The sequence below is a fragment of the Pseudomonas sp. 06C 126 genome (assembly GCF_001855215.1).
Taxonomy (GTDB): domain Bacteria; phylum Pseudomonadota; class Gammaproteobacteria; order Pseudomonadales; family Pseudomonadaceae; genus Aquipseudomonas; species Aquipseudomonas proteolytica.
In genome coordinates this window covers 1-115,343 of sequence record NZ_MIFU01000024.1, presented here as the reverse complement: position 1 = coordinate 115,343, position 115,343 = coordinate 1, and the positions used below count along the sequence as shown (strand labels likewise).

Sequence of the window (115,343 nt, the reverse complement as noted above, 5' to 3'; positions counted from 1 at the left end):
GGCCGGACGACAACCAGGAACGCCTGCGCCGGATCAAGCTGGCCCTGGACGACTATCGCGGCGGCCCTGACAGCCTGCCGCTTGGAGATTGAGATGAAGTACCACACGTTGATCCGCCAGGCGCTGATCATTGATGGCAGCAACACGCCGGGGTATATCGCTGACGTGGGGCTGCGCGACGGGCGTATCGAGACGATCGGCGACTTGGCGGGCGCCCAGGGTGAGCATGAGATCGAGGCGAGTGGCCGCGTATTGGCGCCGGGATTTATCGACGTGCACACCCACGACGACACCGTGGTGATCCGCCAGCCGCAGATGTTGCCCAAGCTCAGCCAGGGCGTGACTACGGTGATTGTCGGCAACTGTGGCATCAGCGCCTCGCCGGTCAGCCTGCGCGGTGATCCGCCGGATCCGATGAACCTGCTGGGCAAGGCCGAGGCGTTTGTCTATCCGCGGTTTACCGATTACCGCGCCGCCGTGGAAAACGCCGAGCCGGCGCTCAACGTCGCCGCATTGGTCGGCCATACGGCATTGCGCAGCAACCATATGGACGACCTGCAGCGCAGCGCCACACCCACCGAAATCGCGTTGATGCGCGTGCAATTGCACGAGAGTCTTGAAGCCGGCGCCCTGGGCTTATCCACAGGCCTGGCCTACGCCAGCGCGTTCAACGCCGACACCGACGAAGTGCTGCAACTGAGTGAAGAACTGACCGCGTTTGGCGCGGTATACACCACCCATTTGCGCAGTGAATTCGAACCGGTGCTGGAGGCCATGGACGAGGCGTTCCTGATCGGCCGCCACGCCAAGGCGCCGGTGATCATCTCCCACCTCAAGTGCGCCGGCGCGGGCAACTGGGGGCGCAGTCCGCAATTGCTGGCGTCCCTGGAACAGGCCGCCAAGACCCATCCGGTGGGCTGCGATTGTTACCCCTATGCCGCCAGCTCCTCGACCCTGGACCTCAAGCAAGTGACCGATGCCTTCCGTATCACTATCACCTGGTCGACACCGCACCCGGAAATGGGCGGACAGGATCTGCAGGCTATCGCAGGCACGTGGGGGGTATCGCTGATGGATGCCGCGCGGCGCCTGCAACCGGCCGGCGCGGTGTATTACGGAATGGACGAGAGCGATGTGCAACGGATCCTCGCCCATCCCCTGTCGATGGTGGGTTCAGATGGCCTGCCGGAAGACCCGTTCCCTCATCCGCGTTTGTGGGGCGCCTTCCCACGGGTGCTCGGGCATTTCAGCCGCGACCTGGGCCTGTTTCCGCTGCATACCGCAGTACACAAAATGACCGGCCTGTCGGCCGCGCGGTTTGGCCTGGCCGGGCGCGGTGCAATCCGCGAAGGGTACTGGGCCGACCTGGTGCTGTTCGACCCGGTGCGGGTGCGCGATGTGGCCGACTTCAAGGACCCGCAACGGGCTGCCGAAGGGATAGATGGGGTGTGGATCAATGGCGTGCTGAGCTACCGCGACGGGCAGGCGAATGGTCAGCGGGCGGGGCGGTTTCTGGCGCGCAGCGGTGATTTGCGTGGGGGGTTCTGATTTCAAGGCTTGGTTTGAAGCCCGCTCGCCAGGGGTGGGGTGTTTGCTTATAGTGGCTGCTTCAAAACAGGGAGCCGTCGCCATGCAGTTAGGAACAGTCACCCCCATCTTGCGGACCTTCGACGAGGCCAAGACTGAGGAGTTTTATATCGGTTTCCTTGGCTTCAAGGTCGATTGGCAGCACCGCTTTGAAGATAATTTCCCGTTGTATCTGCAAGTGTCGTTCGGTGCCTGTGTACTGCACCTGTCCGAGCACCATGGTGATGCCTCACCGGGCGCCGCAGTGCGGATCCAGGCCGCGGGCCTGGACGCTTACCAGCAGCAATTGCAGGCCAAGGACTATCGCTTTGCCAAGCCACAAATCGAAGAAACACCCTGGGGCACGCGGGAGATGAGCATCAAGGATCCATTCGGCAATCGGCTGGTATTTGTCGAGGAAGGCCAGGCCTGATCGACAAATGGCAGGCAATAAAAAACCGCCTTTGCAGGGCGGTTTTTTATTGCAATCCCAGTTAGTGGCTGGGGTTGCTATCTCAAAAGGCGCAATCGACTCGCCGGGATATTAGCGCTGTTCATATCGGCCTGCAAGATTGAGCGATGATCGGTGCTGACGATTTCTGGAGCTTTTTTCGCGTCAATTCCAGCTGCAAAAGGCTGCAATAAATCTCCCGTCCAACACTGGATATTTGACCACTGTTGGTCACACCTTCGACCCAAATGTTGGTTAGGATCTCCTCCGTTCTGCGTTTGTCGCTTTTGAGTGAGTCGGGTGCGCGCGCGAATTCTGGACCGGCCGCCACGGGCTAGTAATCCGTGCCGGATTCATGCGGAAGGACCATTAGCCCGGCCACCTCAAGAGGCGCGATCGACTAGCGTCCAAAGGCTCACGTGTTCCGGTAAGTGCGCTGGAGGTAAGGCCCAACTTCAGGAGGGCCGAGTATGTCCAAGTTTGCACGACGTACGTGGGACCTCGTAGTGAATTGCCTGCGTGTTTATCACGTCTGGAAATTCCTGCGAGACAGCTTCGATGACCGTTAAGGCCTGAGAAGCGCAGCCGCCCCGGTTTTGGCCGGGGCGGTTTTTTGTTTACACCCGGAAATGGCTGACCATCTGCTGCAGCTGGCTGCCCAAGCGTGCCAACTCGACACTGGACTTGGCGGTCTCGTCGCTGGCGGTAGCGGTTTGCTCCGACACATCGCGCACATTGACGATGCTGCGGCTGATTTCTTCGGCCACGGCGCTTTGCTGTTCGGCGGCGGCGGCGATCTGCTGGTTCATCGACTGGATGTTCGACACCGTGCGGGTGATGTTCTCCAGGGAGACGCCAGCCTTGCGGGTCAATTCGACGCTGCTGTCGGTCAGGCTGCGGCTGTTGTTCATCACGTTGGCCACTTGCTGGGTACCGTTCTGCAAGCCGGCGACCAGGCCTTCGATCTCCTCGGTGGATTTCTGCGTGCGCTGGGCCAGGCCACGGACCTCGTCGGCCACCACGGCAAACCCACGCCCGGCTTCACCGGCACGGGCGGCTTCGATGGCGGCGTTGAGCGCCAGCAGGTTGGTCTGTTCGGCCACGGCCTTGATCACGTCCATCACGCTGCCGATCTTGTTGCTCTCTTGTTGCAGGTGCGCCATGGCGTCGGTGGAGCGCGCCACTTCATCGGCCAGGCGTTCGATCTGGGCGATGGCTTCGGCCACCACCTTGTCGCCTTCACGGGCCTGGCCATCGGCGGCGGAGGCGGCCTGGGACGCTTGTTCGGCGTTGCGCGCGACTTCCTGCACGGTGGCCGTCATCTCATGCATGGCCGTAGCCACTTGATCGGTCTCGATCTTCTGGCTGTTGACCCCGGCGCTGGTCTGTTCGGTCACGGCCGACAACTCTTCGGCGGCGCTGGCGATCTGGGTGACGCCGTCGCGAATACCGGAAATCAGCTCGCGCAAGGTAGTGCCCATGCGCTGGATGCCTTGTTGCAGCACGCCCAGTTCGTCACGGCGGGTTACCTGGATGTTGTGGCTCAGGTCGCCGGACGCGATGCGCTCGACCACGGCCAGGGTTTCCTGCAGTGGGCGGGTGATCTGTCGGGTGATGAGCAGCGCGGCGATAATCCCCACCAACAGGGCCAGCACGGTGCTGATCAGTTGCAGGCTGCGGGCCTGGGCGCTTTCTGCATCGCGGCGTTGCAGTTGGATGTCATACAGGGCTTCGCTGCGCGACACGATATCGGCGCCTTGCACGGTCATTTCCTGGCGGGCGAGGACGATATTGGCATTGGCTGCCTTGTAGGCCTGCACCGCGCTGCGATAGGCGCCAAAGGCGTTTTCCAGGGCGGTCAGTTCGGTTTGCTGGGATTGACCGAATACGTCCTTCAAGCCCTTGAGGCCATTGATCGCCGACTCGATTTGCGCGGCTGCGCGGGCTTCGGTTTGCGGGTTGACGTTGCCGGTATAGCCGCGCACTTCATAGCGGGCGATCTGGAACTCTTCCTTGGCGTGGTTGATCGCTTCGTACTGGGCGAAGCGCTCGCTGCTTTCGGGCATCTGGCGCACGCTGCGGTCCAGGGCGGCAATCACCAGGCCTGCGGCGTCGGCACGCTCACCCATGGTTTGGCGCGCTGCATTACCGTTGCGGTAGGCCTCGCGCATTTTGTTCAGCGACTGCCGGTAGGCGGTGATGGTGTCTTTCTGCTCGTTGAGCAGCTTGAGGTTTTCCGGGCTTTTGAAGCTGTTGATCAGCTGTTGTTGCTGCGCGGCAAAACTGTCGAGGCTGGCCTGGACATTCTGTGCCACTTCCTCGTCGCCGTTGGCCAGCATGTATTGCAGGCGCACGATGCGCAGCTTGGTCAGCGAAGCGTTGAGCTGGGTGATGTCGCTCATCCAGTTGCTGCGGTCGATCAGGTTGCCCAGGCTGGTCCAGCCCGTGAGCGCGAGGATCGAGGTGAGCACCAGCACCAGGCCGAAGCCCAGGCCCAGTTTCAAGTTGACGCTGATGTTGCCAAACCATGTATTCATCGAATTCCTCCAGGAACAGATTGCGTGTACATCAGTTGCTGGAAGGTCGCCCAGCCGATGGATAGACAGGGGATATCGGCAGCCAGGGCGAGAGCTGAAACGGTTTTTTAATGAATGTGGGGTTGGCGGATGAGTGGTCACTGATACCGCGTGGGAATCGGCGTGTCGGCGAAAGTCATCAACGATAACGCGGGGTGCCTGGTGCCCCGTGTTGCCCTCAGGTTCTTCGCCGGCAAGCCGGCTCCTACAGGGAAGGGTGGCGGTCGTTAGGGATTGGCCTGCCCGGTGGCCTGGAAGTGGTCGGTTTGCCGCCGCCTCGGGAACCTACCATTGCCAGGTCCCGATCCACACCGGAACGGGTTCCCCTACAGGAGAAAGCGATGAGTAACGATCCACAGGCCATCGTGGTCAGAGCCGTGCAAGCCGAGGACTATGAGCAATGGCTGCAACTGTGGCTGGCCTACCAGGACTTTTATCAAGTGACCCTGGATGAAACCACGACCCGCACCGCCTTCAGCCGCTTGCTCGATGCCGATGAAGCCATGGCCTGTGCGGTCGCGGTGCAGGGCGATGAGGTGGTGGGGCTGGTGCATGCGCTGTTGCATCGTTCGACCTGGGCGGTGGCTGACTTTTGCTACCTCGAAGACCTGTACGTGGCCCCCACGGTACGCGGTGGCGGTACCGGCAAGTTGCTGATCGAATGGGTCCAGCGCTATGCGCAGTATCACGGCTGTGCACGTTTGTACTGGCATACCCAGCAGACCAATAAACGCGCGCAAAAACTCTACAACTGGATCGCCGAAGACTCAGGTTGCATCGAGTACCGGATGGCCCTGTAAAGCCCCGCCCATATGGCTCGCCGATATTGGTCGTGGACATATCGGCGGCTTCGCACAAAGATGCATGGTTTTTTAGCCCTTGGCCAAGTCAATGACCCACAACCTGGAACTGGACACGCTGAAGATCCGCCTGACGGACCCCAAGCTGGCCTCGCTGGATTTGCGGGTGCGGGTGCAACGCGTGCTGCGCCAATTGATCCTCGAGGGCGTCCTCGCGCCAGGCAGCCGCTTGCCTGCGACCCGCACACTGTGCAAGTCACTGGGCATTTCCCGGGATACCGTAGAAATGGCCTATGTCCAACTGCAACTGGACGGTTACCTGAGCCGGCGCGAAGGCTCGGGCAGTTTCGTCTCCGAGAAGATCGGGCCGAGCCTGCGGGGTGCGCGCAAACGCCAGCCGCTGGTGCCGAACCAGGCCCCGGCGCTGAGTGCCAGGGGCGCGCAGATCCTCGCCAGCGGCGGCGTCAGCGACCAGCAAGTGGTCAAGGCGTTTGCCACGGGGCTGCCGGAAACGCGCACCTTCCCCGTGGGCATCTGGGAGCGCCTGCACCGCCAGGCATTGAAGGACTACCGCCCGAACCTGCTGTTGCACGGCGACCCGCAAGGTGCTGAACCCCTGCGCCAGGCCATCGCCGACTACCTGAACCTGGAGCGCGGTGCGCGGGTCACGCCGGATCAGGTGCTGGTGCTGTCCAGTACGCGTCAGGCCCTGTACTTGTGCGCGCAGGTGCTGGTCGACAGCGGCCAGCCGGTCCTGATGGAAGACCCCGGTTACTTCGGCGCCCGCAAGGCGTTTGAAATGGCCCAGCTCAAGGTGGTACCGGTGGCGGTGGACGCCAAAGGCCTGTGCATCGACGCCTTGCGCGCCGACCGCAGCGGCGCCAACGCGGTCTATGTCACGCCGTCCCATCAATACCCCACAGGCGCGACCCTGGCGTTGGAACGGCGCCTGGACCTGATCGCCTGGGCCGAGCAACGCCAAGGCTGGATCATCGAGGACGACTACGACAGCCAGTTTCATTACGAAGGCTTGCCGACCGCCTGTGTGCAGGGCCTGGACAACTACCAGCGCACGCTCTACCTCGGCACTTTCAGTAAGTCGCTGTACCCCGGCTTGCGCATGGGCTTTATGGTGCTGCCCCGGGAGTTGGTCAAACCCATGACTTACGCCCGCAGCATCCTCGACGGCCACACCCCGCAAATCGCCCAGTTGACCCTGGCGCGCTTCATGAACGATGGGCATTTCGGCAGCCATATACGCGCGATGCGCAAAATCTACGGCGAGCGCCGGGATGCGATGGCCGAAGCGGTTGAGCGTCACTTGAGCCATGTGGTCACCGCCAGCTTGCCGCCCGGGGGCTTGCAGTTACCGTGTGTGTTGCATGAGGGGTGGTCGGAGCTGGAGACCATTCGCCAGGCGGCGCGGGTGGGCATCCAATTGCCAGGCCTGACTCGGCTCTACGCCCAGCCGCCGGCGAGGGGCGGTTGGCTGCTGGGGTTCTCGGCGCTGACGCCCGGTGAAATCGACAGCGCCAGCCGGCAGTTGGCCAAGGCGCTCAAGGGTGGTCTGGTGCAAGGTGGCGAAGTGGACTGAAAGGACGGTCCGGTGCTTGTTAGCCTTTGCGGCCTTAACAAAAGGAATGCGCCATGAACCGACCCGCCCCACGCCTGCGCCTCGCCGATTACCTGTCACCGAGCATCAGTGCGCTGATTTCCGTCATCGTCAATTACGCCGGCACTTTTGTCCTGGTGTTCCAGGCCGCGCACCTGGCGCAGTTGAGTGCGGCGCAAACGGCTTCATGGGTGTGGTCGGTGAGTATCGGCGTGGGCGTGACCGGTGCGTGGTTGAGCTACCGCTACCGCGAGCCAATCATCACGGCGTGGTCGACGCCGGGTGTGGCTTTTCTGGCGACGGTCATGCCGTTTACTCCCTATGCCGAGGTGATTGGCGCCTATGTGATGTGCGCCATCGGTTTTATCGTCCTGGGCCTGAGCGGTGCGTTTGAGCGCTTGGTGCGGCTGATCCCCGGCGGCATTGCCGCGGGTTTGCTGGCGGGGATTCTCCTGCAGTTTGGTGTGGCGGCGTTTGGTGGGGCCAGTGCAGACCCGCTGTTGGTGATCGTGCTGGTGGTGGCCTACGCGGTGCTGCGCCGCTTTACCTCACGTTATGCGATGGTCGGGATTCTGTTGATTGGCCTGGGGCTGCTGCTCGCCCAGCAGCGGCTCGACTTGCACAGCCTTGAGCTGCAACTGGCGGCACCGGTGTTTGAAATGCCGCATTTTTCCATCGCGGCGTTTTTTGGCGTGGCCTTGCCGTTGTTCGTGATCACCCTGACCGGGCAATACATCCCCGGCATGCTGGTGCTGCGCAACGACGGGTTCAAGACCAGCGCCAATCCGATCATCACCGTCACGGGCCTCGGCTCTTTGCTGATGGCGCCGTTCGGGGCTCATGCGTTCAACGTCGCGGCAATCACGGCGGCGATCTGCACCGGGCGCGATACCCATCAGGACCCGTCCAAACGCTACATCGCCGGGTTGGTGTGTGGGGCGCTGTATATCCTCGTCGGGGTGTTTGGCGTGACGTTGGCGACCTTGTTCATGGTCCTGCCGCGCGCATTCATCACCACCTTGGCGGGCCTGGCGCTGCTCGGCGCCATTGGTTCAAGCCTGGCCAATGCAATGGCCGATACCCGCACCCGGGAAACGGCGTTGATCACATTTTTGGCGACGGCGGCCAATGTCACGTTACTGGGGATTGGCGGCGCGTTCTGGGGGCTGGTGGCGGGGTTGCTGGTGCATGGGGTAATTCATGGTGGGCGCCGGGCGCTGGCCTAGCCCCATAAATCCCAACTGATAGGGCTTTTGTGGCGAGCGGGCTTGCCCCGCGTTGGGCTGCGAAGCAGCCCCAATAAACCGAATGCGCCGTAACAGACACACCGCGGAGGCTGGTTTTGGGGCCGCTTCGCAGCCCAGCGCGGGGCAAGCCCGCTCGCCACAGGGGACTTTGTCAGAGGAGATGCCCTTGTTGCACGACGATCCCCATTGGGCCGCTGAGTTTTTCGACCCGTATTTCACCGCCCTCCCTGAGCGCGCCGGGATGGCAAACCCTGACGTTCTTCGCCACGTCTTGATCGTAGACCGTTGCACCTGTGCAACTGCGTTTGCCGTGGGCGGCATATTCGTAGGTGGCGACATAGCTGGTCGGGAGGGTGCTCGACCAGTAAGTCAGATAGGACAACACCACCACGCCCAGCAGCAACGACAGGACCCACGTGCCGCCCGCGACCTTCAGCCAGTGGAGCGGGGTGTATTTGAGGCGAGGGTTCCTGCGCCACACCATCAACGCAAACCCCGCCACGGCCAACGCGGTCGAGCTCACTTGGTAGATCTTTACGGTCAGCGCATTGAAGTACACCACCAGGTCGATATGGAACAGCCAGTTCACAATCGTGACCGCAAAAAGTAGCAGAGCAGTGCCGACGAGCAGCTGCGAGAGGATAGGTTTTTTACTCAATTCAAATGGCTTCCCTGCATAAAAACGGTGTGCAAGCGTGGTCCATCGTCCCCTGGCTTGCCTTTTGGTTAGATAAAACAGCGGGGAGTATAAACTTCTACTTGTCTCTAATGAGAAGTATTACCATGTGCGACTCCCGTCAGTTGTCAATCTGGATATCTCGCCGATGGCCGCATCCTCTTCCACCCACCGTGCTGTGGGTGAACTCTACGCCCAGCACCACGGCTGGGTGGTGCAGTTGCTGCGGCGCAAGCTAGGCGGGCAGGAGCAGGCGCTGGACCTGGCACAGGATACCTTCGTGCGCATTCTCAGCAGTGGGCCATTGCCGCTGTTGCGTGAGCCGCGGGCCTATCTGAACACGGTGGCCAGCCGTTTGTGCGGCCAGTATTTTCGCCGGCAGGCCCTGGAGCGGGCGTACGAACAATCCCTGGCGATCCTTGAGCCGGAACACGCGCCATCCCCGGAAACCCGCTTGCTGGTGCTTGAAGCGCTGGATGCGGTAGGGCAGGTGTTGGACGGGCTGGGGAGCCGGGTGCGGGAGATTTTCCTGCTGTCGCAGTTGGACGGCCTGACTTATCCACAGATCGCCGAGCAACTGGGCCTGACCGTGAATGTTGTGCAAAAGGCCATGCTCAAGGCCTATCGGCATTGCTACCTGGCGGTGTACCAGGCATGACGATGTTCCAGCCCGCCGACGATCAGTTGTTGGATGAATACGTGCTGGATCAGGCACTGATGTGGATGGTCACCCTGCAATCGGGTGTCAGTGGCGCGGCAGAGCAGCGGGCATGTGCCGCCTGGCGCAATGCCAACCCCCAGCATGAACTGGCCTGGCAGCGCTTGGCCGGCTTGAGCCGAGACCTGCGCAGCAGCACCAGCGCGTTGCCCGCCCCCAGTGCCCGGCAGTTGTTGCGGGCCCGCAGCCTGACGTCGCGGCGCACGTTGCTCAAGGGCTTCGCCGGCCTGGGGATTGCCGCGGCCATGGGGTTGAGCGTGCGTGAACGGGTACTGCTGCCCCAGTTGTTCAGTGACTATCGCACCACCACGGGCGAGCGGCGGCCAGTGCGGTTGGCCGGTGCCGGTGAAGTGCAACTCGATACCCAGACCGCCGTGGATGTACGCGGCCCGCAATTGACCCTGAACCAGGGGCGCCTGCTGTTGGCGACGGCGGCGGATACCTTCGTCGGCATCAAGACCGCCCATGGCTGGGTACGGCCGGCGGCGCTGTCGCGGCTGATCATCAGCCAGGACCTGGCGGGCCAGCACGGGACCCAGGTGCAAATGCTGGCCGGCAGTGTAGTGGTCGAACCGTTGCAGGGCGCCCGACTCGCGATCGGTACCGGCCAGCAGTTGACGTTTGACCGTCACCAAAGCAGCCCGGCGCAACCGCTCTTGCCCGCCGCCGATGCCTGGACCCGTGGCCTGCTGATTGCCGAGCGCATGCCCCTGGCCCAGGTGATCGAGCAACTCAACCGCTACCGGCGCGGTGTGCTGCGCTGTGACCCGGCCGTCGCCGGCCTGCAAGTCTCGGGTTCGTTCTCCCTCGACCGGCCGGACGCCAGTCTGGATTTACTGGCCAAGGTATTGCCGGTCCGCGTGCAGCGGGTCTTCGGCTACCTGGCGACAGTGGTCCCCGCCTAGGTTAAAAAAATCCCATGGGGCCGGCAGTATTTGCCATCTCGTGCATCAAGACAGGGAAGACGCTGAATAAAAGCGCCCTCCAACCTTTCACCACAGGACAGTCTTTATGCACAGCCGCGTCACTCCGCTTGCCAGCGCCCTGCGCGCCATAATCGTCGGTTTAACCGTGGCAACGGCCAGCCACGCCGCCATGGCCGCCACCTCGCAGCCTGCCACCGAACAAGCCCCGCGCCAGTCCTACGACATTGCTGCCGGTAGCCTGGACCGTGTGCTGGGGGCTTTCGGCAATCAGGCTGGGGTGATGATCGCCATCGACTCGGCGCTGGCCAAGGGTGTGCAAAGCCAGGGCTTGCACGGCAGTTTTGCCGTAGCCGAGGGGCTTGAGCGCCTGCTGGCACCGCTGGGCATGCAGGCCGAGTACGAGCAGGGCAGTTATCGCGTGGTGGCGCGGGCCGCCGACGGGCAAGTGCAATTGCAGGCCACGCAGATCAGCGCCAACCAGTTGGGCTCGATCACCGAAGGCACTGGCTCCTACACCCCGGGCACGATTGCCACGGCCACGCGCATGGTGCTCACCCCACGGGAAACGCCGCAATCGATCTCGGTGGTCACGCGCCAGGTGATGGACGACTTCGGCCTCAATGCCATCGACGACGTGATGCGCCACACCCCCGGCATCACCGTGTCGACCTACGACACCGAACGTACCAACTACTACTCCCGTGGTTTTTCCATCGTCAACTTCCAGTACGACGGCATTCCCACCCTGCGCGACGCCCAGTACTCGGCGGGGCAGACCCTGACCGATATGGCCCTGTATGACCGCGTTGAAGTGCTCAAGGGCGCCACCGGCCTGCTGACCGGCGCGGGTGGGCCGGGCGGCACCATCAACCTGATTCGCAAGAAGCCCACTTCCGAGTTCAAGAGCAGCATCGAACTGGGCGCTGGCTCCTGGGACAACTACCGCTCGCAGATCGACGTCAGCGGCCCGTTGACCGAAACCGGCAACGTGCGCGGCCGGGCCGTGGCGGCCTACCAGGACAAAAAATCATTCCTCGACCACTATTCGCGCAAGACTGGCGTCTACTACGGCATCCTCGAAGTCGATCTCGACCCCGACACCTTGCTGACCCTGGGCGCCGACTATCAGGACAGCGATCCCAAAGGCTCCAGCTGGACCGGTACGCGCACCATCTTCGATCCGGCCGGTAATAAACTGGACCTGCCGCGCTCGTTCAACAACGGGCCGAAGTGGAGCAGTTGGGAGCAGTACAGCCGCACCCTGTTTGCCACCCTGGAGCACAACTTCGACAATGGTTGGGTCACCAAGGGCCAGTACAACCATCAGATCAATGGCTACGACGCGCCGTTGGGCTATATCTCCCAGGACACCCTGAGCGCCAGCTCGATCTTCGCGCGTAAATACACCGGCGAGACCACCAGTGACAGCCTCGATGTGTACGCATCCGGGCCCTTTGAACTGTTCGGTCGTGAGCACCAACTGGTGGTGGGCCAGTCGTTGTCCATCTCCAAATGGAAAGGCAAGGACTACGGCAGCGCGACTTATTTCGACAATTCCTACGACTTCTACAAGTGGCACGGCGAAGCCATCAAGCCGCTGTGGAACCAGCCGACCAAGATCAATGACGAAACCACGCGCCAGACCGGCAGCTACATCACCGGCCGTTTCAGCCTGATGGATGACCTGCATTTGCTGTTGGGGACGCGCATCGCCAACTACCAGGTCACCGGCACCAGCGACACCCAGGAAAGCGGCAAAGTCGTGCCCTACGCCGGCCTGACCTACGACCTCAACGACAACTTCACGGCCTACGCCAGCTACACCGAAATCTTCCAGCCGCAAACCCAATATCGCGACCGTACGCGCACCATGCTTGATCCCAACGAAGGCAAGAACTACGAACTGGGCCTCAAGGGCGAATTCTTCGACGGGCGCCTGAACGCCAGCCTGGCCTACTTCGAGGTCCATGAGGAGAATCGCCCGATTGCCGATACTGCCTACAACTCCCAGCCGGGCGTGGACTACTCCTACATCGGCACGAAAACCCAAACCAAGGGCTACGAAGCGGAAATCTCCGGTGAACTCAGCCCCGGCTGGCAGCTGCAGGCCGGCTACACCCACAAGATTGCCCGTGATGACGACAAGAAAAAGGTCGCCACCTGGGAGCCGGAAGATCAACTGAGCTTCTACACCAGCTACAAACTCCAAGGCCGCCTGGACAAACTCACCCTGGGTGGTGGCGCGCGTTGGCAGGCTGCTGGCTGGCAAAACGTCAACAACCCTGGCACGCGTCAGAGCGAGAAATTCACCCAGGACCCTTACTGGTTGGTGGACGTGATGGCTCGCTACCAATTGACGGAAAACCTGTCGGCCACGTTGAACGTCAACAACCTGTTCGACAAGGCGTACTACACCAACATCGGCTTCTACGACTCGGCGTATTACGGCGACCCACGCAATGTGATGGTGACCACGCGCTGGGATTTCTGACGGCCTGATCGTGGTGATAGGGCAGTGGAGGGGGCTTTAGTGGTGAGGGGTTTTGTGGGGAAGGGACAAGCCCCCTCTCCACAAAAGCCCGCGCACACCCCTTGAGCCATTTAGAGGCTGCGATCAGCTCTGGGCTTGCTCCACCAACCAGTCGATCAGCGCCTTGAGGCGTTTTGGCAGGTTTTCGTGGGCGGGATGCACCAGGTAGTAACCGTAGTTGACCGCCTGCCTGAAACCACCGAAGGGCAGCACCAACTCGCCATCCTGCACGCGCTTGCGCACCAGTTGTTCACGACCGATGGCCACGCCCGCATGGTTGATCGCCGCAAGGGTGCTCAAGTCGGAGCGGTCAAAGGTCATGAAGCGGTCTGGCAATGGGCTGCTGTCGCCCACCGCATCCAGCCATAAACGCCATTCTGCATCGAATGAGATGTTGTCCCACGCCGCCACATCGTGCAGCACCGTGCACTGTGCCAAGCGTTCCGGGCGGCCCATCAGGCCATGGGCCTGGGCATATTGCGCGCTGCACACCGGGGCAATCCGCTCGGGCATCAGGCGGATACTTTCCAGGCCCGGATGCTCGCCGTTGGAGTAGCACAGCACTAGGTCGATGCGGCGGGTGCGATAGTCGATGGGTTCGTTGCCGACCCGCACATCCAGTTGAATCCCGGGATAGCGTGCGGTGAAGTCGGCCAGCCTGGGCACCAGCCAGCATTGCGCGACGGAAGGCCTTGCGTAGAAGCACAGCTGGCCTTCGATCTGGCTGTCGGAGCGTTCTTGCACGGCCTCGGACAGGGTGTCCATGGTGTGCTGCATGACCTTGAAAATCCGCTCGCCGTCATCGGTCAGGTCGACCTTGCGGGGCAGGCGATGGAACAGCTTGAGCGACAGATCCTCCTCAAGGCGGGCGATCCGGTGGCTGACCGCGCTGGCGGTCAGGCACAGCTCGTCAGCGGCGCGGGCAAAGCTTAAGTGGCGGGCGGCGACCAGGAACGTATGCAGGTTGGACAGGTGGGCGCCGTTAAGTTTGGGCGCTTTGCTCAGGCCAGGTACTGCCATGTGTTTATCCCTCTTCGCGTCGACCGCCGGCGATCAACGATGGGTTGTGGTTTGCAGCGCACGCCCCTTGTCTAGGTAAGTGGCGTACTCCTCGGTAGGGACCATGCTGCCGCCGGTTCCCCAGATCAAGTGGGTGGCATTGGCCAACCGCGCTGGCGTGACACCAATGCGCTGCAAATACTGCGCGTCCTTGAGTACCCGCACAATGCCAGGTGCGCCGGCCAGGGCCGAAGGTTCGAGTTTTACCCCTTCAAGCTCGTGGGCGAGGAACATCAGGCGGTAGAGTTCCTCATCGGTGACGGTGTAGTAACCATCGATCAGGCGCTGCATCGCCCGCCCGACGAAACCCGAGGGTCGGCCCACGGCCAGGCCGTCAGCGGCGGTGACATTGTCGATGCCGAAGTCCTGCACACTCACCTGGTCGTGCAGCCCGGTATACACACCGAGCAGCATGCACGGCGAGTGGGTGGGTTCGGCAAACACACAATGTACGGCATCGCCAAACGCCAGCTTCAAACCAAACGCAACGCCGCCAGGGCCGCCGCCAACACCGCAGGGCAGGTACACGAACAGCGGATGCTCGGTGTCCACCGGCACGCCTGCCACTTCAAATTGCCGGGCCAGGCGCTCGGCGGCCACGGCATAGCCGAGGAACAGGTGGGGCGAGTTTTCATCGTCGATGAAATAGCAGGCGGGATCGTTTTGCGCCTGCAGGCGACCGTTTTCGACGGCAACGCTGTAGTCGGATGGGTACTCGACCACGGTCACGCCGCTGGCGCGCAGTTTGTCCTTCTTCCATTGGCGGGCATCCGATGACATATGCACCGTGGCCTGGAAGCCCAGCATGGCGCTCATGATGCCGATGGACAGGCCAAGGTTGCCGGTGGAACCCACGGCGATTTTGTACTGGCTGAAAAACCCCAGTGCGCGTTCGCTGGCCAAGGTCTCGTAGTTGTCGTCGAGCGTGATCAAACCAGCCTGCAGGGCCAGGTCTTCGGCATGTTTGAGCACCTCATGGATACCGCCACGGGCCTTGATCGAACCCGAGATCGGCAAGTCGTTGTCTTTTTTCAGCCACAGCGCGCCGCTGTCGGGCAGGGCGGCCTCGCTCAAAAGCGCTTGCTGCAAGGTCTTCAGCGGCTGGATCGCCGACTCGATAATGCCGCCCGCCGCTGCAGTTTGCGGGAACACCTTGGCCAGATAGGGCGCGAAGCGCAGCAGGCGGGCGCTGGCGTCTTTTAAATCGGCCAGGGTCAGGCCCACATCCCCAAGCGCCACAGCGGCTGGGGCGATCGCGGGGTTGAACCAGCTGACCTGCTCCAGTGCGACCAATGGCTGGATAACGGGATGGCTTGCGTACCAGGCGTCTAGGGTTTTGCCTTGAATCATGGGAACTGCCTTTGAGGTGGGGTTCATCATACAAACCGCGAAAGAATCAGGGTAAAGACCAGGGCCGCCACCGAGGCGAGCACAGTGGCGCCAGTGAACTTCTTGAGGGCTTCGGAGAGGGAGATCCCCAGGTACTCTTTTACGACCCAGAACGCCGAGTCCGTCACGTGGGTCCAGCCGATGGCGCCGGCGCCGATGGCGATCACCAGAATCTCGGGGCTGTATTGCGGGTTCTGTCCGAGGATCGGCAGCACCATGCCGGCGGTGCTGATCATGGCGACGGTGGCCGAGCCGACGGCGAAGTGCATCAAGCCGGCGATCAACCACGCGAGGATGATCGGGTTGATGTTGGACTGGCCCAGCACGTCCGCCAGCACCTTGCCGATGCCGCTGCCGACCAGCATGTCGTTGAACGCGCCACCGGCACCGATCACCAGCAAAATGCCGGCCAACGGCGGGAAGCAGCGGTGGGTCAGGTTAAGCAGGTCGCCCATGCCCAGCCCACGGCGCAGGCCCAGGGACCAGTAGGCAAAGCAAATCGACAGTACGAGCGCAATCAGCGGGTTGCCTATAAAGGACACCCACTCAAACGCCATCGAGCCTTTGCTCAGCAACGGGGTGGTCAGGGTTTTGCCCACCATCAGGGCCAAGGGCAACAGCACGGTGATCATCGCAACCGCGAAGCTGGGCGTTTGGCTGTCGTCGATATTCCCTTCGCCACGCTCGGCCAGAAACTGAGCCTGACTGGCAGGCGCCTGCCGCGCGCAGGTCAGCTTGACCCAAATCGGCCCGGCAATCACCGCCGTGGGCAGGCCGACGATCAAACCGTAGAGAATCACCTTGCCGATATCGGCATTGAGCATGCCGGTAATGGCCGTGGCGGCGGGGTGCGGCGGCAGGATGCAGTGCACCACCATCAGTGAGGTCGCCAGCGGCACGCCCAGATACAACAGGTTGATCCGGGTCTGACGGGCGACGACATAAATCAGCGGGATCAGCAGGACAAATCCCACCTCGAAGAACACCGGAATCCCGGCAATAAAGCCCACCAGCATCATCGCCCACGCGGCGTTCTTTTCGCCCAGGGCTCTCAAGAGCGTGGTTGCGATGCGCTTGGCACCGCCGGACTCCTCCAGCAGCTTGCCGAGGATGCTGCCCAACCCAATGATGCCGGCGAGGAACCCGAGCGTGCTGCCCATGCCCTTCTCAAAGGCCGAGACAATGGCGGTTGGCGTCATTCCCGTACCGACGCCCACCAGCAGGCTGGCGGCGATCAGGGCCAGGAACGGATGGACACGGCATTTACCGATCAGCACGACAATCAACAGGATTGACGCGCCAAGAACCAATAGAGAAAAGGTAGGGGACATGGGTGGGTCTGCTCCATCGCAGTTATTGTTAGTTGTTTGCGATGGATTAGATTTCAGGCCTATGGCGCGGACAAACGATGATTCGTCAGGGGGTGGCTGAAGCCTGTTCACTTATGGTCATGGGCTGCCGATTGCTCGACAATGCACGGCGCCTGCGCAATCGCCAGGTCCTTACAGGAGTTCGAACCCTTGAAAGCCGCACTGTTAACCGCATGCATTGCCCTGGTCTTGACGGGATGCACCTTCACCGGCGTCAACGAAATCGCCCCCGGCCAGTACATGATCACCAGCCACGGCAGCATCTTTAACTCCCGCGAAGGGTTGTTGGAGAACATCAACCAGAAGGCTGCCAAGGCCTGTGATGGCAAGCCTTACCATCTGGAGGGTGACGCTGGGGCCAATATGGTGGTTGCCACGCAGTCGCATCTTGGTAGTACGCCGACCACTGTTTTGGGGTTGAAGGCTGTGTGTGACTAGGCTGGCTGAACCACTGGAACCTGACGTTCATCCAGTGGAGCTCTGCGCTGTGCAACTCATAATGGCGTGGTGATTGAAAACGGAATACGCAGCGCTTCGACAGGCCCTGTATCCCGGCCGCACATTTCGTCGTGCACGCATTGCTGCACCAGCACGCAAGGAAATGCCGGCACGGTCTGCAGCAAGTCACGCAGGTGGGTGATCGAACGCAGGTGCATCGGCTTGGCCGCATCATCAAGCAAGGTGAACTGGCCGTGATCAAGGCGGATCCGTGCCAGGTAAAAACCACCTTCGAGTGACAGCAGTTCCAGCTCGCGTATTGCGCTGTTGGCCGCATGTTCGGTGAGGGTATGCAGGTTCATGCGTCACTCCTTGCCTACCAGGGCAGGCGTTCTCCATCGTAGGAATAGAAATAGCCGCTGTCGGCCGGCGTCAACTGGTCAATCACGGTCAGCAATTGGGCCGCGGCGATGTCTGCGGGCCGGGCATTGGCGGCTCCACTGAACGGCTGCGACAACCCCGACACAACCGTGCCCGGGTGCAGGCTGAGCAAGCGGACCTGCGGGCGAGTGCGCGCCAGTTCGATGGCGGCGGTCTTGACCAGCATGTTCAGCGCAGCCTTGGAGGCGCGATAGGCGTACCAGCCGCCTAAACGGTTGTCGCCAATGCTCCCGACCTTTGCCGAAAGAATCGCCATCGCTCCCCGAGGTTCGAGCAGCGGCAGAAAGTGGCGCAACACCATTGCCGGCCCCAGTGCGTTCACCTGAAATACGGCCTGCAGCGCCTGCGGCTCGATCGTGTTGAGGCTTTTTTCTGGCTTGATCCGGTCGCGATGGAGCAGGCCGGCTGCGTGTACGATCAGTTGATACGGCGCTTCGGCTGCCAATTCGGCGGCGGCGCTGGCAATCGTTTCGGGCCGTTCAAGGTCCAGCGCGGGAACGGTATGGCGCCCCAGTGCGCGAACCCCGGCGCAGCGCGGGTCCTGTTTGAGCTGTTCGCAAAAAGCCGTGCCCAGGGCTCCACTGGCGCCGATCACCAGCGCGCGATAACCGTCGCCGAAGGAGGTCATGGTCCATGCGCGGCTCATTGGCCCGCTCCGGCGCCTTGGCGACGGAAGAACAACGTCACCTGGCCGACCTCGACCCCGAACTTGGACATACGGGTGCGGTTGATCAGCGTGTCCTCGTCCATCAAGTACATCCAGTCGTCCATGCTCATTTCGTAGGTCGAGTCGCCGACCGGCAGGTTCAGACGATAACGCCAGTGCAAGGTGTTGCCAGCGACTTGGCCGCTAGCCACGCCTACCACATCATCCGCACGCCCGATCCAGCCCCCTTGGCCCGTGGGCGTGAGGACCCAGACGCGGCGTTGGCGGGTGCCGTCGCTGTACAGGAAGCGCTCGTCGAGAATCAGGTTGTTGCCCTCGCGCCGGCTGACGATGTTGACCTCGAAACGCTTGGCAACCTCACCGCTACGCTTCTGAAACATCCCCCAGGCTTTGACGGGCTGGCTGAAAAAGCGCTCCAGGTCCAATGTCGGTTGCTGATCGGCATAACGGGCGACATCCACACTGCCGCAGCTCGCGATGCTGAGCGCCAGTACCAGTAACAACAGAAATCGGGTCATTGACTTACTCCCTGAAGGACACAGGTGATGAGGGGGAGGTTTCGAGCTATCGTCGTCCGATGAGCTGCAGGAACTCTTGCCGCGTCGTCGAACTATCACGGAACACGCCCAGCATCACGGACGAAGTCATGACCGAATTCTGCTTCTCCACGCCGCGCATCATCATGCACATGTGCTTGGCTTCAATGACCACCGCCACACCCGCGGCATCGGTGATCTGCTCGATGGCTTCAGCAATCTGCCGGGTGAGGTTTTCCTGGATCTGCAGGCGACGCGCAAACATATCAACCACTCGCGCGACCTTCGACAGCCCCAGCACCCTGCCGGTGGGTATGTACGCCACATGCACTTTGCCGATAAAGGGCAGCATGTGGTGCTCACACAAGGAATAAAGCTCGATGTCGCTGACGATCACCATTTCATCGCTCGGGGACTCGAACAAGGCACCGTTGGTGACGTCTTCCAGGCTCAACGTGTAGCCATTGCACAGATACTGCATCGCTTTGGCGGCACGCTCAGGCGTATCCAACAGCCCCTCGCGCTCGGGGTTCTCACCGACGCCAACGAGAATTTCACGGTAATGGCTGGCTAATAGTGGGTTCATTCAAATTGCTCGCGGCGATGCTGTGCGTGAGGGCCGATCCATAGCCAAGACTTGTACCTTGGTGCGTGTCTTGTATAGGTTTTAATCAAGATAGGCTGAAAAAAATCACCTGACAATGAGCCGGCAAACTTTTTGTGCCGATGCGAAAACCTCACACACGCCTCGCTTGAGGTTGCGCGGATCGCTTTCGACACGCGGCTATTTTTCGAGGGTTTCGGCCCCCATGGGGCCTCAACTGCAGCTACCTGAGGTTGACCGGCGCGGTGATGCCCGTTTGGAGGTGTTGGCTGTACAAAATAACTATTTGGTATAACTTTTAAGGACGCTTATTGAGTCACATAGAGGGCTTTGCATGTCCAGGCAGACGAGCCGTTTAATCCGCCAGGCTATCTGTTTTGTTCTGATGCTCCAGAGCGCAGAACTACTTGCTGATTGGCGCGAGGCTGTTCCCAACGCTCGTCGGCTGGGCTACGGGGAGATGCGCGTATTCGGGTTTGCCGTTTACAACGCACAATTCTGGAGCTCACGCCTCACTGCCGATGGAACGCTGGATGCCGATGCGCCTTTTGCACTGGAGCTGACCTACAGTCGCGCTATCAGTCGCGATGACCTGGTTAAAGCCAGCATCAAGGAAATCCGTCGCCTGTCGCCCAACACCCAGAATTCAGAACTGATGGCTCGCTGGGAGGCGGAGATGTTGCAAGCGTTTGTCGATGTGCGTGCGGGTGACCAGATCACCGGAGTTTATATGCCGGGAGAGGGCGCACGGTTTTATGTTGGGAAGAGACTTCAGCATGTGGTGAGGGATGTTGCGTTTGCTAAAGCGTTTTTTGCTATTTGGCTGGACCCTCGGACACGCAATCCGGAGTTGCGGGCGCGGTTGTTGGGGGTGGGGGAGCGGTGAGAAATGTAAACGATGTCCCCGGTTTGAACTGGGGGCTGTTTTGCGGTGGTCTTGCGAGTGTGGGGGGCACGCGCACTAGGGGATAGAGGTTTGTACTGGGGCTTGGCTTGCGGCAGTTGGGGGGGAGGGGGATTGGAGGGACGTCGCTTTGCTAGTGAGCGGGTGAGCGCTTTGTGTTCCTACCAACCGCGGGATGTCCTGGGATTAGGTGGGGAGACGCGGGTAAGAACAATGCCGTAGAGCGTTGATTTTTCTAGGCGTTACGGCTTTTTTGGGGCTTTCTGGGAAGGCTAAATGGGCCGGGGTAATTTGAATTCGAGCTGTAACGTGTTGTCTTTCCGCAAAAAACTAAGACTCAGTTTCTTTGTTGGAATACCTAATGGAATACTGTTTACTCCAGCCAATACATTAGTACGAAATACTAGGCTTGAAGCGCAAACTGAAACCTGGGTTACCATGCTGCTTCGAAAAACCAGAATACCGGTAGCGGAGCGTTATTTAACGGCTGTCAGTCGATTGGCGGACAGCCGTCTGGAAACCTACTACCGCAAGCTTGCAAAAAACTATGTCGAGATTCTCACATCGGGCCCCTCACGGCGTATATACAACAATCGTACATTGCCTAGAGTCCGTCTCGGAAGCCCCAGCAGCCCACTTCGCATGCGACCCGCTTGGACAAAAATGAGCTTTAGGGCGCTGAGGAAATCAATGTAAAACTAGCGGCTATTACAATAGTTACCGCCGTTTACGAAGTCAAAAAAGCCGATGACTACTTGATCCGCTCGACGCGGGGCGTCTATGCATTGAAGCATCTGTTGGGCTACTTGGGGAGGCAATAATCCCGCGGTGCGGAGAGTTTGCTCTTCAACGTAGCGAGGCCATACTGTGCCGTCGACAAGTTGGATCAAAAGTAGGAAGGTGCGATTTGTTGGAGTCGACGCGGGAATTAGATTAACCGCCAGGCATGGTTGCTCATGGACTCTAGTAATTCGTCCCTCTGACGGTCGGGCATCTGTAGGTGGTTCAAAGTAAGAGGTAGCGCTGAATGTCCTGCCAAGTTGGTCCACCCAGTGAAAAGTCCCTGAGTAGATCGTGGTGGGTACAACGACACTGTTTCGGCGTCTGTTCTCCTGGGTTTGGTTCGGAAACATCTGCTGTACGATGGCGGAAATGTTTGGATATGCGCCGAAGCGAAAATCGCGGGCCCCGCCTCCTGTATCAGCATCGTTGGATTCCGCGTTGATTTTGCGAAGATCGCCAGGAACTATCTCTTTGTACAGAATACGAGCAACCTGTCCTGCTGCGTTAGCCATAAAACTGAACTCCTTTTTCGTCTTTTTCGACCGACCCGGTCCCTAACTTCAAAAACACGTAGCGTTAGCTTCTAACGCGTGAGGGTATTTTTTTCGATCTGGCTACTCTATTTATATCCGTTTGCAAGGCGTTTTGCCATCACTGCGGGCACTGTTTCTTTCGTGATTTTTGACCTGCTCTGGTCGAGTCGCGGGATTTAGAGCAGCCCGTCATGGCTGTGCGCAGCGACAGCGATTCTTACGTCGGCGAGACGATGCGCCAGGTTTACGCACTTTGTGTTAATCAACGGCGGTAGGATCAATGCCCTCCGGCAGTCGATCAGGGAGGGTATTACCTTGGTCATTAATCTCATTGGCCGGCCCGCGACAACCGCATCATTTGATTGAAGAGATCAGGTCCTCTACTTTCTCAGTCACTTCGGTAAATATGAGAGTGGGCTTGGCCGAAATCGTCTTTCTGGTGAGTGCTAGATCTCCGCAAAAGCACCACGATGGCCATCCTCCTTTCATGGTAGGACGCCTTCGGCTTGATCCGTTGCGCCACTCCCCGGGACGCGATCCGGTATAACTATTTGATTTCTTTCAGGGGAGTGACAGACTGCTGGATGCATGTACAATAACGCAATTGCACAGACAGTTGCGAGGCGGCCGTATGCGATTTACTGACACCAAAAGCGAGACCTTGAACCTTCGAGTTTCCCCGGCCTTCAAAAAAGCATTAAAGGAGGCCGCAGCTCGCGAACAGCGCAGCATGGTTAACATGCTAGAAGTGCTACTTGGTGACTACTGCGGCCGCCAAGGCATCATCCTTACTGGCCAGAAAGTTAATTCTCCAGTTCCAAAACGAGGGCGCTCAGAAAGTAGAGCGCATGCGGGAGCCGTTGTATGACTTTCCGATACATCGGTTCCAAGTCCAGGCTCATCGATCAGATCAAGGCGCACATAGGCTACCCTAAACCGGGCGCGTTCTTTGTGGACGGCTTCTGTGGCACTGGTGTGGTGGCTGAGGCTGCTGCTGGCTTAGGATGGAACGTGCGTATCAATGACAATTTGCGTTCTGCGGTGATTTCCGCGGGAGCACGATTGATCAGTGGTGATCAAGCAACTTTTAAGAAGCTGGGTGGCTACACCAAGGCCATTGCCAGGCTCAATGCGATCAACGCTAAGCATGGTTTTATGTGGCGCGAGTACAGCCCCGCATCGGTCGAAACGTGCGGGTTTGAGCGGCGCTACTTTACCCAAGAAAACGCAGCACGAATCGACGCCATGCGCGCGCTGATCGCTGATTGGTTGGAGGCTGGGACCATCAATGAGGTAGAAGAGCGCCTGCTCATAGCAGATCTCTTTGGCGCTTTAAATCGAGTGGCTAACATCGCTGGTACCTTTGGCTGCTTCCTTTCCAAGTGGACCAGCCAATCGGAAGACAAAATTGCTATGCGCTGCCGTGACCTTAAAGATAGTAGCGTGCTTGTTGAGGCTACGGTGGGCGATGTGTTCGACGTGCCGAATGCTGCGCATGACCTAGTATATTTAGACCCCCCTTACACAAAGCGTCAGTACGCGAGCTATTACCACATCCTTGAAACAGTGGCCCTGGGTGATGAGCCTGAGGTCGAGGGTGTTGCGGGGCTTCGACCTTGGAAGAGCCTAGCTTCGGATTTTTGCTACAAGACCCGTGCACTTCAAACGCTCTCGCGCCTCGTGCATGGCTTGCGCGCTCAAAAGGTGCTGCTCTCATACAGCAGTGAAGGTCACATTGGCATGCTTGACATTAAGGCTGAGCTTTCGAAGATCGGCGTGTTCACTATGCATCCTCTTGGTGCCATTGGTCGATACCGTCCTAATAAGGTGGCTAGCAGCACTGCGTCCGACGTCAACGAATTTTTGGTTGCCGTTGAACGTACTACGGCCAAGCTTTCCGAAGCTCAACCTAAGGTTGTTACGGTCACCAAACCCATACTCTTGGAGAGCTTTGCATGAGTGCACCTCGTCCCGTTGAAGCAGAGTATCTAGCCCCAGTAGAAGCAGCTCTCACAGCGACTGTTGGCAGAGGTTGTGGTCCTGACAGCTTTGAGCTTCGGCTGCAAATTTTGGAGGCTGCTTCCGCGCGTTTTGGGGGGTTTGACCTAGCGGAGTTTCACGAGGCTTTTGGGGTTAAGAGTAAGCACTCAGCAGCAGAGCTCTTAGAGCTTGCGACACCTGTGGCAAATGCGATTGAGCGCTCGCCGATTCATCCTGCTATGGCACTGAGTGCCTTGGCACGTGAAGTCTTGCACGAACAAGATCGAAAGAACACGGGCGCATATCACACAGACTTTCGCCTGGCTACTCGCTTGGCTAAGCTTGCTGCTCCCAAGCTCACACACAAGAGCAAAGTGATTGACCCTGCGAGTGGTGCTGGAATTTTGCTGGCAGCACTGACCCATGCAGTGTGTGGGTTGGACCGAGCCAAGACGGCATATTGGCTGGCTCATGGTGTTTGTGCTGCGGATCTTTCGGAGAACTCTTTGCGTGCGGCATTGCTCGCGCTTGCGTCGTTCACTGATGACGTGTCGGCTCTTAAAGCTATGCGTGCACGTTGGTTCTGCGGCGACAGCTTGATGGCTGAGCGCAAGGTCTGGACCGATATGGCTCCTGAGGGGTTTGATGCGGTAATTGGCAACCCACCTTGGGAAAAGGTCAAACTATCACGGCATGAGTTCTTGAAGTCCTCTGGCACCAAGCGCCACTATGGGGCCCAAATTGATGGGTTCGATGAAAAGAAGTTTGCCCAGCAGCGTGATGAGATAGCGATCTACGCTAGACGCCTGTTGGTCCGCTACCCTAGCTTAGGTAATGGGGAGCCCGATCTTTACATTGCTTTCACTGACCTCTTCTTTCAACTCTGCAAAGGTCAGGGTGTGGTGGTTGCATTGATCCCTGGCGGGCTTATTCGCTCGCAAGGTACTCAAGCCATGCGCCAGAAGATTTTTGATGCGAGCCAAAGTGTGTCGTTGTCTATCATCGATAATCGTGCACGGTTCTTTGCCATCGATACGCGCTTTAAATTTTTGGCCGTGGCTCTCACGAAGGCGGGCTCTGAAAAAAGTAAGCGGGAACCCATCACCCTCTTGCACGAACGAGGCACCCCTACGGGCTTGGAAATCACGGGAACCGCTGCCATTGGTCGAACAGCACTGGCGAGGGTTCGAGACGATTTGAGCCTGCCTGAGGTTCGTAGCGTGTCCGAATGGAGGCTCTTCTCGAAGATTGGAGAAGCAGGTATCTCGTGGGAGGAGCCTGGCTATGGCTGGACCCCAAAGTTTTGCCGTGAAGTTGATATGACCAAGGAACGCCAAAAGTTCCTCGCTCGTCCAACACTTGGTGCTCTTCCACTCGTGGAGGGCCGCATGGTGCAAGCGCATCGTTTTGGCGTTAAGGGGCACGTGTCTGGCAGCGGTCGCAGTGCGTTGTGGGAGGCCTATTCCATTGGAGGCTCACTCCTCTCTCCCCAGTTTTGGATTCGCCCCTCCGATATGCCTCGTGCGAATCAGCACCGTGTGGACGTTGTGCGGGTTGGCTTTTGCGACATCGCGGGTCAGACCAATGAGCGCTCGCTAATGGCCTCATTAATTCCTGCCGGGGTGATCTGTGGCAACAAAGTGCCTACGATCCTGTTCCCTGAGGACCCTTCGGAAGAACGGTTGCTTGTATGGGTATCCATCGCCAACAGTTTTGCCTTTGATTGGATGCTTCGGCGCGTGCTTACTACTACCGTGAACTATTTTCTGCTGCAAAGCGTGCCCATGCCAAAACTTGCCAAAGACGGCTTACCTTGGAAGAGGCTGGTGAGTGCTGCACGCGAACTACGTAAACTGGATACTGCCGGTGCTAGCCGTGAAACCTACGAGCGTGTGGCGCATCTTCGTGGGGAGATTGATGCGGAGGTGGCTGTGGCTTATGCGCTATGTCTAGAGGACATGGAACTAGTGCTCCAAGACTTCCCGCTTCTGGATCGTGGACAGGTAAGATTGCCTGGCGAGGCTAAGTCCACAATTACCATAGATAGCGTTTTGGCTGCAATGGCAAAGCGCACAGGAAGCCAGTCTGCAGTTTGGTCGCAGCGCGTGATAGAGGCACGTGCATTGGGGGCTATGGCTTATGTGCCCTCAGAGCTCGCCCTAGGAGGCGAGGAAATCGAACAAGGAACGAAAAGTCATGGCTAGTGAGGCGGGGCACGTTGCTCGAATTCTCTACAAAGAGATTGTTGAGGGTGATCGAAGGAAAGCCGATGCAGAGTCGAATGACTCAGCTTCTGGAGGAGGAGCCCGAGATTTTCGGTTTCCCTATGAGTCGGTATTGCCAGCGGTAGAATTGATTTTTCCAGAGAAAATACTTCGGCGAGATAAAGTAGTGCATCAGGGGACCTTCTTTTGGCGAGATCCAGGCTCAACACAGGTTGTATCAAGAACAGCCGAATTTATGTCGCCTACGAGGTCTCGGCCGACTGAAGGCTGGATTTCTCAGGTGCCGAAATTCTCATGCTTTGATACAGATCGAATACCACGAGGTGGCGTGGGGAACCGCGTTTTGCTGCTGTTGATTCAGCTTCACGATCAATCTGTGTGGCCACACTTCGCAGAAGAATCGACTCTTCGAGTAAAGGGAGCTTGGGATCCTTCAGTGGCTCAAGAGCTACTGAGTTGTTTGGATGCACGGCGAGCTGCGAACCGGGCTGTGATTGGTTACATCGACTTCACAAAATCGCGTAGGTTTTGCAATGGCAAGTGAAGGCTGCAAGAAGGCATTAAAGCTACTGGCACGCTCGCGCAACGTACTGCTGTCGGGCGCTCCTGGCACAGGCAAATCGAAGCTTCTGGCAGAGGTCGCATTGGCCTTTGAAACGGCCTTCGGCCTTGCTCCCGCAGGTGGCGCTCCGAGGCTCAATCCTTTGGGTGGCATCCCAATCCCACCCGCTGCCGGAGCTGTTAAAGATATCCCCTCACCCACTAAGATGGATCGTAAGGTTTTTCGAACGGTCTTTCATCAGAACTCCAAGTATCGCGATTTTTTATCGGGTATAACGCCAGCAGTTAACAAGGTGGCAGGTGCCCCTGATTTCACCATCGTAAAAGGCACCCTCTACCGTGCCAGTGAGCATGCGAAGGGCGCCGCCGGGGCCGCGCTCTTGATTATCGATGAGATTAACCGGGGCCCTGCTGTGCAGGTGTTTGGTGGTGCCATCGTGGCCATTGAGTCCGACAAACGTTTGGCCTCTGATGGCGCCAAACGTGCCGAAACGCAATTTTTTGAAATGCTCGATCCCGTCTCTGGGGATGTGATTGAGTATGCTTTGCCTCATGACCTCTACATTCTGGCAGCTATGAATCAGGCCGATGCGTCTGTAGAACCCTTGGATGTGGCGTTCTTGCGTCGTTGGGAGCCTTTGCGTCTGGAGCCCGATGAAGCGGTGTTACGGACATTTTATGGTCTAGGTGAAGAGGGGGCCGACGCATTGCCTGATGCGCCTACCAACGTGAGTGTTGCCCTGGAGGGCTCGGTTCGCGCCTGGGTTTCTGTCAACGCGCAGATTACCTTGGGGCGTGGCCCTGAGTTTCAGATTGGACATGGCGTACTAATGTCGGATGTGAGCCCGCAAACACTGAGCCTAAGCGAAACTTTGAGCACGCTGTGTATAGGTTGGGCAAAGGTGCGTGCACACGTGGAAGAGGTGTTTTTCGGGGATACTCGAGGCATTGCCGCAGTTCTTAATGCGCTTGATGGACCCGTCTATAATCCATTCAAACTCATCGAGACTACCTTTGCGGATGACTTGCGCTTCCGTCTTGAAGGGCCCACGAATTTCGCCGAAGACAATATCTACGCAACTCTCAGAGCATTTGCTCATCCCAGGGAGTAGCGCGTGGCTCTCATCCGAACAAGGCTGTCCCTCATTGAGTACGGTACGCCGGTTGACCTGAGCCGTGCGATTGCTGATGCACTTGGACTAGATCGCGCAAAAGCCAACAGCCTTTTATTGGAGGCAGGGAATCGTGCTGCGTCAAGTCTGAGGCTGAACTATAACCCCATTATTGTGAGCACCAAGGGGACACGTGCAATCGATTTTGCAGGCCTCATCCGCTTGGCTCCTTCACTGGAGCTAGAGGTTGCGCCTAAGTTTTTGGGGCTCGATGACAGAGATGCTGCGTGGCGCGAGGATTTCTTTTTCCTCTCTACCCTTTCGCGACATGGGCGGCTCTTGGCTTCCGAGCGATTATCAGCTTCGGGTGGTACTCCAAGGGACTTGTCAACTTTAGTCGCTCGTTCCATCACTAGCATGTACGAGGCCCATAAACGTCGGCCACTACGCAGCTATCGGAGAGTGCGTGAAGCAGACTTTTTCATCGATGGGGATCCTGATCCGGTAGAGCTCATCTTTCCTTCACCTGATGGCTTTGAACAAGAACTCATCCGGTTTGATCGTAAAAACTATTGGAACGGGGACATCGTCGCAGCGGCCAAGGTGTTACTTCCTGAAGTAAGTGACCCCGCGGTTGCAAGTTCTCTGGTACGTTTAATTGAGGACCTTTCGCCTCAGAACTTAGCTTCTAATCGTCGAAACCCTATTCCTGCTCGTCACCGAGCATGGAAGCCGCTGCATGAGCTGTCTGTAGATGTTCTTGGAGGCCTGGGGCTTAACTATAAGCAGGGGCAGGCCCATGCACCTGGTTATTTAGTGAAAACATGGCGCGTATGGGAGGACGTGTTAACGTTGGCCGCGCGATTGGGATTCGGTCGCAACGCTGTAGTTTCCCAACATGGTTATCCCTTGGGTTCCAAGACAAAGATGGATACTGGGGCAGTCAGCCAGCTTTCAGTTTATCCAGACTGCGTGATTGAGTCTCATGGAACAAGGCCTAGGATCCTGCTGGATGCCAAGTACAAGGGGCATGTGGAGAAGGGACAGCTTCGGATCAGTGAGGCTGACATCTACGAAGCTCTAGCCTTTTCCACTGCAACTAGATGCAACTTGGTGGCACTAGCCTATCCCGCACAGCCAGATAATGCCCCTCAGCCCGTAGGTACTTGCACAATCTTTGAAAAGGTTGTGGTGGGTGCGGTGCAAATCGTGGGCATTCAGATCGAAAGCCGTTTAATTTCTAGGCCGGGAGCTCTCAAGATGTTTGCCGCAAACATGGCTTCTGGAGTGGCTACATCCTTTATTTGATTAGTTTGAAATAGCGGCTGGGCACTGTCAAGAAATTAGAAAAAGCTCTTGCTAAACCTACTAATAGCAATGCTTCCGTTCCTCGCGTTCTAAAACGTTTAGAAGTTGCGCCATAGAACCTAATTCGAGACAAGATCTTATGGCTACGGTGGTATTTACGGCGCGCAGCTATACGACAACAACACTTCGTACTCTTCAACCTAAATTGCTTGGTGCGGTCACTCAAGGTTGCGGTACAACCACGAACAGGGCTCCTGGCCTTTGAGCCTTCGGGCGTGTTGCTGAACAAGTTCTTGCGTCCAATAATAAAAAGTCTGATCGCACGCTCGGCAATGCTTTTTCCCATTGGCAAAATCGACTTCGGTGTAGCGCACCTACTTGTTCCAGTTGTTGACGCCGAAGAGAATCGAGAGCTCAGCATCTAGGGTCAGGTAGCCGGGTTGAATGTGGAGGTTGGGGGAGTGGTTACTTAGTATTGAGTCAACGGAACGTAAATTTGGCGCTGCAGATCGGAAAGAATGCCCCCTTACGTCATGGTCGTGACACTACACAATCTCAGAAATGTGCTTAGCGATTGGGTCACCGATATCAGCACTACTCCTGGCTCGCGATCAGGAAAACTCAATGTAAAAACTTCTTCCACGTTGCCAATGTGATCCCTCTAGAGCTGGTGACGTGAAAGAAATATAGAGATGCGCGAAATGCCGGCACTTTGTATCCTACTGACCGGTTTCACCCCCCCCCTTGCCCGAGCAAACAGCTCGACGCGGATGTAATTTTTCAAGGAAGTCGAAATGAAAGCTTCAGAAGCCAAATTCCTGGATTTTCTTAAGAAATCTCCGCAATTCGTCATCCCTATTTACCAACGCACTTATTCCTGGACAACGGATGAATGCCAGCAGCTTTGGGACGACGTACTACGCGCCGGCCAGGACGATTGGGTGACCTCGCACTTCGTCGGCTCCATCGTGTACGTGGAAAAAGGCTTGTCGAACCTGATGAGCGTCGAACCGTTGCTGGTGATCGACGGTCAGCAGCGTCTCACCACCCTGACGCTGCTGCTCACTGCCCTACATCACTCGCTTGAGGGTTTCCCCCAGGGGGAGCGGGAACCGCTGGACGGCTTTGCACCGCGCAAATTGCGCAACTGGTACTTGATCAACGATGAGGAAGAAGGCGATCGCCATTTCAAATTGTTGCTCTCACAAACGGACAAGCAGTCGCTGATTGCCTTGGTGGATCAACGTGATCCGCCCAAGGAGCAGTCCCTGCGCATCGCGGAAAACTTCGGCCTATTCCAATCACTCATTCGCGCCTGTGGCGACAACCTGCTGCCCCTGTGCAAGGGCCTGGCGAAACTGGTGGTGGTAGACATTGCCCTAGACCGCACGCGGGATAATCCGCAGCTGATTTTCGAAAGCATGAACTCCACCGGCCGCAAACTGAGCCAGGCCGACCTCATTCGTAACTTCATTCTCATGGGGCTGGAGCCCAGCCAACAAACCCTGCTTTACAACGAATACTGGCGCTCCATGGAGCTGGCGTTTGGCCAGGAAGCATACGGCCAGTACTTCGACGGCTTTATGCGTCATTACTTGACGGTCAAGACCGGGGAAATTCCGCGACTAGATGAGATTTACGAAGTGTTTCGGCTGTACAGCCGCAAACCGGCAATTGCCAATTTGGGAGTGGAGGCACTGGTGCGCGATATTCGCGACTTCGCCCGCTACTTCTGTGCCATGGCCCTAGGGTCGGAAACCGACCCGCAGCTGAAAGTTGCCTTCCACGACTTGCGTGAATTAAAAGTGGATGTGGCCTATCCGTTTCTGCTGGAGCTCTATCACGACTACGCCAATGATCTGCTGCCTCGGGAAGACTTCCTCAAAGTCGTGCGTCTGATCGAAGGTTACGTATTCCGCCGGGCGATTTGCGCGGTACCCACCAATTCGATGAACAAAACCTTCTCGACCTTCGCCAAAGCGCTGAAAAAGGATCGCTATCTAGAAAGTGTGCAGGCGCATTTCCTCACGCTACCTTCTTACCGGCGTTTTCCCACTGATGATGAGTTTCGCCGAGACTTTCAGACCCGCGACCTGTACTACTTCCGCAGCCGCAGTTACTGGCTACGTCGCTTTGAGAACTTCGGGCGTAAAGAGCGGGTAGTAGTAGATGAATACACCATCGAACATATCCTGCCGCAAAATGAAAATCTCTCTAGCGCCTGGCGTGAGGAGCTGGGTGAAGACTGGGCCAGGGTTCAGGAAACCTGGCTGCACACTTTGGGTAACCTTACGCTAACCGGGTACAACAGCGAGTACAGTGACAAGACCTTTAGCGAGAAGCGCGACATGGTCGGCGGCTTTCGCGACAGCCCGCTAAAGCTCAATGCTGACCTCAGAACCTTGCCTCAATGGAATGAAAGCCAGATTAAGGCTCGGGCAGAACGCCTAGCCAACAATGCCCTGGAGGTGTGGCCTGCGCCGCTGCTAGAGGACGAGATTCTCTCTCTCTACCAGCAAAAGTCCCAAGGTACGGGGTACAGCATTGAAGATCACCCACAGCTTCATGGCGGCAAGACTCTGGAGTTGTTTGAAGCCTTCCGCACTGCGGTGTTGGCGTTGGACCCATGTGTGAATGAAGAGTTTTTGAAGCTGTACGTGGCCTATAAGGCAGAAACCAATTTTGTCGACGTGGTGCCCCAGGTCGGTCGCCTGCGCGTAGCGCTAAATATGGAGTTTGCACAGATTCACGATCCCAAGGGTTTATGTCAGGACGTTACTGGGCTCGGTCGCTGGGGTAATGGCGATGTATCGGTACTATTGGACTCAGTCGATGGCCTGCCATATGTGATCGGGTTAGTGCGCCAGGCTCTTGAACTTCAGATGGGTAATGGAGCAGATGCATGAGTAACTTCGCAACCGTTGAGACCGCCTCGTTATTGAGAAATCCTTCTCAATAACGATTAATAAGCCACGGATCAATACTTTAGGACGTCTTTCTCAATACCAAAACTATCCCGCTTAAGTCCGTCCGAAACAGAGGATCCCCTAAGGAGAGTCTCCGTTTCGAATGGACTCAATCGATAAAAAACATGTGGCCAGTCGACTTGCGGAGCCCCGCGATTGATCAATGCTTCACGTGCTTTCTTAATACCGGACGATGTCGACAGACTGCGGATCGCAGTCTCCTGTCTTCATATTTGACTAGCGCCCCATGACCCGTACGTCCCTGTCGCGCCAGCCGCTCGGAAACTATAAGCTCTCGTTCGAATGCGGTGCTTATTGACACTCATGCTTGTATTGTCGCCGCTTCACATTTACGCTTTGCTCCGTCGCGGTAAATCCCGCGACCGGGTGTCGCAACCTGAATTGAAACCAAGGCGCGGTATGTGCCATATCGCACAGTCAGCACTTCAAGTGCTAGCTGCTGCTTTTCTATGGCGCACCGTGCAGGGCAGGCTTCGGCCTGGCCGGGTTCCTTGGTTTCCGGTTTGCGACCCCTGTACGGTGTGCCACCCATTCGTGTCGCAACGGTGGATGGCATTCCTTAATCAACCAAGGAGATAAGGAAATGGCATGTCCCCCTTTTAAGCTCGTGCGCCACCCCGGCCAAATGGTTCAAGCTGCAAACTATCTCGGAGGACTCCGCGATGTTTGATCTTTCGCTTTTCATCGGCCTTCCCAAACCCAACAGCATCGATACCGCGTTGCTTACCCCTGAAGATGCCGCAATTAAACTACGGCAGGCTGCCACTCTTCGGCTTAATGGAGCACAGAGTATTCTGCTTCATTTTCCGCAAGATGTTGAGCTGGCGGTAGAGCTGTTGGATGACGCAGCAGTGCTGTTCGACAAGGCATTCCGATATCTGTCGGGTATCCCTGCTCAGCGCGTTCATCAACAGATTGGTGAGTACGTCTCTATCTCTTCCGCTGAAGGCTGTCCCGGTATCCGAACACCATGGGGCAATGAATTCCGCCCGATGATTGAGGACGGCGTTCGATGCGCTGAGACCTGGCTCGATGGCTCATCATTGCCGCTGTGGTGGGCACTGGCGCAAAACCGAAAGCATCATCGTCCGGGTGATCCCCAAGAAGCATTTGAAGCAGGTTTTCTGCTGCGATTGCAGCAGACACTGATCATGCGACGTGAGGCAGTCAATTCCCAATCAACCAGCATCGATGCCTGAGTTTGTAATTGACGTTTGAGACTTTGCTTTTCCCGCCAAACCCTCCGATCAAGCGATCTTTGATCGCGCTGATTGGAGGGTTCACTTGCTTTTTCTTGCAGTCACCGCGCGCGCGCCATTCATTTCAAATTTGATTAGCGCCAGCCTTATTTTACCCATCAGTAAGTGCTCGTGATCTGTATCGGGCGCAGAGCCGTTTCAGTGTTAAGGCGGATCTTTTCGTTGGGCATTGATATAGGTGTGGCGACAGCGGCGACAGCGGCGACAACCCAGGCAGAGTGGGGCCTGGAGCATGGCGACAAATGTGGCGACAGTCGCCACTTATTGACCATTGTCCCCGGAGTGCTTGACCGCTTTTTCGAGCAGGTATAAAAATTGGCGGACGGATTGCTGTCGTTGACAGCACCTGCCCAGGTAGCCAGAACCCTCAAGGCTACGCCACTTGTGTGGTGGTTCTCCCGAAGTGCGATTAGCGTCCGGCGGCTCGCACGGTCACTCCCTGAGAGTGATGGATGCCTACTCTACCAATCTGTCCATTGCGGCAGACGATGGACCATCCTCGCTGCATTGCAGCAACCTCACCTTTCGGCACACTTCGTTGCGCCAGACCGCGCCCGTCTCTTTCTCCAGGAAAGAGACGGGCGCTCGTACCACTGCTGCAAGCCACGTCGTACAGGGCATTGCCGCAACTCTCCTCGTGACAATCGGCCTGACAAATCCGATTCGTCGCTATCCGCAACGATACAGACATCGGTGCCGCAGCCCATGGAAGTGCTGCACCTGACTGACAGTCAGGCATGCCCCAGGCGTCCAGGTCTTTGCCTTCTCCCACCCAGGATCTCCAGGTGCCGAACTTGTCAGTCGGTACAGTCTCCGCCCGCCCGCATCTTCGGATGCGCCAAGGAGGCCAGATTCATGGGTTCATGCCCACGTTCCCGGTCGTAAGGAGCCGTTCGTTCCACGTCAGTGAACACCTCACAGGCCGCAGGGGCCTTGATCCCTGATAACACTCAACATCCGTGGCGGGACTACGTGAGGACAACCAGCAATGAACGAGGAGAGGGCCCATGCAGCAGTTAGATCCGAAGCTTGAACTACCACGACCACCTCGACCGCTGATTGAGTTGAATCCCGTGGCCCAGCCTTATCCGGTGCAGGCATTGGGTGGGATTCTTGGCCCAGCGGTAGAGCGAATGGCTGAGGTCATCGGCGTGCCCCAGGCATTGGCCGCGCAATCAGTGTTGGCTGCCTCTGCGCTGGCCACTCAAGGTCATGCGGGCTTACAGCTCGACGGGAGAAATTATCCCGTGTCGCTGTACCTGATCACGGTGGCCGCGTCAGGTGATCGCAAGACCGCCGCAGACAGATGTGCATTGCTGCCGGCACGGCAATGGGAGCGTGAACAGTGGAAACGCTACCGCGAACAACTCGCCCTGTACCGTGCCGCACAGCGGCAGGCGCAGCGTATCAAGCCTGCCTATCCCTCCCGTACAAACAGCGTACCGCTCGAGGCGGAGCCTTCGGCCCCTAGGCTGATCACCACGGACCCGACGATCGAGGCTCTGATCAAGGGGCTCTGTCATGACCTGCCTAGCATGGGGCTGTTCTGTGATGAGGGCGGACAATTCCTTGGCAGCAGTACCATGAGTCGGGATAACCGTTTGAAAGCGGTTACGGCCTTGTCGTCACTCTGGGATGGTAGTCCGATAGATCGCGCGCGCTCCATGGTTGGTGAAAGCTTGCGAGCCTACGACCGACGTTTGAGCCTACACCTAATGCTCCAGCCATATTTGGCCATGCAGTTACTCAGTGATCCACTGCTGCAGGGACAAGGCATTCTTGGTCGCTGCCTGATGACTTGGCCAACCAGCTTGGCTGGACAACGTAGCTATCAAGCTGTCGACTTGTCGAAAGACGCCGCTCTAAAGCGCTATCACCACCGCCTTTCGGCGCTGTTTCATCAGCCTTGGTCACTGTCTCCTGATGGTGCATTGCAGTTATCGCCGTTAACCCTCAGTCCGTTAGCCCGCCGTCGCTGGATTGATCTGCATGATGCCATCGAGGCCCAGTTGGGTGAGTTTGGCGAGCTGGCCGGCGTACGGCCCAGCGGATCAAAGGCCGCCGATAACCTGCTGCGCGTCGCCGGCATTCTTGCAGTTGTGGAGGAGAGCAGCGTCGTGGAGGTCGACCATATCCAACGGGCCTCCGCATTAGTCGGCTACTACCTCACCGAGATCCAGCGCCTGACTGAGCAGGAGCCAGTGTGTCGGGTAAGGGAAGAGGCGGACCGGCTGCTGCGCTGGCTGCAGTCCAAGGATTGGAAGCGCTTCAGTATTCGAGAGCTGAATCGCAACGGTCCCCGTTTTGCCCGTAAGAGCAGTCGCCATGCCGCCAAGCTGCTGGTCGAGTTGATTGATCATCAATGGCTGACCACCGACGGCCACACCTTCGAGGTGCGCCATGTTCAATCTTGATGAAGCACTGCGCAACCACTTAGCTCAACGCCGAAAGGAGCCGAAAGCACGGGTTGTCGCCGCGAGTGTCACCACTTTGTCGCCACGCTCAAAGCCAGGCAGGACAAGGGTTGTCGCCGGTGTCGCCGACGTCGCAACCCCCCTTAAAGCTATCACCTCGACGACAGCTATCATCCAATGGTTGAAAAAGGAGGGCGCTCATCTATACGTCGCCGGCAACACGCTGTGTTTTCGCCCGACTGATTGGGCCCAGTTCGCTATTGTGAATGCACACTGGCGAGCCCTTTTTTATGAGCTCGCGGCAGTCGATCAGGATCAGGAAAATGGCTCGGGTCGATAAGCGAGTGGGTCGTAATTTTGGCTTTGGTCGCCAGCTCAGCTATGCCGGACCGCAAGCACTGAAAGATCTATTTGGCGATGGCCATTTTGCTACCGTCAAAGCCCATAGCGATCGGTGGCAGGCCTTCGTGAAGTGGTGTCGATCCAAGGAAGGGCCGGGACTCAACGACGCGCGACAGATCGACCGTGAGATCCTCATGCGGTACGCCTTCCATATGCGCGAGCAGGTTAATCAGGGCAACGTCAGCATCGCCACCGCGCAGAACCGCCTGTCCAGTGTCAACCGAACGATGGCCGCGCTGCGCGGTGATCAGTACGTCAAAATCCCCAGTCCGAGCAAGGCGCTTGGCTTGCAGCGCTCAAGCGTGCGTAGTGATGCCCCGCAAGGCCAAGACCGTGTGCAGGTCAGGCTGATTGCGCAAGCGCTGTCAGATCGTCAGCAGGAGAGGGTGAGTGCCATTTTGCTTCTCGCCCGGGAGACCGGCATGCGCCTGCGTGAAGCGATCTTGGCGGACCTGCCACGGCTGCAACGAGAGGCTCAAGGACTGGGCAAGATCAATATCCAAGACGGCACCAAAGGTGGTCGGTCAGGCGCATCAGCGCCGCGTTGGATCAAGGTCACGGATCAAGTCCGCGGTGCCCTCGACAGAGTCCGCGAGGCCTTACCCAAGGGCAGTCGGAATCTGTTAGCTCCTAATGAAAGCTACAAAAATTTCTTACAGGCGGTTGTTCGACCGGCTCGGGACATTCTGCATCAGCATGGATTGAAAGGCTTTCATGAGCTGCGAGCGGCTTACGCCTGTGAGCGCTATGAGCAGCTGACCGGCATTCCTGCACCCGTTAATGGCGGTCGTGGTCACCGAGAAGATCGAGAGCTTGATCAGCACGCCCGTCAGCAGATCAGCCATGAGTTGGGACATAATCGCATCGATGTGGTGAGTGCCTACATCGGGGGGCGTCGATGAAAGCTGAGTTCGACATGGCGTTGTTTCTGCGCCCCGTGCTCAAGGGCGCGCATGCCACGCGGCAGCGGCACATCAGGCAAGCAGAAAGGATGCACGAGGTGATTCGTGAGCGCTGGGGTTGCGCGACTCCCTGGTCCTGGAGAGAAAAGCACGTGAGATGGTTTCTGGAGCACTACCTGCGATGCTCAGCTCCAGCTACCGTCTACTACTACGAGTTAACAGCAGGGTTGATCCGCCTTAGAAAGGCAAAAGCCGTGGTTGTCTGATAGGCCTTTAAGCGTGAGCCCCTGAGTATGGGAATGCGGAGCCTTCCCATACTCAGGGGCTTGGCCGAAGAAGCGCTGGCAAGCTCCACCACACGGATGGCATGAACTATCGCCGTGATGTCAGCGTATCGGCACCACCTTGTGGTCCCTGGTTTTATTGATGGCCGACGCTGACAGGCTGCCGGTAGCCGCTTTCTGGATATGTTCACTCCACCAGGCCATCATCGGGCGCCGACGTTCAATGTAATCCGCCCGGTTGTAGGCGCTCCGAACTTCGTCCTTGTCGACATGCGCCAGCGCTACTTCGATTAGCTCCGGATCCCATCCATGCTCGTTGAGGATTGTGCTGGCCATGGAGCGCATGCCGTGGCTGACCAAACGGTCCTGAAAGCCCATTCGTTTCAACGCCATGTTTGCTGTTTGGCTATTCGCGTGGGTGCGCGGGTTTCTATCTGACGGGAACACATATTCCCTGTGGCCGCTATGGGACTTAAGCGTCTCTAATAACGAGAGTGCATGTTCGGTAAGCGGGATTATGTGCGGACGACGCTTTTTCATTCGCTCCGCAGGGATGGTCCAGATGCGTTTTTCGAAGTCGATATCTGCCCATCGGGTGGTCGCCGCTTCGGAGGGGCGGGTCATGGTATGAAGCTGCCATTCGATCAGGCAGCGAGTTGTCCGCTTGATGCTAGCGTTCGCGATTTCTATCATGAGTTCCGGAAGCTCATCTGGTGGTAGCGCTGCCATGTTCTCTTTCTTAGGTTTCTTGAACACCGCTCGAATGCCGCTGAGGGGGTTGGCAAAGATCATTCCGGAATTGACCCCGTAGGTCATGATCTCGTTAAGGCGCTGGCTCACTCGCTTAACTGTCTCGAGGCTGCCTTTGGCCTCAATCGGACGAAGGAGCTTGATGACCATTGGGGCGCTGACTTCCGAGAGAGGCGTTGATTTCATGCTCGGAAAAACATGCAGTGTGAGGGAGCGCCAAATGTCTTCGGCATACGCCGGCGTGACGGAATCCTTCTTCAGCTCGAACCAGGCGGTGGCCACGTTCTCGAAGGTGTGTTCCGTTTCCGCTCGTTTGGCTTCTAGCAGCTCATTGCGTTGAGCTTTGGGGTCGATGCCTTGTGCAAGCAGCTCTCTGGCTTCAACGGTTTTCTTCCTGGCTTGCGCAAGAGAAACCTCGGGATAGGATCCGAGTGCCATGTTAATTCGGTTCTTGGTTACGGGATGTCGGTAGTTGAAATTCCACTGCATCGAGCGATTGGCCCTGACTCGCAGTTGGAGCCCGTCGCCATCGGTGAGGACGTAATCCTTGTCTTTCGGTTTGACCGCCTTGAGCTGGCGGTCGGAGAGGCGGGTAGTTTGAGCGCACATGAGAAGTACTCCATGACACTTTTTGGTATTCCCAAGATTAGCGTCGGGTAGCCGGGAATACCATTGGGAATACCAAATCGGCTGGAACTCAAAAAACCTAGAAAGCCTTCCGTGGCCCTGAAACCCCCGCATTTACTGGGTTTCGGGCACAAAAAAAGACGTCCGTGGACGTCTTTAGATGATGAAGTGGTGGAGCCGGGGGGATTTGAACCCCCGTCCGCCAGTACTCTGCTGTCGGTACTACATGCGTAGCCGTGTCTATTAAGTTAACCCTCAGCGACCCGACGGGCAGGGTGCTTTGGGCGAGTTGTGTAAGTTTTAGCCGCTTCGTCCACAACGTACTGCACGGCGATTCTGTTCTATATGACAATCACTTTGGGTTTACAGACATCCCCTGATGATTGCTGGACCCGAAGGTACCAGGAGGGAAGGGCTAAGGCTGCTTACGCAGCGAGAGCGTATTCCCCGTAGGTTTCGTCATTGGCAACTATAGAAAGTTGCAACAGTGGATTTACGAGTTCTGTTACCAACTCGGCATGCACCTAAAGGTTCGCAACCGGCGTCGAATCCTAAACGGCCCCGTGCTTGTTGATCGATGTGATCGTGAGCAACAAGCCTGCGCAGTGTACGTCAAACGGTCACAGAAGGCCAACCCGAAAGGTTGGCCTTAAGCGGTTGGTGGGTTATGGGTTGCCGCCCTTTTCCAGGTTCTGCAGGTCTTGCAGGGCCTTGGATGTGATCTCGATACATTTCTTTTCATCGCCGGCCGCATGGGCGGCTTTGGCTTGGGAGACGGCAGTGTCGATCTCGCCGCTTTTGCCGCTGGTGTCAGTGGCTAGCAGCGCTTTGCTGTTGTTGATTTTATCCAGGTTGATCTGGCACAGATCTGCTTCATTGCCTGCGGCAAACACGGGGGAGGCCAGCATCGCAGCGGTGACGAATACACCAGCCAGTACGGAACGCTTCATGGGTATCTCCTTGTGCAAAGAGGTCTCGATGCTGCGCGGTACGTGCGGCAGCTGGCGAGGTTATTGGTCAGCCCCGGTTGCCCGGGGCTTAAGCAAGTGACTACGCCAGTGTGCAGGGGTTCGTTTTTATTGCGCGGGCCTGGGTCACCCGGTCGACCAGGTAGACCAGGCCGTGGTAATCGATCCCACCATGCTGGGTCAGACCGATCTCACAGGTGCGGCTGGTGGAGATGCCTTCGCTGCAGTACTGCACGGCGTCCTTGAGGGAGCGCAGGGAGTGGGCGTTGAGCTCCGGGGTGGTGAAGCCTTTGTCGCCGGCGAAGCCGCAGCAGTGGATGCCTTCGGGGATTACTACGTTGTTGCTGCAGCGCCGGGCGAGGTCGATCAGGGCCTGGCTTTCGCCCAGGTGCTGGGTGCTGCAGGTGACATGCACGGCAATGGGGGCATCCTGGGGTGTGAAGTCCAGGCGGTCCATCAGGTGGGTGCGGATAAATCGAACGGGGTCATAGAGGTCCAGACGCGTTTGCCCCAGGTCCTGGACCAGGCGCAAGGTGCAGGGGCTGGTATCGCAATAGATCGGGTCGAGGCCGCCACGGCTGGCGTGGAGCAGGGCGCCGATCAGTTCCTGGCGTTTGTGCTCGGCCTGTTCGGCGTAGCCTTTGGAAGCGAAGGGCTGGCCGCAGCACAGGCTGTCTGGGTTGTCCGGAATGACCACTTGGTAACCGGCTTTTTCCAGCAGGCCGCGGGTTTTGTCGTACAGCGACATTTGCTCTTTGTCCCCGGCCGCCGGGCCCATTGCTCGCGATACACAGGCCGCGAGGTAGACCACCCGTGGTCGTTCGTCGTTGACGGCGGGGCTGAAGCGGATGGCTTTTTCTGGCTGTGGCATGGCGCTGGTCCACTGCGGGATCTGGCCCTTGGACAGTTTGGTTACGGAGGCCGAGAGCTTCGCCAGGCGTGGCGCGCCGAGCAGCATGCGCGCGCCGTTGGCCACATGCAGGGTGAAGCGTGCGCCTTGCAATGCGGTGGAGAAATGGTTGGCCAGCCACTCGGCGGTTTTCGTACTGTCAGCTTCGCGGCTACGCAGTTTTTTCACCAGGTCACCGGTATTGATGCCTACCGGGCAACGCTGGGCGCACAATCCGGTGGCGGCGCAGGTGTCGATGCCTTGGTAGTGATACGCCGCTTCCAGCTCGGTGGTATCGATGCCGGCGCGTTTACGTGCCTGGATATCGCGCCAGATCACGATGCGCTGGCGTGGGCTGAGGGTCAGGCCTTTGGATGGGCATACTGGCTCGCAGAAACCGCACTCGATGCACTTATCCACAATCTCGTCGGCGGCCGGCAGCGGCTTGAGGTTTTTCAGGTGGATTTGCGGATCTTCGCTCAGCACCACGTCCGGGTTGAGAATGCCGTTGGGGTCGAGCAGGCGCTTGAGTTGCCACATCAGTTGATAGGCATCGCTGCCCCACTCCAACTCGACGAAGGGCGCCATGTTCCGACCGGTGCCGTGCTCGGCTTTCAGCGAGCCGCCGAACTCCACGGCCACCAGTTGCGCTACGTCATCCATGAACGCTTGGTAGCGTGTGACTTCTTCCGCGCTGTTGAAGCCTTGGGTGAAGACAAAGTGCAGATTGCCTTCCAGCGCGTGTCCGAAAAGGATGGCCTCGTCGTAGTGATGTTTGTCGAACAGCTCGATCAAGCGGTTCACGCCAATAGCCAGTTGCTCCACCGGGAAGGTCACGTCTTCGATGATCACCGTGGTGCCGGTTTTGCGTACGGCGCCGACGGCAGGGAAGGTGTCTTTGCGGATGGCCCACAGGCGAGCGTTTTCCACCGGGTCTTCGGTGAAGTCGACTTGTTTCTCGACCGGGAAGTCGGCCAGCGACGCCATGATCAGCGCCAGTTGCTCCTGTAGCAGCGACGATGAAGCGGCGCGGGACTCGATCAATAGCGCGCAGGCACCTTCCGATAGCTGCTGTACGAAAGCGGGCATGCCGGGTTTGTCTTGCACCGAGCGCATGCTGCGCCGGTCCAGCAACTCGACCGCTGACACCGGCTGGGTTTTCAGCACCGTTACGGCGTTGCAGCAGGTTTCTACATCGGGAAATACGATCAGGGCCGAAGCCTTGTTCGGGTGGTCGATCACCGTGTCGTAGGTCACGGCGCTGATAAAGCCCAGGGTACCTTCGGAACCCACCAGCAGATGGCTGAGGATATCCAGTGGCTCGTCGAAATCCACCAAGGCGTTGAGTGACAGGCCGGTGGTGTTTTTCAGACGGTATTTATGGCGAATTCTTGCGGCCAGTTCAGCATTGGCCCGCGTCTCGCGGCCCAGGGTAGCCAGGCGTTCCAGTAACGGGCCGTGTTGCTCGCGGAAAGCGGCGACGCTGGCGGCATCCTCGGTGTCGAGGCGGCTGCCGTCGGCCAGTACCAGGCGAATCCCGGCCAGGGTGTGGTAGGTGTTCTGGGCGGTGCCGCAGCACATGCCGCTGGCATTGTTGGCGACAATCCCGCCGATCTTGCAGGCATTGATCGATGCCGGATCCGGGCCGATCTTGCGCCCGAATGGCGCAAGCCACGCGTTGGCCTGGGCTCCGATCACCCCGGGTTGCAGGCGGATTTGCGTACCTTGGCCACGAATCTCGCGCCCGTTCCAGTTATCGCCGAGCACGATCAGCACCGAATCGCTTATCGCCTGGCCGGAAAGGCTGGTGCCAGCTGCACGAAAGGTCACTGGCACGCGATCGCGTTGTGCCAGTTGCAGCAACTCAACGACTTCATCTTCCGATTCGACTCGGATCACCAGTTGTGGGATCAGTCGGTAAAAACTGGCGTCGGTGCCGAAAGCCAGGGTGGAAAGAGGATCGTCGAAGCGCCGATCTTTCGGGATCAGTCGTGCGACAGCATCAAGGAACGCGATGGGCAGACTCATGGGTCCTCCAGGATCAGCAGCACCCAGTCTGGGGAGCCTAGGCGCCACGGTCCAGCAGACTGGGTTGTGAATAGCTGACGCCGCAAGGCTGCGGCGTCGGTTCTAACGGTATTGCCTGTGGTCTTAATGCACCAGCATGCCGGTGAACCAGTACGCCTGGGCGTAGGTGATCAGGCCGACAATTGTGGCAAAAAACAGGCTGTGCTTGAGGGTAAAGCGGAACAGGTCGGATTCTTTACCCACCAGGCCGGTCGCGGCGCAGGCCACGGCGATCGATTGCGGGGAGATCATCTTGCCAGTCACGCCGCCACTAGTGTTCGCCGCGACCAGCAGGGTGTCGCTGACACCGATTTGGTGTGCGGTAGTGGCTTGCAGGGAGCTGAACAGGGCATTGGACGAGGTATCGGAGCCGGTGAGGAACACGCCCAGCCAACCGAGGAACGGCGAGAAGAACGGGAACGCTGCGCCGGTGCCGGCCAGTACCAGCGCCATGGTCGAAGACATGCCGGAATAGTTGGTGACGAACGCGAACGCCAGCACCATGCCGATGGACAGGATTGGCCAGCGCAGCTCGTAGAAGGTCTCTTTCAAAGTGGTCAGACCAGTTTTGAAGTTGATCTTCAGCACCAGCATGGAGATCAGTGCAGAGAAGAAAATCGCTGTACCGGTCGCGGAAATCGGGTCCAGTTTGAACACCGCTGGAATGGCAGTGGGGTTGGTGACAATCGGCGCAACCTTGATCACCATCTGGTCCAGGTGCGGAATCGCAAAGTTGAACACCCAGCTGTACATCGAACCGCCGGCGGCGAACATCGCCTTGAACGGCTTGAGGGTCCAGATGGTGACCAGTACGGTCAGGATCAGGAACGGCGACCAGGCCTTGAAAATTTCCATCAGACTGTAAGGCGAAGCCACGGAAGTACGTGGCTGGCCGAAACCGCCGACGCTGCCGGTGACCGAAACGCTGGACGTGGCGCCGGCAATCTGGGCACCCGCAGTGCGCTTGGGCTGCCAGACTTTCAGGAACAGGGTCAGGGAAATCAGGCTGGCCAGGGCCGAGGTGATGTCAGGCAGTTCCGGGCCGATAAAGTTGGAGGTGAAGTACTGGGTGATGGCAAAGCTCAAGCCGGCCACCAGTGCGGCAGGCCAGGTTTCCTTGACGCCGCGCAAGCCGTCCATCATGAACACCAGCCAGAACGGCACGAACAGCGACAGCAGCGGCAGTTGGCGGCCGGTCATGGCGCCGATCTTGAAGGCGTCGATACCGGTGACTTGCCCGGCGACGATGATCGGGATCCCCAGGGCGCCGAACGCTACTGGTGCGGTGTTGGCAATCAGGCACAGGCCGGCGGCGTACAGTGGGTTGAAGCCCAGTCCTACGAGCAGCGCGGCAGTAATCGCTACCGGGGCACCGAAACCGGCGGCGCCTTCGAGGAATGCGCCGAAGCAGAAGCCGATCAGCAGCACTTGCAGGCGTTGGTCATCGGTAATCGACAGTACTGAGCTGCGGATCACTTCGAACTGGCCGCTCTTGACCGTCAGTTTGTAGAGGAATACCGCGGCGACGATGATCCAGGCGATTGGCCACAGGCCGTAGGCAAAGCCGTAGCCGGCGGCAGCGATTGCCATATCGACTGGCATCTGGAAGGCGAAGATCGCTACCAGAATCGACAGCGCCAGGGTGATGCTCCCGGCAACATGGCCTTTAAGGCGAAACACAGCCAGGGCCAGGAAGAAAAACACGATAGGAATAACGGCGGCCAGTGCGGACAGGCCAAGGCTGCCGAGTGGGCTGTAGAGCTGTTGCCAGGTTTGCATATGGGGTGGCCCCTAATTGTTGTTGGTCATGCATGTTTAGCTGATTTGGATAATTGGTAAGACCAATTTACAATCGCTGATGGCTAGGTTAAGAGCCTTCGGGGTGATGTGTCAATTTGCCGCCTGAGAAACTTTGGTCGCATGTCGGCGGCGTGGGGGCTGATCGGTGTAATCAAAGGGGTTCTGATAGGTGCCGACAGCGCGGCAATAGGCCAGAATAGAGGGCCCGGCGAGTGGCCGGGATCGTGGAGAGTCAGTTATGGCGTTTGATCAGGTGCGTCAGCGCCGTTTGTCCGACGATATCGTCGAGCAGCTTGAGGGGATGATCCTTGAGGGCACGTTGAAGTCGGGCGAGCGATTGCCGGCCGAGCGCGCACTGGCTGAACAGTTCGGTGTGTCGCGCCCGTCGTTGCGCGAGGCGATCCAGAAGCTGGCGGCCAAGGGGTTGCTGGTCAGTCGCCAGGGCGGCGGTAATTATGTGGTGGAGACGCTGGGTTCTACCTTCAGCGACCCCTTGTTGCATCTGCTGGAAAACAACCCCGAAGCCCAGCGTGATCTGTTGGAGTTTCGCCAGACGCTAGAAGCATCGTGTGCTTATTACGCGGCGCTGCGCGCCACGGAAGTGGACCGCGAGCGTCTGACTGCGGCTTTTGATGCCTTGCAGGATTGTTATACGCGTGATGATGAGGTGAGCCGTATTGAAGAGGGCGCGGCCGATGCCAGGTTTCACTTGGCTATCGCCGAAGCCAGCCACAATGCGGTCTTGCTGCACACCATCCGCGGCTTGTTTGATCTGCTCAAGCGTAACGTGGTGACCAATATCGGTGGCATGTACCAGCAGCGCAGCGAAACCCGCGACATGCTGATCAATCAGCATCGGGACTTGTACCTGGCAATTATCGAAGGGCGGGCCGAGCAGGCGCGGGAAGTTTCGACACGGCACCTGCTATATGTGCAGGAGGTGTTGGAGGAGGTGCGTCAGGAAGTGCAGCGCATGGCGCGGGCGGAGCGGCGTAAGGGGATGTAGCCAATAGTGCGGCGCAGGGAGCGGGCTCCCTGGCCACATGGGCGCGCATCAAGGGGCGGGGAAGATCAGTCTTCCTTGCCCTTGTTGCGTACGGCGCGCTGCAATTCCCGATTGGAGTCGCGCTCGCGCTCGGTATCACGCTTGTCGTATTCCTTCTTGCCCTTGCCCAGCGCGATTTCGCACTTGACCAGATGCTTGCTCCAGTACCACGACAGGCAGACGCAAGCGTAGCCTTTCTGTTGTACCGCGGCGGCGAGCTTTTCCAGTTCGCGTGCATTGAGCAGCAGTTTGCGCGTGCGTACCGGATCGGCAATCACGTGGGTGCTGGCGGTCATCAACGGCGTGATATGACTGCCGAGCAGCCAGGCTTCGCCATCTTTGAGCAGTACGTAACTGTCGACCAGTTGCAGCTTGCTGGCGCGCAGACTTTTTACTTCCCAGCCGGCCAGGACCAGACCAGCCTCGAACCGATGTTCGATGAAGTAATCGTGTCGCGCCTTTTTGTTTTGCGCGATGGTCCCTGTTGGGTGTTTCTTTTGTTTAGCCATAGGGGCGGCATTATAGGCAGTTGCGAGCGTGTCGGCTACGGTCAACCTGCGTGCTTGAGCGTGTTGGACGAATCCCGGACAATACCGCCAGTTTTCTGGTTTTTTTCTCTCGCGAATCGTGCAGTCTTTTCGCGATGTTTGCCGCTCAGCTTCGGAAATAACGCTCCCATGACGACGCATATTCAACGCTCGGCCCTGCTGCCTTACCCGGCGCAAGCGCTTTATGACCTGGTCAACGACGTGGCGAGCTACCCGGATTTCCTGCCCTGGTGCTCCTCATCCACGGTATTGGAGAGCAGCGACGAGCATATGCGCGCGAGCCTCGAGGTGTCCAAGGGCGGGCTTGGCCAGAAGTTTGTCACCCGTAATGTGCTGGTTCCTGGGCGGTCCATCGAGATGAATCTGGAAGAAGGGCCATTCACCCAGTTGCACGGGGTCTGGGTATTCAAGCCGTTGGGGGAGAAGGCGTGCAAGATCAGCCTGGACCTGACGTTTGATTACGCAGGCTCCATTGTGCGGGCGACCCTGGGGCCGCTGTTCAACCAGGCGGCGAATACCTTGGTGGATGCGTTTTGCCAGCGGGCCAAGCAACTGCATGGCTGAGCGATTAATTGAGATTGAGGTGGTCTACGCCGCAGTGGATCGCCAATTGTTGTTGAGCCTGGCGGTTGCGCCGGGGACGAGCCTGCGGGCGGCGGTGCTGGCGTCAGGCATTGCGGCACAGTTTCCCGAGCTGGATATCGACAGTTGCCCATTGGGGGTTTTTGGCAAAGTTGTGGCGGACGCTGAAACCCGTAGCGTGCAGGCTGGTGATCGCATCGAGATCTATCGGCTATTGCTGGCCGATCCGAAGGAAGTGAGGCGCTTGCGAGCGGCAAAAGCAGCCGAAGCTCGGCGGTTGAATCCATAGTCTGTGAAACAGCAGGCAACAAAAAGCCCGGCATGCCGGGCTTTTTGTTGAGCGATGCAAATTATTGCGGGCTGGCGTCCAGAGGTTCTGGAGTTGGCACCGGAACGGTTTGCACACCGTCGATATCTTTCTGAATCTGGTCAAGCAAGGAGCCTGGCTTGGCCGGTACTTCGGACTTGGGCTGTTCAGCATTCTGCGCTGGCGCAGTGACGCTGGTCCCGCTGTCCTTGCCCAACAGGGCTTCATCACGGCTTACGCCGGGCATGAAGTCACCGGAAAGGCTGACGAGCTGATCGTTGTCATTAAAGATGACACTGACGCGCTCCTGTTGGCGCTCCCCGCCTCCAGGTTGCAGGCTATAGAGATAATCCCAGCGATCGGCATGGAATGTGTCGGTCAGCAGGGGATTGCCCATGATAAACCGTACTTGCCGTCGGGTCATTCCCGGGCGTAACTGGTCTATCATGTCCTGCGTGACGACATTGCCCTGCTGGATGTCGATTTTGTAAACCCCGGGGAATGAACAACCGGCGAGTGCGAGCAGTCCCACAAGGGTGAAACTGGTTAGCAAGAGCTTGGTGTTTTGCATCGGTGGGCGACTTCCACTATCTTGGCTGGGACAACGTAAACGCCGATCATACCCGTATTAAGAGAAGCTGCGAAGCAGCATCCGCGAGAAAGCTAACCATGGTTGAAAATAGCGAACTACGCAAAGCCGGTCTTAAAGTGACTCTGCCACGAGTCAAGATTCTACAAATGCTCGATTCCGCCGAGCAACGCCACATGAGTGCCGAGGATGTCTACAAGGCGCTGATGGAGTCTAACGAGGACGTTGGCCTGGCCACGGTTTACCGTGTACTGACCCAGTTCGAAGCCGCAGGGCTGGTGGTTCGTCATAATTTCGACGGCGGTCATGCAGTATTTGAACTGGCTGACGGTGGTCATCACGACCACATGGTTGACCTGGATACCAATGAGGTTATCGAGTTCACCAGCCCCGAGATCGAGGCGCTGCAGCACAAGATTGCTGAGGAGCACGGATTCGATTTGGTTGACCACAATCTGGTTCTGTACATACGTAAGAAAAAGTAAGAAAGCTACGCAGATTCACTCTGCGAAACGATCGAAGGCGACCCTAGGGTCGCCTTCGTGTTTTCTATCGGTGGGAAACCCAGGGTGAAATAGGGCTCAGGCCTTCGCTGTCACCACCATTTTCTTCGCATGGGCCAGGGACTCCTTGGTCAGATCGATGCCGCCGAGCATGCGCGCGACTTCTTCGACCCGTTCGGTCTTGTTTAGCTTGGACACAGCAGTATGTGTCGCATCGCTGCCCCTGACCTTATGTACAAACAGATGCTGATGCCCCTGGGCTGCCACTTGGGGCAAGTGGGTAACGGTCAATACCTGCCCGCGTTCGCCGAGGCGACGCAACAATTGGCCGACGATTTCTGCCGTCGGTCCACCGATCCCCACGTCCACTTCGTCGAATACCAGTGTAGGTACGCGGGAGGTCTGGGCGGTAATGACCTGGATCGCCAGGCTGATCCGTGACAGTTCACCACCAGACGCTACCTTCGCCAGGGCCTTGAGGGGTTGGCCTGGGTTGGCGCTCACCAGCAGCTCGACCTGCTCCAGGCCGTTGGGCTGTAGCTCGTTGCCACTATTGGCATGCAATTCGATGGTGAAGCGCCCGCCGGGCATGCCCAGTCGCTGGATTTCCTGTTCCACGGCGCAGGCCAGTCCGGTAGCCGCTTGCTGGCGCAGGTCGCTCAGTTCCCGGGCTTTTTCCTGATAGTGGCGGGCGAAAGAGGCCAGTTCATCGCCCAGGCGCTCGATGGATTCATCGTTGGCATTCAGGGTTTCGATCTCGTCCAGCAGTTTTTGCTGCATGGCTGCCACTTCGGTTGGCTGGATCCGATGTTTGCGCGCCAGGGTATAAATAGTGTCGAGGCGCTCTTCGATCTCTTGCAGGCGTGCCGGATCTGCATCGAAGTGGTCAAGGAAGCGGTTCAGCTCGCCAACCGCCTCTTCTACCTGGATCTGCGCACTGGTCAGCAGGGTGGTGGCTTCATTCAGCGAGCCAGAGCCACTGTTCACACTCGACAGGCGGTTAAGGCTTGCCGTCAGGGCGTTCAGCACATTGCCGGAATCGCTTTCGCTGCATTGCTCGACAACCTGGCGACAAATGCCCAGCAAGGTTTCGGCATTGGTCAGGTTCTTGTGCTCCTGCTCCAGTTGTTCCAGTTCTGTTTCGCCCAGGCCCAGGCTTTCCAGTTCTTCCAACTGATAGCTGAGGAGCTGGTGGCGGGCCCGCTGCTCGTCGCCGGAGTTGGATAGGCGCTCCAGCTCCTGGCGGGTCTGGCGCCAGCGTTGTGCGGCCAACTGCACCTGGCGCGCCAGGTCGGTGGCACCGGCGTACTCATCCAGGAGCCGGCGATGGGTATCGGTTTTGAGCAGGGATTGATGTTCGTGCTGGCTGTGGATATCGATCAGCAATTCGCCCAGGGCTTTCAGGTCGCCAAGGGGGCAGGGCGTGCCATTGATATAGCCCCGTGAGCGGCCTTCGGCGGTGATTACGCGGCGCAGGATGCACGGGCCGTCGTTATCAAGGTCGCGCTCGGCAAGCCAGGCGCTGGCTTCCGGAATATCCGCCAGGTCAAAAGTCGCCAGGATATCGGCCTTGTCTGCGCCGGGGCGAACCACGCCGCTGTCGGCGCGATCGCCAAGGGTCAGGCCCAGGGCATCGAGCATGATCGATTTGCCGGCGCCGGTTTCGCCTGTGATTACGCTCATCCCGCGATCCAGTTCAAGATCCAGGTGCTCGACGATGGCGTAGTTATGTACGGACAGGTGAACCAGCATAGTGGCTGCTCCCAGGCTTTAGGTCTGGTTATTTATACAGTGTTTTGTTTGGCGCTGACAATCCTGAGGTTTAGCTCGATTTGCTTGGATGGCGGGATTTTTTAGTGCGATGTGGAATGTGCGGGAAAGTGTGAGTCGGGGCGTGTCGGCCCTTGAACCTGGAAATTGTGGCCCCATATACCGGAACAGAAGCGCGAGTTGAGTTCGCGCAGGATTCTGAAAGGAGAAAATTATGGCTGACGAACAGACGCTGGATACGCAAAACCCAGACGCCAACCAGGCCTCGCAGGCAGCGGGTGAAGACCTGGCGGCTCGCGTGCAAGTGCTCGAAGAGCAACTGGCAGGCGCTCAGGATCAGGCTTTGCGTGTTGCTGCCGATCTGCAGAACGTCCGCCGCCGCGCCGAGCAGGATGTAGAAAAAGCCCACAAGTTCGCGCTGGAGAAGTTCGCCGGTGATCTGTTGCCGATCATCGACAGCCTGGAGCGCGGCCTGGAGCTGTCTAGCCCGGACGACGAAAACATCCGTGGCATGCGCGAAGGGATCGAGCTGACCCTGAAGATGTTCCAGGACACCCTGAAGCGTTATCAGATGGAAGCCATCGATCCACAAGGCGGCGAGCCGTTCAACGCGGAGCATCACCAGGCCATGGCCATGCAAGAAAATGCTGACCTTGAGCCCAATAGCGTGTTGAAGGTGTTCCAGAAGGGCTACCAGCTCAATGGTCGCCTGTTGCGCCCGGCGATGGTGGTGGTGAGCAAGGCTCCCGCACCGGTTTCGCCATCGATTGACGAGCAGGCTTGAAATCGTTCGTAACGACCCCATTTATAAGTCAAGCGTTTAAGTGCTACCGCAGTTAGCCACCACTGCTGCGGCAACCAAATCCAAAGTTTCGGGAGAGTGAATCATGGGCAAAATTATCGGTATCGACCTGGGGACCACCAACTCCTGCGTCTCCGTGCTGGAAAACGGCGTATCCAAGGTTATTGAGAACGCCGAAGGCGCACGTACTACCCCTTCCATCGTGGCTTACGCCAACGACGGCGAAATCCTGGTAGGCCAGTCCGCCAAGCGTCAGGCTGTGACCAATCCGCATAACACCCTGTACGCGGTGAAGCGTTTGATCGGTCGTAAGTTCGACGAAGAAGTTGTACAGAAAGACATCAAGATGGTGCCGTATAAAATCGCCAAGGCCGACAACGGTGACGCCTGGGTTGAAGTGAACGGCCAGAAAATGTCGCCGCCACAAATCTCGGCTGAAATCTTGAAAAAGATGAAGAAGACTGCCGAAGACTACCTCGGTGAAGCAGTGACCGAAGCGGTGATCACCGTTCCGGCCTACTTCAACGACAGCCAGCGCCAGGCGACCAAAGACGCCGGCCGTATCGCGGGCCTGGACGTAAAACGTATCATCAACGAGCCAACCGCGGCTGCTCTGGCCTATGGCATGGACAAGGCCAAGGGCGACCACACCGTGATCGTTTATGACCTGGGTGGCGGTACTTTCGACGTTTCCGTGATCGAAATCGCTGAAGTCGATGGCGAGCACCAGTTCGAAGTGTTGGCGACTAACGGTGACACGTTCCTGGGCGGTGAAGACTTTGACATTCGTCTGATCGACTACCTCGTCGACGAATTCAAGAAAGAAAGCGGCATGAACCTCAAGGGTGACCCGCTGGCGATGCAGCGCCTGAAAGAAGCCGCTGAAAAAGCCAAGATCGAACTGTCTTCGAGCAATTCGACCGACGTGAACCTGCCGTACATCACTGCAGACGCCACCGGTCCTAAGCACTTGAACGTGAAGATCTCGCGCGCCAAGCTCGAATCGCTGGTTGAAGACCTGGTTCAGCGTACCATCGAGCCTTGCCGCATCGCCCTGAAAGACTCGGGTATCGATGTTGGCTCGATCAACGACGTGATTCTGGTCGGTGGTCAGACCCGTATGCCGCTGGTGCAGCAGAAGGTTACCGAGTTCTTCGGTAAAGAAGCGCGTAAAGACGTCAACCCGGACGAAGCAGTTGCAATGGGTGCTGCCATTCAGGGCGCGGTATTGGCCGGCGACGTGAAAGACGTGCTGCTGCTGGACGTCAGCCCGCTGACCCTGGGTATCGAAACCATGGGCGGCGTGATGACTGCGCTGATCGAGAAGAACACCACGATTCCTACCAAGAAATCGCAAGTGTTCTCGACTGCCGATGACAACCAGGGCGCGGTGACCATTCACGTGCTGCAAGGTGAGCGTAAGCAGGCTGCGCAGAACAAGTCCCTGGGCAAGTTCGACCTGGCCGAGATTCCACCAGCTCCACGTGGCGTGCCACAGATTGAAGTAACCTTCGACATCGACGCCAACGGCATTCTGCACGTAGGCGCCAAGGACAAGGCCACTGGCAAGACTCAGTCGATCGTGATCAAGGCCAACTCCGGCCTGTCCGAGGAAGAAATTCAGCAGATGATCAACGACGCTGAAAAGAACGCCGAGGAAGATCGCAAGTTCGAAGAGCTGGCCGCTGCCCGGAACCAGGGTGATGCACTGGTTCACTCGACGCGCAAAATGATCGCTGATGCTGGCGACAAAGTGACTGCTGAAGAGAAGACTGCAATCGAAGCTGCAGTGGTTGCCCTGGAAGCCGCCGTTAAAGGTGATGACAAGGCCACTATCGAAGCCAAGGTTGAGGAGCTGTCGAAAGTCTCCGCGCCAGTAGCTCAGAAGATGTACGCCGAGCAAGGCCAGCCAGCTGACGGTGCCGCGCAACAGGCAGAGCCTGAAGCCAAGCACGATGATGTTGTCGATGCCGAGTTCGAAGAAGTAAAAGAAGACCAGAAGAAGTAACTTGGTCGCCCGGTTGACCGCTATCAAGCGGTGACTGGTAGGATGTCGCCGCGCGGGAGCTTGCTCCCGCGTTGGCGTGTCTGGGGTACGCGAATTTTTACAGCATGCGACAAGATTCGGATGTTGGCGGTGTGATCGGGAATGCTCCTGCTTTGCGATCAACAATCACCGCGTTTTTAGCTGGGTCTCGGCTGAGAGCAGTAAAGACCAGGATCGTTGAATTTGACGTGAGTTGGGTCCGGGCCTGTATTGGGGCTCAACGAGTTTGGCAGGCTCAGGAGGGTTTTGCCGGACGTCCTTAAGAGTGCAAAGACTTATGGCAAAGCGTGACTATTACGAAGTGTTGGGTGTGGAGCGGGGCTCCAGCGAGGCGGACCTGAAGAAGGCTTACCGTCGCCTGGCGATGAAGCACCACCCGGACCGTAATCCGGATAACAAAGAATCCGAAGAGTTGTTCAAGGAGGCCAACGAGGCCTACGAATGCCTGTGTGATCCGAACAAGCGCGCAGCCTACGACCAGTACGGCCACGCGGGTGTCGATCCGAGCATGGGTGGCGGCGGTGCCGGTTTTGGCGGGCAGAACTTCTCCGATATCTTCGGCGACGTGTTCAGCGACTTCTTCGGTGGCGGTCGCGGCGGTCAGCGCGGCGGTGCCCAGCGCGGCAGCGACTTGCGCTACACCCTGGAGCTGAATCTGGAAGAAGCCGTGCGCGGCACCAGCGTCAACATCCGCGTGCCGACGCTGGTCAATTGCAAGCCGTGCGACGGTTCAGGTGCCAAGAAGGGCTCTTCGCCGATTACCTGCCCGACTTGTGGTGGTATTGGTCAGGTGCGCATGCAGCAGGGCTTCTTCTCTGTGCAGCAAACCTGCCCGCGTTGCCATGGCCAGGGCAAGATCATTTCCGATCCGTGCGACTCTTGCCACGGCGAAGGGCGTGTCGAAGAGTACAAGACGCTGTCGGTGAAAGTGCCGGCGGGTGTCGATACTGGCGACCGTATCCGCTTGTCGGGTGAAGGCGAGGCGGGTGCGCAGGGTGGCCCGACGGGCGATCTGTACGTGGTGATCAATGTGCGCGAGCACTCGATCTTCCAGCGCGACGGCAAGCACCTGTTCTGTGAGGTGCCGATCAGCTTTGTCGATGCCGCCCTGGGTGGCGAGCTGGAGATTCCGACCCTCGATGGTCGGGTCAAGCTGAAGATTCCTGAGGGAACGCAGACCGGCAAGCAGTTCCGGATCCGTGGCAAAGGCGTTGCGCCAGTGCGTGGCGGTGGGGCGGGCGACTTGATGTGCCGTGTGGCCGTTGAGACCCCGGTCAACCTGGATCGTCGTCAGCGTGAGTTGCTCGAAGAATTGCGCAGCTCGCTGGACGGTGATGGCTCCCATTCGCCGAAGACCGCTGGCTGGTTCGAAGGCGTGAAGCGCTTCTTCGGCGACCTGTAAGGACGTGGATATGCGACGTATAGCAGTGATGGGCGCCGCCGGGCGCATGGGCAAGAACCTGGTGGAGGCGGTGCAGCAGCGCTCGCCTCTGTCGGGGCTGACTGCGGCGATCGTACGCCCGGGCAGTACGCTGATTGGCGCTGATGCTGGTGAGCTGGCTTCGCTGGGGCGGATCGGAGTGTCGTTGTCCGGTAGCCTGGAGCAGGTGGTTGACGAGTTCGATGTGCTGATCGACTTCACCCTGCCCGAAGTGATGCTGAAAAACCTGGCCTTCTGCCGTAAGGCTGGCAAGGCCATGGTTATCGGTACTACTGGCCTGAATGCCGAGCAGAAGCAGTTGCTGGTTGCGGCGGGCAAGGACATCCCTATCGTGTTTGCCGCCAACTTCAGTGTGGGCGTCAACTTGTCGCTGAAGTTGCTCGACATGGCCGCACGGGTGCTGGGGGATGATGCGGATATCGAGATCATCGAGGCCCATCACCGGCACAAGGTGGATGCGCCATCGGGCACCGCCATGCGCATGGGCGAGGTGATTGCCGATGCCTTGGGGCGCGATTTGTCGAAAGTCGCGGTGTATGGTCGCGAAGGTCATACCGGCGCGCGTGAGCGCGAGACCATTGGCTTTGCTACGGTGCGCGGCGGTGACGTGGTGGGTGATCACACGGTGCTGTTTGCTGCCGAAGGCGAGCGCCTGGAGATTACCCATAAGGCCTCCAGTCGTATGACCTTCGCCAAGGGCGCAGTGCGTGCGGCATTGTGGCTGGAGGGGCGCGAAGCAGGCCTCTACGACATGCAAGACGTGCTGGATCTGCGTTAATCAGTAGCAAAAACGGGCCCCGGGTATTACTCTAGGGCCCCGTTTTTACCCGCTAAGCGACGTCCTGTCGCATTCTCCTGCCTTTTAGGCTCTTTAGCGGTGGACCAAAAAAGCCTTTTTCTGTAAGCTACAGCTTTAGTGTGTCCACTAAAAGCGCGCAGAATAATTCAGTGAAGAAGCGGGGTGACGTGTCCATACGTCACTCCGCTTTTTTACAACCTGCGATCGCCCTTTCAGGCTTTATTTACGGGAGGTCTTCTTGACTAAGCCAGCCATACTCGCCCTTGCTGATGGCAGCATTTTTCGCGGCGAAGCCATTGGAGCCGACGGTCAGACCGTTGGAGAGGTGGTGTTCAACACCGCCATGACCGGCTATCAGGAAATCCTTACCGATCCTTCCTACGCCCAACAGATCGTTACCCTGACCTATCCGCACATCGGCAACACCGGTACTACACCGGAAGATATCGAGTCTGATCGTGTCTGGTCGGCTGGTCTGGTGATTCGTGACCTGCCACTGGTTGCGAGCAACTGGCGTAACACGATGTCGCTGTCCGATTACCTGAAAGCCAACAACGTTGTGGCAATCGCCGGTATCGATACGCGCCGCCTGACACGCATCCTGCGTGAAAAAGGCTCGCAGAATGGCTGCATCATGGTCGGTGACGATGTTTCCGAAGCCGCAGCGATTGCTGCAGCGCAAGGCTTCCCTGGCCTGAAAGGCATGGATCTGGCGAAAGTCGTCAGCACCAAAGAACAGTACGAGTGGCGCTCCACTGTCTGGGACTTGAAGACTGACAGCCACGCAACCATCGAGGCTAGCGAGTTGCCTTACCACGTGGTCGCTTACGACTACGGCGTGAAGTACAACATCCTGCGCATGCTGGTCGAGCGCGGTTGCCGCGTGACCGTGGTGCCGGCGCAAACCCCGGCCGCCGACGTACTGGCCCTGCAACCGGATGGTGTGTTCCTGTCCAACGGTCCGGGTGACCCGGAGCCATGCGACTACGCCATCAAGGCTATCAAGGAAGTGCTGGACACCGAGATCCCGGTATTCGGTATCTGCCTGGGTCACCAACTGCTGGCCCTGGCCTCCGGCGCCAAGACCCTGAAAATGGGCCATGGCCATCATGGTGCCAACCACCCGGTACAAGACCTGGACACTGGCGTAGTGATGATTACCAGCCAGAACCACGGTTTTGCGGTGGATGAAGCCACCTTGCCGGCCAATGTGCGCGCCATTCACAAGTCGCTGTTCGACGGTTCCCTGCAGGGTATCGAGCGCACCGACAAGAGCGCGTTCAGCTTCCAGGGCCACCCTGAAGCGAGCCCGGGCCCGAACGACGTAGCGCCGCTGTTCGACCGTTTCATCAATGAGATGGCCAAGCGACGCTAAATGAGCGGCCTGAGGGCGGCCCGGGAAACCGGCGGCCCCCTCAGGCTCTTCAAGGATTGTTCAAGACGGCTTGCCGACTGACCTGCGGATTTGAGTGACAAACCCATGCCAAAACGTACAGACATAAAAAGCATCCTGATTCTCGGCGCTGGCCCGATCGTTATCGGCCAGGCCTGCGAATTCGACTACTCCGGCGCCCAGGCCTGCAAGGCCCTGCGCGAAGAGGGTTACCGCGTCATCCTGGTGAACTCCAACCCGGCCACCATCATGACCGACCCGGACATGGCCGACGCCACCTACATCGAACCGATCAAGTGGCAGACCGTTGCCAAGATCATCGAGAAAGAGCGTCCAGATGCACTGCTGCCGACCATGGGCGGCCAGACTGCACTGAACTGCGCCCTGGACCTGGAGCGCGAAGGCGTCCTGGAAAAGTTCGGCGTAGAGATGATTGGCGCCAATGCCGACACCATCGACAAGGCTGAAGACCGCTCGCGTTTCGACAAGGCCATGAAGTCCATCGGTCTTGATTGCCCGCGCTCGGGCATCGCCCACAGCATGGAAGAGGCCAACGCGGTTCTCGAAAAGCTGGGTTTCCCGTGCATTATCCGTCCGTCCTTCACGATGGGCGGCACTGGCGGCGGTATCGCTTACAACCGTGAAGAATTCGAAGAAATCTGCGCGCGCGGTCTGGACCTGTCGCCGACCAAAGAGCTGCTGATCGACGAATCCCTGATCGGCTGGAAAGAGTACGAGATGGAAGTTGTCCGCGACAAAAAGGACAACTGCATCATCGTCTGCTCGATCGAAAACTTCGACCCAATGGGTGTGCACACCGGTGACTCGATCACCGTGGCTCCGGCACAGACCCTGACGGACAAGGAATACCAGATCATGCGTAACGCCTCGTTGGCGGTACTGCGTGAGATCGGCGTTGAAACCGGCGGTTCCAACGTTCAGTTCGGTATCTGCCCGAACACCGGCCGTATGGTCGTGATCGAGATGAACCCGCGTGTATCGCGTTCTTCGGCGCTGGCATCAAAAGCTACCGGCTTCCCGATTGCGCGCATCGCTGCCAAGCTGGCGATCGGTTACACCTTGGACGAGCTGCAAAACGAGATCACTGGTGGTGCTACGCCGGCGTCCTTCGAGCCGTCGATCGACTATGTCGTCACTAAGCTGCCACGCTTCGCTTTCGAGAAATTCCCGAAAGCCGACGCCCGCCTGACCACTCAGATGAAGTCGGTCGGTGAAGTCATGGCCATCGGCCGGACCTTCCAGGAGTCGCTGCAGAAAGCCCTGCGTGGCCTGGAAGTGGGCGTTTGCGGTCTGGACGAGAAGCTCGACCTGAGCAACCCAGAAAGCATGAGCGTGCTCAAGCGCGAGCTGACCGTGCCAGGCGCCGAGCGTATCTGGTACGTGGCTGATGCTTTCCGCGCTGGCATGACCGTCGAAGACATCTTCGGCATGAACATGATTGACCCGTGGTTCCTGGTGCAGATCGAAGATCTGATCAAGGAAGAAGAGAAGGTCAAGACCCTGGGTCTGTCCTCTATCGACCGCGACCTGATGTTCCGCCTCAAGCGCAAAGGCTTCTCTGACCAGCGTCTGGCCAAGCTGCTGGGCGTGACCGAGAAGAACCTGCGCACCCATCGCCACAAGCTGGATATCTTCCCGGTCTACAAGCGCGTTGACACGTGCGCCGCAGAGTTCGCCACCGACACCGCGTACCTGTACTCCACCTACGAGGAAGAGTGCGAAGCCGCGCCGTCGGGCCGCGACAAGATCATCATCCTGGGCGGCGGTCCAAACCGTATCGGCCAGGGTATCGAGTTCGACTACTGCTGCGTCCACGCCGCCCTCGCCCTGCGCGAAGACGGGTACGAGACCATCATGGTCAACTGCAACCCGGAAACCGTTTCCACTGACTACGACACCTCCGATCGCCTGTACTTCGAGCCAGTAACCCTGGAAGACGTGCTGGAAATCTGTCGCGTCGAGAAGCCAAAAGGCGTGATCGTCCAGTACGGCGGGCAAACTCCGCTGAAACTGGCGCGTGCCCTGGAAGCGGCCGGCGTGCCGATCATCGGTACCAGCCCTGACGCCATCGACCGTGCCGAAGACCGTGAGCGCTTCCAGCAGATGGTCGAGCGCCTGAACCTGCGCCAGCCGCCAAACGCGACCGTGCGCAGCGAAGACGAGGCCATCCGTGCAGCCAGCAAGATCGGCTACCCGTTGGTGGTGCGTCCGTCCTACGTGCTGGGCGGCCGGGCGATGGAAATCGTCTACGAAGAAGAAGAACTCAAACGCTACCTGCGTGACGCGGTGAAAGTGTCCAATGACAGCCCGGTCCTGCTGGACCACTTCCTCAACTGCGCCATCGAGATGGACGTGGATGCGGTCTGCGACGGTACCGACGTGGTGATTGGCGCGATCATGCAGCACATCGAGCAGGCAGGCGTTCACTCCGGTGATTCCGCGTGCTCCCTGCCGCCGTACTCGCTGCCGCTGCACATCCAGGACGAGATGCGCGAGCAGGTCAAGAAAATGGCCCTGGAACTGGGTGTGGTCGGCCTGATGAACGTACAGTTGGCGCTGCAAGGCGAAGACATCTACGTCATCGAGGTCAACCCGCGTGCTTCGCGTACCGTGCCGTTTGTTTCCAAGTGCATCGGTGTGTCCCTGGCGATGATTGCCGCCCGTGTAATGGCCGGTAAAACCTTGAAGGAAATCGGCTTCACCAAGGAAATCATTCCGAACTTCTACAGTGTGAAAGAAGCGGTGTTCCCTTTCGCCAAATTCCCTGGTGTGGACCCGATCCTGGGCCCAGAGATGAAGTCCACCGGTGAAGTGATGGGCGTGGGCGATACCTTCGGCGAAGCATTCGCCAAGGCCCAGATGGGCGCCAGCGAAGTGCTGCCGACCGGCGGTACTGCGTTTATCAGCGTGCGTGACGATGACAAGCCACTGGTTGCAGGCGTGGCCCGTGATCTGATCAACTTGGGCTTCGAGGTCGTGGCGACTGCCGGGACTGCCAAGCTGATTGAGGCGGCTGGCCTGAAAGTGCGTCGCGTGAACAAGGTAACGGAAGGTCGTCCGCACGTGGTCGACATGATCAAGAATGACGAAGTCACCCTGATCATCAACACCACCGAAGGTCGCCAGTCGATCGCGGACTCCTACTCCATTCGTCGAAACGCCTTGCAGCATAAGATCTACTGCACCACCACCATTGCTGCTGGCGAAGCTATCTGTGAAGCGCTCAAGTTCGGTCCGGAAAAGACCGTGCGTCGCTTGCAGGATCTACACGCAGGATTGAAGGCATGATCAAATACCCTATGACTGTCCAGGGCGCCAAGGCCCTGGAAGAGGAGCACGCCCATCTGACCAAGGTCGTACGTCCGAAGCTGAGCCAGGACATCGGTACGGCCCGTGAGTTGGGTGACTTGAAGGAAAACGCCGAATACCACGCTGCTCGTGAGCAGCAGGGTATGGTCGAGGCGCGGATCCGTGATATTGAAGGGCGGATTCAGAATCAGGTCATCATTGATGTCACAAGCATTCCGCACACCGGCAAAGTGATTTTCGGTACCACTGTGGAAATCGCCAACGTTGAGACGGATGAGCGCGTGACTTACCACATCGTGGGTGAGGATGAAGCTGACTTCAAACTCGGCAAGATCTCCGTCGGCTCGCCCCTGGCCCGTGCCTTGATCGCCAAGGAAGAGGGTGATGTGGTGGCCGTCAAGACGCCTGGTGGCGTGATCGAGTACGAGATTGTCGAAGTTCGTCACATCTGAAAGGCGGCGCCCGCTTCGAGCGGGCGCCATGCTTTGGCAGTTGACCCAGATGCTCTGGGTTGGCGGCCTGTGGCTGTTGCACCTGGGTGTATTGCCGGTGCTGGGCATGATTGGCCTGGCGCCGTTGCTGATCTATGAGATCGGCGGATTATTGAGTGCGTTGCTGGTAGGTTTTGCAGCCGCGTGCGTGACGCTCCAGGCGCTTGTGCTGATCAAGGCCGAGGGCTTGGGGAGTTTGTGGCGGGATATGCGTGGGCAACTGCTGTTGATGGCGCTGTATGCGTGCGCAATGTATTGCGTGGTGCGCATATTGCTGCCGGAAGCGTTGCGCTGGCAGCTGTTCAGCTATCTTGTGCTAGGGTTTTCTGGCTTGGTGCTGGTGGTACAGCCTGCGCCGGGGTGGAGCGGCAGGGCGCGCGAAGCACGCCCGTGACCCTTGAATCATTTGAAGCGATGAACGTTCGACAGTTGCTTGTTGGCGCTGAAATTCTTGCGATACAGCAGCGCCATCTTGCCGATGACCTGAACCAGGTCCGCTTTGCCCACCTTGCACAGTTCTGCAATGGCGGCCAGGCGTGCTTCGCGATCAAGGATATTGACCTTGATCTTGATCAGCTCGTGATCGCCTAATGCGCGTTCAAGTTCGGCTAACACACCTTCAGTCAAACCGTTGTCTGCCACAATCAGAACTGGTTTCAGATGGTGGCCAATGGATTTGTACTGTTTCTTCTGCTCTTGAGTGAGCGGCATAATCTGACCCCTGCGTCTGATCTTGTAAAAAGCGGCGGCCAGTTTACCCGAGCGAGTCCGGGACCGCCCAGTTAATCACGACCCGTTTTATTTTCGAGGTGGCCCGTGGCCCGTTCCAAAACTAGCCTTAAGTGGCTGCAAGAGCATTTCAACGATCCTTACGTCAAAAAGGCGCAGAAGGACGGCTACCGTTCACGGGCCAGTTACAAACTGCTGGAGATCCAGGACAAGGACAAGTTGATCCGTCCGGGCATGAGCGTTATTGACCTGGGGGCCGCCCCAGGTGGTTGGTCCCAGGTGACCAGTCGTCTGATTGGTGGGCAGGGGCGTCTGATCGCGTCCGATATCCTGGAAATGGACAGCATCCCGGATGTGACCTTTGTTCACGGTGACTTCACCGAGGACGCCGTACTTGCGCAGATCCTTGAGGCGGTAGGAAATTCACAGGTAGACCTTGTGATTTCCGACATGGCCCCCAATATGAGTGGATTACCGGCCGTTGATATGCCGCGCGCGATGTTCCTCTGTGAATTGGCGCTGGATTTGGCGGGTCGGGTTTTGCGTCCAGGTGGAGATTTCCTTGTGAAGGTCTTCCAGGGCGAAGGTTTTGACGAGTACCACAAGAACATTCGCAAGTTGTTCGACAAGGTGCAGACGCGCAAGCCTGACTCTTCCCGGGACAGGTCCAGGGAGCAGTATTTGTTGTGCCGCGGCTTCCGCGGTGTCGAGGGCGCTGCGAGCGAAGAGCGTTTTTGAGGAATTCGAGGTAGGCGATAGGTTTTTTTATATCGCTTTCGTCATGAAGCTTTACGAATATTGTGTAGTCAAAGTTTCACAAAGGGTTACAGACGGCGCCTGCCAGAGTTGTAGGTAATGTAGTAAGTTAGGCCGGTGAATATCATGCGAAGCGCGCGCCAGTAGCGGAGCTTGCTTCAGAGGGTAGTTAATTGAACGATATGGCAAAGAATCTGATCCTGTGGTTGATCATCGCGGCTGTCCTGGTGACGGTGATGAACAACTTCTCCAGCCCTAACGAGCCGCAGACCCTCAACTATTCCGACTTCATCCAGCAAGTTAAGGATGGCAAGGTCGAGCGCGTGGCGGTTGATGGCTACGTGATCACTGGCAAACGCAACGATGGCGATAGCTTCAAGACCATTCGTCCGGCGATCCAGGACAATGGCCTGATCGGCGACCTGGTGGATAACAAGGTCGTCGTCGAAGGTAAGCAGCCTGAGCAGCAGAGCATCTGGACCCAGCTGCTGGTAGCCAGCTTCCCGATCCTGGTGATTATCGCCGTGTTCATGTTCTTCATGCGCCAGATGCAAGGCGGCGCGGGGGGCAAGGGCGGGCCGATGAGCTTCGGCAAGAGCAAGGCGCGCCTGCTTTCTGAAGATCAGGTGAAAACTACCCTGGCTGACGTTGCAGGTTGCGACGAAGCCAAGGAAGAAGTCGGTGAGTTGGTCGAGTTCCTGCGCGATCCGGGCAAGTTCCAGCGCCTGGGCGGCCGTATTCCTCGCGGTGTACTGATGGTCGGTCCTCCGGGTACCGGTAAGACCCTGCTTGCCAAGGCGATTGCCGGCGAAGCCAAGGTGCCGTTCTTCACCATTTCCGGTTCCGACTTCGTCGAGATGTTTGTCGGCGTAGGTGCAAGCCGTGTGCGTGACATGTTCGAGCAGGCCAAGAAGCACGCGCCTTGCATCATCTTCATCGATGAAATCGACGCTGTCGGTCGCCATCGTGGTGCTGGTATGGGCGGTGGTCACGACGAGCGTGAGCAGACCCTCAACCAGTTGCTGGTGGAGATGGACGGCTTTGAAATGAACGATGGCATCATCGTGATTGCCGCCACCAACCGTCCTGACGTACTTGACCCTGCGCTGCTGCGTCCGGGCCGTTTCGACCGTCAGGTCGTGGTGGGCTTGCCAGATATCCGTGGCCGCGAGCAGATTCTCAAGGTCCACATGCGCAAAGTGCCGATGGGCGATGACGTGGCTCCGGGTGTGATTGCCCGTGGTACTCCTGGTTTCTCCGGTGCCGACCTGGCCAACCTGGTGAACGAGGCCTCGCTGTTCGCTGCCCGTACCGGCAAGCGCATCGTCGAGATGAAAGAATTCGAGCTGGCCAAAGACAAGATCATGATGGGTGCCGAGCGCAAATCCATGGTCATGTCCGAAAAAGAGAAGCAGAACACCGCTTATCACGAAGCTGGTCACGCCATTGTCGGTCGTGTTGTGCCTGAGCATGACCCGGTCTACAAGGTCTCGATCATTCCGCGTGGTCGCGCACTGGGTGTCACCATGTTCCTGCCGGAAGAGGATCGCTACAGCCTCTCCAAGCGCGCCCTGATCAGCCAGATCTGTTCGCTGTACGGCGGCCGTATCGCTGAAGAGATGACCTTGGGTTTTGACGGTGTTACCACCGGCGCGTCCAACGACATCATGCGTGCCAGCCAGATTGCGCGGAATATGGTCACCAAGTGGGGTCTGTCGGAAAAACTTGGCCCACTGATGTATGCCGAGGAAGAAGGTGAAGTGTTCCTGGGGCGTGGCGGCGGTGGTCAAAGTGCCAGCTTCTCTGGTGAGACTGCCAAGCTGATTGACTCCGAAGTGCGCAGCATCATTGACCAGTGCTACGGCACGGCCAAGCAGATCCTTACCGATAACCGCGACAAGCTCGACGCCATGGCTGATGCCCTGATGAAGTACGAGACCATTGATGCCGAACAGATTGACGACATCATGGCCGGCCGTACGCCTCGTGAGCCTCGCGATTGGGAAGGTGGTTCGGGTACTTCAGGCACACCGCCAGTAGTACAGAACGAGCGCCCGGAAAACCCAATCGGCGGCCCGGCTGCCGACCTTTAAGGCTTGAAATGACTTCTGCGTCGCCCTCTACCCGGTTGCCTTGCGGCAGCCGGGTTCTTGATTTGGCCCGTACTCACGTTATGGGCATTCTCAATGTAACCCCTGATTCCTTTTCCGACGGTGGCCGCTTCAGTCAGCTGGATGCGGCATTGCGCCATGCAGAAGCGATGGTCGCTGCAGGTGCGACCCTGATCGATGTTGGTGGCGAATCGACCCGGCCAGGAGCGCGCGCTGTCTCCCCATTGGAGGAGATGGAGCGTGTAGCGCCGATTGTCGAGCGAATCCATCGCGAATTGGATGTAATCATTTCAGTAGACACCTCGACCCCAGCCGTCATGCGTGAAACCGCGCGGCTTGGAGCGGGGTTGATCAACGACGTGCGCTCATTGCAGCGCGACGGCGCGCTGGACGCTGCTGCGGCCACTGGGTTGCCGGTCTGTCTGATGCATATGCTCGGTGAGCCCGGGACGATGCAGGACGCTCCGCACTACGACAACCTTGTTGAAGAAGTGACGGAATTCCTGGTGGATCGCATTGCCCAATGCGCCGCTGTGGGAATTGCACCTGAGCGGATCATTCTCGACCCCGGGTTTGGTTTTGCCAAAACCCTGCAGCACAACTTGAGCCTGTTCAAACATATGCAGTCGCTGCATGCCCTTGGTCGTCCCCTGTTGGTTGGGGTGTCGCGCAAGAGCATGATAGGCATGGCCTTGAATCGTCCCGTGGGCGAGCGCCTGCACGGCGGACTGGCCCTGGCGGCCTTGGCTGTCGCCAAGGGTGCGCGCATTCTACGGGTGCACGATGTGGCCGAGACCGTTGACGTAGTGCGGATGATCGAAGCGGTAGAATCAGCCGAATAAGAATGATGGAGCACTTATGACAAAGAAATATTTTGGCACCGACGGTATTCGTGGTCGGGTCGGCGAATTCCCGATCACTCCGGATTTCATGCTCAAGCTGGGCTGGGCGGCCGGGATGGCTTTCCGCAGCATGGGGGCATGTCGCATCCTGGTCGGCAAGGACACGCGGATCTCTGGTTACATGTTCGAATCTGCATTGGAGGCGGGCCTGTCTGCTGCCGGGGCTGACGTGATGTTGCTGGGGCCGATGCCTACGCCGGCGATCGCTTACCTCACGCGTACCTTTCACGCTGAAGCCGGGATTGTGATCAGCGCTTCGCACAATCCCCATGATGATAATGGCATCAAGTTCTTTTCGGGTCAGGGCACCAAGCTGCCGGACGAGATCGAGCATATGATTGAAGAGCTGCTGGATGCGCCGATGACCGTCGTCGAATCGAGCAAGCTGGGCAAGGTTTCGCGGATCAACGACGCTTCGGGTCGTTATATCGAGTTTTGCAAAAGCAGCGTGCCCACCAGTACCAATTTTGCCGGGCTCAAGGTGGTGATCGACTGCGCCCACGGTGCGACCTACAAGGTGGCGCCCAGCGTATTCAAGGAGTTGGGGGCCGAGGTGACTGTGCTGTCGGCTCAGCCCAACGGCCTGAACATCAACGACAACTGCGGCTCGACCCATATGGGGCAGTTGCAGGCGGCGGTATTGGCTGAGCACGCGGACCTGGGTATTGCCTTTGATGGCGACGGCGACCGCGTTTTGATGGTCGATCACACGGGCGCCATCGTTGACGGTGACGACCTGCTGTTCATCATTGCCCGTGACCTGCATGAGCGTAACAAGCTGCAAGGCGGCGTCGTCGGTACCTTGATGAGTAACCTGGGGCTGGAGTTGGCCCTGGCAGATCTGGGGATCCCGTTTGTGCGCGCCAATGTTGGCGACCGCTACGTGATTGCCGAGCTGCTGGAGCGCAACTGGGTGGTGGGTGGCGAGAATTCCGGGCACGTAGTGTGCTTCCAGCACACCACTACCGGTGATGCGATCATCGCTGCGTTGCAGGTGCTATTGGCCTTGCGTCGCCGTGAAGAGAGCCTGGCCCAGGCACGTCAAGCATTGCGCAAATGTCCTCAGGTACTGCTCAATGTGCGTTTCTCTGGGGGTGAAAACCCTATCGAGCACCCGGCCATCAAGGAAGCCTGTGAGCGTGTTACCGTCGCTATGGCGGGCCGTGGCCGGGTCTTGTTGCGCAAGTCGGGGACCGAGCCTTTGGTGCGTGTCATGGTCGAAGGCGATGACGAAACACAGGTTCGCGGCTATGCCGAAGAGCTGGCAAAACTGGTAACTGAAGTTTGCGCCTGAATTCGGCTTGCCAGTGTTGATGCGGTTGGGTAACATCTGCGCCCACTTTGACCGACGAGGTACAGCATGCGTCGCACTATGGTAGCTGGTAACTGGAAGATGCACGGTACCCGCGCCAGTGTCGCTGAGCTGGTCAATGGCCTTCGTCACTTGGCACTGCCGAGTGGTGTCGATATCGCGGTATTCCCGCCTTGCTTGCATATCAACCAAGTGGTTGATGGCTTGAAAGGCAAGTCGATCCAGGTCGGCGCGCAGAATTCCGCAGTAGAAGCCATGCAGGGTGCGTTGACTGGTGAGATTGCACCGAGTCAGCTGGTTGATGCAGGTTGTTCCTATGTGCTCGTTGGGCACTCCGAGCGCCGTCAGATGATGGGCGAGCGTGATGGGACACTCAACCGCAAGTTCGCAGCAGCACAGGCTTGTGGCCTGATTCCCGTGTTGTGCATAGGGGAGACCCTTGAGCAGCGTGAATCCGGCAAGACTCTTGAAGTTGTCTCGCGTCAGCTGGGCAGCATCATCGAGGAGCTGGGTGTTGGTGCATTTGCAAAGGCAGTGATTGCTTACGAGCCGGTCTGGGCCATTGGCACCGGGCTGACTGCTACACCGCAACAGGCGCAGGATGTGCACGCAGCCATCCGCGCGCAGTTGGCGGCAGAGAATTCTGAGGTCGCGCAAGGTGTGCGGCTTCTATACGGCGGCAGCGTGAAGGCGGCCAATGCGGTCGAACTGTTCGGCATGCCGGATATCGATGGGGGGCTCATTGGTGGAGCTTCCCTGAATGCAGATGAGTTCGGTGCGATTTGTCGCGCCGCGGGAAACTGAGAAAATGCTGGAAACAGTCGTAGTCGTTTTTCATCTGTTGGGTGCACTGGGCGTTGTTGCCTTGGTATTGCTGCAACAGGGTAAAGGTGCGGACGCTGGTGCGTCTTTCGGGGCAGGTGCTTCAAATACTGTGTTCGGAAGCCAAGGTTCCTCTACCTTTCTTAGTAAGTTTACTGCTATACTTGCCGCCGGTTTCTTCATAACCAGCCTGGGGTTAGGTTACTTTGCTAAAGAGAAAGCTCATGTGCTGACTCAAGCAGGTTTGCCAGATCCAGCAGTGTTGGAAGTTCCAAAAGCAAAACCGGCTTCTGATGATGTCCCGGTGCTTCAAGAGCAAAAGTCGGCTACTCCAGCGACTGACGTGCCTCCAGCTCAAGAGCAGAAGTAAGAAGGTTGTAAACGCTGTATTGCCGAGGTGGTGGAATTGGTAGACACGCAACCTTGAGGTGGTTGTGCCCATAGGGTGTAGGGGTTCGAGTCCCCTTCTCGGTACCAATTATCAGGAGAGCCCGCTGTTGCGGGCTTTCTTGTAGGTGGAAGGTTACATTGACCCTGTAAGGGATCGGTCGTATACTTCCGCCCCAGCTTTGTCGCGGGGTGGAGCAGTCTGGTAGCTCGTCGGGCTCATAACCCGAAGGTCGTCGGTTCAAATCCGGCCCCCGCAACCAGTTTTAGCGGAGCCCCTTTTAAGGGGCTTTTTGTTAGCTGGACACTTTCAACGCCGCTGTTCGACGGCGTTTCAAGGATGGGCGTTTCGCCCATTTTTTTATTTTGCACAGCATGCACATACATGCACGAGGGGGTTCAGGTGTCGAGCAAGCTAGAAGAGTTGCAGGCCTTGCTGGCCCCGGTGGTCGTGGCCCTAGGCTATGAATGCTGGGGTATTGAGTTTTCGGCTCAAGGTCGCCACTCAATGTTGCGCGTTTATATCGATAAAGAGGGCGGCGTGCTGGTGGACGATTGTGCCATCGTCAGCCGTCAGATCAGTGGTGTCCTGGATGTTGAAGATCCGATCGCCGTTGAATACACCCTCGAAGTTTCCTCGCCAGGCATGGAACGCCCACTGTTCACTATTGAGCAGTTTGCTAAATATGCCGGTGAACAAGTGAAGATCAAGCTGCGATCTCCTTTCGAAGGGCGACGCAACTTTCAGGGCCTTCTGCGCGGTGTAGAAGAACAGGATGTAGTGGTGCAGGTAGAAGACCACGAGTTCCTGTTGCCGATCGATATGATCGACAAGGCCAACATTATTCCTAGTTTTGACTGAGACGTGCCAGAAACTGCGGATCCCGCGGATCCAATGGCTTGCGAAAGGCGAGGCGTACGATGAGCAAAGAAGTACTGCTGGTTGTTGAGTCGGTATCCAATGAAAAGGGCGTACCGGCAAACGTGATTTTTGAAGCGCTGGAGCTGGCCCTGGCCACTGCTACCAAAAAGCGTTTTGAAGACGAAGTTGATCTGCGTGTGGAAATCAATCGCCACACCGGAGCCTATGAGACTTTCCGTCGCTGGACGGTCGTCGAAGAAGCCGATCTTGATGATCCGGCCATCGAAACCTGGCCGAGCAAGGTTGCGTTAACGCATCCTGGTGCCCAGGTTGGTGACGTCGTCGAGGAAAAGATCGAGTCCATCGAGTTCGGCCGCATCGCTGCACAGACTGCCAAGCAGGTCATCGTGCAAAAGGTTCGCGAAGCCGAGCGCGCCCAAGTTGTTGATGCCTATCGCGAGCGCCTGGGGGAAATCATCTCCGGCACCGTGAAGAAAGTAACTCGCGACAACGTGATCGTCGACCTGGGTAACAACGCAGAAGCGTTGTTGGCCCGTGAAGACATCATTTCCCGCGAAACCTTCCGTGTTGGCGTGCGTTTGCGCGCGCTACTCAAGGAAATCCGCACTGAGAACCGCGGCCCTCAACTGATCCTGTCGCGTACTGCGCCGGAAATGTTGATAGAGCTGTTCCGTATCGAAGTGCCGGAAATTGCCGAAGGCCTGATCGAAGTCATGGCTGCGTCCCGCGACCCGGGTTCGCGTGCCAAGATCGCGGTCCGCTCCAAGGACAAACGCATCGACCCGCAAGGCGCTTGCATTGGTATGCGCGGTTCGCGCGTCCAGGCAGTGTCGGGCGAATTGGGCGGTGAGCGCGTGGATATCGTGCTGTGGGACGATAACCCAGCGCAGTTCGTGATCAACGCCATGTCCCCGGCCGAAGTTGCGGCAATTATTGTTGACGAAGATGCCCATGCAATGGACATCGCCGTTGGCGCAGACAATCTGGCCCAGGCCATCGGTCGCGGTGGTCAGAACGTGCGTCTGGCCAGCCAGTTGACTGGTTGGACCCTGAACGTCATGACCGAATCGGACATCCAGGCTAAGCAGCAAGCAGAAACCGGCGATATCCTGCGCAACTTCATCGACGAGCTGGAAGTCGACGAAGATCTGGCACAGGTGCTGGTAGATGAAGGCTTCACCAGCCTGGAAGAGATTGCCTACGTACCGGTGGAGGAAATGCTCAACATCGACGGCTTTGACGAAGACACCGTCAACGAGCTTCGCGCTCGGGCCAAGGATCGCTTGTTGACTAAAGCCATCGCTACTGAGGAAAAGCTGGCAGACGCCCATCCGGCCGAAGACCTGCTCTCGCTTGAGGGTATGGACAAGGATTTGGCGATGGAACTGGCGGTGCGCGGCGTAATTACCCGCGAAGACCTGGCCGAGCAGTCTATTGACGACCTGCTCGACATCGACGGCATTGACGATGATCGTGCCGGCAAGTTGATCATGGCCGCCCGAGCCCATTGGTTCGAGTAATTAGGCGCGGCCTGAGGAGAGAAGTGCATGACGCAAGTCACGGTGAAACAACTGGCCGATGAGGTCAAAACACCGGTAGAGCGCCTGTTGCAGCAGATGCGTGAGGCAGGTCTGCCGCACACCGCCGCCGAGGAACATGTGAGCGACAGTGAGAAGCAATCGTTGCTGACTCACTTGAAAAGCAGCCACAAGGCGAAAGTGGAAGAACCGCGCAAGATTACATTGCAGCGCAAAACAACCAGCACCCTGCGGGTGGCTGGTAGCAAGAGCATCAGCGTTGAAGTACGTAAGAAGAAAGTCTTCGTACAGCGCAGCCCGGAAGAAATCGAAGCCGAGCGCAAACGCGAGATGGACGAACGTCGCGCAGTAGAAAATGCTGCACGTCAGAAGGCTGAAGAAGAAGCCAAGCGTCGCGCCGAAGAAGAAGCGCGTCGCCAGCCTGCTGCTGCGCAATCCGCTACTGATGCAGTCGCCGCTCCTGCAGCGCCTGTTGAAGCTGTGCGTGAGGCTGCTCCGGTTGCCGCTGCGCCAGCACCTGCTGCTGACGCTCGCAAGCGCGACGAACCTCGTCGTCCGGACAAGCCACGTGCCGACGATAACAATCGTCGCAGTGGTGGTGGCGATGGCGAGCGTAAAAACGCTCCGCATCGTGCCTCGGTCAAAGAGAAAGCGCCTGCTCCACGCGTTGCGCCACGTACTACCGACGAAGAAAGCGATGGCTTCCGTCGTGGTGGTCGCGGCAAGGCCAAGCTGAAGAAACGCAACGCCCACGGTTTCCAGAGCCCAACCGGCCCTGTCGTGCGTGATGTGCAGATCGGCGAGACCATCACTGTTGGCGATTTGGCCAATCAGATGTCGGTCAAGGCTGCTGAAATCATCAAGTTCATGTTCAAACTGGGTACTCCAGCGACCATCAACCAGGTGCTTGACCAGGAAACTGCTCAACTGGTAGCCGAAGAACTGGGCCACAAAGTGACCCTGGTCAGCGACACCGCCCTGGAAGACTCCCTGGCCGAGTCCCTTAAGTTTGAAGGCGAGACCTTCTCCCGTGCGCCAGTCGTGACCGTAATGGGCCACGTTGACCATGGTAAGACCTCGCTGCTCGACTACATCCGTCGTGCCAAGGTAGCTGCCGGCGAAGCCGGTGGTATCACCCAGCACATCGGTGCATACCACGTTGAAACCGAGCGCGGTATGGTCACCTTCCTTGACACCCCAGGTCACGCCGCGTTTACCGCAATGCGTGCCCGTGGTGCCAAGGCGACCGACATCGTGATCCTGGTAGTTGCAGCGGACGACGGCGTAATGCCGCAGACCATTGAAGCTGTCCAGCACGCCAAGGCCGCTGGTGTTCCACTGGTTGTTGCCGTGAACAAAATCGACAAGCCGGGCGCTGATCTTGATCGCATCCGTAGCGAACTGTCGGTTCACGGTGTGACTTCCGAAGAGTGGGGCGGTGATACGCCGTTCGTTTCGGTTTCGGCGAAGGTCGGTACTGGCGTAGACGAACTGCTCGAAGCTGTTCTGCTGCAAGCCGAAGTCCTGGAACTCAAGGCAACCCCATCGGCCCCGGGTCGTGGTGTTGTGGTTGAATCGCGTCTCGACAAAGGTCGTGGCCCGGTTGCTACCGTTCTGGTTCAAGACGGTACCCTGCGCCAAGGCGACATGGTGCTGGTCGGTTCGAACTATGGCCGTGTACGTGCCATGCTCGACGAGAACGGCAAGCCAATCAAGGAAGCGGGTCCATCCATCCCTGTCGAGATCCTCGGCCTGGACGGTACCCCGGACGCTGGCGACGAGATGAGCGTACTGTCGGACGAGAAGAAAGCCCGTGAAGTGGCTCTGTTCCGTCAAGGCAAGTTCCGCGAAGTCAAACTGGCCCGTGCTCACGCCGGCAAGCTGGAAAACATCTTCGAGAACATGGGCCAGGCAGAGAAGAAGACGCTCAACATCGTCCTCAAATCTGACGTCCGTGGTTCCCTCGAAGCGTTGAACGGCGCCTTGAACGGCCTGGGTAACGACGAAGTGCAAGTGCGTGTTGTCGGTGGCGGTGTCGGTGGTATCACCGAGTCCGACGCCAACCTGGCACTGGCTTCCAACGCTGTACTGTTCGGCTTCAACGTGCGTGCCGATGCTGGCGCACGGAAGATCGTCGAGCAGGAAGGCCTGGACATGCGTTACTACAACGTCATCTACGACATCATCGAAGACGTCAAGAAGGCCCTCACCGGCATGCTTGGCAGTGACGTCCGGGAAAATATCCTGGGTATCGCCGAAGTTCGTGACGTTTTCCGCTCGCCGAAGTTCGGCGCGATTGCCGGTTGCATGGTTATCGAAGGTACTGTGTACCGCAACCGTCCAATCCGTGTACTGCGTGAAGACATCGTTATCTTCGAAGGCGAGCTGGAATCCCTGCGCCGCTTCAAAGATGACGCTTCCGAAGTACGTGCCGGCATGGAATGTGGTATCGGCGTCAAGAGCTACAACGACGTCAAGCCTGGCGACAAGATCGAAGTTTACGAGAAGGTCCAGGTTGCTCGCAGCCTCTAACTCGCGCACTTCAGGAGCCACGCCGCGTGTGGGCATGCAAATGCCCCGCGCAGTGTCCGGACTCTAAACGCAACGCCCGGTCTGGCTTTTGTCAGGCCGGGCGTTTGCCGCTTTCAGACCCCACGGGTTTCACCGTGTGGCAGTAACAGGTAACAAGACATGGCAAAAGAATACAGCCGTACCCAACGTATCGGCGATCAGATGCAGCGCGAGCTGGCCCAACTGATCCGTCGTGAAGTCAAAGACCCGCGCGTTGGCCTGGTCACCATCACCGCTGTTGAAGTGAGCCGTGACGTTGGTCACGCGAAGATCTTCATCACCGTGATGGGCCAGGACAACAGTGAAGAGATCGCGCAAAGCATCAAGGTGCTCAACTCCGCCGCAGGTTTTTTGCGGATGCAGTTGGCCCGCGAGATGAAGCTGCGCAGCGTGCCGCAGTTGCACTTCCACTACGACGAAAGCGTCGTGCGTGGTGCGCATCTGTCGGCCCTGATCGAGCGTGCAGTGGCTGAAGACAATCAGCATCCGTCCACACCTGAAGACGCCAAGGAGTAAGCGGTGGCTCAGGTCAAACGTATCCGTCGTAACGTCAGCGGTATCATCCTGCTCGACAAGCCCATTGGCTTTACCTCCAATGCCGCTTTGCAGAAGGTCCGCTGGCTGCTCAATGCCGAGAAGGCGGGGCACACCGGTAGCCTTGATCCCCTGGCGACTGGCGTATTGCCATTGTGTTTCGGCGAGGCTACCAAGTTCTCCCAGTACCTGCTCGATTCGGACAAGGGTTACGAAACCCTGATGCAACTGGGCAAGACCACCACCACGGCCGATGCCGAAGGTGATGTTCTGCAGGTTCGCGACGTGACCGTTGGTCGTGCAGATATTGAGGCTGCCTTACCCGCTTTTCGTGGGCAAATCAGTCAGATACCGCCCATGTACTCGGCTCTCAAGCGTGATGGCCAGCCTCTTTACAAGCTGGCACGTGCGGGCGAAGTAGTGGAGCGCGAACCGCGTTCTGTTACTATTGCGCGCTTGGAATTGCTCGCCTGTGAAGGCGACACCGCCCGTTTGGCCGTGGACTGCAGCAAAGGCACCTATATCCGTACCCTGGTGGAAGATATTGGTGAACAACTCGGTTGCGGCGCGTACGTTGCAGAACTGCGACGTACACAGGCAGGCCCTTTCACCCTGGCCCAGACGGTCACGCTGGAAGAGTTGGAAGCCGTGCATGCCGAAGGCGGCAACGAAGCAGTTGATCGCTTCCTGATGCCATCGGACAGCGGTTTGCTGGATTGGCCATTGCTGCACTTCTCGGAGCACAGCGCGTTCTACTGGCTTAACGGCCAACCGGTACGCGCTCCGAATGCGCCGAAGTTCGGCATGGTGCGGGTACAAGATCACAACGGTCGCTTTATCGGTATCGGTGAAGTGAGCGAAGACGGGCGCATCGCGCCGCGTCGACTGATTCGGTCAGAATGACCGGACGAGGGTGGCTGTTAACAGGCACGGTCACTACTCATTTTTAGATACAGGGATTTGTCCCTGGCCTGTTGAAACTGCCCTTTGGGTGGTTTCCTGAAAAAAGGATTGCCTCATGGCTCTCGACGTTCAAGAAAAAGCACAAATCGTAGCTGACTATCAGCAAGCTGTTGGTGACACTGGTTCGCCAGAAGTGCAAGTTGCACTGCTGACCCACAACATCAACAAGCTGCAAGGTCACTTCAAGGCCAACGGTAAAGATCACCACTCCCGTCGTGGTCTGATCCGCATGGTAAACCAGCGCCGTAAGCTGCTGGACTACCTGAAAGGCAAGGATCTGGGTCGTTATCAGACTCTGATCGGTCGCCTGGGTCTGCGTCGCTAATCAGCGATTGCGCTAGAGGTTGGTTGTTTGCCGTGTGTCAGTGGGATTCCCGCTGGCCCATGGCAGGCTCCCAGCCTCAAGTTTTATCTGGATACACGTTTTACCCTGGACAAGGGTTGGGCCGATTCCCGACATTGCCCAAGAATTTCGCAAGAAGACAAGTTCCCCAAGAGCCACAAAGAAGGTAGGACACCGTGAACCCGGTAATCAAAAAATTCCAGTTCGGTCAGTCGACCGTTACCCTCGAGACAGGCCGTATCGCCCGTCAGGCCTCCGGCGCAGTGCTGGTCACCGTTGACGACGACGTCACCGTATTGGTGACCGTTGTTGGCGCCAAGACCGCTGACCCGAGCAAAGGCTTCTTCCCTCTGTCCGTTCACTACCAGGAAAAGACTTACGCTGCCGGTAAGATCCCTGGCGGTTTCTTCAAGCGCGAAGGCCGTCCTTCCGAGAAAGAAACCCTGACTTCCCGACTGATCGACCGTCCGATCCGTCCGCTGTTCCCAGAAGGCTTCATGAACGAAGTGCAGGTTGTCTGCACCGTCGTTTCCACCAGCAAGAAGACCGATCCGGACGTCGCTGCGATGATCGGTACTTCGGCGGCCCTGGCCATCTCCGGCATTCCGTTCGATGGCCCGATCGGCGCCGCTCGCGTTGCTTTCCACGAAAGCACCGGCTACCTGCTGAACCCGACTTACGAGCAGCAGAAAGCCTCGAGCCTGGACATGGTCGTTGCCGGTACTTCGGAAGCCGTTTTGATGGTTGAATCGGAAGCCAAAGAGCTGACCGAAGACCAGATGCTGGGCGCCGTGCTGTTTGCTCACGACGAGTTCCAGGTGGTGATCAACGCCGTTAAAGAACTGGCTGCCGAAGCTGCCAAGCCAACCTGGACCTGGGCTCCTCAGCCAGAAGCCACCGCACTGCTGGGCGCTATCCGCTCCGAGTTCGGCGCTGCTATCTCCGACGCCTACACCATCACTGTCAAGGCCGACCGTTACGCACGCCTGGGTGAGCTGAAGGACCAAGTCGTTGCCAAGCTGTCCGGCGAAGAAGGCCAGCCTTCTTCCAGCGAAGTCAAAGCAGCCTTCGGTGAAATCGAATACCGCACCGTTCGCGAAAACATCGTTAACGGCAAGCCACGTATCGACGGCCGTGACACCCGCACCGTGCGCCCGCTGAACATCGAAGTTGGCGTTCTGCCGAAGACTCACGGCTCGGCCCTGTTCACCCGTGGTGAAACCCAGGCCCTGGTTGTTGCGACCCTGGGTACTGCCCGTGACGCACAGCTGCTGGACACCCTGGAAGGCGAGAAAAAAGACCCCTTCATGCTGCACTACAACTTCCCTCCGTTCTCGGTGGGCGAGTGTGGTCGCATGGGCGGTGCTGGTCGTCGCGAAATCGGTCACGGCCGCCTGGCCCGTCGTTCGATTTCGGCCATGCTGCCGGCCGCCGACGTGTTCCCGTACACCATCCGTGTTGTATCGGAAATCACCGAGTCGAACGGTTCCAGCTCCATGGCTTCCGTCTGCGGTGCTTCCCTGGCACTGATGGACGCAGGTGTGCCGATGAAGGCGCCGGTTGCCGGTATCGCCATGGGCCTGGTTAAAGAAGGCGAGAAGTTCGCCATCCTGACCGACATCCTGGGTGACGAAGACCACCTGGGCGACATGGACTTCAAAGTAGCCGGTACCGCCAAAGGTGTTACCGCGCTGCAGATGGACATCAAGATCAAGGGCATCACCGAAGAGATCATGGAGATCGCCCTGGGCCAAGCCCTGGAAGCGCGCCTGAACATCCTCGGTCAGATGAACCAGATCATTGGTCAGTCCCGCACCGAGCTGTCGGAAAATGCTCCGACCATGATCGCGATGAAAATCGACACCGACAAAATCCGTGACGTTATCGGTAAAGGCGGCGCGACCATCCGTGCGATCTGTGAAGAAACCAAGGCCTCGATCGATATCGAAGACGACGGTTCGATCAAGATCTTCGGCGAAACCAAGGAAGCGGCTGAAGCAGCACGTCAGCGCGTACTGGGTATCACCGCTGAAGCCGAGATCGGCAAGATCTACGTCGGTAAGGTTGAGCGCATCGTCGACTTCGGCGCATTCGTCAACATCCTGCCTGGCAAGGATGGCCTGGTTCACATCTCCATGTTGAGCGACGCTCGCGTTGAGAAAGTGACCGACATTCTGAAAGAAGGCCAGGAAGTGGAAGTGCTGGTACTGGACGTGGACAACCGCGGCCGTATCAAGCTGTCCATCAAGGACGTAGCAGCAGCCAAGGCTTCGGGCGTTTAATCACTCCCAGGCTTCACGCTGAAAAAGAGGACTCTTCGGAGTCCTTTTTTTATGGCTTTGGGAAAGTGACGGTAAATCAGCCGTTTAGCCTAGGGCAAAAGCCGCAACTTGCATGCAGGCATGAAGGCCTTCATGCAAGTTGCACGATTTCGAAAAAGTCCTATTTTGTTAACTTGTTGTTTTATAAGGATTTATTTTAGTGTTTGGACTTGGCACACTGCCTGCAATATTCCTGTTAACGCTGCAGCATCAAGGTTCACACACTGCAGACTTTTAATAAAACAGGAGTTACTCGTATGAAGAAGTTCGCTCTCGCTACTGCTACGGCTCTGACCCTGGCCATGGGTGCTAACGTGGCCTTTGCCCAGACTTCCCAAGCTCCAATGACCCTGGCGGCCGGTGAAGCCACCAAGGCAAAAGAAAGCGTTTCGGATACTTGGATCACCACTAAAGTTAAGTCTGATCTGCTGACCGAAAAAGGCATTCCTGGTTCGGACATCAAGGTTGAAACCAACAAAGGTGTGGTTTCCCTGTCGTCGACTGTAGCCATTTCGGATTCGCAGAAAGCAACCGCTGTAGCGATCACCAAGAAAATCAAAGGTGTAACCGCGGTTTCTGCTGACGGCCTGCTGGCTGGCGGCGCTACCAAGGCAGACAACATCGACAAAACCAAAAGCGCAGCTGCAGGCGCCAAAGAGTCCACTTCCGATACCTGGATCACTACCAAAGTGAAAGCTGACCTGGTAACCGAGAAAGGCATTCCTGGTACCGATATCAAAGTCGAAACCAACAAGGGCGTAGTTTCCCTGTCCTCTTCGGTCGCTGTGACTGAAGCGCAGAAAACTACTGCGGTGAATATCACCAAGAAAATCAAAGGCGTTAAAGCTGTATCGGCCGACGGCCTGAAAGCAGAGTAACGCTTAACAACTCGACTGAACCCAGGCGGTCTAGAGCGAGGCAGATATCCGCTCAATGCACCTTACAGGTTCATGCGACCGACCACAGGGATGTGGTCACTACGGGCCCCGGCACTTGTGTCGGGGCCCGTTTTATTGTGGGTTGGAATTTATCTTTGCAGATTATGCAGAGCAAATGTAGGAGCTGGCTTGCCTGCGATGGCGGTGTATCAGCGGCAAATAGGCTGGCTGACCCACCGCCATCGCAGGCAAGCCAGCTCCCACACTTCAGATTTCTGGTGCCGGTAGTTACTCGGCATCCAGGTGCATTGGCGTGACAACCCGGCCATCTTTCTCGGCCTGCCCCAGGTTGGCATCGATGAAGTACACCCGGTCATCTTCCAACTGGCCCTTGTCGACCAGATAGTCCTTGATCGTACTGGCACGGTCCTGGCCCAGTTGGCGTAGCAGCACGTCGCTGCCGCTCCAGAATTTGATCACGCCGTCGCGCAGTTTCGCCGAGCGTTCATCGCTGCCCAGGTCTTTCCACTCAGCCGGTGGCTGTTGCTTCAAGCGGGTGCGATAGATGCCTTCGAGCAGCGGGGCTTTTTCCTTTTCAGGTACTACAAGCAACGACGCCTGGGCCGGGACTTTATCGCCGCGACGCTGGAGAATCTTGTAGTAGTTGTACTGATACTCGCGCTCAAGCCGCTCGGCCGCCAGGAACGGACCGTCGCTGCTGGCTGCCGCGGTGCCTTCGATCTCCAGGCGCAGCGCAGGGCGCTCCTTGAGGGCCTTGGCGAGGCTGTCCAGGGCCGACTCGGCGTCCTTGCTCAGTGCGCTGGAACCTGCGGCGAACGACACGTTGCCCAGATCCTGCGCGCCACCACCGGTTACCAGCCCGCCAATGAACTTGAACGGCGCCGTCGCCGCGCGTACCACCAGGTTGCGCAGGGTTTGCCAGACAATCGGCATCACGCTGAATTGCGGGTTGTTCAAGTCGCCAGTCACCGGCAATTCGATGGAGATCTTGCCGTCCGTGTCCTTGAGCAGGGCGATCGCCAGGCGAATCGGCAGGTCCACCGCATCTGCGCTATCGACTTTCTCGCCCAGTTGCAGTTGCTCCACTACCACCTTGTTCTCGGCCTTCAACTGGCCTTTGGTGATCACGTAGTGCAGATCGAGGTTGAGCCGGCCCTTACGGATACGGAACCCGGCAAATTTGCCGGAATACGGGGTCAGGGTAGTCAGCTCGACGCGTTTGAAGCTGGTGGCGATATCCAGGGCGGCCATCGGGTCAAACGGGTTCACGCTGCCCTTGATGGTCACTGGCGCATAGCGGTCGACCTTACCCTTGATATCGACGCTGGCCGGCTTGGCCTGGCGGCTGTCGATGGTACCGATCTGGCCATTGAGCTGCTGGATCGCTGTGGCGAAGTTCGGCGTGAGGCTGAAGTCGGCAAAGTTGGCCGAACCATCGTTGATCGCGATCTGGCCGATCCGGATACCCAAAGGCTTTTCGTTGCTCGCGCTGGATTTGGCGGTAGATTTGGCACCGCTGTCAGCCGGTTGCGGGATCAGCAGATCATCGACGTTGGTGGTGCGGTCGTCGTTGATCATAAAGCGCGCATAGGGTTGCAGCAGGTTGATCTTGTCGATCGACAGGCTGTTGCCGTGCTGGTAGTTCAAGCCTTCGACCACCAGGCGCTGCCACTTGAGGAAGTCGCGGGTCTTGAGGGTATCGAGGGTGTGCAACTGATCCACTTGCGCCCGTCCGGTGATCTGCAGTGCAAGGGGCTCGGTACTCTTGAGGTTCACGTCCAGGTTGCTGCCGAGCATGCCGCTACGCAGTTCCAGGCGGATAAACGGGCTGATATAGGATTGGGCAACCCGCAGGTCGATATCCTTGGTGTCGACTTTCAGCTTGGCGCTGACCGGGTTCAGGTTGACCTGGCCGCTCGCCTGGAGCTTGCCCTGCTTGCCCAGGCCACTGTCGATCTTCAAGGTGAAGGGGCTTTGATTGAGGCTGTCGAAGTCTTGTACATCGACATTCAGCGGGCCCAGTTCCAGTGCCACAGCAGGTTTTACCTGGCGATCAGCCAAGTGCACCTGGTAGTTGCGCAGTTGCACGTCCTTGAGCAGTACTTGCCAAGGCTTGCTCGGTGCTGTGGGGGCGGGTTCCGGCGAATCGGCTGTAGCGGGCGCCGTGGCTGGCTCGGGCTTGGTGGCCGGCTTGCTCGGCTGGCTGGCGAACAGTTTCTGCCAGTCCAGTTGGCCGTCGGCTTCGCGGGCGGCCCAGGTTTCGAGCTTGTTACTGCGGATCTTGCCAACGATCACTTGCTGCTTGGCCAGGTCGATCGAGGTTTCGCTGACATCCAGGCGTTCCAGGCGCGCCAGGGGCCGCCCATCCGGGGCCTTGATCGCGAACGGCGCGATGCTCGCGGAGACGTTGGTCAGGTTCAGCTCGGTTTCTTTGGCCAGGTTCAGCTTGTAGTCGGTGCTGAAGTTGAGGATGCCGTCTTCCAGGACCAGCGGCAGGGCGTCCCGTACGTAGGGCCACCAGACCTTCATTTTGCCATCGGTGACCTTGAGCTTACCTTCGGAGGTGATCGGTACCAGGCTGAAATTGCCGGTCCAGTCGATCTGACCGCCTTCGGGGCCGGCGGCGACCAGGGTCATGTCGGCATTGTCTTCGGGCAGGGTGCTGAGGTTTTTCAGCTCAAAGTCGAGTTTGTCGTAGAGGAACTCGATAGGCTCGCTGGGGCGCACGTCTTCAAAGTGCACGTAGCCGTCGGCCAGCTTGATGCGTTCGATACGCAGCGGGAACGGTTTGCTGTCGGGGTCATCGGGGGTTGGTTCGCTCGGCGGTACTTTGAACAGTTGCGCCAGGTTGAGCGTGCCGGCTTTGTCGAAGAGAATTTCGGTCCTGGGCTTGTCCAGCTGCACATCGGCCAGGTGCAGGGCGCGTGTCCAGAGGCTGTCGATCTGCAGGTTGGCGTAGAGGCGCTCAAAACCCACTTGTTCCTTGCCGGGCTCGCCGATCTTCAGGCCCCAGAGGGTCAGCTCCAGGCTGAACGGGTTGAGCTCGATACGCTCGATACGGGCCGGTACCGTGGCGTAGTTGGCCAACTGCTGGTTGGCCACGCGAAGCGCAATACCGGGCAGAATCAGGAAGCCCAGCAAGCTGTAGAGTGCAAGGGCGGTCAGCAAGGCGCCTGCGGCGCGAATCAATCCTTTGGACATGGGTGACGCCATCTATATCAATCAGGAGTGCCTTGGAGTATGGCACGGGTTTGCGGTTCCGAAGAACCGCGCCTTTATTACGCCAGGCCAAGCCTTTCAGGACAATCCTACAGTTGCAGGATCAAGGTCTTCAGTGGGGGCTGTTGGTCTTGTGAGGGAAAGTCAGCGCCGGGTGTCATCACTTTCCAGTCGCGTACAGGTCGGCCGGCCTTTTCAGCGCAGCGCAAGACCTGTTCGCGCCAGTCGTCCATGCTGACTTTTGCCAGGTTGTTGCAGCAGATCAGCACGCCATCTTGTGCGGTGGCCAGCAATGCCGGCTTGAGCAGGCTCTGGTAGTCACGCAGCAAGTCCACGGTCCCAAAGGCGCTCTTGGCCCAGGCCGGCGGGTCGAGCAGCACCAGGTCATATTGACGTGGTTCCAGGCGCGGGTAGCTCGGCAGTTTTTGCCCGCGACGCTGGGTGATCGGCAGCCCGGCCAGTTGGCGGATGGCCGGAAAGTAATCGGACTGTACAAACGTCATGGGCGGCAATTGTGGGTTCAGGTCGCCGTTTTCGCGGCCGACTGCCAGGTTGCCCTCGGCAAAATCCAGGTTGCACACCTCACGGGCCCCACCAGCCGCTGCGCTGAGACCGACGCCGCAGGTGTACGCAAACAGGTTAAGTACGCTTTTGCCGGCACTGTGGGCCTTGACCCAGCCGCGGGTGTTGCGCAGGTCCAGGAACAGCAGCGGGTCCTGCCCGGAGTGGCGGCCGCGCACCCGATAGTTCAGGCCCCATTCATGGCCGACCAGGTCTTCCAGGGCGGCGGGCTCGGCGCGGTATACGGTGTCTTCGCGGTCGATACGCGAGTTGCCTCGGGAGCGGTCGTTATAGACCAGCAACAATTCAAGCCCCAGGTACTGGTTGATCATCAGGTGCAATTGCAGCAGTGCATCGCTGTCCAGCGCCTGGTGAAAGCTCTGCACCATCAATTGCGGGCCGTAGCGGTCGATGGTCAAGCCGCCGGCGCCTTCCTGGCTGCCATGGAATAACCGATAGCAATCGGTGCCTTGGGCATGCAGCTCGGCGAACAGGTCTTGGCGGTGATCGAGGGCGGCGCGCAGCGCCTGATTCAGGGACGACATGGAGCGCGCCTTGCTGGGGAATTTAAGCGCGCAAGTTTAACAGCTCCTGTGGGTCCCGGCTTTTACAGGAGCGGGCTTGCCCGCGAAAAACTCGACATCGCCGCGTTTCTTCAGGCGTGTTGCGTCAGCGTTGACGATTTTCGCTGGCAAACCCGCTCCTACAAAGCTGCGTTACAGCAGGCCCATGCGCCTGTGGGCGCGCTGCACCGAGCCGTTGCGCATTGCCCAGCGCAGCAGTGGCGCGCTGCGCCTGACCCCAGTGCGGATCAGTTGGCGTTGCAGTGGGCTTTGTTGTTGGCCAAGCATGTCGTTGGCCCAGTCCGGAAGCAGATCAATACCCGCTTGCATCATCAGCGCGCCAAACGGCTTGGCCAGGGTGCTGGGTGCCGGGGCGTTGAGCAGCAGGCGCAGCACTTCACGGCTGCGTTCGTCACACAGCAGTTGTGGGCGAATCCGCTGCAGATAATCCGAAATTTCCTGCCGTGAGCGCGGCACATGCCGAGCTCCCAGCTGTTCGGCGATCAGGGCTATTTCGCTGTAGTAGCGGTCTTGATCCCTGGGCGATAAATCCGGGTTTTTGTAGCGCAGGTGCGCCGCGAGAAAGCTGCTGACTTCGGCGACGTGGACCCAGGTCAGTAATTCGGGATCGCTAGCCGAATAAGGACGCCCGTCAGGCGCATGCCCGACCACTTGCAGGTGGATGGTGCGCACCTTTTCGATCAGCCATGATGCGTCGCGGCGCGAGCCAAAGGTGGTACCGGAAATAAACTGCGAAGTGCGGCGCAAACGCCCGAGCATGTCCTGGCGAAAATTCGAATGGTCCCAGACCCCGGCCAACGCCAGGGGATGCAGCGCCTGCAACATCAAGGCGCTGATGCCACCGATCAGCATGCTGCTGAAGTCACCATGGACCTTCCAGCTTACCGAGTCCGGCCCGAACAGCCCTGGGTCGCCCTTGGGGCTCTCCAGGTCCAGGTTACCCAGGGACAGGCCCGTCAGGCTCATCAACTGGGATTCGATACGGTTGCGCAGAAATTCCATGGTGGCTTGGGGGTTCCTATCGGTTCAGGCGTTTGTCGATCAGGCCGTCGACCACGCTCGGATCGGCCAGGGTCGAGGTATCGCCCAGGCTGTCCAGCTCATTGCAAGCGATCTTGCGCAGGATACGTCGCATGATCTTGCCTGAACGGGTTTTGGGCAAGGCCGGCGCCCATTGGATCAGCTCGGGCTTGGCGAAACTACCGATTTCCTTGCTGACCAGTTCCAAGAGGTGCTTTTTCAGCTCGTCGCTGGGCTCGACGCCATTCATCGGCGTGACAAACGCATAGATGCCCTGGCCCTTGAGGTCATGGGGATAGCCGACGACGGCGGCCTCGGCCACCTTGTCATGCAGCACCAGCGCGCTTTCCACCTCGGCGGTGCCGATGCGATGGCCGGACACGTTGATCACATCATCGATACGCCCGGTGATCCAGTAGTCGCCATCCTCGTCGCGCCGCGCGCCGTCGCCGGTAAAGTAGTAGCCGGGGTAGGGCTTGAAGTAGGTATCGATCATCCGCTGTGGGTCGCCATACACGCTGCGGATCTGCCCCGGCCAACTGGACTTGATCGCCAGGACGCCACTGCCGGCGCCGTTGATTTCCTTACCCTGTTCGTCGAGCAATACCGGCTGCACCCCAAACATCGGTTGGGTGGCGCAGCCAGGCTTGATGCGCTGGGCGCTGACCAGCGGGCTGAGCATGATGCCGCCGGTTTCGGTCTGCCACCAGGTATCGACAATCGGGCAGCGCTGTTCGCCGACGGCATTGAAATACCACTCCCAGGCTTCCGGGTTGATCGGCTCGCCGACACTGCCGAGCAACCTCAGGCTGGCCCGGGATGTGTTCTCCAGCGGACCATGGCCCTCACGCATCAGGGCCCGCAAGGCGGTGGGCGCGGTGTAGAAGATATTCACCTGATGCTTGTCGATCACCTGCCAGAAGCGCGAGCTGTCCGGGTAACTCGGCACGCCCTCGAACATCAGGGAGGTGGCGCCATTGGCCAGTGGCCCGTACACGATATAGCTATGGCCAGTGACCCAGCCGACGTCGGCGGTGCACCAGAACACCTCGCCCTCGCGGTAGTCGAGCACGTACTTGAAGGTCATTGCCGCTTGCAGCAGGTAGCCACCGGTGGTGTGCAACACGCCTTTGGGCTTGCCGGTGCTGCCGGAGGTATAGAGGATAAACAGCGGGTCTTCGGCATCCATTGCCTCGGGCGGGCATTCGCCGCTGACCGCGTCAACAGCCTGTTGATACTTGAGGTCGCGCCCCTCGGTCCAGGCCACGGCAGCGCCCGTGCGTTCCACCACCAGTACCGTCGTGACATTTGGGCAACTGGCCAAGGCCTTGTCGACATTCTGTTTCAGCGCCACGGGCCTGCCGCCGCGCACGCCTTCATCGGCAGTGATCACCGTGCGGCAGTCGGCATCCAGAATGCGGTCGCGCAAGGCATCCGGTGAGAACCCGCCAAACACCACCGAGTGCACCGCGCCAATCCGCGTACAGGCCAGCATCGCGTAAGCGGCCTCGGGAATCATCGGCATGTAGATACACACCCGATCGCCTTTCTTCACCCCACGGCTTTTCAGCACATTGGCCAGGCGGCTGACGTTTTGATGAAGTTGGCGGTAGGTGATTTTGGAAGATTTTGCAGGATCGTCGCTTTCCCAGATAAAGGCCGGCTGATCGGCACGTTGCGCCAGGTGCCGGTCAATGCAGTTGTAGCTGACGTTCAGCTGGCCGCCGGCAAACCACTGGGCGGCGCCGGTGTGGATATCGCAGTGCTGGACGGTCTGCCAGGGCGTGATCCAGTCGAGCAAGGCTTTGGCCTGTTCGGCCCAGAAGATATCGGGGTGATCGATGGATTGACGATAGAGGCGCTGATAGTCCTCTTGGCCCAGTTGTGCGGCACGGCGCACGGCATCGGCATGGGGAAACTGGCTGATATCGAACATAAGGGATCCCTCTTCTTGTTATAGATACAAGAGCTCAAGGCTGACCCTTGTGCAGGAGCTGGCAAGCCAGTTCCTACACAAGGGCGCTTGTGCAGGTTCAATCCCTGATTGTAGTGCCGATCACTTCAACCGCGGTGACGACCACGGAAGTAGTTGATCAGGCCCTGGGTCGAGGCATCTTCGGCCGAGGTTTCCTCAGCGCCTGTCAGGCGGTTGTAGACGCCTTTGCCCAGCTCCTTGCCCAGCTCAACGCCCCATTGGTCAAAAGCGTTGATGCCCCAGATAACGCTCTGCACGAACACCTTGTGCTCATACATCGCCACCAGTGCGCCGAGGCGGCGCGGGCTGATCCGTTCGACCACCAGGGTGTTGCTCGGGCGGTTGCCAGGGATGACTTTGTGTGGCGCCAGTTTCTGTACTTCTTCCTCGGCCATGCCTTTGTCACGCAGCTCGGCTTCGGCTTCGCTGCGGGTCTTGCCGAGCATCAGCGCCTGGCTCTGGGACAGGCAGTTGGCATACAGCCACTGGTGATGGTCGGAGACCGGGTTGAAGCTGACGATCGGCACAATGAAGTCGGCCGGGATCAGTTGGGTGCCCTGGTGCAGCAACTGGTGGTAAGCGTGCTGGCCGTTGCAGCCCACGCCGCCCCAGATCACCGGGCCCGTGTCGACCGCAACCGGCTTGCCGTCCTGGCGCACGCTTTTGCCGTTGGATTCCATGTCCAGTTGTTGCAGGTGCTTGGTGATGTTGCGCAGGTAGTGGTCGTACGGCAGGATCGCATGGCTCTGTGCGCCCCAGAAATTGCCGTACCACACACCCAGCAGGCCCAGCAGCACAGGCATATTCTGCTCGAATGGGGTGTTCTGGAAGTGCTGGTCCATGGAGTAGGCGCCAGACAGCAGTTCTTTGAAGTTGGACATGCCAATCGCCAGGGCGATTGGCAAGCCGATGGCCGACCACAGCGAGTAACGGCCGCCGACCCAGTCCCACATCGGGAAGATATTCTCTTCACGGATACCGAAGGCCACGGCCGCCGCGTTGTTGCTCGACACGGCGATGAAGTGGCGATACAGCTCGGCTTCCGAGCCACCCTGGGCCAGGTACCAGGCGCGGGCGGCCTGGGCGTTTTTCAGGGTTTCGAGGGTGTTGAAGGATTTCGACGAGACAATAAACAGCGTGGTCTCGGCGCGCAGCTTCTGGGTGAGTTCGTGGAACTCACTGCCATCGATATTCGCCAGGTAATGGCAGCGCACACCTTTGTGGGCGTAGGACAACAGCGCTTCAGAGACCAGCTCCGGGCCGAGGAACGAGCCACCGATGCCGATGTTGACCACGTCGGTGATCGGCTTTTCGGTGTAGCCGCGCCACAGGCCATCATGGATGCGGCCCACCAGATCGGTGATCTGGTTCAGCACCTTGTGCACGTCGGGCATGATGTTGGTGCCGTTGACCGACAGCTTGTCGCCCACCGGGCGGCGCAGTGCAGTGTGCAGCGCCGGACGACCTTCCGAAGAGTTGACCGGCTCGCCGTCGAACAGCGCCTTGATCGCGCCTTTGAGATCGACTTCGTTGGCCAGGCCCACCAGCAGGTCGCGTGTTTCAGGGGTAATCAGGTTTTTCGAGTAATCGAGGAACAGCCCGCAGCTGCTCAAAGTGAACTGGGTAAAGCGCTGGGGATCGGCATTGAACGCTTCGCGCATGCTGAAATCCTGCATGGCCTGGCGATGTTGATTGAGCGCTTGCCAAGCGGGCAGAGCGGTAACGTCATGGGGAGTGCGGTAGTACGCCATCGCTGCGGGTTTCCTTTTTATTGCTGGGACTGCCTTTAGGACACTTCTAAACCCGGAACGTCCAGTCTTGTATCAAGGATTGGGTTCCAGACAGCGCTAACTATAACGCCGGGCGATTACATTAAACCTAGCGTGTCGATATGTCTTGGCTTTGTCTGTGCAGAGGCCGGTACTTTTTTATACCGGGGCCTGAGGGGCGCTACAAAACCACTGTGGGAGCCGCTTTGTATGGGAGCGGGCTTGCCCGCGATTGCAGACTGTCAGTCGATGCATTTGTCGCTGACCCACCGCCTTCGCGGGCAAGCCCGCTCCCACACAAGCCTTTCCTACAGTGGAGTATCGCCAGGATCAGGCGGGTAGCGTGAGGTGCAGGTTGTCGATCAGCCGGGTCGCGCCCAGGTAAGCGGCAACGAGGATCACCACATCACGATCCTCGACAGTTGCAGGGCGCAGGTGCTGGCCCTGGCGAACTTCCAGGTAGTCCATCCGCAGGCCGGCGGCCTCGATGTGCTGGATCTGTTCGGCGCGCAGTTTGGCAAAGTCGCGGTCGCCGGCTTGGATCGCGGTGGCGATCTGGCAGAGGCTGCGGTACAGCACCGGGGCGATGGCGCGCTGTTCTTCGCTCAGGTAGCCGTTGCGCGAGGACAGCGCGAGGCCGTCCTCGGCGCGCACGGTGGGCTCGCCGATGATCTGGATCGGCATGTTCAGGTCGCGCACCATGGCGCGGATCACCGCCAGTTGCTGATAGTCCTTTTGCCCGAATACCGCCAGGTCAGGCTGGACCATGTTGAACAACTTGCTCACCACGGTCGCCACACCCTCGAAGTGGCCCGGACGGCTGGCGCCGCACAGGCCTTCGGACAATTGCGGCACGCTGACTCGGGTCTGCACGGTCATGCCGCCGGGGTACATCTCGTCAACCGTAGGGGCAAATAGTAGGTTGCAGCCTGCCACCAGCAGCTTTTCCTGGTCGGCGGCGAGGGTGCGTGGGTACTTGTCCAGGTCTTCGCCGGCGCCAAACTGCAGTGGGTTGACGAAAATGCTCGCCACCACGAAGTCGGCTTGCTCGGCGGCGCGGGTTACCAGCGTAGCGTGGCCGGCATGCAGGTTGCCCATGGTGGGCACGAAGCCGATGCGCTTGCCGGCGCTACGCGCGTGAGTGACGGCGGCTCGCAGTTCGCGCAGGGTTTTGACGGTGTTCATGCAGAGAATCCGTGTTCGATGCCTGGGAAGGTAACGGCTTTGACTTCGGCGACATAGGCGCTCAGTGCAGCCTGGATGTTGTCCTGGCCGGCCATGAAGTTCTTCACGAATTTTGGTGCGCGGCCAGTGAGGTTCAGGCCCAGCATATCGTGCAGTACCAGGACCTGGCCGTCAGTCGCGCTGCCCGCACCAATGCCGATCACCGGGATTTTCACCGCCTGGGTGATTTCTTGCGCCAGTTCGCTTGGCACGCATTCGAGTACGATCATCGCGGCGCCAGCCTGCTCCAGGGCGATGGCATCGGCACGCATCTGCCGCGCCTGGGCTTCATTGCGGCCCTGGACCTTGTAGCCACCGAGGATGTTCACCGACTGTGGGGTGAGGCCCATATGCGCGCATACCGGCACGCCGCGTTCAGCCAACAGGCGGATCGACTCGGCGAGCCACACGGCACCTTCCACTTTGATCATATGTGCCCCGGCCTGCATCAGCTTGCCGGCGTTCTGGAACGTCTGCTCCAGCGTTGCGTAACCCATGAACGGCAGGTCGGCGATGATGAACGCGCCCTCGTTACCGCGCTTGACGCTGGCGGTGTGGTAGGCGAGCTCATCGGTGGTGACGGGGAGGGTGCTGTCATTCCCTTGAAGAACCATGCCCAGGGAGTCGCCTACCAGTAACACCTCGACGCCGGCCTGGCAGCAGGCCTGGGCGAACGTGGCGTCATAGCAGGTCAGCATGGCGATTTTTTCACCTTTGAGTTTGAGGCTCTGCAAGGTGGTCAGGGTAATGTCTGGCATGAAAAGGGTCCTCGTTCAGGCGCTTGGAAACAGCGAGTAACGCGCGTGAGTCTTCGTTTATACAGGCGCACTTTCTTCAGAGCAGTGCTTATAAGGCCTGGATTGCGCCCTTCAGCGCCGGGTTGGCGGCAGCGGGACGCCTATAGTCGTGAGGAGGACTCGGGAAGTCAATTGGATGTGTTACCGCATTGTTACGAGCGGGGTGTTACCGCTGTTACTGATGCGATTGTAGGAGCGAGCTTGCTCGCGAAGAACATCTAGACAACGCGTTTAATCAGGCCGCCTGCATTTATATTGACGATTTTCGCGAGCAAGCTCGCTCCTACAACCGCAGGCGTTCGAGGCCGACGAACGGGCATTCGGCGAGCACGTCGCTGAGTAGGCGGCCGTCAGGCAGTTTTAAAGTGGAGGGCGCCAATTCGGCAAGTGGATAGAGCACAAAAGCCCTTAGATGCATCTGGTAATGAGGCACCTTGAGGCGCGGCTCGTCGATCAGGCGATCACCAAACAGCAGGATATCCAGGTCCAGGGTGCGTGGCCCCCAGCGCTCAAGGCGTTCGCGGCCCTGATCGTTTTCGATGGCCTGCAGCGCATCCAGCAGTGCCAGCGGCGCAAGCGTGCTGTCCAGCGCCGCCACGGCATTGGTGTAGCGCGGTTGGCCGCTAAGCAGGGAATCACTTTGATAGAAGGCAGAAACACCCGCGAAGGTGGTGTTCGGCAATTGCGCCAACGCCTTGAGGGCGTCGCGCAACTGCTGCTGCGGGGCAGCAAGGTTGCTGCCCATACCGATGTAGATACGCTCCACCGTGCTTATTCGCCAGAGGTGTCGGCGGCACTGCGCTTGCGTTTGCTGCCACTGCTGCGGCGGCGTTTCTTCGGCCCGTCGCCAGTGGCTTCGCCTTTGCTGCTGAGCTCACGGATCATCTCGCGACGTTCGCTGTCATTGGCGTCCTGGTAGTCGGTCCACCATTCGCCCAGGCCATCGGTCTGCTCGCCGGCGCTTTCGCGCAGCAGTAGGAAGTCATAGCCGGCACGGAAGCGCGGGTTGTCCAGCAGCAGGTCGGCACGTTTGCCACTGCGGCGTGGCAGGCGCTCCTGCATGTCCCAGATCTCGCGGATCGGCATGGTGAAACGCTTGGGGATCGCGATGCGCTGGCACTGTTCAGCGATCAGTTCGTGGGCGGCTTCCTGCATCGCTGGAATTGGCGGCATGCCACGGTTCTGCAGGCGCAGCACTCGGGCTGGCAACGCAGGCCAGAGCAGGGCGGCAAACAGGAAGGCCGGGGTCACCGGTTTGTTCTGTTTGATCCTAAGGTCAGTGTTGATCAAGGCTTCACTGATCAGGGTGTGGGTGTACGTCGGGTTGTGCTCCAGTGCATCGGCGCTGGCCGGGAACAGTGGGTCGAACAACTGCAGGTCCACCAGCATTTCGAACGTGTCGGCGGCATGCCCGGACAGGAACAGCTTGAGCACTTCTTCGAACAGGCGCGCCGAGGGGATTTCCCGCAGCATCGGAGCCAGTTCGCGAATCGGCGCGGCTGTGTGTTTCTCGATACCGAAGTTCAGCTTGGCGGCAAACCGCACGGCCCGCAGCATGCGCACCGGGTCTTCCTGGTAGCGCTGCGTGGGGTCGCCGATCAGGCGGATCAGGTGATTGCGGATATCGTGCACGCCGTTGGCGTAATCGAGGATGCGCTCGCTGACCGGATCGTAATAGAGGGCATTGATGGTGAAGTCGCGACGTTGCGCGTCTTCTTCCAGGGTGCCGTAAACATTGTCCCGCAGGATGCGTCCGCTTTCGTTGCGGGAAGATTGGTTGCTGTCTTCCTCTTCATCGTTTTGCGGGTGGCCCGCGCGGAAGGTCGCGACCTCGATGATCTCGCGACCAAAGTGGATATGCACCAATTTGAAGCGCCGGCCGATGATCCGCGCGTTGCGAAACTCGGCACGCACTTGTTCAGGCGTGGCGCTAGTGGCGACGTCAAAATCCTTTGGGGTGATGTTGAGCAACATGTCGCGCACGCAACCGCCGACCAGGTAGGCCTGGTAGCCAGCGTTCTGCAGGCGTTCGACGATGTTCACCGCATAACGGCTGAACTGGGCGCGCTGCAGCGAATGTTGATTGCTGTTGAGCACTTCAGGCGTGCTGCGAATGTGTTGCGTACGACGCAAGGGGGAACGGAATGACTGGAACAACTTCTTCAGCATGGGATGCACTGTTTGAAGGAATGTTCGGCCATAACGAAGAATGACCGCATGATGGGCCGGGATTCTAGCATTTAGTCAGGGGATGGTGTAGGAACTAGCTGCAAGCCGTGAGCCAGATGCTTAAATGAGGCCGGTTGACGCTCAAATTGCAGAAACTACAAGGGGAGCCGAAGCTCCCCCAGAAAGTAGTTGCGTGCTCTATTTTTATTATTGATTTCGGGCTTCTTGTTTTTGTTGATCGCCCTCGTCATGAGATTTGACCTTCATGACACTCCCAATCGGGAGTCAAGAGCAAACGGATTGCTTTGGTCGCTGTGTTGCGATGATCAATGATCCAACCAGTTCAGGCTCTGCCTTAGGGCAGTTTTTGTTGTTCTCGGCCTGGTTGCGGGGCAAGCCCCAAATGCAACGCCTCTCCAAAAGAATCAGTTAGCTGCGCCTCCGCCGTGTTGTTTTTATTGTGCGTGAGTCGATTCGTCTTATTTTTATTGTGTGTGTACGGTGCTTTTTATTGTTCTTGTACTAAGCATATAGCAGGGTGCGTGCCAACTTTTGCAAACCCCAGCAAAACAAGGGGTTTGGTCGGATCTGGTGGGTTTGGCGGGCATAAAAAAGCCGGGGCTTCGTTACCGTAAGCCCCGGCTTTTTGTTACGTGAATATCTGAGGTAACAGTTTTTTCACGTTTGGGGTGTTACCCCATGTGAGTTGGCCTCAGCTTTCGCTGGCAACCCCGGTCTTGCGCCTTGGAATGCCCAGGCGCTGGCGCCGCTCCCACAGGCATTTGCGGCTGACGCCCAGTTTGCGCGCCAGTTCGGTCTCGGTCATGTGGTCCTGGTGTTCCAGGACGAAGTGCTGGAAGTAGTCTTCCAGGGACAAGTCTTCCGTGGGCTCGTGGCTGGTGTTACTGCCGCCCTGTTGGGGGGCCAGGCCAATGAAGTCGTCATCGTCCAGGTCGCTCAGTTCGATGTCGATGCCCAACAGCTCTGCGGAGATCTGCGGGCTTTCCGAAAGGATTACCGCGCGTTCCACGGCGTTTTCCAGCTCGCGCACGTTGCCTGGCCACGAATAGTGGCGGATGGCCTGTTCGGCGTCGGCCGCAAACGTCAGGTCGGTACGGTTGACCCGTGCGCTCTGGCGCAACAGGAACGCATTGGCAATCTCGTTGACGTCGGCGCCGCGTTCACGCAAGGCCGGCAGCTTGAGGGCGATCACGTGCAGGCGGTAGTACAGGTCTTCGCGGAACTGGCCGATCTTGGCCAGGCTTTTCAGGTCGCGGTGAGTCGCGGCGATCAGGCGCACATCGACTTTTTGCGACTGGACCGAGCCCACCCGACGAATCTCGCCTTCCTGCAACACTCGCAGCAGGCGCGCCTGGGCTTCGAGAGGCAGTTCACCGATTTCGTCGAGGAACAGCGTGCCGCCGTCCGCCGCTTCTACCAGGCCTGCGCGTCCGGCGCTGGCACCGGTAAAGGCACCTTTCTCATGGCCGAACAGTTCGGACTCGATCAGGGATTCAGGGATTGCCGCGCAGTTCACCGAAATCATCGGCGCCTTGGCACGCTTGGACAGGTTGTGCAGGGCACGGGCCACCAACTCCTTGCCGGTACCGGACTCGCCCTGGATCAATACATTGGAGTCAGTGGGCGCAACCTTGCGGATCTTGACGTACAGGTCCTGCATGGGTGGGCAGGAGCCGATGATGCCGATTTCGCCATTGCTGTTGTCGACCCCGGGCTTGTCGCTGGCGGCCTTGCCGACCGGCCGTTCCGCCGGGGCACTGCTGGCCGATTGACGATCACGCAGGATGCGAGCCACCGCCTGGAGCATTTCGTCGTGATCGAAAGGCTTGGCGATGTAGTCCACCGCGCCCATCTTCATCGAGTCGACGGCGGAGCGCAGGCTGGCGTAGCTGGTCATGATCAGCACCGGCGTGCCCTGGCCCAGCTTGATCAGTTCGGTGCCGGGTGCGCCAGGCAGGCGCAGGTCACTGACGATCAGGTCAAAGGTGGGAATGCTGAAACGCTCCTGGGCTTCCTGCACCGAGCCGGCTTCGCTGACCTGGTACTGATTACGTTCAAGCAGGCGACGCAAGGCAGAGCGGATAATGGTTTCGTCTTCGACGATCAAAATGTGCGGCATTGATTCAATTCTCTCGACGGTCTCAGTTCACAGCGGACGTCGCTTCGACATGACGCGGCAAGGTCACCCGAATACGGGTGCCGCGTTGGCTTTCGGTGTCAGCCGGGCTGTCGATGGTGATTTGTCCATAATGCTCTTCAACGATGGAATAGACCAGTGCAAGGCCCAGACCGGTACCTTCACCAGGGTCCTTGGTGGTGAAGAAGGGTTCGAACAATCGGTCCATGATGTTCTGTGGAATACCGCTGCCTTCGTCCTCCACGATCAAGTCGACCGTGTGCTCGAAAGCCTCGCTCTTGACCCTTACCGCACTGCCGGCGGGTGTCGCGTCGCGGGCATTGGACAGCAGGTTGATCAGCACCTGGGCCAGGCGTTGTGAGTCGCCGATCACCCAGTGTTCCGGATCGCACAAGTTATAGAACTGTACTTCGAAATTGCGCCGGTTCAAGGCCAGCAGCCCAATGGCATCCTGGGCGACTTCGGCCAGGCACACGGCTTCATCGTGATTCTGGTGGCCGCCGGCATGGGCAAAGCTCATCAGCGATTGCACGATGCGCGAGACGCGTTTGGTCTGTTCGAAGATCTGCCCGCTGATTTCGGTGATTTCGTCGTCCTCTTCGCGCTCTTCGCGCAGGTTCTGCGCCAGGCACGCGATACCGGTGATCGGATTGCCAATCTCGTGGGCCACCCCGGCCGCCAGGCGCCCGATACTGGCCAGGCGCTCGGAGTGCACCAGTTTGTCTTCGAGCATTTGGGTTTCGGTCAGGTCTTCGACCAGCAATACCAGGCCACTGTTACCGGGGGCCAGGGGCTCGTCGATCGCCGCTTTGTGCAGGTTCAGCCAGCGCGTCTGGCCGTCGAGGGCCAGATGCTGTTTGTGCAAGTGTTCGTCCGGCAGGTTGATAAAGCCCTGCAGCAGTTCCTTCCACGGATCGGCGATGGTGGTCAGGCGCGAGCCCACCACGCGTTGGGCGGCGATGCCGGTCAGCTCTTCCATGGCCTTGTTCCACATCAGGATTTCCTGGTCCTTGGCCAGGGAGCAGACGCCCATGGGCAGTTCCTGCAGGGTCTGGCGGTGGTAGCGGCGCAGGGCGTCGAGTTCGGCGGCAAGGCCGGTGAGGCGCGAGTGGTAGTCCTCCAGCCGGCTCTCGATGAAGTGGATATCTTCGGTGACATAGTTTTCGCCGCCGGCCTTGTAGGGCAGGAAAGTCTCCACCATGTCCTGGGACACGCTGGGACCCATCAACCCCGACAGGTTGGCCTCGATGCGGTCGCGCAGGCGGCGCAGGGCATAAGGGCGGCGCTCATCGAAGGGCAGGTACAGATCGCGCAGTGCCTGCTCCACTTCCTTTTGTGCGGCCTTGGCGCCCAGGGGCTTGGCCAGTTGGGTGGCGAACTCCTGGGGCGATGCCGCATGCAGTTCACGGCGTTGCGGGCGGCGCACGTTATCCACTGCGCAGGCTTCGGCAGCGCTGGTTTCTTCGGGGCTGGCGTTGGTGAACAGGGAAATCAGGGTGAACATCAGCACGTTGGCCGCCAGCGAGGCGATGGCAGCCATGTGCCAACTGGTGTCATCCAGCACGTAGATCATGTTCAGCAGCGGGATATAGAAGCCCTGCAGATTACCGACCAGCGGCAGCAGCATAGTCACCAGCCACACCAGGATCCCCGCCAGCAGCCCGGCGATGAACCCGCGTCGATTGGCGGTCGGCCAGTACAGCACCGACAGAACCCCCGGCAAGAACTGCAAGGTGGCGACGAAGGCCACGATTCCGAGGTTGGCCAGGTCCTGCTCGGCCGCCATCAGCAGGTAGAAGCCATAGCCGGCCATGATGATGGCTACGATCAGCGCGCGGCGTGTCCATTTCAGCCAGCGGTAGATGTTGCCTTCGGCAGGCGGCTGGTACAGCGGCAGCACCAGGTGATTGAGGGCCATGCCCGACAGCGCCAGGGTGGTGACAATGATCAAGCCACTGGCCGCCGATAAGCCGCCGACGTAGGCCAGCAATGCCAGGGACTTACTGTTGGCCGCGATGCCGATACCGAGGGTGAAATATTCCGGGTTGGTGGTGGCCCCCAGTTTCAGGCCGGCCCAGAGGATCAGCGGTACTGCCAGGCTCATCAGCAGCAGGAACAGCGGCAAGCCCCAACTGGCGCTGACCAGCGAGCGCGGGTTGAGGTTCTCGGTAAAGGTCATGTGGTACATGTGCGGCATGACGATGGCGGAGGCAAAGAACACCAGCAACAGCGTGCGCCATGGGCCTTCTTGCAGGGGGGTGTGCAGGGCGGCGAGGGCGGTCTGGTTTTGCAGCAGCCACAGCTCGAGTTGTTGCGGGCCGTCGAACACCCCGTACAGCGCGTACAGACCCACGCCACCGATGGCGATCAGCTTGATCACCGACTCGAAGGCAATCGCAAACACCAAGCCTTCGTGTTTTTCCCGGGTGGCGATATGCCGCGAGCCAAAAAAAATCGTGAACAGGGTAATCAGCGCACAAAAGCTCAGGGCCACCCGATGTTGCACCGGTTCATGGGTGAGGATGCTGATGGAGTCAGCCACGGCCTGGATTTGCAGGGCCAGCAGCGGTAGTACGCCGATCAGCATGAAAATGGTGGTCAGCGCGCCGGCCCAGGTGCTGCGAAAGCGGAACGCAAACAGGTCGGCCAACGACGACAACTGGTAGGTGCGGGTGATCTTCAGGATCGGGTACAGCAATACCGGCGCCAGCAGGAAGGCCCCGGATACCCCGAGGTAGCTGGAAAGAAACCCATAACCGTACTGGTAGGCCAGGCCCACCGTGCCATAGAACGCCCAGGCGCTGGCATACACGCCCAGCGACAAGGTGTAGGTCAGCGGGTGGCGAATGATCGCCCGCGGGATCATTCCACGCTCACTGATCCAGGCCACCCCGAACAGCGCCGCCAGGTAGGCGGCGCTGATCAGCAGCATCTGGGTCAGGCTAAAGCTCATCGGCATCTTTTTGGCTCTGCAGGATAAAGGTCACGACGATCAGGATCAGCCACAGCAGATAGGGGCGATACCAGGCGCCCGTGGCGTCGATCCACCAGTCCATGATGGCGGGAGAAAACAGGTAGATCCCGACGACCAACAGCAGGACCAAGCGATAGATGTACATGTTGGCCTCTGATTGAAAAACTGCGGCGATGTTAACGGATGGCTGGCAGGCTGCAAGCGCCTTCAGTGTAATTGCGCCTCGGCCAATGTGAGTGTGCGCGGGATCCGGGTGGCATCCCAGTGCGCAATGCCCCAATCCAGCAATTCTCGTGGGCTGGCATGGTGCAGTTCATCCCCCGGTTGTTGGCCGAGCGCGCGCAACGCCCTCAGTAGCAACGGCGTGGCCTGGTCGGGCGTCAACGGCGGGGAGCGGTAGGATTTGCCCAGCTTGTTACCGTCCGGCTGGGTGATCAGGGGCACATGCAGGTAGCGCGGCTGGCGCAGGCCCAGCAGCTCCTGCAGGTACAACTGGCGCGGTGTGGAGTCCAGCAGGTCGGCGCCGCGCACGATATCGGTGACGCCTTGCCAGGCATCGTCGAGCACCACGGCCAGTTGATAGGCGTACAGGCCGTCGCGGCGGCGGATGATGAAATCGCCGACATCGCGCCCCAGGTGTTGTCGGAACTGGCCTTGAACACGGTCGGTGAAGTGGTATTCCAGCTCGGGAACACGTAGACGAATGGCGGCATCCTGCTGGTCGTGACCGGCATTGCGGCACAGGCCGGGGTAAATGCCGTTATACGCTTCCAGTTGCTTGCGTGAGCAGGTGCAGGCGTAGGCCAGGCCATGGTTGAACATATCGTTCAGTACTTTGGCGTAGGCGTCATGCCGCTCGCTTTGGCGGACCAGTTCGCCGTCCCATTCAAAACCGTAGCTTTCCAGGGCATGCAGGATCGCCGCCTGGGCGCCGGGTTCTTCACGGGGTGGGTCGAGGTCTTCCATGCGCATCAGCCAGCGGCCGTGATTGGCGCGGGCGTCGAGGTAGGAGGCGAGGGCTGCAACCAGGGAGCCAAAGTGCAAATGGCCGCTGGGCGTGGGGGCGAAGCGCCCGATATAAGGAGAGGCTGTCATGGCCTGGATATTACTGGAAAACCGCCAAACTCCAGAAACAAAAATGGGGCGCTTGCACGCCCCATTCGTTCAGCCCGGCAGGGATTACTTGCCGACCTGTTTTTCCTTGATTTCGGCCAAGGTCTTGCAGTCTACGCACATGTCAGCAGTAGGACGGGCTTCCAGGCGACGAATGCCGATCTCGACGCCGCAGGATTCGCACCAGCCGTACTCTTCGTCTTCGATCAGTTGCAGCGTCTTGTCGATCTTCTTGATCAGCTTGCGCTCGCGATCACGGGCGCGCAGTTCAAGGCTGAACTCTTCTTCCTGGCTGGCACGGTCGGCCGGGTCAGGGAAGTTGGCTGCTTCGTCCTTCATATGGTCAACCGTACGGTCGACCTCCTGCATCAAGTCCTGCTTCCATTTCTGCAGGATCTTGGTGAAGTGCTTGCGCATGGGCTCGCCCATGTACTCCTCGCCCTTCGTCTCGATGTAGGGTTCGAAGCCGCTGATGCTCTGTTGCTTTGCTTGGGTGGACATGAATAGACCGCCTCTCACTCTTCTAATCCATTGCGCAGGATTGCAACATCACCGACACCTGCCGGCCCTGCGGCTGCAAGCGGGCGAACTTACCAGATAGATTCGGGGTGCGCCACTCCCGGTTGTCTGGGCCCGTCACGCGGGGGTTGCAAACTGTTGCGACCCGCCATGGAAGGGCATCCACCGTCTCGAATGATGATTTTAGTCTTTTTGCAGGCGCTTGCCCGGCTCATCATCCCGGTCGGGCAGGCAATAGAACATGTTTTACCTCACGGGTTCGGTAGAATCCCGATTTTGTCCTCATTGTTAAGGAAAGCTAATGGCTCAGCCCTACAGTGCTCGCAGTCGTGCTATCGAACCGTTTCATGTCATGGCGTTGCTGGCGCGGGCCAATGAGTTGCAAGCTGCGGGCCATGATGTGATTCACCTGGAAATCGGCGAGCCGGACTTCACCACCGCCGAGCCGATCATCCAGGCCGGCCAGGCCGCGCTGGCCAATGGCAAGACCCGCTACACCGCCGCCCGTGGCCTGCCGGAGTTGCGCGAGGCCATCAGTGGTTTCTACCAGCAGCGCTACGGCTTGAATATCGACCCCGAGCGCATCCTGATCACCCCGGGCGGCTCCGGGGCCTTGCTCCTGGCCAGCAGCCTATTGGTGGATCCCGGCAAGCATTGGCTGCTGGCTGATCCCGGCTACCCCTGCAACCGGCACTTCCTGCGCCTGGTGGAAGGCGCGGCGCAATTGGTGCCGGTCGGTCCCGAGGTGCGCTACCAACTGACCGCCGACCTGGTGGAGCGCTATTGGGACCAGGACAGTGTGGGGGCCTTGGTCGCCTCGCCGGCCAACCCGACCGGAACCATCCTGACCCGCGATGAGCTGGCCGGCCTGTCCAGTGCGATCAAAGCGCGCAATGGCCATCTGGTGGTGGATGAGATCTATCATGGCCTGACCTATGGCACTGATGCGGCCAGCGTGCTGGAAGTGGATGACGAGGCGTTTGTCCTAAACAGTTTTTCAAAGTATTTCGGCATGACCGGTTGGCGCCTGGGTTGGCTGGTGGCACCGCCCGCAGCCGTGGGCGAACTGGAGAAGCTGGCGCAGAACCTGTACATCAGTGCACCCAGCATGGCCCAGCATGCGGCATTGGCCTGTTTTACCCCGCAAACCCTGGCGATTCTCGAAGAGCGCCGGGCCGAGTTCGGGCGCCGGCGTGACTTTTTGTTGCCGGCCTTGCGTGAGCTGGGTTTCGGTATTGCGGTCGAGCCCGAGGGCGCGTTTTACCTGTATGCCGATATCAGCGCCTTTGGCGGTGATGCTTTCGCATTTTGCCGGCACTTTCTTGAAACCGAGCATGTGGCATTCACGCCGGGGTTGGATTTCGGTCGCTTCCAGGCGGGTCATCATGTGCGTTTTGCCTACACGCAAAACCTCGACCGTCTCCAGGAAGCCGTGGAGCGGATTGCCCGTGGCTTGCGGAGTTGGCAAGGCTGATGCTTTTTAATCCTCCTCTCGAAGAAGGCCGGCTGATTCGCCGTTACAAGCGTTTTCTGGCCGATATCGAAACCGCTACTGGCGAACTGCTTACCATCCACTGCCCGAACACCGGCTCGATGTTCAACTGCATGGTTGAGGGCGGCCCGGTCTGGTTCAGTCGCTCCAACGATCCCAAGCGCAAACTGCCGGGCACTTGGGAGATTGCGCAAACCCCTCAGGGCCGCCTGGCGTGCGTCAACACCGCGCGGGCCAACCCGTTGGTTGAAGAAGCGCTGAATGCCGGGGTGATCACGGAGCTCAACGGCTTTACCGCGTTAAAGCGTGAAGTGCCCTACGGCCAGGAGAAGAGCCGTATCGACTTTCGCCTGGACTACCCTGGCGGCGCAGCCTATGTCGAAGTCAAAAGTGTCACCCTGGGCTTTGACGGCACGTCTATCGCGGCGTTTCCCGATGCGGTGACTCAGCGTGGCGCCAAGCACTTGCGGGAGTTGGCGCACCTGGCCCGAAGCGGTGTACGAGCCGTGCAGTTGTATTGCGTGAATCTGTCCGGCATCGATGGCGTAAGGCCCGCTGTGGAAATAGATGCGGGGTACGCCGTTGCGCTGCGCGAGGCCAAGGCTGCCGGGGTGGAAGTCCTGGCTTACGGCGTGCAGGTGAGTGCCCAGCAAATCTGCATCGATCGCCCATTGTTGGTGTTGCTCAACGATTAGAGTTGCACCCATAACCCCTGTGCGTCTTCGCGGCCGGGCAGGGGCGTCAGGCTCTGGCCCGCGCAGGGGCCGGCGACGCATTCGCCGTTTTCGATCAGAAACAACGCGCCATGGGTGGCACATTGGATCATGCTCGCGCTGGGGTCGAGAAAACGGTCAGGTTGCCACTCCAGCGGTACGCCGCGATGAGGGCAACGGTTGATATAGAAATACACGCGGCCTTCGCGGCGTACGGCAAACAGCTTGCGGCCATCGAGATCGAAGCCGCGACTGCTGCCAGGGGCCAGTTCGTGGGAGGGGCACAGAAACTTCATAAGTGTTCTCAGGTGGCGCGGCTCAAGGGCTGTAGAGTGATCCGGGGTTTGCGGGCGAGCCCGGTGCTTGACGTGCAAATGCAAACAATTATCAAATGCCGGCTTCGCCCGTTGGCTGACTGCGTGCTCAGTACGATGCCAGGCGGTCATATGACTGACCCCACCCTTGGAAGGAAACCCTTTTATGCGCCTGAGTACCAGCGCTATTGCGCTTGTTGTTGGACTGCTGGTCAACCACGTGGCGCAAGCCGCTGAGCTGCCTCAACGCTGGGTCAGCGCCGGCGGTGCGTTGTCGGAGTGGGTGGCGGCCCTTGGCGGGGAGTCGAAGCTGGTGGGTGTCGATACTACCAGCCAGCATCCGCAGTCGCTCAAGGCGCTGCCGAGTATCGGTTACCAGCGCCAGCTCTCCGCCGAAGGGATCCTGAGCCTGCGCCCGCAGATCCTGGTGGGCACCGAGGAAATGGGGCCACCACCGGTGCTGGCGCAGATTCGTAACGCGGGGGTGCAAGTGGAACTGTTCTCTGCGCAACCGGACCTGCCGACCCTGCAAGGCAACCTGCAACACCTGGGCAAGTTGTTGGGTGCCGAAGACAAGGCCGCGGCACTGTTCAGTACTTATCAACAGCAACTGAACCTGCAAAAAACGGCCGTGACCCAGGCGCAAGCCCGGCAAAAGGCCCCCGGCGTGCTGCTGGTGCTCGGGCATGCTGGTGGCAAGCCGCTGATCGCTGGCACGGACACGGCCGCCGATTGGGTGTTGCAACAAGCGGGTGGGCGCAACCTGGCGACGCACAGCGGCTATAAGCCGTTTTCGGTTGAGTCGCTGGCGGGGTTGAGCCCAGAAGTTCTGGTGTTCTCCGACCGCGCCCTGAGTGGCGAGGCAGCCCGCGCGGCCTTGTTCAAAGATAACCCGATTCTGGCGAAAACCTCGGCGGCCCAGTCAGGCCGGGTGTTTGAGTTGGACCCCACGCTGCTGGTCGGTGGCCTGGGCCCGCGATTGCCGGCTAGCCTGCAAGCTTTGTCCGCCGGGTTCTACCCCGCTAAAGCCCAAGCCGCCCCATGACCACTCTGGTTAAACCGCGTGCGCTGTTTATCGGCTTGAGCCTGTTGTGTGTATTGGCGATCTGGCTGTCCCTGGCCCTGGGGCCGGTCAGCCTGCCGTTGCTCGACACATTGCGCGCCGCCCTGCGCTTGCTGGGCGTGCCCATCGAGGCCCAGGGCCTGGAGCAGGCTGAACTGATTCTTGGCCAGATCCGCCTGCCGCGCACGTTGCTGGGGCTGGCGGTTGGCGGGGTGCTGGCGCTGTCGGGGGTGGCCATGCAGGGGTTGTTCCGTAACCCGTTGGCCGACCCGGGGCTGGTCGGGGTGTCCAGTGGGGCTGCGCTGGGGGCCGCGGTGGCCATCGTCGGCGGCGCGGCTTTCGGTGGCCTGCCGGACGCGGTGGGGCCGTATCTGCTGTCGCTGTGTGCATTTCTTGGTGGTTTGGGTGTGACTGCACTGGTGTATCGCCTGGGGCGTCGCGACGGCCAGACCAATGTTGCAACCATGCTCTTGGCCGGCATCGCCTTGACCGCCCTGGCGGCTTCGGCGGTGGGCCTGTTCACCTACCTGGCGGATGACGCCACTTTGCGCACCCTGACGTTCTGGAACCTGGGCAGCCTCAATGGCGCCAGCTACTCGCGGTTGTGGCCGTTGCTGCTGGTAAGTGCGGGCGTGGCGCTATGGCTGCCGCGCCGGGCCAAGGCGCTCAATGCCTTGCTCCTGGGCGAATCGGAGGCCAGCCATCTGGGGATCAATGTCGAGGGGCTCAAGCGCGAACTGGTGTTTTGCACGGCCCTTGGGGTGGGCGCAGCGGTCGCTGCTGCAGGGCTGATCGGTTTTGTCGGGCTGGTGGTGCCGCACCTGGTGCGGCTATTGGCGGGGCCGGATCATCGCGTGCTCCTGCCGGCCTCGGTACTGGCGGGTGCGAGTCTGTTGCTGTTCGCCGATCTGGTGGCCCGCCTGGCGCTGGCACCGGCTGAGTTGCCCATCGGCATTGTTACCGCCTTTATCGGTGCTCCGTTTTTTCTCTACCTGCTGTTGCGAGGACGCGCCTGATGCTGCGAGTGGAAAACCTGCAGATCCGCCGCGGTCGCAAAACCGTACTGGCCGATGTGACCCTTGACCTTCGGCCGGGTGAAGTATTGGGTGTGTTGGGCCCCAATGGAGCGGGTAAAAGTACCTTGCTGGGCGCGTTGTGCGCGCAATTGCATCCGGATGAAGGGCGAGTCTGGCTGGACGAACGCGAGCTCAAGGATTGGCAGGGCGCGCAACGGGCACAGCGGCTGGCGGTGCTGCCCCAGGTGTCGACCCTGGATTTTGCATTTCGCGTCGAGGAAGTGGTGGGCATGGGGCGCTTGCCCCACCAAAGCGGGCGGGTACGCGACGATGAAATCATCGAAGCGGCCTTACGCGCTGCCGATGTAGGCCATTTGAGTGGGCGTAGCTACCTGGCCCTGTCCGGCGGTGAGCGCCAGCGCGTGCACCTGGCGCGGGTGCTGGCGCAATTATGGCCGGGCGAGGCGGGGCAGACGTTATTGCTCGATGAGCCGACCTCGATGCTTGACCCCTTGCACCAGCACACCACCTTGCAGGCCATCCGCAGCTTCGCCGACCGTGGTGCCGCCGTGCTGGTGATCCTCCACGACTTGAACCTGGCGGCGCGCTACTGCGACCGCATCCTGCTGCTGGAGAATGGCCGCCCCCATGCCCTGGATACGCCGACGCAAGTGTTGCGTCCTGAGTTGCTCAAGGCAGTGTTTGGCCTGGATGTGCTAGTGCAGCCCCATCCTGAACTAGGCCATCCACTGATCATCGCCCGCTAAAAACGGTAGGAGCCGGCTTGCCAGCTCCCCCAAGGAATGCACTCATGTGCCTGGGCCATAAAACGCAGGCAAAAAAAGACCCGGCAAGAGCCGGGTCAAATAACCGTGATTAGCCTGATGAGGAGATAATCTGAGAGTCCGAACCAATGGTCTTTCAGTTATCGGCTGATCTCGCGACCAGTTGTGATAATCATAACGATTCTCATTTGAGAGTCAACATTTGTTTTTGCACCCTGGAAGGTTTTCCTCAAACGCTTGTTTGGAATCCCCGCAAACACTGGGCTTTGGCTCTTCTCAGTTCTTATTGCGTGCCGACAACGCTTCCAATTGGCGATTCAAGGCTTCCTTGCGCTCGGTAGGAATATCGTTCCAATGCACGTCCATCAATGCGCCCTCGATGGCATACAGCAGGACCTTTGAAGCCCGGAAGCCGCGGGTACGTACCGCCCGGTAGGCGTCTACCGCGCCCAGGCGACGCAGGTCCGAAGCGCTATGAATGCCCACCGCATGCAGCCATTGCGCCGAGGTCTTGCCAAGGTTTTTCAGGTGTTGCAGCTCATCATTCATCAAGCCTCCTTGCGACGGCCGAATGGTTCGGTGGGTATCGTGACCAGGCAAGCCTGAAAGGAGTGTAGCGCTCAGTAGGAAAAGCGTAGTTGTTTGCTCAGAAACGACGTAAACGCTTCTAAGGCTGACGCTGGAATTTTGACGGTGGCAGGTGCTGGCCCCCAGCCCGCATTGCGAGCAGCTGGGTATCAAGGTGTATGGTCAGCGGGTGCGGTAACGCAGGCGAGTGCCGAAATTGACCGACATGAGGATCTCGTCAGCGCTCAGTTCTGGGGGGAAGTAAGTGCCCGAGATCTGCGCATGGGCCAAGCTCGCGCCTTCCAGCGCGCAGTCGCGCAAGTCCAGGCCACGTAGGTCGGCAGAACGGAAATAGGCGTCGGTAAAATCCACGCCCTCGGCGTCCAGGTGACGCAGGTCGAGCCCACGGAAGTCGCCGCCGCGCATATCTATGACGCCATCCTTGGGGCGCTCCTGATTGAAGCCACGGATGTCATCTTTATGCAGCAGCGCGTAGAGCGGGGTATCAAGCAGCTTCGGCTGGCCCATGGCGGCATCTCCTGTTGGACTTATAATGCCATTATAGTGCCACTATTTCCGGCCGTGAGCTGTTAACGGCATCACGGCCAGGAAATATTTCTTACAACCCTGGCAGGTGCTGGCGAACATGGGCAACCAGCGCGTCCAGCGTCCCGCTCTCATTGGTTTCGACCCGCTTGCTCAGCAGCAGCTCTTCGGCGCCCAGGGCATCACGGCTGGCTTGCTGCTGTTCAATGACCGCCAGGGTGGCGTCGGACGGATCGTTTTTATCTGCCTGACGTTTTGCCAGCCAGCTAGCGATAACCGCTTGCGGTGCATTGCAATCCAGGATCAGGAATGGCGCGCCGGTGGCTTCTGCGACTTTGGCGGCAGCGTCTCGTTGCTCGCGTTTGAGGTAGGTTGCGTCCAGGACCACCGGGAAGCCTGCGCGCAGCACGGTTTCGGCGAGGGTATTCAGGCGGGCGTAGGTCGCGGCACTGGCGTCCGAGGCATAGATCCCGGCTTGCGGGGTGTTCTCCACCTGCTGCTCGCCGAACAGGCGTTTACGCTCGACATCCGAGCGCAGGCGAATGGCGCCCAGCGCGTCCACCAGGCGCATCGCCACATGGCTCTTGCCGGTCGCCGACACGCCATGGGTAATTGCCAGGAAGCGCGAGGGGATGGTGCTGTAGCTTTCGGCCAGGTTGGCGTAGTTGCGGTATTGACGCAGGGTGGTTGCACGTTCGACCGGAGTTGCCTCGGACGGCATGCTGAACAGCGCGACCTTGGCGCGGACCAGCGCGCGGTAGGCTTTGTAGAAGTTCAGCAGCTCCAGGCTCTGGTAGTCGCCGGTCAGCTCCAGGTATTGGCTGATAAAACGCCGGGCCAGGGACTTGAGACCACGGTCTTCCAGATCCATGGCCAGGAAGCCGGTGTCGGCGCATACGTCGGTAAAGCGGAACGGTTCGTTGAACTCGATGCAATCGAAGATCACCACGTGCCCGTCGATCATGGTCGCGTTGCCCAGGTGGATATCACCGTGGCACTCGCGGATAAAACCATTGAGCTTGCGCTGCTCCAGCAGGGGCTTGAGGCGTTCAAAGCTGCTCTCGGCCCAGGCTTGCAGTGCTTCCAGTTGGGCCAGGTCGGCCTTGTCGCTGAGGAACGGAAGAATCTGCTCGAAGTTTTGCCGCACCGGCGCCATCACTTCGTTCGGGGTGCCGGCCGGATGTGCCTCGGGAACCTTGGGCGCGTTCAGGTGAAATTGCGCAATCTGGCTAGCCATCTCATCAATGTGGCCACTGGTCAGCTCGCCGTTGGCCTGCAAGGTACTCAGCAGTTGGCTTTGCGGGAACTGGCGCATTTTCAGCACATGTTCGATGGCGGGGCCTTCGCCGCCCAGTTGCGGTGCTTCAACGCTGCCGGTGATCGGCAACACTTCAAGATACAAATCTTGCGTCAGGCGTTGGTTCAGGCGCAGCTCTTCGTTGCAGAAGTGGGCGCGGGCATCCAGTTGGGTGAAGTCGAGGAAGCCGAAGTTCACCGGCTTCTTGATTTTATAGGCAAAGGGACCGGTGAGCAGGACCCAGGAAATATGGGTTTCGATGACTTGAAACGTTTCGACCGGATGAGGAAACAGGGCCGGGTTTTGCAGGGCGGCAATCAGGGGCTGGCTCACGGGCGATCCTTCGGAGTCTGGGAAAATAATGGAGCGCATTATGGCCGCTCAAGCCGGTCATGCAAACCGCCGTCCGGTTCATGTTGATCATCAATAAAGTGCGTATAATCCGCCGCCATGACTCGTACTCGATCTCCCCGTTCCCGTAAAAAACCTCCTTCCCGCAGCCTGCGCCCCTGGTTGGGCTGGGCGCTCAAGCTCGGCCTGGTGGGCCTGGTGGTGATCGCCGGCATCGCGGTCTACCTCGATGCGGTGGTGCAGGAGAAGTTCTCTGGCAAACGCTGGACCATCCCGGCGAAGGTCTACGCTCGCCCGCTGGAACTGTTTACCGGCCAGAAGCTGAGCAAGGCCGACTTCCTCACCGAACTCGATGCGTTGGGCTACCGGCGCGAAGCCGTGGCCAATGGTCCGGGGGCGGCGGCGGTCAGCGGCAATACCGTGGATCTGAACACCCGCGGCTTCCAGTTCTACGAGGGCCTCGAAAAGGCGCAGCCGGTGCGCGTGCGCTTCTCCGGGGACTACGTGGCTGAGCTTTCTGCACTCAATGGCGGCAAGCTGCCGGTGGTGCGCCTTGAGCCATTGTTGATCGGCGGGATTTACCCGAAGAACCTTGAAGATCGCATCCTGATCAAGATCGATCAGGTGCCGCCGTATCTGCTGGAAACCCTGGTTGCGGTCGAAGACCGGGATTTCTATAGCCACTGGGGCGTATCGCCCAAGTCCATCGCCCGCGCCATCTGGGTCAACACCTCGGGTGGGCGGATGACCCAGGGCGGCAGTACCCTGACGCAACAATTGGTCAAGAACTTCTACCTGACCAGCGAACGCAGCCTGACCCGTAAACTCACCGAAGCCATGATGGCGATGCTGCTGGAGTTGCATTACAGCAAGCAGGAGATTCTGGAGGCCTACCTCAACGAGGTGTTCGTCGGCCAGGATGGTCAGCGCGCGGTGCACGGTTTCGGCCTGGCCAGCCAGTTCTTCTTCGGCCAGCCATTGTCCGAGCTCAAGCTGCACCAGGTGGCGCTGCTGGTGGGCATGGTCAAGGGACCGTCCTATTACAACCCGCGCCGCAACCCGGAACGGGCCCTGGAGCGCCGCAACCTGGTGCTTGATGTGCTGGAGCAGCAGGGCGTTGCGACCGCTGAACAGGTTGCTGCTGCGAAGAAGATGCCCCTGGGTGTCACCACCCGTGGCAAGTTGGCCGACAGCTCCTTCCCCGGCTTTATCGACCTGGTCAAACGCCAGTTGCGCGAAGACTATCGCGACGAAGACTTGACCGAAGAAGGCCTGCGGATCTTTACCAGTTTCGACCCGATTCTGCAGATGAAGGCCGAAGCCTCGGTCAGCGATACCTTCAAGCGCCTGGCCGGGCGTAAAGGCTCGGACGAAGTCGAAGCCGCCATGGTGGTGACCAATCCGGAAACCGGTGAGGTCCAGGCCATGATCGGCAGCCGCCAGGCCAGCTTCGCCGGTTTCAATCGGGCGCTGGATGCCGTGCGGCCGATTGGCTCGCTGATCAAGCCGGCGGTGTACCTCACCGCGCTGGAAAAACCGAGCAAATACACCCTGACCAGTTGGCTATCCGACGAAGCGTTTTCGGTCAAGGGCGCCGACGGCCAGGTGTGGAAGCCGCAGAACTATGATCGTCGCTCCCACGGCACCGTATTCCTGTACCAGGGGCTGGCGCATTCCTACAACCTGTCCACGGCGCGGCTTGGCCTGGAACTGGGTGTGCCGAATGTGCTCAAGACGCTGGCGCGGCTGGGCGTCAGCCGCGAGTTCCCGGCGTTCCCGTCGATGTTGCTGGGCGCGGGGGGCTTGAGCCCGATGGAAGTGGCAACCATGTACCAGACCCTCGCCAACGGTGGTTTCAATACGCCGATGCGCGGGATCCGTAGTGTGCTCACGGCGGAAGGCGAACCGCTCAAGCGCTACCCGTTCCAGATCGAGCAGCGCTTTGATCCGGCCTCCATCTACCTGATCCAGAACGCCATGCAGCGCGTCATGCGCGAAGGTACCGGGCGGTCGGTGTATAGCTCACTGCCGGGCAACCTGACGCTGGCTGGCAAAACCGGTACCAGTAACGATTCCCGTGACAGTTGGTTCGCCGGTTTCAGCCAGGACCTGCTTGCGGTGGTATGGCTGGGGCGCGATGACAACGGCAAGACACCCTTTACCGGCGCGACCGGCGCGTTGCAGGTCTGGACCAGCTTTATGCGCAAGGCCGACCCGCTGCCACTGAACATGCCACAACCTGACAATATCGTTCAGGCCTGGATCGACCCCCATACCGGCCAGGGCTCCGATGCCAACTGTCCGGGCGCGGTGCAGATGCCGTATATTCGCGGCAGCGAACCGCCAGCCGGCGCTCCGTGTGGCACAGGTGTGCCCACAGACGCGGATTCGGTGATGGATTGGGTCAAGGGCTGGATGAATTAAGCAAAGAGGATTTCAAGTGAACAAGTGGTTGATTCCGGCTATTACAACGTTAGCTTTGCTCAGTGGTTGCTCCAGCGTGCAGCGCGGCTCCATCCCTGTGGTGGATTCCGGCACGGCTGTGTCCAACAATGATCGGATTTCGGCCAATGGCGGCTTTCGCCAGACCGTGACCACCCGTCCCAACCCTGCCACGACCCAGGCCGTGCCGCAGGATTCTGGCGTGGTAGTGATGGTCCCTGGCGGAGGCGCCACCACGTCAGCGCCGATCAGCTCCGCGCCTTGGACGCCGGGCCCGATTACACCTGGGCCGTCGAATTCCGCGCCGATTGATACGGCGCCGATCAACCAGGGTTCCTACAACATGCCGTCGACACCGAGCGGGATTCCTTCGGCCAATGCTGGCGGCTTGTCTGCCGACGAGCAGTTGGACGGCCCGGTCCTGGCCTTGCTCACCACCGCGCAGCAACAGCAGGCCGGTGGCGACTTGAACGGCGCATCGTCCAGCCTCGAGCGCGCCCAGCGTGTTGCACCACGTGAGCCGCAGGTGCTCTACCGTCTGGCGCAAGTGCGCATGGCCCAGGGTGACGCGCCACAAGCTGAACAGTTCGCCCGTCGTGGCTTGACCATGGCCAACGGTCGTCCTGATCTGCAGGCCAGCCTGTGGGCCTTGATTGGTGATGCACGTGCCGCGCAAGGTGATGCTGCCGGCGCCGCCCAGGCCCGGCAAAAAGCCAAGGTCAGCCTCTGATGGATTCGCGTTTTCCGGCGATTGCCGAACAGTTGTTGTTGATTGAGCGTGAACTGCGTGTGCAGGGCTGGTGGGATGATGTGTCTCCCAGTGTCGAGGCGCTGAGCAGCGTCGAGCCGTTTTCTGTCGATACCCTGGATTTTCACCAGTGGTTGCAGTGGATTTTCCTGGCCCGGATGAAACAGATCCTGGAACAGGACTTGCCGCTGCCCAATGCGTCGGGAATCCTGGAGATGGCCGAGATGGTCTACGCCGATCGTCCGCGCGAGAGCCTCGGCTTGCGCAATGCGCTGAAAAAGTTCGACCAACTGATCGTCGACGCTCGTTAATTGCCTGACTGCCGGGTTTTCCGGCAGTCTTGCGCACATTTCTACCGCTTGACGACATTCAGGCGAGTTTTATCCCTCCTCAAACCCCTTTCTTCTTCGTTCTCATGCGCTTACTTGGAAAAAAGCGCAATTATTGCTTGACTTGAAGGGGCTGAAACAGAAGAATCCAAAGTCCGCTGTATCGGGACTGCCAGAAGCAGGCCCGCTCAGCAGATCATGAGGCGCACATCCGCGCCGACCTGTTACACCCGCAACGCGTTACCTCGCGCTGGGTGGGAAAAGCCCGCAACACTTGGGACGATCCCAATACTTGCTCAGTCAGTGCTGACGTAGTCGGCGACCACCGTCGCTCATGCTCTGTTGAGAAGTAAACCTATTAAGACCCGTCGGTTTTCAACGGACGGTATTCTGGCGTTTTAGAGGTGAACAACGTGGAGCTTTTATCTGGTGGTGAGATGCTCGTCCGCTTTTTGCGTGACGAAGGCGTCGACTATATCTACGGGTACCCAGGTGGTGCTCTGCTGCATGTCTACGACGCACTGTTCAAGGAACCTGGTGTTACCCACATCCTGGTTCGCCACGAACAGGCCGCGACCCATATGGCTGACGGTTACGCCCGTGCCACCGGTAAAGCCGGCGTGGTGCTGGTAACGTCCGGCCCAGGCGCAACCAATGCCATTACCGGCATCGCGACTGCTTATATGGACTCCATTCCGATGGTGATCATTTCCGGCCAGGTGCCTAGCACCATGGTTGGTACCGATGCATTCCAGGAAACCGATATGATCGGTATCTCCCGGCCGATCGTGAAACACAGCTTCATGATCAAGCATCCGTCGGAGATCCCGGACGTCATGAAAAAGGCCTTCTACCTCGCACAGTCCGGTCGCCCGGGGCCTGTGGTGGTCGATATCCCGAAAGACATGACCAACCCGGCGGAAAAATTCGAATACGTCTTCCCCAAGAAAGCCAAGCTGCGTTCCTACAGCCCGGCCGTTCGTGGGCACTCGGGGCAGATCCGCAAGGCCGCAGAAATGCTCCTGGCGGCCAAGCGTCCGGTGCTGTACTCGGGTGGTGGCGTGATCCTGGGCGGCGGTTCCGCACCGCTGACCGAACTGGCCAAGATGCTTAACCTGCCAGTGACCAACACCTTGATGGGCCTCGGTGCCTTCCCGGGTTCGGATCGTCAGTTCGTCGGCATGCTCGGCATGCACGGCAGCTACACGGCCAACCTGACCATGCACCATGCCGACGTGATTTTGGCCGTGGGTGCGCGGTTCGATGACCGGGTGATCAACGGCGCGAGCAAGTTCTGCCCTAATGCCAAAATCATCCACATCGACATCGACCCGGCGTCCATCTCCAAGACCATCAAGGCCGACGTGCCGATCGTAGGTCCAGTGGAAAGCGTATTGACCGAAATGGTCGCCGCGCTCAAGGACATTGGCGAGACGCCGAACAAGGAGTCCGTTGCCAGTTGGTGGAAGCAGATCGACGAATGGCGTGGTGACCGCGGCCTGTTCCCTTACGACAAGGGCGACGGCAGCATCATCAAACCACAGACCGTGATCGAAACCCTGTGCGAAGTGACCAAGGGCGACGCCTTTGTGACCTCCGACGTGGGCCAGCATCAGATGTTCGCCGCGCAGTACTACAAGTTCGACAAGCCTAACCGCTGGATCAACTCCGGTGGCCTGGGCACGATGGGCTTTGGTTTCCCTGCGGCCATGGGTGTGAAGCTGAGCTTCCCCGACACCGACGTTGCGTGCGTGACCGGTGAGGGCAGTATCCAGATGAACATCCAGGAGCTGTCGACCTGCCTGCAGTATGGCTTGCCGGTGAAGATCGTCTGCCTGAACAACGGTGTACTGGGCATGGTTCGCCAGTGGCAGGACATGAGCTACAACAGCCGTCACTCCCATTCCTACATGGAATCGCTGCCTGATTTCGTCAAGCTGGTTGAAGCCTATGGCCATGTCGGCATGCGCATCACTGATTTGAAGGATCTGAAGCCGAAGATGGAAGAGGCGTTCGCCATGAAGGATCGCCTGGTGTTCATCGACATCCAGGTCGACACCAGCGAGCACGTCTACCCGATGCAGATCAAAGACGGCTCTATGCGCGACATGTGGCTGAACAAGACGGAGCGAACCTAATCATGCGGCACATTATCTCCCTGCTTCTGGAGAACGAACCCGGCGCTCTGTCTCGTGTGGTCGGCCTGTTTTCGCAACGCAACTACAACATCGAAAGCCTGACCGTGGCTCCGACCGAAGACCCGACCCTGTCGCGCCTGACGTTGACTACCGTGGGTCACGATGAGGTGATCGAGCAGATCACCAAGAACCTCAACAAGCTGATCGAAGTGGTCAAGCTGGTCGATCTGTCGGAAAGTGCCCACATCGAGCGCGAGCTGATGCTGGTCAAGGTCAAGGCCACGGGTGCCCAACGTGCCGAGATCAAACGCACCACCGATATTTATCGCGGGCAGATCGTCGATGTGAGCGCCAGTGTTTATACCGTGCAACTGACCGGTACAAGCGACAAGCTGGACAGCTTCATCCAGTCGATCGGGACGGCCTCGATTCTGGAAACCGTACGCAGTGGTGTCACCGGGATTGCCCGTGGCGACAAAGTACTCAGCATCTAACCCAAATTAGTGAATGGCCTTACGGCCTGGATATATAGAGGAACCTCATGAAAGTTTATTACGAAAAAGATTGTGACCTGTCGATCATCCAGGGCAAAAAAGTCGCCATCATCGGCTACGGCTCCCAGGGCCACGCTCAAGCGTGCAACCTGAAAGACTCCGGCGTTGACGTGACTGTTGGCCTGCGCAAAGGCTCGGCGACCGTTGCCAAGGCCGAGGCTCATGGCCTGAAAGTGACTGACGTTGCTTCTGCTGTTGCTGCTGCCGACCTGGTCATGATCCTGACCCCGGACGAGTTCCAGTCCGCGCTGTACAAGAACGAAATCGAACCGAACATCAAGAAGGGCGCTACCCTGGCCTTTTCCCACGGCTTCGCGATCCACTACAACCAGGTTGTACCGCGCGCTGACCTCGACGTGATCATGATCGCGCCGAAAGCACCGGGCCACACCGTGCGTTCCGAGTTCGTCAAGGGCGGCGGTATCCCTGACCTGATCGCGATCTACCAGGACGCCTCGGGCAACGCCAAGAACGTTGCACTGTCCTACGCTGCTGGCGTTGGTGGTGGTCGTACCGGCATCATCGAAACCACCTTCAAGGACGAGACCGAAACCGACCTGTTCGGCGAGCAGGCTGTTCTGTGCGGTGGTACCGTCGAGCTGGTAAAAGCCGGTTTCGAAACCCTGGTTGAAGCTGGCTACGCGCCGGAAATGGCCTACTTCGAGTGCCTGCACGAACTGAAGCTGATCGTTGACCTCATGTACGAAGGCGGTATCGCCAACATGAACTACTCGATCTCCAACAACGCTGAATACGGCGAGTACGTGACCGGCCCGGAAGTGATCAACGCCGAATCCCGTCAGGCCATGCGCAACGCCCTGAAACGTATTCAGGACGGCGAGTACGCCAAAATGTTCATCAGCGAAGGCGCAACCGGCTACCCTTCGATGACCGCCAAGCGTCGTAACAACGCCGCTCACGGTATCGAAATCATCGGCGAGCAACTGCGCTCCATGATGCCGTGGATCGGTGCCAACAAGATCGTCGACAAAGCCAAGAACTAAGTCGTACGTATCAAGTGAAAACGCGGCCTAGGCCGCGTTTTTTCGTTTGAGGGCTGGTTCTGGTATAAAGCTGCATCGTTTGCGGGCGAACACTCGCCGCAAGTGTCTGTCGAATTTTTTCACACCGTTGCAAGGTAAAGTCCATGAGCGAACGTCCCGAAGAGCCAAGCCAGGCCTCTGACGCCGAAAGCCTGCTACCGATCGATGAGCATGTCGAAGAAGGGCATGACGCGGAAGGCCGCAAGGTCCGGCATCGTGGCATCTATCTTCTGCCCAACCTGTTCACCACGGCGAACCTGTTTGCCGGTTTCTACTCCATCATCAATTCCATGAGTGCCCAGAGCGCATTGGCGGCAGGTGATGCGGCGAGTGCCAGCAAATATTTCGGTTTTGCCGCCATCGCGATCTTCGTGGCCATGGTGCTCGACGGCCTTGATGGGCGCGTGGCGCGGATGACCAATACCCAAAGCGCCTTCGGTGCCGAGTACGACTCGCTGTCGGACATGGTTGCCTTTGGTGTCGCACCTGCGTTGTTGGCGTTTGCCTGGGCGCTGGGGGATATGGGCAAGGTTGGCTGGATGGTTGCCTTCATCTATGTGGCGGGAGCTGCGTTGCGTCTGGCGCGCTTCAATACCCAGGTAGGCACTGCCGACAAGCGCTACTTCATTGGCCTGGCCAGCCCTGCTGCGGCAGGTGTGGTGGCGGGTATTGTCTGGGCGTTCAGTGACTATGGTATCCAGGGGTCGAAGATGTCGTTCCTGGTAGCCTTGATGGTCGCGGCGGCTGGCATGCTGATGGTCAGCAACATCAAGTACAACAGCTTCAAGGAGTTCGACCTGAAGGGGCGGGTGCCTTTCGTGGCAATTCTGGTGGTGGTGCTGGTTTTCGCGGTCGTCTTCAGCGATCCGCCGCGGATTCTGCTGCTGGCGTTCCTGGTATATGCCGCTTCGGGTCCGGTTCAGTACCTGTTGCATCTTCGCCGGGACAAAACATTGCCTTAATGTAATTTCCCCCATACTCCGCAGTCTATTGGTGCATCAGTTCTCCAATGCTGCGGAGTTGCCATGTTAATCAAATTGCCCAAAGCGTCCGACTGCCACGAATCGGATGTCACCCCAGAATCCCTCTATTTCTCCCGTCGCAGTTTGCTCGGTGGCGCGCTTGCCGGTATTGCGGCCAGTAGCCTGCCGCGTTGGGCGAGTGCGGCTGACACTGCGCGTTATGCTGATGTCGAGCCCGGCAAGGCGCCTGGCTGGTTCGCCGAAAAGCTTCCAGGTACGCAATGGCAGGCAGTGACGGTAAAAGACGAAGCCATCACCCCGTTCAAAGATGCGACCCACTACAACAACTTCTATGAGTTCGGTACCGACAAGGGCGACCCTGCCGCAAATGCCGGGTCGCTCAAGACCGAGCCGTGGAGTGTCGTAATTGATGGCGAGGTTGCAAAACCAGGGCGTTACGCCTTGGAAGACTTCATGAAACCGTACCAGTTAGAGGAGCGGATCTATCGTCTGCGCTGTGTCGAGGCTTGGTCGATGGTCATTCCCTGGATGGGGTTCCCCATATCAGCCCTGCTGAAGCAGGTTGAGCCGACCTCCAAGGCCAAGTACATCCGCTTTGAAACCCTCCAAGACCCCAAGAGCATGCCGGGCCAGCGTTCGAGCTTCGGCCTGATCGACTGGCCTTATGTAGAAGGGTTGCGCTTGGATGAAGCGATGAACCCTCTGGCGATCCTGGCAGTGGGCATGTATGGGCGTGAGTTGCCCAACCAGAACGGTGCGCCGCTGCGTTTGGTGGTGCCATGGAAGTATGGTTTCAAGAGTGTGAAGTCTATTGTGCGGATCAGCCTGGTAAGTGAGCAGCCGAAAACTACCTGGCAAAGCATTGCGGCGGATGAGTATGGGTTTTATGCGAATGTGAATCCTACGGTCGACCATCCGCGCTGGACCCAGGCGCGAGAACGACGCCTGCCCAGTGGTTTATTCAGCCCGAATGTGCGCGAGACGCAGATGTTCAACGGTTACTCGGAAGAGGTCGCCTCTCTTTATACGGGTCTTGATCTGCGGAAGAACTATTGATGCGTTACCCAATCTGGCGCGTTGGCGTCTTTATAGCAGCGGCGGTGTGGCCGTTGTATTGGTTGTATGAGGCCTGGAGTTTGGTCTTGGGGCCTGATCCCGGCAAAGTGCTGGTTGATCGCCTGGGGTTGGGGACGCTGATCCTGTTGCTGGTCACCCTGGGGATGACGCCTCTGCAAAAGCTCAGCGGTTGGGCTGGGTGGATCGCTGTGCGCCGACAGCTGGGGTTGTGGTGTTTTGCCTATGTGGTGCTGCACCTCGCGGCTTACTGCGTATTTATCCTGGGGTTGGATTGGTCGCAATTGGGCGTGGAGTTACGCAAGCGGCCCTACATTATTGTGGGGGCGTTGGGTTTCCTGTGTTTGCTGGCGTTGGCGGTGACCTCCAATCGCTACAGCCAGCGTCGGTTGGGTAGCCGTTGGAAGAAGCTGCATCGCTTGGTGTACGTGATTCTGGGGCTTGGTTTATTGCATATGCTTTGGATCGTACGGGCTGATCTGAAGGAGTGGGCTATCTATGCTTCTATAGGCGCGTTGCTCTTGCTCCTGCGGATCCCGCCTGTGATGCGTCGAATCCCCCGTCTTATGGCTAAAAAAGCACCATCTGCAACAAAAGTGTAATTAGTCCTTGACCGCAGAATCAGGAAGTCTATAATTCGCCCCACTTCCGGCGCAGTCGAAACGGAAAACTCCTTGGTAAACAATGAGTTATGCGAGATTCGACAGCAAGTTGCTTCAGTTTATCG

At 58.9% G+C, this 115,343-nt stretch carries 95 protein-coding genes, 2 tRNA genes, 1 other RNA gene and 2 pseudogenes (1 of these 100 running past the window's edge); 63 read left to right on the top strand and 37 right to left on the bottom strand.

Going from position 1 to position 115,343, the window contains the following annotated elements:
* The 3 genes from BHC62_RS05195 to BHC62_RS05185 form a co-directional block, all read left to right on the top strand.
* Positions 1 to 92 carry the 3' end of a MurR/RpiR family transcriptional regulator gene (locus tag BHC62_RS05195; protein WP_070994409.1) on the top strand. The gene continues 769 nt to the left of window position 1, outside the view, so the window shows 92 of its 861 coding nt (coding positions 770-861); its start codon lies off the left edge, out of view; its stop codon occupies positions 90 to 92.
* Position 93: 1 nt separating this feature from the next.
* Positions 94 to 1,548 carry an amidohydrolase family protein gene (locus BHC62_RS05190; protein ID WP_029299887.1) on the top strand — a complete coding sequence of 485 codons (1,455 nt, stop codon included), beginning with the start codon at positions 94 to 96 and terminating at the stop codon, positions 1,546 to 1,548.
* A gap of 82 nt (positions 1,549 to 1,630) precedes the next feature.
* Positions 1,631 to 1,999: a glyoxalase superfamily protein gene (locus BHC62_RS05185; RefSeq protein WP_029299885.1), complete on the top strand. Its 369-nt coding sequence runs from the start codon at positions 1,631 to 1,633 to the stop codon at positions 1,997 to 1,999.
* A gap of 635 nt (positions 2,000 to 2,634) precedes the next feature.
* Here the strand turns inward: BHC62_RS05185 and BHC62_RS29255 are convergent.
* Positions 2,635 to 3,231 (bottom strand): annotated as a pseudogene (locus tag BHC62_RS29255) (methyl-accepting chemotaxis protein); the annotation flags it as partial.
* Between the two features lie 306 nt (positions 3,232 to 3,537).
* A pseudogene (locus BHC62_RS29250) lies at positions 3,538 to 4,554 on the bottom strand (methyl-accepting chemotaxis protein); the annotation flags it as partial.
* Positions 4,555 to 4,934: 380 nt separating this feature from the next.
* Between BHC62_RS29250 and BHC62_RS05175 the strand changes: the two are divergent.
* The 3 genes from BHC62_RS05175 (at position 4,935) to BHC62_RS05165 (ending at position 8,231) form a co-directional block, all read left to right on the top strand.
* Positions 4,935 to 5,393 carry a GNAT family N-acetyltransferase gene (locus BHC62_RS05175; protein WP_070994408.1) on the top strand — a complete coding sequence of 153 codons (459 nt, stop codon included), beginning with the start codon at positions 4,935 to 4,937 and terminating at the stop codon, positions 5,391 to 5,393.
* A gap of 91 nt (positions 5,394 to 5,484) precedes the next feature.
* On the top strand, positions 5,485 to 6,987 hold the full coding sequence (locus BHC62_RS05170; protein WP_070994407.1) for a PLP-dependent aminotransferase family protein: 1,503 nt from the start codon (positions 5,485 to 5,487) through the stop codon (positions 6,985 to 6,987).
* A 53-nt stretch (positions 6,988 to 7,040) separates the two neighbouring features.
* Entirely contained in the window at positions 7,041 to 8,231 is a 1,191-nt protein-coding gene (locus tag BHC62_RS05165; RefSeq protein ID WP_070994406.1) for a benzoate/H(+) symporter BenE family transporter, read from the top strand.
* A 172-nt stretch (positions 8,232 to 8,403) separates the two neighbouring features.
* On the opposite strand, the gene BHC62_RS05160 is transcribed toward BHC62_RS05165, so the two are convergent.
* Positions 8,404 to 8,910: a hypothetical protein gene (locus tag BHC62_RS05160; RefSeq protein WP_070994405.1), complete on the bottom strand. Its 507-nt coding sequence runs from the start codon at positions 8,908 to 8,910 to the stop codon at positions 8,404 to 8,406.
* Between the two features lie 166 nt (positions 8,911 to 9,076).
* On the opposite strand from BHC62_RS05160, the gene BHC62_RS05155 reads away from it, so the two are divergent.
* The 3 genes from BHC62_RS05155 (at position 9,077) to BHC62_RS05145 (ending at position 13,063) form a co-directional block, all read left to right on the top strand.
* Positions 9,077 to 9,586 (top strand): sigma-70 family RNA polymerase sigma factor, encoded by a 510-nt coding sequence (locus BHC62_RS05155; protein ID WP_070994404.1) that lies wholly within the window; start codon positions 9,077 to 9,079, stop codon positions 9,584 to 9,586.
* A complete protein-coding gene (locus BHC62_RS05150; RefSeq protein WP_070994403.1) occupies positions 9,583 to 10,551 on the top strand; it encodes a DUF4880 domain-containing protein in 969 nt (322 codons plus the stop codon). The genes BHC62_RS05155 and BHC62_RS05150 overlap by 4 nt, the downstream gene beginning before the upstream one ends.
* A gap of 106 nt (positions 10,552 to 10,657) precedes the next feature.
* On the top strand, positions 10,658 to 13,063 hold the full coding sequence (locus tag BHC62_RS05145; protein ID WP_070994402.1) for a TonB-dependent siderophore receptor: 2,406 nt from the start codon (positions 10,658 to 10,660) through the stop codon (positions 13,061 to 13,063).
* A gap of 123 nt (positions 13,064 to 13,186) precedes the next feature.
* Here the strand turns inward: BHC62_RS05145 and dsdC are convergent, their stop codons facing one another.
* From dsdC to BHC62_RS05130, 3 genes are read right to left on the bottom strand one after another with little or no spacing between them, the layout of a single operon-like run.
* A complete protein-coding gene (gene dsdC, locus BHC62_RS05140) occupies positions 13,187 to 14,122 on the bottom strand; it encodes a DNA-binding transcriptional regulator DsdC (RefSeq protein WP_070994401.1) in 936 nt (311 codons plus the stop codon).
* Between the two features lie 33 nt (positions 14,123 to 14,155).
* Positions 14,156 to 15,511, bottom strand: coding sequence for a D-serine ammonia-lyase (locus tag BHC62_RS05135; RefSeq protein ID WP_070994400.1), 1,356 nt, complete (start codon positions 15,509 to 15,511; stop codon positions 14,156 to 14,158).
* A 26-nt stretch (positions 15,512 to 15,537) separates the two neighbouring features.
* Positions 15,538 to 16,881, bottom strand: a complete 1,344-nt coding sequence (locus tag BHC62_RS05130) for a gluconate:H+ symporter (RefSeq protein ID WP_070994399.1) — start codon at positions 16,879 to 16,881, stop codon at positions 15,538 to 15,540.
* A 189-nt stretch (positions 16,882 to 17,070) separates the two neighbouring features.
* On the opposite strand from BHC62_RS05130, the gene BHC62_RS05125 reads away from it, so the two are divergent.
* Entirely contained in the window at positions 17,071 to 17,358 is a 288-nt protein-coding gene (locus BHC62_RS05125; protein ID WP_070994398.1) for a hypothetical protein, read from the top strand.
* 56 nt (positions 17,359 to 17,414) lie between these two features.
* On the opposite strand, the gene BHC62_RS05120 is transcribed toward BHC62_RS05125, so the two are convergent.
* Genes BHC62_RS05120 through folE form a run of 4 tightly spaced genes read right to left on the bottom strand, consistent with a single transcriptional unit; the run spans position 17,415 to position 19,588 of the window.
* On the bottom strand, positions 17,415 to 17,720 hold the full coding sequence (locus tag BHC62_RS05120) for a DUF6482 family protein (protein ID WP_070994397.1): 306 nt from the start codon (positions 17,718 to 17,720) through the stop codon (positions 17,415 to 17,417).
* A gap of 14 nt (positions 17,721 to 17,734) precedes the next feature.
* Positions 17,735 to 18,445, bottom strand: a complete 711-nt coding sequence (locus BHC62_RS05115; protein ID WP_070994396.1) for an SDR family NAD(P)-dependent oxidoreductase — start codon at positions 18,443 to 18,445, stop codon at positions 17,735 to 17,737.
* Positions 18,442 to 18,984 (bottom strand): DUF3833 domain-containing protein, encoded by a 543-nt coding sequence (locus BHC62_RS05110; protein WP_029299851.1) that lies wholly within the window; start codon positions 18,982 to 18,984, stop codon positions 18,442 to 18,444. Before BHC62_RS05110 ends, BHC62_RS05115 begins: the two co-directional genes overlap by 4 nt.
* A gap of 46 nt (positions 18,985 to 19,030) precedes the next feature.
* On the bottom strand, positions 19,031 to 19,588 hold the full coding sequence (folE, locus tag BHC62_RS05105; protein ID WP_070994395.1) for a GTP cyclohydrolase I FolE: 558 nt from the start codon (positions 19,586 to 19,588) through the stop codon (positions 19,031 to 19,033).
* 352 nt (positions 19,589 to 19,940) lie between these two features.
* On the opposite strand from folE, the gene BHC62_RS05100 reads away from it, so the two are divergent.
* The 11 genes from BHC62_RS05100 (at position 19,941) to BHC62_RS05050 (ending at position 37,242) form a co-directional block, all read left to right on the top strand.
* Entirely contained in the window at positions 19,941 to 20,492 is a 552-nt protein-coding gene (locus BHC62_RS05100; RefSeq protein WP_070994394.1) for a chalcone isomerase family protein, read from the top strand.
* Between the two features lie 2,198 nt (positions 20,493 to 22,690).
* Positions 22,691 to 23,785 (top strand): DNA adenine methylase, encoded by a 1,095-nt coding sequence (locus BHC62_RS05095; protein ID WP_070994393.1) that lies wholly within the window; start codon positions 22,691 to 22,693, stop codon positions 23,783 to 23,785.
* Complete coding sequence (locus BHC62_RS05090) at positions 23,782 to 26,010, top strand: Eco57I restriction-modification methylase domain-containing protein (protein WP_070994392.1); 2,229 nt, start codon at positions 23,782 to 23,784, stop codon at positions 26,008 to 26,010. Before BHC62_RS05095 ends, BHC62_RS05090 begins: the two co-directional genes overlap by 4 nt.
* Before the next feature lie 554 nt (positions 26,011 to 26,564).
* Positions 26,565 to 27,704, top strand: a complete 1,140-nt coding sequence (locus BHC62_RS05085; RefSeq protein ID WP_070994391.1) for an AAA family ATPase — start codon at positions 26,565 to 26,567, stop codon at positions 27,702 to 27,704.
* 3 nt (positions 27,705 to 27,707) lie between these two features.
* The gene (locus BHC62_RS05080; RefSeq protein WP_070994390.1) at positions 27,708 to 29,012 is read left to right on the top strand and encodes a restriction endonuclease; all 1,305 of its coding nucleotides are present in this window, start codon (positions 27,708 to 27,710) and stop codon (positions 29,010 to 29,012) included.
* A gap of 794 nt (positions 29,013 to 29,806) precedes the next feature.
* Positions 29,807 to 31,918, top strand: coding sequence for a DUF262 and DUF1524 domain-containing protein (locus BHC62_RS05075; RefSeq protein ID WP_070994389.1), 2,112 nt, complete (start codon positions 29,807 to 29,809; stop codon positions 31,916 to 31,918).
* A 743-nt stretch (positions 31,919 to 32,661) separates the two neighbouring features.
* A complete protein-coding gene (locus tag BHC62_RS05070; RefSeq protein WP_070994388.1) occupies positions 32,662 to 33,198 on the top strand; it encodes a LasR-specific antiactivator QslA in 537 nt (178 codons plus the stop codon).
* 1,067 nt (positions 33,199 to 34,265) lie between these two features.
* Positions 34,266 to 35,672, top strand: coding sequence for a YfjI family protein (locus BHC62_RS05065; protein ID WP_070994387.1), 1,407 nt, complete (start codon positions 34,266 to 34,268; stop codon positions 35,670 to 35,672).
* Entirely contained in the window at positions 35,659 to 36,012 is a 354-nt protein-coding gene (locus tag BHC62_RS05060; RefSeq protein WP_070994386.1) for a hypothetical protein, read from the top strand. The genes BHC62_RS05065 and BHC62_RS05060 overlap by 14 nt, the downstream gene beginning before the upstream one ends.
* Positions 35,996 to 36,976 carry an integrase domain-containing protein gene (locus tag BHC62_RS05055; protein ID WP_070994385.1) on the top strand — a complete coding sequence of 327 codons (981 nt, stop codon included), beginning with the start codon at positions 35,996 to 35,998 and terminating at the stop codon, positions 36,974 to 36,976. Before BHC62_RS05060 ends, BHC62_RS05055 begins: the two co-directional genes overlap by 17 nt.
* Positions 36,973 to 37,242 carry a hypothetical protein gene (locus tag BHC62_RS05050; RefSeq protein WP_070994384.1) on the top strand — a complete coding sequence of 90 codons (270 nt, stop codon included), beginning with the start codon at positions 36,973 to 36,975 and terminating at the stop codon, positions 37,240 to 37,242. Before BHC62_RS05055 ends, BHC62_RS05050 begins: the two co-directional genes overlap by 4 nt.
* 120 nt (positions 37,243 to 37,362) lie before the next feature.
* Here BHC62_RS05050 and BHC62_RS05045 read toward each other — a convergent pair whose 3' ends face one another.
* The 5 genes from BHC62_RS05045 to BHC62_RS05025 all read right to left on the bottom strand — a co-directional run bounded on the left by BHC62_RS05045 (position 37,363) and on the right by BHC62_RS05025 (position 44,340).
* Complete coding sequence (locus tag BHC62_RS05045) at positions 37,363 to 38,619, bottom strand: integrase domain-containing protein (RefSeq protein WP_070994383.1); 1,257 nt, start codon at positions 38,617 to 38,619, stop codon at positions 37,363 to 37,365.
* Positions 38,620 to 38,806: 187 nt separating this feature from the next.
* Positions 38,807 to 39,200, bottom strand: a transfer-messenger RNA (tmRNA) gene (ssrA, locus tag BHC62_RS05040).
* Positions 39,201 to 39,302: 102 nt separating this feature from the next.
* The gene (locus tag BHC62_RS05035) at positions 39,303 to 39,587 is read right to left on the bottom strand and encodes a hypothetical protein (protein WP_070994382.1); all 285 of its coding nucleotides are present in this window, start codon (positions 39,585 to 39,587) and stop codon (positions 39,303 to 39,305) included.
* A 100-nt stretch (positions 39,588 to 39,687) separates the two neighbouring features.
* Positions 39,688 to 42,522 (bottom strand): FAD-binding and (Fe-S)-binding domain-containing protein, encoded by a 2,835-nt coding sequence (locus BHC62_RS05030; RefSeq protein WP_070994381.1) that lies wholly within the window; start codon positions 42,520 to 42,522, stop codon positions 39,688 to 39,690.
* 123 nt (positions 42,523 to 42,645) lie between these two features.
* Positions 42,646 to 44,340 carry a lactate permease LctP family transporter gene (locus BHC62_RS05025; RefSeq protein WP_029299015.1) on the bottom strand — a complete coding sequence of 565 codons (1,695 nt, stop codon included), beginning with the start codon at positions 44,338 to 44,340 and terminating at the stop codon, positions 42,646 to 42,648.
* Positions 44,341 to 44,599: 259 nt separating this feature from the next.
* Between BHC62_RS05025 and BHC62_RS05020 the strand changes: the two genes are divergently transcribed.
* Complete coding sequence (locus tag BHC62_RS05020; protein ID WP_070994380.1) at positions 44,600 to 45,367, top strand: FCD domain-containing protein; 768 nt, start codon at positions 44,600 to 44,602, stop codon at positions 45,365 to 45,367.
* A gap of 65 nt (positions 45,368 to 45,432) precedes the next feature.
* On the opposite strand, the gene smpB is transcribed toward BHC62_RS05020, so the two are convergent.
* On the bottom strand, positions 45,433 to 45,915 hold the full coding sequence (smpB, locus tag BHC62_RS05015) for an SsrA-binding protein SmpB (RefSeq protein ID WP_029299012.1): 483 nt from the start codon (positions 45,913 to 45,915) through the stop codon (positions 45,433 to 45,435).
* 168 nt (positions 45,916 to 46,083) lie between these two features.
* Between smpB and BHC62_RS05010 the strand changes: the two genes are divergently transcribed.
* Both BHC62_RS05010 and BHC62_RS05005 read left to right on the top strand, forming a co-directional pair.
* Positions 46,084 to 46,518 (top strand): type II toxin-antitoxin system RatA family toxin, encoded by a 435-nt coding sequence (locus BHC62_RS05010; RefSeq protein ID WP_029299010.1) that lies wholly within the window; start codon positions 46,084 to 46,086, stop codon positions 46,516 to 46,518.
* The gene (locus BHC62_RS05005) at positions 46,511 to 46,825 is read left to right on the top strand and encodes an RnfH family protein (RefSeq protein WP_029299008.1); all 315 of its coding nucleotides are present in this window, start codon (positions 46,511 to 46,513) and stop codon (positions 46,823 to 46,825) included. Before BHC62_RS05010 ends, BHC62_RS05005 begins: the two co-directional genes overlap by 8 nt.
* Positions 46,826 to 46,886: 61 nt before the next feature.
* Here the strand turns inward: BHC62_RS05005 and BHC62_RS05000 are convergent, their stop codons facing one another.
* Positions 46,887 to 47,414, bottom strand: a complete 528-nt coding sequence (locus BHC62_RS05000) for an outer membrane protein assembly factor BamE (protein ID WP_070994379.1) — start codon at positions 47,412 to 47,414, stop codon at positions 46,887 to 46,889.
* Positions 47,415 to 47,512: 98 nt separating this feature from the next.
* On the opposite strand from BHC62_RS05000, the gene fur reads away from it, so the two are divergent.
* Positions 47,513 to 47,917 carry a ferric iron uptake transcriptional regulator gene (gene fur / locus BHC62_RS04995; RefSeq protein ID WP_003194220.1) on the top strand — a complete coding sequence of 135 codons (405 nt, stop codon included), beginning with the start codon at positions 47,513 to 47,515 and terminating at the stop codon, positions 47,915 to 47,917.
* Positions 47,918 to 48,013: 96 nt separating this feature from the next.
* Here fur and recN read toward each other — a convergent pair whose 3' ends face one another.
* A complete protein-coding gene (gene recN, locus BHC62_RS04990) occupies positions 48,014 to 49,687 on the bottom strand; it encodes a DNA repair protein RecN (RefSeq protein WP_029299005.1) in 1,674 nt (557 codons plus the stop codon).
* Positions 49,688 to 49,919: 232 nt separating this feature from the next.
* Here recN and grpE point away from each other — a divergent pair, with 232 nt between their 5' ends.
* The 8 genes from grpE to BHC62_RS04950 all read left to right on the top strand — a co-directional run bounded on the left by grpE (position 49,920) and on the right by BHC62_RS04950 (position 60,402).
* Positions 49,920 to 50,489 carry a nucleotide exchange factor GrpE gene (gene grpE / locus BHC62_RS04985; protein ID WP_029299004.1) on the top strand — a complete coding sequence of 190 codons (570 nt, stop codon included), beginning with the start codon at positions 49,920 to 49,922 and terminating at the stop codon, positions 50,487 to 50,489.
* Positions 50,490 to 50,592: 103 nt separating this feature from the next.
* Positions 50,593 to 52,515, top strand: a complete 1,923-nt coding sequence (gene dnaK, locus BHC62_RS04980; protein WP_029299003.1) for a molecular chaperone DnaK — start codon at positions 50,593 to 50,595, stop codon at positions 52,513 to 52,515.
* Positions 52,516 to 52,831: 316 nt separating this feature from the next.
* The gene (gene dnaJ, locus BHC62_RS04975) at positions 52,832 to 53,956 is read left to right on the top strand and encodes a molecular chaperone DnaJ (protein WP_029299001.1); all 1,125 of its coding nucleotides are present in this window, start codon (positions 52,832 to 52,834) and stop codon (positions 53,954 to 53,956) included.
* Between the two features lie 10 nt (positions 53,957 to 53,966).
* The gene (gene dapB, locus BHC62_RS04970) at positions 53,967 to 54,773 is read left to right on the top strand and encodes a 4-hydroxy-tetrahydrodipicolinate reductase (protein ID WP_029298999.1); all 807 of its coding nucleotides are present in this window, start codon (positions 53,967 to 53,969) and stop codon (positions 54,771 to 54,773) included.
* A 259-nt stretch (positions 54,774 to 55,032) separates the two neighbouring features.
* The gene (gene carA, locus BHC62_RS04965) at positions 55,033 to 56,169 is read left to right on the top strand and encodes a glutamine-hydrolyzing carbamoyl-phosphate synthase small subunit (protein ID WP_029298997.1); all 1,137 of its coding nucleotides are present in this window, start codon (positions 55,033 to 55,035) and stop codon (positions 56,167 to 56,169) included.
* Between the two features lie 105 nt (positions 56,170 to 56,274).
* Complete coding sequence (carB, locus tag BHC62_RS04960; protein ID WP_029298996.1) at positions 56,275 to 59,496, top strand: carbamoyl-phosphate synthase large subunit; 3,222 nt, start codon at positions 56,275 to 56,277, stop codon at positions 59,494 to 59,496.
* On the top strand, positions 59,493 to 59,969 hold the full coding sequence (gene greA, locus BHC62_RS04955; protein WP_008029775.1) for a transcription elongation factor GreA: 477 nt from the start codon (positions 59,493 to 59,495) through the stop codon (positions 59,967 to 59,969). The genes carB and greA overlap by 4 nt, the downstream gene beginning before the upstream one ends.
* Positions 59,970 to 59,997: 28 nt before the next feature.
* Entirely contained in the window at positions 59,998 to 60,402 is a 405-nt protein-coding gene (locus tag BHC62_RS04950) for an MFS transporter (protein ID WP_070994378.1), read from the top strand.
* Between the two features lie 8 nt (positions 60,403 to 60,410).
* Here the strand turns inward: BHC62_RS04950 and BHC62_RS04945 are convergent, their stop codons facing one another.
* Entirely contained in the window at positions 60,411 to 60,719 is a 309-nt protein-coding gene (locus BHC62_RS04945) for a YhbY family RNA-binding protein (RefSeq protein ID WP_029298992.1), read from the bottom strand.
* 105 nt (positions 60,720 to 60,824) lie between these two features.
* Between BHC62_RS04945 and rlmE the strand changes: the two genes are divergently transcribed.
* The 16 genes from rlmE to BHC62_RS04870 all read left to right on the top strand — a co-directional run bounded on the left by rlmE (position 60,825) and on the right by BHC62_RS04870 (position 77,058).
* Complete coding sequence (gene rlmE, locus BHC62_RS04940) at positions 60,825 to 61,475, top strand: 23S rRNA (uridine(2552)-2'-O)-methyltransferase RlmE (protein WP_029298990.1); 651 nt, start codon at positions 60,825 to 60,827, stop codon at positions 61,473 to 61,475.
* A gap of 200 nt (positions 61,476 to 61,675) precedes the next feature.
* Positions 61,676 to 63,586: an ATP-dependent zinc metalloprotease FtsH gene (gene ftsH, locus BHC62_RS04935; RefSeq protein WP_029298988.1), complete on the top strand. Its 1,911-nt coding sequence runs from the start codon at positions 61,676 to 61,678 to the stop codon at positions 63,584 to 63,586.
* A gap of 8 nt (positions 63,587 to 63,594) precedes the next feature.
* Positions 63,595 to 64,446, top strand: coding sequence for a dihydropteroate synthase (gene folP / locus BHC62_RS04930; protein WP_029298986.1), 852 nt, complete (start codon positions 63,595 to 63,597; stop codon positions 64,444 to 64,446).
* 16 nt (positions 64,447 to 64,462) lie between these two features.
* A complete protein-coding gene (gene glmM / locus BHC62_RS04925; RefSeq protein WP_029298983.1) occupies positions 64,463 to 65,800 on the top strand; it encodes a phosphoglucosamine mutase in 1,338 nt (445 codons plus the stop codon).
* A gap of 66 nt (positions 65,801 to 65,866) precedes the next feature.
* Positions 65,867 to 66,622 carry a triose-phosphate isomerase gene (tpiA, locus tag BHC62_RS04920; RefSeq protein WP_070994377.1) on the top strand — a complete coding sequence of 252 codons (756 nt, stop codon included), beginning with the start codon at positions 65,867 to 65,869 and terminating at the stop codon, positions 66,620 to 66,622.
* Positions 66,623 to 66,626: 4 nt separating this feature from the next.
* A complete protein-coding gene (gene secG, locus BHC62_RS27230) occupies positions 66,627 to 67,010 on the top strand; it encodes a preprotein translocase subunit SecG (protein WP_029298979.1) in 384 nt (127 codons plus the stop codon).
* Between the two features lie 21 nt (positions 67,011 to 67,031).
* A tRNA-Leu gene (locus BHC62_RS04915) sits at positions 67,032 to 67,117 on the top strand.
* 96 nt (positions 67,118 to 67,213) lie between these two features.
* Positions 67,214 to 67,290: transfer RNA gene (locus BHC62_RS04910), tRNA-Met, on the top strand.
* A gap of 140 nt (positions 67,291 to 67,430) precedes the next feature.
* Complete coding sequence (gene rimP, locus BHC62_RS04905) at positions 67,431 to 67,889, top strand: ribosome maturation factor RimP (RefSeq protein WP_032867412.1); 459 nt, start codon at positions 67,431 to 67,433, stop codon at positions 67,887 to 67,889.
* A 59-nt stretch (positions 67,890 to 67,948) separates the two neighbouring features.
* Complete coding sequence (gene nusA, locus BHC62_RS04900) at positions 67,949 to 69,430, top strand: transcription termination factor NusA (protein WP_029298976.1); 1,482 nt, start codon at positions 67,949 to 67,951, stop codon at positions 69,428 to 69,430.
* Between the two features lie 27 nt (positions 69,431 to 69,457).
* Positions 69,458 to 71,980, top strand: coding sequence for a translation initiation factor IF-2 (gene infB / locus BHC62_RS04895; RefSeq protein WP_029298975.1), 2,523 nt, complete (start codon positions 69,458 to 69,460; stop codon positions 71,978 to 71,980).
* A 159-nt stretch (positions 71,981 to 72,139) separates the two neighbouring features.
* The gene (rbfA, locus tag BHC62_RS04890; RefSeq protein WP_029298974.1) at positions 72,140 to 72,535 is read left to right on the top strand and encodes a 30S ribosome-binding factor RbfA; all 396 of its coding nucleotides are present in this window, start codon (positions 72,140 to 72,142) and stop codon (positions 72,533 to 72,535) included.
* Positions 72,536 to 72,538: 3 nt separating this feature from the next.
* A complete protein-coding gene (gene truB / locus BHC62_RS04885) occupies positions 72,539 to 73,456 on the top strand; it encodes a tRNA pseudouridine(55) synthase TruB (RefSeq protein WP_070994376.1) in 918 nt (305 codons plus the stop codon).
* A 115-nt stretch (positions 73,457 to 73,571) separates the two neighbouring features.
* Positions 73,572 to 73,841 (top strand): 30S ribosomal protein S15, encoded by a 270-nt coding sequence (gene rpsO / locus BHC62_RS04880; RefSeq protein WP_003177875.1) that lies wholly within the window; start codon positions 73,572 to 73,574, stop codon positions 73,839 to 73,841.
* Between the two features lie 194 nt (positions 73,842 to 74,035).
* Positions 74,036 to 76,141: a polyribonucleotide nucleotidyltransferase gene (gene pnp / locus BHC62_RS04875; protein ID WP_029298969.1), complete on the top strand. Its 2,106-nt coding sequence runs from the start codon at positions 74,036 to 74,038 to the stop codon at positions 76,139 to 76,141.
* Positions 76,142 to 76,437: 296 nt separating this feature from the next.
* A complete protein-coding gene (locus BHC62_RS04870) occupies positions 76,438 to 77,058 on the top strand; it encodes a BON domain-containing protein (RefSeq protein WP_029298967.1) in 621 nt (206 codons plus the stop codon).
* Between the two features lie 288 nt (positions 77,059 to 77,346).
* Here the strand turns inward: BHC62_RS04870 and BHC62_RS04865 are convergent, their stop codons facing one another.
* The 14 genes from BHC62_RS04865 to dksA form a co-directional block, all read right to left on the bottom strand.
* Positions 77,347 to 80,280 carry a DUF748 domain-containing protein gene (locus BHC62_RS04865; RefSeq protein ID WP_070994375.1) on the bottom strand — a complete coding sequence of 978 codons (2,934 nt, stop codon included), beginning with the start codon at positions 80,278 to 80,280 and terminating at the stop codon, positions 77,347 to 77,349.
* Positions 80,281 to 80,387: 107 nt separating this feature from the next.
* On the bottom strand, positions 80,388 to 81,404 hold the full coding sequence (locus tag BHC62_RS04860; RefSeq protein ID WP_070994374.1) for a class I SAM-dependent rRNA methyltransferase: 1,017 nt from the start codon (positions 81,402 to 81,404) through the stop codon (positions 80,388 to 80,390).
* A 171-nt stretch (positions 81,405 to 81,575) separates the two neighbouring features.
* Positions 81,576 to 82,445, bottom strand: a complete 870-nt coding sequence (locus BHC62_RS04855; RefSeq protein ID WP_070994373.1) for an oxygenase MpaB family protein — start codon at positions 82,443 to 82,445, stop codon at positions 81,576 to 81,578.
* Between the two features lie 16 nt (positions 82,446 to 82,461).
* Positions 82,462 to 84,399 carry an acetate--CoA ligase gene (gene acs / locus BHC62_RS04850; RefSeq protein WP_070994372.1) on the bottom strand — a complete coding sequence of 646 codons (1,938 nt, stop codon included), beginning with the start codon at positions 84,397 to 84,399 and terminating at the stop codon, positions 82,462 to 82,464.
* Positions 84,400 to 84,524: 125 nt separating this feature from the next.
* The gene (pgi, locus tag BHC62_RS04845) at positions 84,525 to 86,189 is read right to left on the bottom strand and encodes a glucose-6-phosphate isomerase (protein WP_029298957.1); all 1,665 of its coding nucleotides are present in this window, start codon (positions 86,187 to 86,189) and stop codon (positions 84,525 to 84,527) included.
* 348 nt (positions 86,190 to 86,537) lie between these two features.
* Positions 86,538 to 87,392: a pantoate--beta-alanine ligase gene (panC, locus tag BHC62_RS04840; protein ID WP_029298955.1), complete on the bottom strand. Its 855-nt coding sequence runs from the start codon at positions 87,390 to 87,392 to the stop codon at positions 86,538 to 86,540.
* A complete protein-coding gene (gene panB / locus BHC62_RS04835; RefSeq protein ID WP_029298953.1) occupies positions 87,389 to 88,189 on the bottom strand; it encodes a 3-methyl-2-oxobutanoate hydroxymethyltransferase in 801 nt (266 codons plus the stop codon). Before panB ends, panC begins: the two co-directional genes overlap by 4 nt.
* 322 nt (positions 88,190 to 88,511) lie before the next feature.
* Complete coding sequence (gene folK, locus BHC62_RS04830) at positions 88,512 to 88,994, bottom strand: 2-amino-4-hydroxy-6-hydroxymethyldihydropteridine diphosphokinase (RefSeq protein ID WP_070994371.1); 483 nt, start codon at positions 88,992 to 88,994, stop codon at positions 88,512 to 88,514.
* Positions 88,995 to 88,999: 5 nt separating this feature from the next.
* Complete coding sequence (locus BHC62_RS04825; protein WP_029298948.1) at positions 89,000 to 90,397, bottom strand: polynucleotide adenylyltransferase PcnB; 1,398 nt, start codon at positions 90,395 to 90,397, stop codon at positions 89,000 to 89,002.
* A gap of 712 nt (positions 90,398 to 91,109) precedes the next feature.
* A complete protein-coding gene (locus BHC62_RS04820; RefSeq protein WP_070994370.1) occupies positions 91,110 to 92,537 on the bottom strand; it encodes a sigma-54 dependent transcriptional regulator in 1,428 nt (475 codons plus the stop codon).
* Between the two features lie 22 nt (positions 92,538 to 92,559).
* Complete coding sequence (locus BHC62_RS04815) at positions 92,560 to 95,514, bottom strand: sensor histidine kinase (RefSeq protein ID WP_176770965.1); 2,955 nt, start codon at positions 95,512 to 95,514, stop codon at positions 92,560 to 92,562.
* Entirely contained in the window at positions 95,498 to 95,674 is a 177-nt protein-coding gene (locus BHC62_RS27955; protein ID WP_003176118.1) for a hypothetical protein, read from the bottom strand. The genes BHC62_RS04815 and BHC62_RS27955 overlap by 17 nt, the downstream gene beginning before the upstream one ends.
* Before the next feature lie 62 nt (positions 95,675 to 95,736).
* Positions 95,737 to 96,624 carry a tRNA glutamyl-Q(34) synthetase GluQRS gene (gene gluQRS, locus BHC62_RS04810; protein ID WP_029298942.1) on the bottom strand — a complete coding sequence of 296 codons (888 nt, stop codon included), beginning with the start codon at positions 96,622 to 96,624 and terminating at the stop codon, positions 95,737 to 95,739.
* Positions 96,625 to 96,708: 84 nt separating this feature from the next.
* Positions 96,709 to 97,143, bottom strand: a complete 435-nt coding sequence (gene dksA, locus BHC62_RS04805; RefSeq protein WP_029298940.1) for an RNA polymerase-binding protein DksA — start codon at positions 97,141 to 97,143, stop codon at positions 96,709 to 96,711.
* A 319-nt stretch (positions 97,144 to 97,462) separates the two neighbouring features.
* Between dksA and BHC62_RS04800 the strand changes: the two genes are divergently transcribed.
* Both BHC62_RS04800 and sfsA read left to right on the top strand, forming a co-directional pair.
* Entirely contained in the window at positions 97,463 to 98,635 is a 1,173-nt protein-coding gene (locus tag BHC62_RS04800) for a pyridoxal phosphate-dependent aminotransferase (RefSeq protein ID WP_029298938.1), read from the top strand.
* A complete protein-coding gene (sfsA, locus tag BHC62_RS04795) occupies positions 98,635 to 99,348 on the top strand; it encodes a DNA/RNA nuclease SfsA (protein ID WP_029298936.1) in 714 nt (237 codons plus the stop codon). The genes BHC62_RS04800 and sfsA overlap by 1 nt, the downstream gene beginning before the upstream one ends.
* Here the strand turns inward: sfsA and BHC62_RS04790 are convergent.
* A complete protein-coding gene (locus BHC62_RS04790) occupies positions 99,345 to 99,662 on the bottom strand; it encodes a Rieske (2Fe-2S) protein (RefSeq protein ID WP_029298934.1) in 318 nt (105 codons plus the stop codon). The genes sfsA and BHC62_RS04790 overlap by 4 nt on opposite strands.
* Before the next feature lie 184 nt (positions 99,663 to 99,846).
* Here BHC62_RS04790 and BHC62_RS04785 point away from each other — a divergent pair, with 184 nt between their 5' ends.
* The 3 genes from BHC62_RS04785 to BHC62_RS04775 are packed head-to-tail and all read left to right on the top strand — an operon-like array spanning position 99,847 to position 102,526.
* Positions 99,847 to 100,725, top strand: a complete 879-nt coding sequence (locus BHC62_RS04785; RefSeq protein WP_070994368.1) for a hemin ABC transporter substrate-binding protein — start codon at positions 99,847 to 99,849, stop codon at positions 100,723 to 100,725.
* A complete protein-coding gene (locus tag BHC62_RS04780; protein WP_032862939.1) occupies positions 100,722 to 101,759 on the top strand; it encodes an iron ABC transporter permease in 1,038 nt (345 codons plus the stop codon). Before BHC62_RS04785 ends, BHC62_RS04780 begins: the two co-directional genes overlap by 4 nt.
* Entirely contained in the window at positions 101,759 to 102,526 is a 768-nt protein-coding gene (locus BHC62_RS04775; protein ID WP_029298928.1) for a heme ABC transporter ATP-binding protein, read from the top strand. Before BHC62_RS04780 ends, BHC62_RS04775 begins: the two co-directional genes overlap by 1 nt.
* A 294-nt stretch (positions 102,527 to 102,820) precedes the next feature.
* On the opposite strand, the gene BHC62_RS04770 is transcribed toward BHC62_RS04775, so the two are convergent.
* The 3 genes from BHC62_RS04770 to BHC62_RS04760 form a co-directional block, all read right to left on the bottom strand.
* Positions 102,821 to 103,093, bottom strand: coding sequence for a TfoX/Sxy family protein (locus tag BHC62_RS04770; protein WP_029298926.1), 273 nt, complete (start codon positions 103,091 to 103,093; stop codon positions 102,821 to 102,823).
* Positions 103,094 to 103,294: 201 nt separating this feature from the next.
* Entirely contained in the window at positions 103,295 to 103,639 is a 345-nt protein-coding gene (locus BHC62_RS04765) for a pentapeptide repeat-containing protein (RefSeq protein WP_070994367.1), read from the bottom strand.
* A gap of 91 nt (positions 103,640 to 103,730) precedes the next feature.
* The gene (locus BHC62_RS04760) at positions 103,731 to 105,287 is read right to left on the bottom strand and encodes a bifunctional aminoglycoside phosphotransferase/ATP-binding protein (RefSeq protein ID WP_029298922.1); all 1,557 of its coding nucleotides are present in this window, start codon (positions 105,285 to 105,287) and stop codon (positions 103,731 to 103,733) included.
* 117 nt (positions 105,288 to 105,404) lie between these two features.
* On the opposite strand from BHC62_RS04760, the gene mrcB reads away from it, so the two are divergent.
* From mrcB to msrQ, 9 genes are all read left to right on the top strand, one after another.
* Entirely contained in the window at positions 105,405 to 107,729 is a 2,325-nt protein-coding gene (mrcB, locus tag BHC62_RS04755; protein ID WP_029298920.1) for a penicillin-binding protein 1B, read from the top strand.
* Between the two features lie 16 nt (positions 107,730 to 107,745).
* Positions 107,746 to 108,477 carry a tetratricopeptide repeat protein gene (locus BHC62_RS04750; RefSeq protein ID WP_029298918.1) on the top strand — a complete coding sequence of 244 codons (732 nt, stop codon included), beginning with the start codon at positions 107,746 to 107,748 and terminating at the stop codon, positions 108,475 to 108,477.
* Complete coding sequence (locus tag BHC62_RS04745) at positions 108,477 to 108,806, top strand: YqcC family protein (RefSeq protein ID WP_029298916.1); 330 nt, start codon at positions 108,477 to 108,479, stop codon at positions 108,804 to 108,806. Before BHC62_RS04750 ends, BHC62_RS04745 begins: the two co-directional genes overlap by 1 nt.
* Before the next feature lie 431 nt (positions 108,807 to 109,237).
* The gene (locus BHC62_RS04740) at positions 109,238 to 110,962 is read left to right on the top strand and encodes an acetolactate synthase 3 large subunit (RefSeq protein ID WP_029298914.1); all 1,725 of its coding nucleotides are present in this window, start codon (positions 109,238 to 109,240) and stop codon (positions 110,960 to 110,962) included.
* A 2-nt stretch (positions 110,963 to 110,964) separates the two neighbouring features.
* Positions 110,965 to 111,456: an acetolactate synthase small subunit gene (gene ilvN, locus BHC62_RS04735; RefSeq protein ID WP_003176102.1), complete on the top strand. Its 492-nt coding sequence runs from the start codon at positions 110,965 to 110,967 to the stop codon at positions 111,454 to 111,456.
* Positions 111,457 to 111,503: 47 nt separating this feature from the next.
* Complete coding sequence (ilvC, locus tag BHC62_RS04730; protein ID WP_007948647.1) at positions 111,504 to 112,520, top strand: ketol-acid reductoisomerase; 1,017 nt, start codon at positions 111,504 to 111,506, stop codon at positions 112,518 to 112,520.
* Between the two features lie 143 nt (positions 112,521 to 112,663).
* A complete protein-coding gene (pssA, locus tag BHC62_RS04725; RefSeq protein ID WP_070994366.1) occupies positions 112,664 to 113,521 on the top strand; it encodes a CDP-diacylglycerol--serine O-phosphatidyltransferase in 858 nt (285 codons plus the stop codon).
* 63 nt (positions 113,522 to 113,584) lie between these two features.
* Positions 113,585 to 114,598 carry a protein-methionine-sulfoxide reductase catalytic subunit MsrP gene (gene msrP / locus BHC62_RS04720; protein ID WP_070994365.1) on the top strand — a complete coding sequence of 338 codons (1,014 nt, stop codon included), beginning with the start codon at positions 113,585 to 113,587 and terminating at the stop codon, positions 114,596 to 114,598.
* Positions 114,598 to 115,218: a protein-methionine-sulfoxide reductase heme-binding subunit MsrQ gene (gene msrQ, locus BHC62_RS04715; protein WP_070994364.1), complete on the top strand. Its 621-nt coding sequence runs from the start codon at positions 114,598 to 114,600 to the stop codon at positions 115,216 to 115,218. The genes msrP and msrQ overlap by 1 nt, the downstream gene beginning before the upstream one ends.
* Positions 115,219 to 115,343: the final 125 nt, after the last annotated feature.

Coding starts and splice junctions, on each gene's coding strand:
- BHC62_RS05190 (WP_029299887.1), top strand. CDS start 94: ATGAAGTACCACACGTTGATCCGCCAGGCGCTGATCATTGATGGCAGC.
- BHC62_RS05185 (WP_029299885.1), top strand. CDS start 1,631: ATGCAGTTAGGAACAGTCACCCCCATCTTGCGGACCTTCGACGAGGCC.
- BHC62_RS05175 (WP_070994408.1), top strand. CDS start 4,935: ATGAGTAACGATCCACAGGCCATCGTGGTCAGAGCCGTGCAAGCCGAG.
- BHC62_RS05170 (WP_070994407.1), top strand. CDS start 5,485: ATGACCCACAACCTGGAACTGGACACGCTGAAGATCCGCCTGACGGAC.
- BHC62_RS05165 (WP_070994406.1), top strand. CDS start 7,041: ATGAACCGACCCGCCCCACGCCTGCGCCTCGCCGATTACCTGTCACCG.
- BHC62_RS05155 (WP_070994404.1), top strand. CDS start 9,077: ATGGCCGCATCCTCTTCCACCCACCGTGCTGTGGGTGAACTCTACGCC.
- BHC62_RS05150 (WP_070994403.1), top strand. CDS start 9,583: ATGACGATGTTCCAGCCCGCCGACGATCAGTTGTTGGATGAATACGTG.
- BHC62_RS05145 (WP_070994402.1), top strand. CDS start 10,658: ATGCACAGCCGCGTCACTCCGCTTGCCAGCGCCCTGCGCGCCATAATC.
- dsdC (WP_070994401.1), bottom strand. CDS start 14,122: ATGGCAGTACCTGGCCTGAGCAAAGCGCCCAAACTTAACGGCGCCCAC.
- BHC62_RS05135 (WP_070994400.1), bottom strand. CDS start 15,511: ATGATTCAAGGCAAAACCCTAGACGCCTGGTACGCAAGCCATCCCGTT.
- BHC62_RS05130 (WP_070994399.1), bottom strand. CDS start 16,881: ATGTCCCCTACCTTTTCTCTATTGGTTCTTGGCGCGTCAATCCTGTTG.
- BHC62_RS05120 (WP_070994397.1), bottom strand. CDS start 17,720: ATGAACCTGCATACCCTCACCGAACATGCGGCCAACAGCGCAATACGC.
- BHC62_RS05115 (WP_070994396.1), bottom strand. CDS start 18,445: ATGAGCCGCGCATGGACCATGACCTCCTTCGGCGACGGTTATCGCGCG.
- BHC62_RS05110 (WP_029299851.1), bottom strand. CDS start 18,984: ATGACCCGATTTCTGTTGTTACTGGTACTGGCGCTCAGCATCGCGAGC.
- folE (WP_070994395.1), bottom strand. CDS start 19,588: ATGAACCCACTATTAGCCAGCCATTACCGTGAAATTCTCGTTGGCGTC.
- BHC62_RS05100 (WP_070994394.1), top strand. CDS start 19,941: ATGTCCAGGCAGACGAGCCGTTTAATCCGCCAGGCTATCTGTTTTGTT.
- BHC62_RS05095 (WP_070994393.1), top strand. CDS start 22,691: ATGACTTTCCGATACATCGGTTCCAAGTCCAGGCTCATCGATCAGATC.
- BHC62_RS05090 (WP_070994392.1), top strand. CDS start 23,782: ATGAGTGCACCTCGTCCCGTTGAAGCAGAGTATCTAGCCCCAGTAGAA.
- BHC62_RS05085 (WP_070994391.1), top strand. CDS start 26,565: ATGGCAAGTGAAGGCTGCAAGAAGGCATTAAAGCTACTGGCACGCTCG.
- BHC62_RS05075 (WP_070994389.1), top strand. CDS start 29,807: ATGAAAGCTTCAGAAGCCAAATTCCTGGATTTTCTTAAGAAATCTCCG.
- BHC62_RS05070 (WP_070994388.1), top strand. CDS start 32,662: ATGTTTGATCTTTCGCTTTTCATCGGCCTTCCCAAACCCAACAGCATC.
- BHC62_RS05065 (WP_070994387.1), top strand. CDS start 34,266: ATGCAGCAGTTAGATCCGAAGCTTGAACTACCACGACCACCTCGACCG.
- BHC62_RS05060 (WP_070994386.1), top strand. CDS start 35,659: ATGTTCAATCTTGATGAAGCACTGCGCAACCACTTAGCTCAACGCCGA.
- BHC62_RS05055 (WP_070994385.1), top strand. CDS start 35,996: ATGGCTCGGGTCGATAAGCGAGTGGGTCGTAATTTTGGCTTTGGTCGC.
- BHC62_RS05050 (WP_070994384.1), top strand. CDS start 36,973: ATGAAAGCTGAGTTCGACATGGCGTTGTTTCTGCGCCCCGTGCTCAAG.
- BHC62_RS05045 (WP_070994383.1), bottom strand. CDS start 38,619: ATGTGCGCTCAAACTACCCGCCTCTCCGACCGCCAGCTCAAGGCGGTC.
- BHC62_RS05035 (WP_070994382.1), bottom strand. CDS start 39,587: ATGAAGCGTTCCGTACTGGCTGGTGTATTCGTCACCGCTGCGATGCTG.
- BHC62_RS05030 (WP_070994381.1), bottom strand. CDS start 42,522: ATGAGTCTGCCCATCGCGTTCCTTGATGCTGTCGCACGACTGATCCCG.
- BHC62_RS05025 (WP_029299015.1), bottom strand. CDS start 44,340: ATGCAAACCTGGCAACAGCTCTACAGCCCACTCGGCAGCCTTGGCCTG.
- BHC62_RS05020 (WP_070994380.1), top strand. CDS start 44,600: ATGGCGTTTGATCAGGTGCGTCAGCGCCGTTTGTCCGACGATATCGTC.
- smpB (WP_029299012.1), bottom strand. CDS start 45,915: ATGGCTAAACAAAAGAAACACCCAACAGGGACCATCGCGCAAAACAAA.
- BHC62_RS05010 (WP_029299010.1), top strand. CDS start 46,084: ATGACGACGCATATTCAACGCTCGGCCCTGCTGCCTTACCCGGCGCAA.
- BHC62_RS05005 (WP_029299008.1), top strand. CDS start 46,511: ATGGCTGAGCGATTAATTGAGATTGAGGTGGTCTACGCCGCAGTGGAT.
- BHC62_RS05000 (WP_070994379.1), bottom strand. CDS start 47,414: ATGCAAAACACCAAGCTCTTGCTAACCAGTTTCACCCTTGTGGGACTG.
- fur (WP_003194220.1), top strand. CDS start 47,513: ATGGTTGAAAATAGCGAACTACGCAAAGCCGGTCTTAAAGTGACTCTG.
- recN (WP_029299005.1), bottom strand. CDS start 49,687: ATGCTGGTTCACCTGTCCGTACATAACTACGCCATCGTCGAGCACCTG.
- grpE (WP_029299004.1), top strand. CDS start 49,920: ATGGCTGACGAACAGACGCTGGATACGCAAAACCCAGACGCCAACCAG.
- dnaK (WP_029299003.1), top strand. CDS start 50,593: ATGGGCAAAATTATCGGTATCGACCTGGGGACCACCAACTCCTGCGTC.
- dnaJ (WP_029299001.1), top strand. CDS start 52,832: ATGGCAAAGCGTGACTATTACGAAGTGTTGGGTGTGGAGCGGGGCTCC.
- dapB (WP_029298999.1), top strand. CDS start 53,967: ATGCGACGTATAGCAGTGATGGGCGCCGCCGGGCGCATGGGCAAGAAC.
- carB (WP_029298996.1), top strand. CDS start 56,275: ATGCCAAAACGTACAGACATAAAAAGCATCCTGATTCTCGGCGCTGGC.
- greA (WP_008029775.1), top strand. CDS start 59,493: ATGATCAAATACCCTATGACTGTCCAGGGCGCCAAGGCCCTGGAAGAG.
- BHC62_RS04950 (WP_070994378.1), top strand. CDS start 59,998: ATGCTTTGGCAGTTGACCCAGATGCTCTGGGTTGGCGGCCTGTGGCTG.
- BHC62_RS04945 (WP_029298992.1), bottom strand. CDS start 60,719: ATGCCGCTCACTCAAGAGCAGAAGAAACAGTACAAATCCATTGGCCAC.
- ftsH (WP_029298988.1), top strand. CDS start 61,676: ATGGCAAAGAATCTGATCCTGTGGTTGATCATCGCGGCTGTCCTGGTG.
- folP (WP_029298986.1), top strand. CDS start 63,595: ATGACTTCTGCGTCGCCCTCTACCCGGTTGCCTTGCGGCAGCCGGGTT.
- glmM (WP_029298983.1), top strand. CDS start 64,463: ATGACAAAGAAATATTTTGGCACCGACGGTATTCGTGGTCGGGTCGGC.
- tpiA (WP_070994377.1), top strand. CDS start 65,867: ATGCGTCGCACTATGGTAGCTGGTAACTGGAAGATGCACGGTACCCGC.
- secG (WP_029298979.1), top strand. CDS start 66,627: ATGCTGGAAACAGTCGTAGTCGTTTTTCATCTGTTGGGTGCACTGGGC.
- nusA (WP_029298976.1), top strand. CDS start 67,949: ATGAGCAAAGAAGTACTGCTGGTTGTTGAGTCGGTATCCAATGAAAAG.
- infB (WP_029298975.1), top strand. CDS start 69,458: ATGACGCAAGTCACGGTGAAACAACTGGCCGATGAGGTCAAAACACCG.
- rbfA (WP_029298974.1), top strand. CDS start 72,140: ATGGCAAAAGAATACAGCCGTACCCAACGTATCGGCGATCAGATGCAG.
- rpsO (WP_003177875.1), top strand. CDS start 73,572: ATGGCTCTCGACGTTCAAGAAAAAGCACAAATCGTAGCTGACTATCAG.
- BHC62_RS04870 (WP_029298967.1), top strand. CDS start 76,438: ATGAAGAAGTTCGCTCTCGCTACTGCTACGGCTCTGACCCTGGCCATG.
- BHC62_RS04865 (WP_070994375.1), bottom strand. CDS start 80,280: ATGTCCAAAGGATTGATTCGCGCCGCAGGCGCCTTGCTGACCGCCCTT.
- BHC62_RS04860 (WP_070994374.1), bottom strand. CDS start 81,404: ATGTCGTCCCTGAATCAGGCGCTGCGCGCCGCCCTCGATCACCGCCAA.
- BHC62_RS04855 (WP_070994373.1), bottom strand. CDS start 82,445: ATGGAATTTCTGCGCAACCGTATCGAATCCCAGTTGATGAGCCTGACG.
- acs (WP_070994372.1), bottom strand. CDS start 84,399: ATGTTCGATATCAGCCAGTTTCCCCATGCCGATGCCGTGCGCCGTGCC.
- pgi (WP_029298957.1), bottom strand. CDS start 86,189: ATGGCGTACTACCGCACTCCCCATGACGTTACCGCTCTGCCCGCTTGG.
- panC (WP_029298955.1), bottom strand. CDS start 87,392: ATGAACACCGTCAAAACCCTGCGCGAACTGCGAGCCGCCGTCACTCAC.
- panB (WP_029298953.1), bottom strand. CDS start 88,189: ATGCCAGACATTACCCTGACCACCTTGCAGAGCCTCAAACTCAAAGGT.
- BHC62_RS04825 (WP_029298948.1), bottom strand. CDS start 90,397: ATGCTGAAGAAGTTGTTCCAGTCATTCCGTTCCCCCTTGCGTCGTACG.
- BHC62_RS04820 (WP_070994370.1), bottom strand. CDS start 92,537: ATGCCGCACATTTTGATCGTCGAAGACGAAACCATTATCCGCTCTGCC.
- BHC62_RS04815 (WP_176770965.1), bottom strand. CDS start 95,514: ATGCCGATGAGCTTTAGCCTGACCCAGATGCTGCTGATCAGCGCCGCC.
- BHC62_RS27955 (WP_003176118.1), bottom strand. CDS start 95,674: ATGTACATCTATCGCTTGGTCCTGCTGTTGGTCGTCGGGATCTACCTG.
- gluQRS (WP_029298942.1), bottom strand. CDS start 96,624: ATGACAGCCTCTCCTTATATCGGGCGCTTCGCCCCCACGCCCAGCGGC.
- dksA (WP_029298940.1), bottom strand. CDS start 97,143: ATGTCCACCCAAGCAAAGCAACAGAGCATCAGCGGCTTCGAACCCTAC.
- BHC62_RS04800 (WP_029298938.1), top strand. CDS start 97,463: ATGGCTCAGCCCTACAGTGCTCGCAGTCGTGCTATCGAACCGTTTCAT.
- sfsA (WP_029298936.1), top strand. CDS start 98,635: ATGCTTTTTAATCCTCCTCTCGAAGAAGGCCGGCTGATTCGCCGTTAC.
- BHC62_RS04790 (WP_029298934.1), bottom strand. CDS start 99,662: ATGAAGTTTCTGTGCCCCTCCCACGAACTGGCCCCTGGCAGCAGTCGC.
- BHC62_RS04785 (WP_070994368.1), top strand. CDS start 99,847: ATGCGCCTGAGTACCAGCGCTATTGCGCTTGTTGTTGGACTGCTGGTC.
- BHC62_RS04780 (WP_032862939.1), top strand. CDS start 100,722: ATGACCACTCTGGTTAAACCGCGTGCGCTGTTTATCGGCTTGAGCCTG.
- BHC62_RS04775 (WP_029298928.1), top strand. CDS start 101,759: ATGCTGCGAGTGGAAAACCTGCAGATCCGCCGCGGTCGCAAAACCGTA.
- BHC62_RS04770 (WP_029298926.1), bottom strand. CDS start 103,093: ATGAATGATGAGCTGCAACACCTGAAAAACCTTGGCAAGACCTCGGCG.
- BHC62_RS04765 (WP_070994367.1), bottom strand. CDS start 103,639: ATGGGCCAGCCGAAGCTGCTTGATACCCCGCTCTACGCGCTGCTGCAT.
- mrcB (WP_029298920.1), top strand. CDS start 105,405: ATGACTCGTACTCGATCTCCCCGTTCCCGTAAAAAACCTCCTTCCCGC.
- BHC62_RS04745 (WP_029298916.1), top strand. CDS start 108,477: ATGGATTCGCGTTTTCCGGCGATTGCCGAACAGTTGTTGTTGATTGAG.
- ilvN (WP_003176102.1), top strand. CDS start 110,965: ATGCGGCACATTATCTCCCTGCTTCTGGAGAACGAACCCGGCGCTCTG.
- ilvC (WP_007948647.1), top strand. CDS start 111,504: ATGAAAGTTTATTACGAAAAAGATTGTGACCTGTCGATCATCCAGGGC.
- pssA (WP_070994366.1), top strand. CDS start 112,664: ATGAGCGAACGTCCCGAAGAGCCAAGCCAGGCCTCTGACGCCGAAAGC.
- msrP (WP_070994365.1), top strand. CDS start 113,585: ATGTTAATCAAATTGCCCAAAGCGTCCGACTGCCACGAATCGGATGTC.
- msrQ (WP_070994364.1), top strand. CDS start 114,598: ATGCGTTACCCAATCTGGCGCGTTGGCGTCTTTATAGCAGCGGCGGTG.